This window comes from Acinetobacter sp. YH12239, from assembly GCF_013417635.1.
Taxonomy (GTDB): Bacteria; Pseudomonadota; Gammaproteobacteria; order Pseudomonadales; family Moraxellaceae; genus Acinetobacter.
Window position 1 is genome coordinate 1 of record NZ_VPDP01000006.1, and the last position, 115,343, is coordinate 115,343.

At 39.2% G+C, this 115,343-nt stretch carries 105 protein-coding genes, 2 tRNA genes and 1 pseudogene (1 of these 108 running past the window's edge); 51 read left to right on the top strand and 57 right to left on the bottom strand.

Going from position 1 to position 115,343, the window contains the following annotated elements:
- A partial coding sequence (locus FTV17_RS06940) for a hypothetical protein (protein ID WP_179998715.1) occupies nt 1-291 on the bottom strand: 291 nt, incomplete at its 3' end.
- 371 nt (nt 292-662) lie between these two features.
- Nucleotides 663-1,787 carry an endonuclease/exonuclease/phosphatase family protein gene (locus FTV17_RS06945; protein ID WP_179998716.1) on the bottom strand — a complete coding sequence of 375 codons (1,125 nt, stop codon included), beginning with the start codon at nt 1,785-1,787 and terminating at the stop codon, nt 663-665.
- A gap of 187 nt (nt 1,788-1,974) precedes the next feature.
- Here FTV17_RS06945 and asd point away from each other — a divergent pair, with 187 nt between their 5' ends.
- The 4 genes from asd to truA all read left to right on the top strand — a co-directional run bounded on the left by asd (nt 1,975) and on the right by truA (nt 7,121).
- On the top strand, nt 1,975-3,093 hold the full coding sequence (gene asd, locus FTV17_RS06950) for an aspartate-semialdehyde dehydrogenase (RefSeq protein ID WP_035264122.1): 1,119 nt from the start codon (nt 1,975-1,977) through the stop codon (nt 3,091-3,093).
- 284 nt (nt 3,094-3,377) lie between these two features.
- Nucleotides 3,378-5,300, top strand: a complete 1,923-nt coding sequence (locus FTV17_RS06955; RefSeq protein WP_179998717.1) for a hypothetical protein — start codon at nt 3,378-3,380, stop codon at nt 5,298-5,300.
- A gap of 37 nt (nt 5,301-5,337) precedes the next feature.
- The gene (locus FTV17_RS06960; RefSeq protein ID WP_179998718.1) at nt 5,338-6,315 is read left to right on the top strand and encodes an asparaginase domain-containing protein; all 978 of its coding nucleotides are present in this window, start codon (nt 5,338-5,340) and stop codon (nt 6,313-6,315) included.
- Between the two features lie 8 nt (nt 6,316-6,323).
- Nucleotides 6,324-7,121 carry a tRNA pseudouridine(38-40) synthase TruA gene (gene truA, locus FTV17_RS06965; RefSeq protein ID WP_179998719.1) on the top strand — a complete coding sequence of 266 codons (798 nt, stop codon included), beginning with the start codon at nt 6,324-6,326 and terminating at the stop codon, nt 7,119-7,121.
- 48 nt (nt 7,122-7,169) lie between these two features.
- Here truA and FTV17_RS06970 read toward each other — a convergent pair whose 3' ends face one another.
- Nucleotides 7,170-8,177 carry an AraC family transcriptional regulator gene (locus tag FTV17_RS06970; RefSeq protein WP_035264130.1) on the bottom strand — a complete coding sequence of 336 codons (1,008 nt, stop codon included), beginning with the start codon at nt 8,175-8,177 and terminating at the stop codon, nt 7,170-7,172.
- 228 nt (nt 8,178-8,405) lie between these two features.
- On the opposite strand from FTV17_RS06970, the gene infA reads away from it, so the two are divergent.
- Together infA and FTV17_RS06980 are read left to right on the top strand one after the other, a co-directional pair.
- Nucleotides 8,406-8,627 carry a translation initiation factor IF-1 gene (gene infA / locus FTV17_RS06975; protein ID WP_004692529.1) on the top strand — a complete coding sequence of 74 codons (222 nt, stop codon included), beginning with the start codon at nt 8,406-8,408 and terminating at the stop codon, nt 8,625-8,627.
- Between the two features lie 334 nt (nt 8,628-8,961).
- Nucleotides 8,962-9,276 carry a hypothetical protein gene (locus FTV17_RS06980; protein WP_179998720.1) on the top strand — a complete coding sequence of 105 codons (315 nt, stop codon included), beginning with the start codon at nt 8,962-8,964 and terminating at the stop codon, nt 9,274-9,276.
- 27 nt (nt 9,277-9,303) lie between these two features.
- Here FTV17_RS06980 and leuB read toward each other — a convergent pair whose 3' ends face one another.
- The 4 genes from leuB to leuC all read right to left on the bottom strand — a co-directional run bounded on the left by leuB (nt 9,304) and on the right by leuC (nt 13,203).
- Nucleotides 9,304-10,383 carry a 3-isopropylmalate dehydrogenase gene (gene leuB, locus FTV17_RS06985; RefSeq protein ID WP_179998721.1) on the bottom strand — a complete coding sequence of 360 codons (1,080 nt, stop codon included), beginning with the start codon at nt 10,381-10,383 and terminating at the stop codon, nt 9,304-9,306.
- Nucleotides 10,384-10,413: 30 nt separating this feature from the next.
- Nucleotides 10,414-10,992, bottom strand: coding sequence for a hypothetical protein (locus FTV17_RS06990; protein WP_179998722.1), 579 nt, complete (start codon nt 10,990-10,992; stop codon nt 10,414-10,416).
- 97 nt (nt 10,993-11,089) lie between these two features.
- Entirely contained in the window at nt 11,090-11,740 is a 651-nt protein-coding gene (gene leuD / locus FTV17_RS06995) for a 3-isopropylmalate dehydratase small subunit (RefSeq protein ID WP_179998723.1), read from the bottom strand.
- A 14-nt stretch (nt 11,741-11,754) separates the two neighbouring features.
- Nucleotides 11,755-13,203 (bottom strand): 3-isopropylmalate dehydratase large subunit, encoded by a 1,449-nt coding sequence (gene leuC, locus FTV17_RS07000; protein WP_179998821.1) that lies wholly within the window; start codon nt 13,201-13,203, stop codon nt 11,755-11,757.
- A gap of 235 nt (nt 13,204-13,438) precedes the next feature.
- On the opposite strand from leuC, the gene FTV17_RS07005 reads away from it, so the two are divergent.
- On the top strand, nt 13,439-13,675 hold the full coding sequence (locus FTV17_RS07005) for a DUF2061 domain-containing protein (RefSeq protein ID WP_035264169.1): 237 nt from the start codon (nt 13,439-13,441) through the stop codon (nt 13,673-13,675).
- 131 nt (nt 13,676-13,806) lie between these two features.
- Complete coding sequence (locus FTV17_RS07010; protein ID WP_179998724.1) at nt 13,807-14,664, top strand: LysR family transcriptional regulator; 858 nt, start codon at nt 13,807-13,809, stop codon at nt 14,662-14,664.
- A gap of 69 nt (nt 14,665-14,733) precedes the next feature.
- On the opposite strand, the gene FTV17_RS07015 is transcribed toward FTV17_RS07010, so the two are convergent.
- Complete coding sequence (locus tag FTV17_RS07015; protein ID WP_035264173.1) at nt 14,734-14,985, bottom strand: DUF2789 family protein; 252 nt, start codon at nt 14,983-14,985, stop codon at nt 14,734-14,736.
- Between the two features lie 184 nt (nt 14,986-15,169).
- Complete coding sequence (locus FTV17_RS07020; RefSeq protein ID WP_179998725.1) at nt 15,170-15,820, bottom strand: HAD family phosphatase; 651 nt, start codon at nt 15,818-15,820, stop codon at nt 15,170-15,172.
- Between the two features lie 183 nt (nt 15,821-16,003).
- Between FTV17_RS07020 and FTV17_RS07025 the strand changes: the two genes are divergently transcribed.
- Both FTV17_RS07025 and ptsP read left to right on the top strand, forming a co-directional pair.
- On the top strand, nt 16,004-16,474 hold the full coding sequence (locus FTV17_RS07025; protein WP_035264177.1) for an RNA pyrophosphohydrolase: 471 nt from the start codon (nt 16,004-16,006) through the stop codon (nt 16,472-16,474).
- Between the two features lie 98 nt (nt 16,475-16,572).
- Nucleotides 16,573-18,867 carry a phosphoenolpyruvate--protein phosphotransferase gene (gene ptsP / locus FTV17_RS07030; RefSeq protein ID WP_179998726.1) on the top strand — a complete coding sequence of 765 codons (2,295 nt, stop codon included), beginning with the start codon at nt 16,573-16,575 and terminating at the stop codon, nt 18,865-18,867.
- A 272-nt stretch (nt 18,868-19,139) separates the two neighbouring features.
- Here ptsP and FTV17_RS07035 read toward each other — a convergent pair whose 3' ends face one another.
- The 6 genes from FTV17_RS07035 to FTV17_RS07060 form a co-directional block, all read right to left on the bottom strand.
- The gene (locus FTV17_RS07035) at nt 19,140-19,316 is read right to left on the bottom strand and encodes a hypothetical protein (RefSeq protein ID WP_179998727.1); all 177 of its coding nucleotides are present in this window, start codon (nt 19,314-19,316) and stop codon (nt 19,140-19,142) included.
- Nucleotides 19,317-19,534: 218 nt separating this feature from the next.
- Entirely contained in the window at nt 19,535-21,094 is a 1,560-nt protein-coding gene (locus FTV17_RS07040; RefSeq protein WP_179998728.1) for an MBL fold metallo-hydrolase, read from the bottom strand.
- A 321-nt stretch (nt 21,095-21,415) separates the two neighbouring features.
- Entirely contained in the window at nt 21,416-23,329 is a 1,914-nt protein-coding gene (locus FTV17_RS07045; protein ID WP_179998729.1) for an ABC transporter permease, read from the bottom strand.
- The gene (locus FTV17_RS07050; RefSeq protein WP_179998730.1) at nt 23,326-24,498 is read right to left on the bottom strand and encodes an efflux RND transporter periplasmic adaptor subunit; all 1,173 of its coding nucleotides are present in this window, start codon (nt 24,496-24,498) and stop codon (nt 23,326-23,328) included. The genes FTV17_RS07045 and FTV17_RS07050 overlap by 4 nt, the downstream gene beginning before the upstream one ends.
- 207 nt (nt 24,499-24,705) lie before the next feature.
- Nucleotides 24,706-26,355: an acyl-CoA dehydrogenase family protein gene (locus FTV17_RS07055; RefSeq protein WP_179998731.1), complete on the bottom strand. Its 1,650-nt coding sequence runs from the start codon at nt 26,353-26,355 to the stop codon at nt 24,706-24,708.
- A 150-nt stretch (nt 26,356-26,505) separates the two neighbouring features.
- Nucleotides 26,506-27,525 carry an AraC family transcriptional regulator gene (locus FTV17_RS07060; protein ID WP_179998732.1) on the bottom strand — a complete coding sequence of 340 codons (1,020 nt, stop codon included), beginning with the start codon at nt 27,523-27,525 and terminating at the stop codon, nt 26,506-26,508.
- 107 nt (nt 27,526-27,632) lie between these two features.
- Here FTV17_RS07060 and FTV17_RS07065 point away from each other — a divergent pair, with 107 nt between their 5' ends.
- Entirely contained in the window at nt 27,633-29,870 is a 2,238-nt protein-coding gene (locus FTV17_RS07065) for a fatty acid desaturase (protein ID WP_257219899.1), read from the top strand.
- A gap of 426 nt (nt 29,871-30,296) precedes the next feature.
- Complete coding sequence (locus FTV17_RS07070; RefSeq protein ID WP_179998733.1) at nt 30,297-31,817, top strand: catalase; 1,521 nt, start codon at nt 30,297-30,299, stop codon at nt 31,815-31,817.
- A 47-nt stretch (nt 31,818-31,864) separates the two neighbouring features.
- On the opposite strand, the gene FTV17_RS07075 is transcribed toward FTV17_RS07070, so the two are convergent.
- Complete coding sequence (locus FTV17_RS07075) at nt 31,865-32,986, bottom strand: MBL fold metallo-hydrolase (RefSeq protein WP_179998734.1); 1,122 nt, start codon at nt 32,984-32,986, stop codon at nt 31,865-31,867.
- 681 nt (nt 32,987-33,667) lie between these two features.
- On the opposite strand from FTV17_RS07075, the gene hcaR reads away from it, so the two are divergent.
- Nucleotides 33,668-34,573 carry a DNA-binding transcriptional regulator HcaR gene (hcaR, locus tag FTV17_RS07080; RefSeq protein ID WP_179998735.1) on the top strand — a complete coding sequence of 302 codons (906 nt, stop codon included), beginning with the start codon at nt 33,668-33,670 and terminating at the stop codon, nt 34,571-34,573.
- A gap of 45 nt (nt 34,574-34,618) precedes the next feature.
- Here the strand turns inward: hcaR and FTV17_RS07085 are convergent, their stop codons facing one another.
- The 3 genes from FTV17_RS07085 to FTV17_RS07095 all read right to left on the bottom strand — a co-directional run bounded on the left by FTV17_RS07085 (nt 34,619) and on the right by FTV17_RS07095 (nt 37,070).
- Complete coding sequence (locus FTV17_RS07085) at nt 34,619-35,287, bottom strand: HAD family hydrolase (RefSeq protein WP_179998736.1); 669 nt, start codon at nt 35,285-35,287, stop codon at nt 34,619-34,621.
- 126 nt (nt 35,288-35,413) lie between these two features.
- Nucleotides 35,414-36,379 (bottom strand): RluA family pseudouridine synthase, encoded by a 966-nt coding sequence (locus FTV17_RS07090; RefSeq protein ID WP_179998823.1) that lies wholly within the window; start codon nt 36,377-36,379, stop codon nt 35,414-35,416.
- Between the two features lie 553 nt (nt 36,380-36,932).
- Nucleotides 36,933-37,070, bottom strand: a complete 138-nt coding sequence (locus FTV17_RS07095) for a hypothetical protein (RefSeq protein WP_179998737.1) — start codon at nt 37,068-37,070, stop codon at nt 36,933-36,935.
- Between the two features lie 66 nt (nt 37,071-37,136).
- Here FTV17_RS07095 and FTV17_RS07100 point away from each other — a divergent pair, with 66 nt between their 5' ends.
- The 4 genes from FTV17_RS07100 (at nt 37,137) to FTV17_RS07115 (ending at nt 42,862) form a co-directional block, all read left to right on the top strand.
- Entirely contained in the window at nt 37,137-40,514 is a 3,378-nt protein-coding gene (locus FTV17_RS07100) for an Rne/Rng family ribonuclease (protein ID WP_179998738.1), read from the top strand.
- A gap of 205 nt (nt 40,515-40,719) precedes the next feature.
- The gene (locus FTV17_RS07105) at nt 40,720-42,561 is read left to right on the top strand and encodes a long-chain-acyl-CoA synthetase (protein ID WP_179998739.1); all 1,842 of its coding nucleotides are present in this window, start codon (nt 40,720-40,722) and stop codon (nt 42,559-42,561) included.
- Between the two features lie 130 nt (nt 42,562-42,691).
- Nucleotides 42,692-42,767 (top strand) — tRNA-Lys (locus FTV17_RS07110).
- A gap of 19 nt (nt 42,768-42,786) precedes the next feature.
- Nucleotides 42,787-42,862, top strand: a tRNA-Lys gene (locus FTV17_RS07115).
- A 91-nt stretch (nt 42,863-42,953) separates the two neighbouring features.
- Here the strand turns inward: FTV17_RS07115 and FTV17_RS07120 are convergent.
- Nucleotides 42,954-43,565 carry a hypothetical protein gene (locus tag FTV17_RS07120; protein ID WP_179998740.1) on the bottom strand — a complete coding sequence of 204 codons (612 nt, stop codon included), beginning with the start codon at nt 43,563-43,565 and terminating at the stop codon, nt 42,954-42,956.
- Nucleotides 43,566-43,835: 270 nt separating this feature from the next.
- On the opposite strand from FTV17_RS07120, the gene FTV17_RS07125 reads away from it, so the two are divergent.
- From FTV17_RS07125 to FTV17_RS07135, 3 genes are all read left to right on the top strand, one after another.
- Complete coding sequence (locus FTV17_RS07125; protein WP_179998741.1) at nt 43,836-44,099, top strand: PspC domain-containing protein; 264 nt, start codon at nt 43,836-43,838, stop codon at nt 44,097-44,099.
- Between the two features lie 147 nt (nt 44,100-44,246).
- On the top strand, nt 44,247-45,029 hold the full coding sequence (locus FTV17_RS07130) for a sulfite exporter TauE/SafE family protein (protein ID WP_179998742.1): 783 nt from the start codon (nt 44,247-44,249) through the stop codon (nt 45,027-45,029).
- A 96-nt stretch (nt 45,030-45,125) separates the two neighbouring features.
- Complete coding sequence (locus FTV17_RS07135) at nt 45,126-46,535, top strand: DASS family sodium-coupled anion symporter (RefSeq protein WP_179998743.1); 1,410 nt, start codon at nt 45,126-45,128, stop codon at nt 46,533-46,535.
- Between the two features lie 75 nt (nt 46,536-46,610).
- Here the strand turns inward: FTV17_RS07135 and FTV17_RS07140 are convergent, their stop codons facing one another.
- Nucleotides 46,611-47,837 (bottom strand): hypothetical protein, encoded by a 1,227-nt coding sequence (locus FTV17_RS07140; RefSeq protein ID WP_179998744.1) that lies wholly within the window; start codon nt 47,835-47,837, stop codon nt 46,611-46,613.
- A gap of 348 nt (nt 47,838-48,185) precedes the next feature.
- On the opposite strand from FTV17_RS07140, the gene glyQ reads away from it, so the two are divergent.
- From glyQ to FTV17_RS07160, 4 genes are all read left to right on the top strand, one after another.
- On the top strand, nt 48,186-49,163 hold the full coding sequence (gene glyQ / locus FTV17_RS07145) for a glycine--tRNA ligase subunit alpha (RefSeq protein ID WP_035264216.1): 978 nt from the start codon (nt 48,186-48,188) through the stop codon (nt 49,161-49,163).
- A complete protein-coding gene (gene glyS, locus FTV17_RS07150; protein WP_179998745.1) occupies nt 49,163-51,232 on the top strand; it encodes a glycine--tRNA ligase subunit beta in 2,070 nt (689 codons plus the stop codon). The genes glyQ and glyS overlap by 1 nt, the downstream gene beginning before the upstream one ends.
- A gap of 232 nt (nt 51,233-51,464) precedes the next feature.
- On the top strand, nt 51,465-52,178 hold the full coding sequence (locus tag FTV17_RS07155; RefSeq protein ID WP_179998746.1) for a DUF4760 domain-containing protein: 714 nt from the start codon (nt 51,465-51,467) through the stop codon (nt 52,176-52,178).
- Nucleotides 52,179-52,279: 101 nt separating this feature from the next.
- A complete protein-coding gene (locus FTV17_RS07160) occupies nt 52,280-52,672 on the top strand; it encodes a hypothetical protein (RefSeq protein WP_257219900.1) in 393 nt (130 codons plus the stop codon).
- Nucleotides 52,673-52,869: 197 nt separating this feature from the next.
- Here FTV17_RS07160 and FTV17_RS07165 read toward each other — a convergent pair whose 3' ends face one another.
- Nucleotides 52,870-53,403: an HPP family protein gene (locus tag FTV17_RS07165; protein ID WP_179998747.1), complete on the bottom strand. Its 534-nt coding sequence runs from the start codon at nt 53,401-53,403 to the stop codon at nt 52,870-52,872.
- Between the two features lie 96 nt (nt 53,404-53,499).
- Between FTV17_RS07165 and FTV17_RS07170 the strand changes: the two genes are divergently transcribed.
- The 3 genes from FTV17_RS07170 to FTV17_RS07180 all read left to right on the top strand — a co-directional run bounded on the left by FTV17_RS07170 (nt 53,500) and on the right by FTV17_RS07180 (nt 57,564).
- Nucleotides 53,500-54,039, top strand: coding sequence for a TetR/AcrR family transcriptional regulator (locus FTV17_RS07170; protein ID WP_179998748.1), 540 nt, complete (start codon nt 53,500-53,502; stop codon nt 54,037-54,039).
- 500 nt (nt 54,040-54,539) lie between these two features.
- The gene (locus FTV17_RS07175) at nt 54,540-56,558 is read left to right on the top strand and encodes a CocE/NonD family hydrolase (protein WP_179998749.1); all 2,019 of its coding nucleotides are present in this window, start codon (nt 54,540-54,542) and stop codon (nt 56,556-56,558) included.
- A gap of 373 nt (nt 56,559-56,931) precedes the next feature.
- Nucleotides 56,932-57,564, top strand: coding sequence for a hypothetical protein (locus tag FTV17_RS07180; protein ID WP_179998750.1), 633 nt, complete (start codon nt 56,932-56,934; stop codon nt 57,562-57,564).
- A gap of 111 nt (nt 57,565-57,675) precedes the next feature.
- On the opposite strand, the gene FTV17_RS07185 is transcribed toward FTV17_RS07180, so the two are convergent.
- From FTV17_RS07185 to FTV17_RS07195, 3 genes are all read right to left on the bottom strand, one after another.
- The gene (locus FTV17_RS07185) at nt 57,676-58,629 is read right to left on the bottom strand and encodes a 2-hydroxyacid dehydrogenase (protein ID WP_179998751.1); all 954 of its coding nucleotides are present in this window, start codon (nt 58,627-58,629) and stop codon (nt 57,676-57,678) included.
- Between the two features lie 70 nt (nt 58,630-58,699).
- Entirely contained in the window at nt 58,700-59,440 is a 741-nt protein-coding gene (locus tag FTV17_RS07190) for a TetR/AcrR family transcriptional regulator (protein ID WP_179998752.1), read from the bottom strand.
- Between the two features lie 306 nt (nt 59,441-59,746).
- Nucleotides 59,747-61,009 carry a hypothetical protein gene (locus FTV17_RS07195; RefSeq protein WP_179998753.1) on the bottom strand — a complete coding sequence of 421 codons (1,263 nt, stop codon included), beginning with the start codon at nt 61,007-61,009 and terminating at the stop codon, nt 59,747-59,749.
- A 120-nt stretch (nt 61,010-61,129) separates the two neighbouring features.
- Here FTV17_RS07195 and FTV17_RS07200 point away from each other — a divergent pair, with 120 nt between their 5' ends.
- Nucleotides 61,130-61,903 (top strand): class I SAM-dependent methyltransferase, encoded by a 774-nt coding sequence (locus FTV17_RS07200; protein ID WP_179998754.1) that lies wholly within the window; start codon nt 61,130-61,132, stop codon nt 61,901-61,903.
- A gap of 53 nt (nt 61,904-61,956) precedes the next feature.
- Nucleotides 61,957-62,532: a hypothetical protein gene (locus tag FTV17_RS07205; RefSeq protein WP_179998755.1), complete on the top strand. Its 576-nt coding sequence runs from the start codon at nt 61,957-61,959 to the stop codon at nt 62,530-62,532.
- A 49-nt stretch (nt 62,533-62,581) separates the two neighbouring features.
- Here FTV17_RS07205 and FTV17_RS07210 read toward each other — a convergent pair whose 3' ends face one another.
- Nucleotides 62,582-63,019 (bottom strand): protease inhibitor I42 family protein, encoded by a 438-nt coding sequence (locus FTV17_RS07210; protein WP_179998756.1) that lies wholly within the window; start codon nt 63,017-63,019, stop codon nt 62,582-62,584.
- A 78-nt stretch (nt 63,020-63,097) separates the two neighbouring features.
- A complete protein-coding gene (locus FTV17_RS07215) occupies nt 63,098-63,664 on the bottom strand; it encodes a hypothetical protein (RefSeq protein ID WP_171076732.1) in 567 nt (188 codons plus the stop codon).
- Between the two features lie 244 nt (nt 63,665-63,908).
- Between FTV17_RS07215 and FTV17_RS07220 the strand changes: the two genes are divergently transcribed.
- Nucleotides 63,909-64,541: a class I SAM-dependent methyltransferase gene (locus FTV17_RS07220; protein ID WP_035264378.1), complete on the top strand. Its 633-nt coding sequence runs from the start codon at nt 63,909-63,911 to the stop codon at nt 64,539-64,541.
- Nucleotides 64,542-64,571: 30 nt separating this feature from the next.
- Here the strand turns inward: FTV17_RS07220 and FTV17_RS07225 are convergent, their stop codons facing one another.
- Nucleotides 64,572-65,039: a Holliday junction resolvase-like protein gene (locus tag FTV17_RS07225; RefSeq protein ID WP_035264256.1), complete on the bottom strand. Its 468-nt coding sequence runs from the start codon at nt 65,037-65,039 to the stop codon at nt 64,572-64,574.
- 132 nt (nt 65,040-65,171) lie between these two features.
- Between FTV17_RS07225 and FTV17_RS07230 the strand changes: the two genes are divergently transcribed.
- From FTV17_RS07230 to FTV17_RS07245, 4 genes are all read left to right on the top strand, one after another.
- Nucleotides 65,172-65,816, top strand: a complete 645-nt coding sequence (locus tag FTV17_RS07230) for a ParA family protein (protein WP_179998757.1) — start codon at nt 65,172-65,174, stop codon at nt 65,814-65,816.
- A gap of 126 nt (nt 65,817-65,942) precedes the next feature.
- Nucleotides 65,943-67,052, top strand: coding sequence for an AI-2E family transporter (locus FTV17_RS07235; RefSeq protein WP_035264258.1), 1,110 nt, complete (start codon nt 65,943-65,945; stop codon nt 67,050-67,052).
- Between the two features lie 120 nt (nt 67,053-67,172).
- Nucleotides 67,173-67,751, top strand: coding sequence for a superoxide dismutase [Cu-Zn] SodC (gene sodC, locus FTV17_RS07240; protein ID WP_373687194.1), 579 nt, complete (start codon nt 67,173-67,175; stop codon nt 67,749-67,751).
- Between the two features lie 267 nt (nt 67,752-68,018).
- Nucleotides 68,019-68,309, top strand: coding sequence for a DUF3817 domain-containing protein (locus FTV17_RS07245; RefSeq protein WP_179998758.1), 291 nt, complete (start codon nt 68,019-68,021; stop codon nt 68,307-68,309).
- Nucleotides 68,310-68,339: 30 nt separating this feature from the next.
- Here FTV17_RS07245 and FTV17_RS07250 read toward each other — a convergent pair whose 3' ends face one another.
- Nucleotides 68,340-69,563, bottom strand: a complete 1,224-nt coding sequence (locus tag FTV17_RS07250) for an MFS transporter (protein WP_179998759.1) — start codon at nt 69,561-69,563, stop codon at nt 68,340-68,342.
- A 170-nt stretch (nt 69,564-69,733) separates the two neighbouring features.
- Entirely contained in the window at nt 69,734-70,615 is an 882-nt protein-coding gene (locus FTV17_RS07255) for a pirin family protein (RefSeq protein ID WP_179998760.1), read from the bottom strand.
- Nucleotides 70,616-70,920: 305 nt separating this feature from the next.
- On the opposite strand from FTV17_RS07255, the gene FTV17_RS07260 reads away from it, so the two are divergent.
- Nucleotides 70,921-71,649, top strand: a complete 729-nt coding sequence (locus tag FTV17_RS07260) for a YoaK family protein (RefSeq protein ID WP_179998761.1) — start codon at nt 70,921-70,923, stop codon at nt 71,647-71,649.
- A gap of 59 nt (nt 71,650-71,708) precedes the next feature.
- On the opposite strand, the gene FTV17_RS07265 is transcribed toward FTV17_RS07260, so the two are convergent.
- Both FTV17_RS07265 and FTV17_RS07270 read right to left on the bottom strand, forming a co-directional pair.
- Nucleotides 71,709-72,068 carry a hypothetical protein gene (locus tag FTV17_RS07265; RefSeq protein WP_257219901.1) on the bottom strand — a complete coding sequence of 120 codons (360 nt, stop codon included), beginning with the start codon at nt 72,066-72,068 and terminating at the stop codon, nt 71,709-71,711.
- Between the two features lie 179 nt (nt 72,069-72,247).
- Entirely contained in the window at nt 72,248-73,660 is a 1,413-nt protein-coding gene (locus FTV17_RS07270) for an FAD-binding oxidoreductase (RefSeq protein ID WP_179998762.1), read from the bottom strand.
- A 352-nt stretch (nt 73,661-74,012) separates the two neighbouring features.
- Between FTV17_RS07270 and serA the strand changes: the two genes are divergently transcribed.
- The 3 genes from serA to FTV17_RS07285 all read left to right on the top strand — a co-directional run bounded on the left by serA (nt 74,013) and on the right by FTV17_RS07285 (nt 77,242).
- Nucleotides 74,013-75,245, top strand: a complete 1,233-nt coding sequence (gene serA / locus FTV17_RS07275) for a phosphoglycerate dehydrogenase (protein ID WP_035264273.1) — start codon at nt 74,013-74,015, stop codon at nt 75,243-75,245.
- Between the two features lie 135 nt (nt 75,246-75,380).
- The gene (locus tag FTV17_RS07280) at nt 75,381-76,250 is read left to right on the top strand and encodes a DMT family transporter (RefSeq protein WP_179998763.1); all 870 of its coding nucleotides are present in this window, start codon (nt 75,381-75,383) and stop codon (nt 76,248-76,250) included.
- 113 nt (nt 76,251-76,363) lie between these two features.
- Nucleotides 76,364-77,242 carry a DMT family transporter gene (locus FTV17_RS07285; protein ID WP_179998764.1) on the top strand — a complete coding sequence of 293 codons (879 nt, stop codon included), beginning with the start codon at nt 76,364-76,366 and terminating at the stop codon, nt 77,240-77,242.
- 36 nt (nt 77,243-77,278) lie between these two features.
- Here the strand turns inward: FTV17_RS07285 and FTV17_RS07290 are convergent, their stop codons facing one another.
- The 3 genes from FTV17_RS07290 to truB form a co-directional block, all read right to left on the bottom strand.
- On the bottom strand, nt 77,279-77,737 hold the full coding sequence (locus tag FTV17_RS07290) for a hemerythrin domain-containing protein (protein WP_035264279.1): 459 nt from the start codon (nt 77,735-77,737) through the stop codon (nt 77,279-77,281).
- A gap of 148 nt (nt 77,738-77,885) precedes the next feature.
- The gene (locus FTV17_RS07295) at nt 77,886-78,653 is read right to left on the bottom strand and encodes a TSUP family transporter (RefSeq protein ID WP_179998765.1); all 768 of its coding nucleotides are present in this window, start codon (nt 78,651-78,653) and stop codon (nt 77,886-77,888) included.
- Nucleotides 78,654-78,665: 12 nt separating this feature from the next.
- Nucleotides 78,666-79,571, bottom strand: coding sequence for a tRNA pseudouridine(55) synthase TruB (truB, locus tag FTV17_RS07300; RefSeq protein ID WP_179998766.1), 906 nt, complete (start codon nt 79,569-79,571; stop codon nt 78,666-78,668).
- A gap of 146 nt (nt 79,572-79,717) precedes the next feature.
- Between truB and FTV17_RS07305 the strand changes: the two genes are divergently transcribed.
- The 7 genes and pseudogenes from FTV17_RS07305 to FTV17_RS07335 all read left to right on the top strand — a co-directional run bounded on the left by FTV17_RS07305 (nt 79,718) and on the right by FTV17_RS07335 (nt 87,722).
- Nucleotides 79,718-80,758 (top strand): lipase secretion chaperone, encoded by a 1,041-nt coding sequence (locus tag FTV17_RS07305; protein WP_179998767.1) that lies wholly within the window; start codon nt 79,718-79,720, stop codon nt 80,756-80,758.
- 37 nt (nt 80,759-80,795) lie between these two features.
- Nucleotides 80,796-81,783: pseudogene (locus FTV17_RS07310) on the top strand (lipase family alpha/beta hydrolase).
- Nucleotides 81,784-82,065: 282 nt separating this feature from the next.
- Entirely contained in the window at nt 82,066-83,049 is a 984-nt protein-coding gene (locus FTV17_RS07315) for a triacylglycerol lipase (protein ID WP_179998768.1), read from the top strand.
- A 222-nt stretch (nt 83,050-83,271) separates the two neighbouring features.
- Nucleotides 83,272-84,261: a triacylglycerol lipase gene (locus FTV17_RS07320; protein WP_179998769.1), complete on the top strand. Its 990-nt coding sequence runs from the start codon at nt 83,272-83,274 to the stop codon at nt 84,259-84,261.
- 158 nt (nt 84,262-84,419) lie between these two features.
- A complete protein-coding gene (locus tag FTV17_RS07325) occupies nt 84,420-85,394 on the top strand; it encodes a triacylglycerol lipase (protein WP_179998770.1) in 975 nt (324 codons plus the stop codon).
- A gap of 227 nt (nt 85,395-85,621) precedes the next feature.
- Complete coding sequence (locus tag FTV17_RS07330) at nt 85,622-86,599, top strand: triacylglycerol lipase (RefSeq protein WP_179998771.1); 978 nt, start codon at nt 85,622-85,624, stop codon at nt 86,597-86,599.
- 142 nt (nt 86,600-86,741) lie between these two features.
- Nucleotides 86,742-87,722 (top strand): triacylglycerol lipase, encoded by a 981-nt coding sequence (locus tag FTV17_RS07335; protein WP_179998772.1) that lies wholly within the window; start codon nt 86,742-86,744, stop codon nt 87,720-87,722.
- Nucleotides 87,723-87,783: 61 nt separating this feature from the next.
- Here the strand turns inward: FTV17_RS07335 and rplS are convergent, their stop codons facing one another.
- From rplS to ispH, 12 genes are all read right to left on the bottom strand, one after another.
- Nucleotides 87,784-88,155 carry a 50S ribosomal protein L19 gene (rplS, locus tag FTV17_RS07340; protein ID WP_004787066.1) on the bottom strand — a complete coding sequence of 124 codons (372 nt, stop codon included), beginning with the start codon at nt 88,153-88,155 and terminating at the stop codon, nt 87,784-87,786.
- A 179-nt stretch (nt 88,156-88,334) separates the two neighbouring features.
- Nucleotides 88,335-89,075, bottom strand: coding sequence for a tRNA (guanosine(37)-N1)-methyltransferase TrmD (gene trmD / locus FTV17_RS07345; RefSeq protein WP_179998773.1), 741 nt, complete (start codon nt 89,073-89,075; stop codon nt 88,335-88,337).
- A 26-nt stretch (nt 89,076-89,101) separates the two neighbouring features.
- Nucleotides 89,102-89,650, bottom strand: coding sequence for a ribosome maturation factor RimM (gene rimM / locus FTV17_RS07350; RefSeq protein WP_035264305.1), 549 nt, complete (start codon nt 89,648-89,650; stop codon nt 89,102-89,104).
- 18 nt (nt 89,651-89,668) lie between these two features.
- Nucleotides 89,669-89,926, bottom strand: a complete 258-nt coding sequence (gene rpsP / locus FTV17_RS07355; protein ID WP_035264308.1) for a 30S ribosomal protein S16 — start codon at nt 89,924-89,926, stop codon at nt 89,669-89,671.
- Between the two features lie 144 nt (nt 89,927-90,070).
- Nucleotides 90,071-90,535, bottom strand: a complete 465-nt coding sequence (locus FTV17_RS07360) for a type IV pilin protein (protein ID WP_179998774.1) — start codon at nt 90,533-90,535, stop codon at nt 90,071-90,073.
- Nucleotides 90,519-91,016, bottom strand: coding sequence for a type IV pilin protein (locus FTV17_RS07365; protein ID WP_179998775.1), 498 nt, complete (start codon nt 91,014-91,016; stop codon nt 90,519-90,521). Before FTV17_RS07365 ends, FTV17_RS07360 begins: the two co-directional genes overlap by 17 nt.
- A 9-nt stretch (nt 91,017-91,025) precedes the next feature.
- On the bottom strand, nt 91,026-94,697 hold the full coding sequence (locus FTV17_RS15600) for a PilC/PilY family type IV pilus protein (RefSeq protein WP_179998776.1): 3,672 nt from the start codon (nt 94,695-94,697) through the stop codon (nt 91,026-91,028).
- A 12-nt stretch (nt 94,698-94,709) separates the two neighbouring features.
- A complete protein-coding gene (locus FTV17_RS07375) occupies nt 94,710-95,453 on the bottom strand; it encodes a PilX N-terminal domain-containing pilus assembly protein (RefSeq protein WP_081403224.1) in 744 nt (247 codons plus the stop codon).
- Nucleotides 95,450-96,487 carry a PilW family protein gene (locus FTV17_RS07380; RefSeq protein WP_179998777.1) on the bottom strand — a complete coding sequence of 346 codons (1,038 nt, stop codon included), beginning with the start codon at nt 96,485-96,487 and terminating at the stop codon, nt 95,450-95,452. Before FTV17_RS07380 ends, FTV17_RS07375 begins: the two co-directional genes overlap by 4 nt.
- A complete protein-coding gene (pilV, locus tag FTV17_RS07385; RefSeq protein ID WP_257219902.1) occupies nt 96,487-97,005 on the bottom strand; it encodes a type IV pilus modification protein PilV in 519 nt (172 codons plus the stop codon). The genes FTV17_RS07380 and pilV overlap by 1 nt, the downstream gene beginning before the upstream one ends.
- The gene (locus FTV17_RS07390) at nt 97,005-97,436 is read right to left on the bottom strand and encodes a Tfp pilus assembly protein FimT/FimU (protein WP_179998779.1); all 432 of its coding nucleotides are present in this window, start codon (nt 97,434-97,436) and stop codon (nt 97,005-97,007) included. Before FTV17_RS07390 ends, pilV begins: the two co-directional genes overlap by 1 nt.
- 153 nt (nt 97,437-97,589) lie before the next feature.
- Nucleotides 97,590-98,540, bottom strand: coding sequence for a 4-hydroxy-3-methylbut-2-enyl diphosphate reductase (gene ispH, locus FTV17_RS07395; protein WP_092766665.1), 951 nt, complete (start codon nt 98,538-98,540; stop codon nt 97,590-97,592).
- 134 nt (nt 98,541-98,674) lie between these two features.
- Here ispH and gmk point away from each other — a divergent pair, with 134 nt between their 5' ends.
- From gmk to bfr, 6 genes are all read left to right on the top strand, one after another.
- On the top strand, nt 98,675-99,295 hold the full coding sequence (gmk, locus tag FTV17_RS07400; RefSeq protein ID WP_035264330.1) for a guanylate kinase: 621 nt from the start codon (nt 98,675-98,677) through the stop codon (nt 99,293-99,295).
- 75 nt (nt 99,296-99,370) lie between these two features.
- The gene (gene rpoZ / locus FTV17_RS07405; protein ID WP_035264331.1) at nt 99,371-99,652 is read left to right on the top strand and encodes a DNA-directed RNA polymerase subunit omega; all 282 of its coding nucleotides are present in this window, start codon (nt 99,371-99,373) and stop codon (nt 99,650-99,652) included.
- 204 nt (nt 99,653-99,856) lie between these two features.
- Nucleotides 99,857-101,959, top strand: coding sequence for a bifunctional (p)ppGpp synthetase/guanosine-3',5'-bis(diphosphate) 3'-pyrophosphohydrolase (locus FTV17_RS07410; protein ID WP_179998780.1), 2,103 nt, complete (start codon nt 99,857-99,859; stop codon nt 101,957-101,959).
- 76 nt (nt 101,960-102,035) lie between these two features.
- Nucleotides 102,036-102,419, top strand: coding sequence for a RidA family protein (locus FTV17_RS07415; protein WP_179998781.1), 384 nt, complete (start codon nt 102,036-102,038; stop codon nt 102,417-102,419).
- Between the two features lie 153 nt (nt 102,420-102,572).
- Nucleotides 102,573-102,767 (top strand): bacterioferritin-associated ferredoxin, encoded by a 195-nt coding sequence (locus FTV17_RS07420; RefSeq protein WP_035264349.1) that lies wholly within the window; start codon nt 102,573-102,575, stop codon nt 102,765-102,767.
- Nucleotides 102,768-102,997: 230 nt separating this feature from the next.
- Nucleotides 102,998-103,462: a bacterioferritin gene (bfr, locus tag FTV17_RS07425; protein WP_035264352.1), complete on the top strand. Its 465-nt coding sequence runs from the start codon at nt 102,998-103,000 to the stop codon at nt 103,460-103,462.
- A gap of 38 nt (nt 103,463-103,500) precedes the next feature.
- Here bfr and FTV17_RS07430 read toward each other — a convergent pair whose 3' ends face one another.
- The 10 genes from FTV17_RS07430 to nusA all read right to left on the bottom strand — a co-directional run.
- Entirely contained in the window at nt 103,501-105,129 is a 1,629-nt protein-coding gene (locus tag FTV17_RS07430) for a PglL family O-oligosaccharyltransferase (RefSeq protein ID WP_179998782.1), read from the bottom strand.
- A 12-nt stretch (nt 105,130-105,141) separates the two neighbouring features.
- On the bottom strand, nt 105,142-106,329 hold the full coding sequence (locus FTV17_RS15510) for an O-antigen ligase family protein (RefSeq protein ID WP_179998783.1): 1,188 nt from the start codon (nt 106,327-106,329) through the stop codon (nt 105,142-105,144).
- Complete coding sequence (locus FTV17_RS07440) at nt 106,326-107,657, bottom strand: sulfatase-like hydrolase/transferase (RefSeq protein ID WP_179998784.1); 1,332 nt, start codon at nt 107,655-107,657, stop codon at nt 106,326-106,328. The genes FTV17_RS15510 and FTV17_RS07440 overlap by 4 nt, the downstream gene beginning before the upstream one ends.
- Nucleotides 107,658-107,701: 44 nt before the next feature.
- Nucleotides 107,702-108,166 (bottom strand): pilin, encoded by a 465-nt coding sequence (locus tag FTV17_RS07445; protein WP_179998785.1) that lies wholly within the window; start codon nt 108,164-108,166, stop codon nt 107,702-107,704.
- A 181-nt stretch (nt 108,167-108,347) separates the two neighbouring features.
- Nucleotides 108,348-108,908 carry a TPM domain-containing protein gene (locus FTV17_RS07450; protein ID WP_179998786.1) on the bottom strand — a complete coding sequence of 187 codons (561 nt, stop codon included), beginning with the start codon at nt 108,906-108,908 and terminating at the stop codon, nt 108,348-108,350.
- Nucleotides 108,902-109,936: a YgcG family protein gene (locus tag FTV17_RS07455; protein ID WP_257219903.1), complete on the bottom strand. Its 1,035-nt coding sequence runs from the start codon at nt 109,934-109,936 to the stop codon at nt 108,902-108,904. Before FTV17_RS07455 ends, FTV17_RS07450 begins: the two co-directional genes overlap by 7 nt.
- A gap of 60 nt (nt 109,937-109,996) precedes the next feature.
- A complete protein-coding gene (locus tag FTV17_RS07460) occupies nt 109,997-110,587 on the bottom strand; it encodes a LemA family protein (protein WP_179998788.1) in 591 nt (196 codons plus the stop codon).
- Nucleotides 110,588-110,738: 151 nt separating this feature from the next.
- Nucleotides 110,739-111,143: a ribosome-binding factor A gene (locus tag FTV17_RS07465; protein WP_179998789.1), complete on the bottom strand. Its 405-nt coding sequence runs from the start codon at nt 111,141-111,143 to the stop codon at nt 110,739-110,741.
- A complete protein-coding gene (gene infB / locus FTV17_RS07470; protein ID WP_179998790.1) occupies nt 111,143-113,857 on the bottom strand; it encodes a translation initiation factor IF-2 in 2,715 nt (904 codons plus the stop codon). The genes FTV17_RS07465 and infB overlap by 1 nt, the downstream gene beginning before the upstream one ends.
- A 14-nt stretch (nt 113,858-113,871) precedes the next feature.
- Nucleotides 113,872-115,343, bottom strand: the 3' portion of a protein-coding gene (gene nusA / locus FTV17_RS07475; RefSeq protein WP_035266021.1) for a transcription termination factor NusA. 13 nt of this gene lie beyond the right edge of the window; 1,472 of the gene's 1,485 nt are visible here — the last part of the coding sequence; its start codon lies off the right edge, out of view — the gene reads right to left on this strand; the stop codon is at nt 113,872-113,874.

Below are 115,343 nucleotides of genomic sequence, written 5' to 3' on the forward strand. Positions count from 1 at the left end.
AGAGACTTTAGCTTCTTTAGCTTCTTTAGCTTCTTTAGCTTCTTTAGCTTCTTTAGCTTCTTTAGCTTCTTTAGCTTCTTTAGCTTCTTTAGCTTCTTTAGCTTCTTTAGCTTCTTTAGCTTCTTTAGCTTCAGTGTTCGCGACCTGTTCTTGAGATGCAACCGCATCCATCATTTTTTCATCAGCTTCTTGTGCAAAAACATTGGTACTCATTAGTACATTTAACACAACGATCGAAGCGAAGGATTTGCTTGTAGTTATGTCTTTCATATTTTTAAGAAACAAACTCATACCCCATCTGCTCAATATTTTCATTTTGGCAAATCATAGCATTAATAAAAGATTAGAGCTGAATAACGAGATTTAATTCATTCGACCTGTATGCATTTAAACGTTTAAATCCACCATAAACTAAACCCGAGTTCTACATCCTGTAAAACTCGGGTCGATGAGGTTGTGCTTTTCAAAAATCATATTATTGTTTTATTGGCTTTCCTTTCCTACATCATCTCCATGATGGTTTTCCGTCGGCGTCGTCTTCCATATTGGGATCATTCCATTCCCACTCCCTGTGCCGATAAGCTTAGATTACGCTTAAGCTTGCTTCGTGACTATGGGTCAACAGACACATTCATTGTAAGCAATTTCTTACACGCATCCATTCACACTTGTTTGCCATCTTTATAATCTTGCGCAATTTCATCTGTCACTTGTTTCTCTTCTTTTTCGGCTTTCGCAATACCTTCTTGAATCGCCTCTTGAGCCTCTTGCTCATCAGCATCCGTCTGTTCTAATTCTTGCTGTACTTGCTCAAACTGTCGTCCAGTTTGTAAAACAACGTACACAGGAAAGTGATCCGAACCAATATGCGGTAATCGCTCCATTTTCACCAAAGCAAAATCAGTGCTGTGGAATACATGATCGAGTGACCATCGTAATAGCGGATAGTCCGCATGGAAGGTATTGACATAATGACGCCCAACACGCGGGTCTAATAAACCACTGATACGTTGAAATAGTCGTGTGGTACGAGACCATGCCACATCATTTAGATCCCCCATGACAATGCAACTTTCATCCAAGTCTTTAATTTGATCACCGACAATCAACAACTCAGCATCACGTAATGTAGAGTCTTTGGCTTCAGTTGGACTCGGCGGTTTGGGATGTAAACAATATAATTGAACTGGCTGTCCAGAACGCAATTTCACTGTGGTATGAATAGAAGGAATCTCATTACTCAGTATGAATTTGACTTCGGTATCACTTAATTCCAATTTACTGTAGAGATGCATTCCATAGAGATTATCTAAAGGTACTGGAACACGATAAGGATAATCCGCTTCGATGACCGAAAGTTCATTCTGCCAGGTTTGGTCTGTTTCAAGCGTCAATACGATATCGGGTTGATGCTGATGAATCTGTTCAATCAAACGATGATATTCTGTATTTGGTGTTAAAACATTCGACACAATTAAAGAGATTTGCTTTGATGGATCAAGTTGATCCGGTTGGACCTGTTTCACCTGTTTTTTCCAAATTAAGGTATAAGGCAAAACCATCTTCAATTGATATGCTAATGCAGCAATTAATCCAACAAATATGACTTGGCGTCTTAAATCCCATTCCCCATCCCAAACCAACAGGAGGATAAATGCGATAAAGCCAAGGGCTAAAATTTGTAGTCTTGGAAAATCGGCCCCTCGAAACCACCACTCATCACGCGGAATCAAAGACCAAAAACTTAACCAAATCACAACAACAGCCAGTATCTCAATCCATAGCATAGTGCTTCTCTTTATATATTCTTAATTTTTCGATGATTCATAAATTTATATTAGTTTTGCATGTAACATAAACAAGTTATATTGCACAATATATTTGCTGTTTTGATTGTGTACCACTTGCAGTTATACACTCTTTTGATACACTCGAACCCCCTTTTTTTATTTTAACGCACCGAGGCAAAGTGACATGAAAGTAGGTCTGGTCGGTTGGCGCGGGATGGTTGGTTCCGTCCTTATGCAACGTATGGTTGAAGAGAATGATTTCGCTCATTTTGAGCCATTCTACTTCTCTACCAGTAATGCAGGTGGTGAAGCCCCTGCGTTTGGTGGTAAAACTGCCCCAGCACTTATGGATGCGACAGACATTAATAGTCTGAAGCAAATGGATGTCATTATTACCTGCCAAGGTGGTGATTATACCACTGAAGTTTTCCCTAAGTTGAAAGCTGATGGTTGGAATGGTTACTGGATTGATGCTGCATCTACATTGCGTATGGACGATGAAGCAATCATCGTATTAGATCCAGTCAACATGAATGTGATCAAAGACGGTTTGGTAAAAGGTACGAAAACATTTGTGGGCGGTAACTGTACTGTTTCATTGATGTTAATGGGTCTTGGTGGTCTGTTCCAAAACAATCTTGTTGAATGGGCGACTTCAATGACTTACCAAGCTGCTTCTGGTGCGGGTGCGCAAAACATGCGTGAACTCATCACAGGTATGGGCTATTTGTATAACAATACAAAAGATCTATTAGACGATCCACGTTCTCCAATTTTAGATATCGACTCTAAAATTGCTGAATTACAGCGTGGTGAAGGATTCCCTTCAGCAAACTTCGGTGTACCTTTAGCAGGTTCTTTAATTCCTTATATCGACAAACAGCTTGAAAGCGGTCAATCGAAAGAGGAATGGAAAGGTCAAGTTGAAACCAATAAGATTCTTGGTAATTCACAAATTGTACCTATTGATGGTCATTGTGTACGTATTGGTGCAATGCGTTGTCACTCACAAGCATTGACTTTAAAACTTCGTAAAGATGTTCCTTTAAATGAAATTGAAGACATCATTGCAAGTGCAAATGACTGGTCTAAAGTTGTGCCGAACACACGTGAAGCATCAATGACTGATCTTACACCTGTTGCAGTAACTGGCACGCTTACAGTTCCAGTAGGTCGTTTACGTAAACTCAATATGGGTAAAGAATATCTAGGCGCGTTCACTGTTGGTGACCAATTACTTTGGGGTGCTGCTGAACCTTTACGCCGTATGCTACGCATCTTGATTGACTATAAGAATGCTTAATGTTTAATAGTCACTTCAATAAAAAGCCGGTCTGATTAGATCGGCTTTTTTTATGCAACTTGAATTGATTAGAGCTTGGAGTGCTATTTGAAAGGAAATATTATGACATCGATACAAAAAACAGTTAAATTACAATCTCATCACTTCTTATTTCGAACATCTTGATCGATGCATAATGATGAACTGAGAATATAAAAAATCGAGATTAAAAACAGTCCAATATTTCGAGCACTCAGGTATTAGGTTTGCAATAAATTCATTGAATTCAATGAAGGGGAAAAATTATGTTGTATGTCATTCCATTTGTCGTCTTGCTGTTAATCGCACTGGTGCTCAAAAAACGTGAGGATAAACAAAAAAATGGCGACACAGGATCAACAAAATCTAAAAAAAATGTGAGTGTAAAACGCGCTAAGAAAAGCCCTAAAACTCGCTCCACCCCACAACAAGCCTCTTCACAGTACGGTCATGGCGCACCACAAGACTTAAGTGCCGAACCAGTGGCTGATGAACTTAAAGCCAGTATTGAATACTTAATTCAATCAGAAAGCTATATGTCAGCCGAAGCAAAAATCAATCAAGCATTGAATCGTGATCCTAGACAACATGAGCTTTACTCGTATTTGATTGATATTCACATCTTACAGAATGATGAATTTGCTTTAAAACAATTAAGTAATTATTTACGCTCCACTGGATTACATTACATTGCGGATGAAGCTGAAGACAAACTTAAAGCTGCAAAAGAAGCGGAACAAAATAAAGAAATTGCGAAAGAATCACGGGATATATCGAACACCGAGAATCAGTCTCGTAATACTGCACAATTTCATAGCACCAGTTTTATAACTGAAATTCCTGCAGTGCAATCAGAACAAGCTTTTGATCATCTCATCAAGTCTCAGGATGAACAACATAGCTCTCAGGAAAGCACACCCACTGAAACAAATGAGACCACAGAGCAATCTTCTCTTCCTTCTCAAAGCTCAACATTTGTGTTTGAAACAGAACAATATCCACATCCCTTACAAGTCAAAGAGAAGAAAAGCACCCCTGAAGAAGAAATTGAGCATGTCTCTGCTGAACCTACTGCTCATTTTGTATTTAGCTCAGAACAGCTGGATTTAGCAGAAGAGTTTACGCTCAATAAAACCAATGAAGAAATCATTGACCAGCTCCCTTCTGATCAGGCTGAAAATCAGCAGGCAACTGAACAACAGACTCCATCGCAAAACGAGCATTTTGAACTCGATTTTTTTATGGAAGATACACCGCAACCAACCTCACAACACCCATTCGAGCAAGATGATGAGAAGACTCCTGCATCAAAAGAGCAAACACCTTTAGAATTTATAACGACAGATTTAACTTTCGAGCCAAATGCTCAAACACAGACTGAATCTGAAACAACCAATCAATCGACTGAAGATCGCGCGCCCTTAGAGTTTGATTTAGATTTCTCCAGTTTTCAGTCTGAAAATAAATCACAAACAGAATCAGTGCACTTAACTGATGCTGAGAACCGTGCTTCAGAAAATGAGTCCATGCACGATCTCGACTTCACACTTGATTTGAGTCAAGAATGGGGTGAAAAAACAGATCTATCTCATTCAGCACTGAGCTCTCCTCCATTAGAAAAAAATCCACAAGAACTGAATATTGAAATAGATCCATTGGAATTTAGCTTTTCAGATCAATCGAAACAGTCTCATTCTCAAACAACATCTAAGGATGAACTCACTTTCGATCTTTCAGATGATTTTAACTTTAATGCTGAAACATCTAGCTCAGCAAAAGTTTCAGAGCAAAGCGTGAATGATCAGAATTTAGATTTCGTGACTTTCGACTTAAAAGAAAATCTTGATTCAAAATCTACAGAAAAAAGCTCAATTGAATCAACAAACGAATTTAATCTTGACCTCAATTCTTCAGATGAAAACGTAGAAGTGCAACAGAGTCATTCGTATGAAACATCTGCGATAAAAATGAATCCGAATCGTCTCGATGATCCTCTTGTGCAACGTTTTCCTGAATTACTTAACGTTGATGAAATTCAACTTAATTTAGATTTGGCGGATCAATACATTAAATTTGGCGCGTTTGATGAAGCAGAAAAATTAATTGCGGAATATGAATCGCATTACAGTGACGAACAAAAAATGCGTGCAGCAAAACTCCGAGAGAGCATGGAATCTGATTCCAATTAATCTTAATATGAAGCAGTCTAATCAGGCTGCTTTTTTTATGAGTTCAAAAATAGCTTTAATCTATATGGGTGGTACATTTGGTTGCGTTGGTGAACCTTTAGCACCTATGTCAGCTAACGATTTTTTCCCGCAATTAAAAGAAATTTTGCCCGTTCAAATTCAGATCGAGCTTGTTCAGGCTCATGAGATTAAAGACAGTAGTGCATGTACGGCACGTGATTGGTTGCTGTTAATCCAACAAATTCAACAATTACAAACTAAACAATTTCAAAAATTTATTGTCATTCATGGTACCGATACCATGAGTTATGCTGCGGCTATTCTTTCTCGATTTCTCCATGATACGTGTCGAGTCATTATCACAGGTAGCCAATTTCCTCTGCTCAATCATGCAGCGACCTCTTTGCATCCATCGAGCGATGCTTTAGATAATCTGAATCATGCCATCCAATATATGGAAAATGTGTCTGATGGTGTTTACTTATGCTTTAACCATCAAATTTTTCATGCCAGAACTGCAGTCAAGACACATCGCACGGCACTTAATGCATTTTGTGGTGAAGCATTTACAAATGTCATCAAGCCCATATCAAGTTCTTTTGTCGACATTACTGAGCAACATATTGAACGCTCGACACAACTCAATATTGCGAATCTGAGTCTTCGCCCCATTGAAATCAAATTATTCAATCAGCATTTAACGCGTTTTATCGACAACCCGCCTCATGTACTCATACTTCAAGCATATGGAACCGGTAATTTGGCAATTAATGCGGATACCACATATATTTTGAAGCAGCTTCGTGCCTTAGGCTGCCATATTGTATTAAGTAGTCAGGTCATGTTTGGAGAATTAGATCAACGCTATGCAATTAGCAGTTGGATTAAAGCATCTGATATTTTAATAGACGATACACTCAGTGATGCCGATCTTTATGCCAAAATTCTAAAAATGTATTTACAATACCCTTCCACAGATCAATGGTTACAGCATTGGTATGATTCATCAAATTAGAGGTTCAAATGCCACGTTTTGCAATCGGAATTGAGTTTAGTGGCGTTCGTTATCGAGGTTGGCAAACACAGCAACCTGGTGTGCCGAGCGTACAAGAAACCATGGAAAAAGTGTTGAGCAAAATTGCTGATGAACCCATCATTTTGCATGGTGCAGGTCGAACAGATGCGGGTGTTCATGCCACAAATATGGTGGCTCACTTTGACACAAATGCAATACGTCCAATTCGTGGCTGGCTTATGGGGGCTAACAGTACACTCCCTAAAGATATTGCCATCCAATGGATTCAAGAAATGGGCAGTGATTTTCATGCACGCTTTAAAGCGCAGGCTCGCCGTTATCGTTATGTCGTTTATAACAGCCCCATGCGCCCTGCCTTACTCCACAAACAAGTAACGCATGCTTATTACCCACTTGATGTGGATAAAATGATTGCTGCAGCCTCAAAATTTGAGGGTACTCATAACTTTGAAAGCTTTCGAGCTGCTGCGTGTCAATCCAACCAACCTGTACGCCATGTGAGCCATTGTAAACTCATCAAACACGGTGCTTACCTTGTTCTAGACATCCAAGCAGATGGTTTTTTACATCACATGGTTCGCAATATTATGGGCTGTTTACTGGAAATTGGTCAGGGGATGTACGACATTGACCATATTGATGAAATATTCGCAGCAGAAGACCGTAAAGCAGCAGGGATCACAGCACCACCTGACGGCCTTTACTTTATCCAAGCACACTATCCTGAAGAGTTTAACTTGCCTAAAGTGCCGCTAGGCCCTCATTGGTTAAACATGCCTGAATAGATTTTTTATTTTGAATTGAAAAAAATCCCTTCATAAGAAGGGACTTTTTTAGCGCTGTTTACGCTTACGATATTCAACAGGTGTCTCATTGGTCCATCGTTTAAAGGCACGATAGAACGTACTTGGTTCTGAGAAACCCGTCAGATAGACAATTCTCTCTACGCTTTCATTGGTGTTTGCCAAAAGTTTTTTAGCTAAACGACAACGATAGTCAGATAAAATTTGCTGGAAGCTTGTATTGGCTTCACTGAGCTGTGTTCTCAAACGACGTGGGGTAATATTCAACTGAGCTGCCACAGTTTCTAACGTTGTTTCTCCACTCTCAAGTGTAGAACCAATAGCACGGCGTACCTCACCCACTAAATCGTATCGAGCCAACTCCTGTAATTTTTCAATCGCCAACTGCTCATGCAGTTGAAGTAATTCTGGCTCAGCTTGCCAAAGTACATAATCTAAAATTGCAGGATCAAAATAAAGTCGCGTTTCTTTTTGGCCTAAACTTACCGGGCACTCATATACACGGAAATACTCATCGTCTGAAGCACCCTCGCTAAAGTTAAAATCGATATATATAGGTTGAAAACGACCTTCAGTAATAAATTTGAAGAATCTTAAAATGCCTGAAATCGCGCACTCAGAAAAATGACGATTAACTAGGTTTTCAGAGAAAGGTTGTTCACCATTGGTTAGGTAGCAACGATCATCTTCAATGACCAACTTGGCATGAAATGCATCACTGATTAGACGTTGATACGCTAAAGCCCGTTTGAGGCCTTCGCCAAAATTTTCAGATGAAATAAAAAGATGTTCAATCACTTGACCACGATACAATGGTAAATGCTCACCTAAATGTAGACCAATGTCTGGATCTTTACTGACTTCTTCGGCAGCAACCCAGAAAGCGTACTGCGCGCTTAAAGGCGTACGCGCATTTTGATCTACTTGATTTAAGGCCACACCCGCTTTTGTTAAAATTTCTTCTGTGGGCAATCCAGCACGACGAATTGCTTGATAACCTAATCGTAGAACAACCGAAGCATCAGTTAGCTGACTCACGCAGTGCCCTTCCTTGTATGTTATTAATATTTACTTAAAACTTATGAATTAGATTACAGTCGATTGACCAAACTGACAACATAGTTAAGCATTTTTTTGTTTAAAAATTTTATTTGTTTGTTCGACAAATTTGACCATAGAAACGCCGACTGAACTTGGTTTAACCTTGTTTTTTTCTAAAATTTTGCCTATAATTTGCGCCTTTCCAATTTGATCATCAGGTAGGCTATGGCCAATAAAGAGGAACTTATCGAGTTCGAAGGCGTTGTCACCGAAACGCTTCCTAATACTATGTTCCGTGTACGTTTAGAAAACGGTCACGAAGTAATTGCACACATTTCTGGTAAAATGCGTAAACACTATATTCGTATTTTGACTGGCGACAGTGTTAAAGTTGAAATGACACCTTATGACTTATCTAAAGGTCGCATTACTTACCGTGCACGCTAAGTGTTAGTAAGCGAAAAGCCACATTGAGTGGCTTTTTTTGTTTTTGTACTTTTATTTTATGAACTACAGGAGATCCATTCTACTAAAGCAATCGTCTGTCTTTATGAGCAGATCAATACTCAGATGTTATAGAATAATCAAACTCACTATTTATTTATTTTTAACATTCAATCAAATATAAAAACAATGCTCATATACACACTCAGCCACAAAAAAATCGTCGTACTGCCCCACTGTTTCACGCATTAAATCAATTGTGGTTTTTGGCCATCTGCATATTTACACCTTTCCAGTTTACGGCATGCCAAACAGCAAATTTTCAGAATAAAAAAATATGAACACTTATGTTTCACAATTTGTAGGGCAAGATATCCAACATATGCGTGAAACTATCAATTTGAATTCTTTTAACATTAAACTGAAGCCGAATCCTGTGATTCGAGATGAGCGGGAAATTTTCACTTTTGAACGTATAGTCAACACCGCGATTCCAATGGGAAATTCGATGAGAGATGCAAATGGTTTTATGATTCCTGTACAGAAAACTTCAGTGAGTCAGTACTACGATAACCTAATGACTTGCTCAAGTGTTTTAAGTTTAAAAAAAATACGCTTTCAAAAGCTCGGCAATAAAAAACGCAGCTCATAGGCTGCGTTTTGAATGAATCAACTGAAATTAGTTAAGCGCTGCAACAACTGCTTCACCCATTTCAATTGTCCCGACCTTCTTCATGCCTTCAGACATAATGTCAGCTGTTCGTAAACCTTGGTCTAAAACATTCCCTACTGCATCTTCAATTGCTTTTGCTGCAGCTTCTTGACGGAACGTATATCGAAGCATCATTGCAACAGATAAAATTGTTGCCAATGGGTTTGCAATATTTTGACCTGCGATATCTGGTGCTGAACCATGACAAGGCTCATACATCCCTTTACCATTTTCATCTAAAGAAGCTGATGGCAACATACCGATTGAACCAGTCAACATCGCAGCCTCATCAGACAAGATATCACCGAACAAGTTACCTGTTACGATCACATCAAATTGTTTAGGTGCACGAACCAATTGCATTGCTGCATTATCGACATACATATGTGACAAGTTAATGTCAGCATACTGTTCAGCATGTAACTGAGTTACTGTTTGTTTCCAAAGCTCAGTGACTTCAAGAACATTCGCCTTATCCACTGAACACACTTTACCACCGCGTAGTTTCGCCATTTCAAACGCCACTTTAGCAATACGTTTGATTTCTGACTCTGCGTATACGTCGGTATTAAAGCCTTGCTTCTCACCATTCTCTAATTCACGAATACCGCGTGGTTGACCGAAGTAAATACCACCAGTTAATTCACGGACAATTAAAATATCTAAGCCTGAAACAATTTCAGGTTTCAAACTTGAAGCATCTGCCAATTGAGGATACAAGATCGCTGGGCGCAAGTTAGCGAAAAGGTTAAGTTCGCTACGTAATTTCAATAAACCACGCTCAGGACGAATTGAGCGCTCAATTGTGTCCCACTTCGGACCACCCACAGCACCTAACAAAATCGCATCTGCTTTTTTTGCTTGTTCAGAGGTAACTTCTGGATAAGGTGAACCATGCGCATCAATTGCAGCGCCACCCAATAAACCTTGTTCCCATGTTAAATCTAGATTGAATTTTTCATTGACACGGGTGAGGACCTGTTCAGCTGCTTTTACAATTTCAGGACCAATGCCGTCACCAGCTAAAATCAAAATTTGTTTAGACATGAGATTTTCCATTTATAAAGTTAGTATGAACTAACGTGTTTTTAAATTTTTTTGTTCCACAAACTCACCTAGTCCATTGAGAACATTATAGGGTTTGCAGAAACGACGAATGGTTTGTTGCTCTTGCAACAAGTCAACACATAATGGCTCTGGTGCAGAAGCATCAAGTAAACTTTTTTTCCCACTGCTTCGATCTCTAAACATTACAAATCGGTAATCTTTTTTTGCTTCGAAGCGATGGATGACATTAATAGTTTCTGCTTTTTCCTCTGAAATCGGATAAAAGCGAACCACCACTTCATGCAGTCCAGCAGGAACTGAAAGATATAAGGCTTGCGGATCTTTCAAGGAGCCAGCATTTAATCGCACGATACCTTGCTTGATCGCACGCTGATCTAATCTTCGAGATTGAGCATCAACAATGGGATGCTCATCGAATCTTTCAAACTCACAATTCAGCGTTCCTGAGCAATAAATCAAAGCATGATTTCTGGTTTCAGGCGTTTCTTTAATCTTTTTCAGTTGTAATCGGTCTACGGTCTGACAAGCGGATAAAACGGCGACAGACAATCCGAAAAACGCATAGCGTAATAAAACTTTTGCCTTCATTTGTGCCCAACCTCACCAAACGGCGCAAAACTAAAAGAATAATTTTGCACCGATATTAGCAAGACTTGAATCAGAGCACTATAGCTTTAAGTATCAGTTACGCTTTGATTTCTTGGAATACCCATGGGCGAACAGCTTTAGTTCTTTCCTCATAAGCACGAATGTCTTCTGCCGCTTGTAACGTTAAACCAATATCATCTAAACCATTCAACAAACAGTGCTTTCTGAATGGATCAACTTCAAATTTAAATGCTTCGCCTGTAGGTGTACGTACTTCTTGTGCTTCAAGATCAATCGTTAACTGATAACCTTCTTGAGCTGCACACTCTTTGAATAATTGATCCACAATCTCTTCAGACAAGATCACTGGTAACATGCCATTTTTAAAGCTGTTGTTGTAGAAAATGTCTGCATAGCTTGGTGCGATTACGGTACGAAAACCATATTCTTCTAAAGCCCATGGCGCATGTTCTCGGCTTGAACCACAACCAAAGTTGGAACGTGAAATCAAGATTGAAGCACCTTGATAACGTGGTTTGTTCAACTCAAAATCTGGATTCAAAGGACGTTTTGAGTTGTCTTGCCCCAAATAGCCTTCATCTAAATAACGTAATTCATCAAACAAATTCGCGCCGAAACCTGTACGCTTAATTGATTTCAAGAACTGTTTTGGAATAATTAAATCTGTATCGACATTGGCACGGTCTAAAGGTGCAACGATACCTTGTTCAACGGTATATTTTTTCATGTTGTTTGCTCCTCTTAGAATGAACGTACATCAACAAAGTGACCTGCAATTGCAGCTGCTGCTGCCATCGCTGGGCTCACTAAATGCGTACGACCACCATTACCTTGACGACCTTCGAAGTTACGGTTTGATGTTGATGCACAGTGCTCACCCGGTTGTAATTTATCTGCGTTCATTGCTAAACACATTGAGCAACCCGGCTCACGCCATTCAAAACCAGCTTCAATTAAGATTTTATCCAAACCTTCAGCTTCTGCTTGAGCTTTGACTAAGCCAGAACCTGGTACCACCATCGCTTGCTTAATCGTGCTTGCAACTTTTTTGCCTTTTGCAACTTCAGCTGCCGCACGGATATCTTCAATACGCGAGTTAGTACAAGAACCAATAAACACACGATCAAGTTTGATATCAGCCAAGGCTTGACCTGCGGTTAAACCCATATATTGATAAGCACGTGTCCAATCGTTACGTTGTACATCATCTTTTGCTTGTTCTAATGTCGGTACTGCTCGAGATACAGGAATCACCATCTCAGGAGATGTACCCCAAGACACTTGTGGTTCAATCTCTTCACCTTGTAATACAACAACTGTATCAAAGTGTGCACCCTCATCAGAATGTAAAGTATTCCAATAAGCTACAGCTTGATCCCACTGCTCTCCTTTAGGTGCGTATGGACGACCTTTTACGTATTCAATGGTTTTTTCATCAACAGCCACCATACCGACACGGGCACCGCCTTCAATCGCCATGTTACATACCGTCATACGACCTTCGATCGACATATCACGGAAAACTTGACCACCAAATTCGATGGCATGACCTGTACCACCAGCTGTACCGATTTTACCGATAATCGCTAAAACCACATCTTTAGGTGTTACGCCTTGACCTAATTTGCCGTCAACACGTACCAACATGTTTTTCATTTTCTTTTGAACTAAACATTGCGTTGCCAATACATGTTCAACTTCTGATGTCCCAATACCGTGTGCCAAGCAACCAAACGCTCCATGCGTCGCTGTATGAGAGTCACCACAAACAACCGTCATACCCGGTAAAGTTAAACCTTGCTCAGGTCCAACAACGTGTGCGATCCCTTGACGGACATCGTTGATATCAAACTGTGCAACATTAAATGTTTTACAGTTATCATCTAAAGTTTGCACTTGGATACGTGAAGTATCATCTTCGATCCCCGCAATCCCTTCAGAACGCTCTTTCGTAGACGTTGGTACATTATGGTCAGGAGTTGCCACGTTTGCACTTAAACGCCAAGGTTTACGTCCTGCAAGTTGTAAGCCTTCAAAAGCTTGTGGAGAAGTCACTTCATGCAACAAGTGACGATCGATATAAAGTAAAGAAGAACCATCATCGCGTTGCTTAACTAAATGATCGTCCCACAATTTATCGTACAACGTTTTTTTTGTTTGAGTTTCTGCTTTTTGGGTTTCGCCTGCCATGTCGATTTGCTCCACTGGACTGGGTAATTCTGTCATTAATTACGATTATAACGGCCTATTAACATAAATCTAATTTATCATTTTTATTAGTTTAAAAACTTTTTGGAATCACTAAAAGCATCAAAAATGATCTGTAAAAACGATTAATTTAAAAATAATATTCGCTTTTACAGATTAAACAAGAATGCTTATCATTTAAACATCTCCAAGATCACCACCAACTGAGGATGTTCACATGGCACATATTCAAAAATTTGTTGAAGATAATCAACGCATGTTCAAAAAAACATTAAGCTACTACATTATGCACATTACGGTAGCCATGATTGTAGGCTACCTTGTCACAGGCAGCATTTGGATGGCAATTACTTTAAGTTTACTTGAGCCTACTGTACAAGCCGTGGCTTATTTCATTCACGAACGCGTGTGGGAGAAAAAAACGATACAACAGGAAGAAAATATCGTCGCATAGTTTCACCTGTGATCCTCCTCATCTAAGCCGCACTATGCGGCTTTTTTTGCAACAGTTTATGAAGAATTACTTCGCAATAGATATAAATTTATTTTATAATTAAATAATATTTTCATAACCGAGTTTAAATTATGAATCTTGCTGCCTTTGAAGCTTTTATAAAAGTCATGGAAACGGGTTCGATTTCTATGGCAGCTGATCAACTATTTATCACTCAGCCCGCTGTCACCAAACGTATCCATAGTTTAGAAGATTATTTTGGTGTTAAATTATTTGAATCTGCTGGCCGAGGTGTACAAGCCACCCATGCGGCTCACTCCCTGCTTCCTAAAGTTAAAAATTGGTTAAATGAACTAGGTGATATTCATCACACCTTAAGCCACGACCAAAATCAGATTAAAGGAAAGCTCAAAGTTGGTACCAGCCATCACATTGGATTACATCATTTACCGCAACATTTAAAAAGCTATGTTCAGCAATATCCTGATGTGACATTAGATGTGCATTTTGTAGATTCAGAACAAGCTCATGAAAAAGTGTTAGCGGGTGATCTTGAACTGGCATTCTTAACCTTACCCCCAGTCCTAGATGATCGTTTAAAATATGTTCCTTTATGGAGTGATCCATTGGTCTTCGTTGCTGCAGTTTTTCATCCATTGGCAAATATGAAAAATTTAAGCCTTGAAGATCTCATGCAGTACCCAAGTTTATTACCTGCAGCTCAAACATATACAGCGCAGATCACCCTTGCAGAATTTGAAAAAAATGGATTAAAACCTAAAGTGTCCATGAGTAATAACCCGCTTGAATCCATTCGCATGTTGGCTTCTATTGGGTTAGGCTGGTCTGTCCTACCAAGTACTTTAGTCAATCAAGACTTAGTCAGGCTGGACATTAATTTAGAAATGCAGCGTCAATTGGGTATGGTTTGGCATCCGGGACGCACCCAATCTAAGGCAGCCAAGGCCCTGGTTGATTTAATGAAATAATTTCAGCACTCGTTATTTAAAAAGTCATCTAATCAGATGACTTTTTACTTTTTAAGACAAGTGAGCTACTTAAGCTTTTTTCTTCAATGAATCTTCATGTAAAGACTCATTGAGCTGATCGATAATTAATGCCCATGAACCATCTGAACATAATTTTTCTTTCAAAAATTGACGTTGACCTTCAGACCAAAAACTTGCTTCAGTCAAAAAGGTTTCAGCTTCTAACTGATGTGTTTCAATAAATTCTGCAATAGCTTGCTCGCTAGAATCCAATCCTAATTGCTCAAATAAGTTGGTCATTCTTGGCTCTGCATTTAGCATCCTGTATTCCTTATGATTTTGATTAATTTTAAGTTAATTGTTTCCGTATAAGATATCACCAAGCGATGAAAGCGTCTGTAAATTTATGCTGAATTTAATCTCAAGTTATTTCAATTCTAATCAATGAAAAAAAGCCATTGATACAATGGCTTTAGCAATTTTGAATTTTGAGAATAAAACTGTCTTAAATGGACCAGTCTTGGATATCCCAACCCTGCTCTTTAGCCAATGCTTCAAGACGATCATCTGGATTGACTGCAATCGCATGATCCGCATATTCCAATAAGAATCGATCATTAATAGAGTCTGAATATGCCCATGATTCAGTAACGTCTCGTCCCTCAAGCCATTGATCTAATCGTGCCAATTTACCTTTTTGATAACACGGAATATTAATGACTTTACCCGTATATTTACCATTAACCACTTCTGCATTGGTAGCAATAATTTCTGTAATACCAAATTCACGAAAAATAGGTGCAGTAATAAAATCTGACGTTGCGGTAATCCCTACTAATTGATGCCCAGCATCTTGATGACGTTGAATCGCTTTATAACCTTCAGGACGCATTTGAGGTCGAATCACTTTTTGCATAAAAAGCTGATGTAAGTCGGTCAAATACTCATTGTCATGTTGCGTTAAAAATTCAAATACGAATTCGTTGTAGGCAATTGGATCAAGTTGTCCCGCTTTGTAATCTTCATAAAATTTGTCATTCATGGCGCGATGTCGAACTGAATCAACCAAGCCTTCATTGACTAAAAACTCGCCCCAAGAATGGTCAGAGTCGGTATTTAACAAGGTGTGATCTAAATCAAACAACGCCAATTTCATGAAATTACTCGTTCAAACTGAAATTTAAGAAAAAAAATGTAAATCTATCTCCGCTAGTCGATAGAAATTCGTTAAGATCATAGCAATTTTAAAACATTATTACTTTGAACTGTTCGAGTTGGGCATAGAGAGTGGATGCCCCCGAACCCAAAGTCAACGAATTTAATAAATTTTAGGTGCCAAATGATCGACTCAGAAGGTTTCCGACCGAATGTCGGGATCATTTTGGCAAATGATATTGGACAAGTTTTATGGGCAAAACGCATTGGTCACAATGCTTGGCAATTTCCTCAAGGAGGCATCCAATTTGGTGAAACTCCAGAACAGGCACTTTTCAGGGAACTCCGTGAAGAAGTCGGGTTATTGCCGGAGCACGTCCAAATAATTGCTCAGACCGAAGGTTGGTTACATTATCGTTTGCCACTTCGCTACATCAGATCAGATTCTGATCCTGTGTGTATCGGACAAAAGCAAAAATGGTTTTTATTGAAATTAGTCGCGTCAACGAATCATATTCAGTTGAACTTAAATGATCCGCCAGAGTTTGATCAATGGCAATGGGTCAGCTATTGGTATCCACTAGGCCAAGTGGTGAACTTCAAAAAAGATGTTTACCGTCGTGCCATGTTGGAATTGTGTATGCATCTGCCATAGCATGATTTATATTAAACATTGAATTTAAATGTTTGATTTTTATTTCGACTATTTGAATAATCACCATAATTACATCCCTTTAAGAGGAGCACCGCTACATGTCGAACATGCAATTAGACTCTTTACGGCGCATTGTCCAAGAAATCAATGCGTCTGTCAGTTTGCATGATTCGTTAGAAATTATGGTCAACCAAATTTCTGAAGCAATGCATGTAGATGTGTGCTCTATTTATTTACTTGATGAACGTAACCAACGTTACGTTCTGATGGCTTCCAAAGGCTTAAATGCTGAATCTATTGGCAATGTCTCACTGCAGCTGGGTGAGGGTTTGGTCGGACTCGTTGGGCAACGAGAGGAAATCGTCAATATCGAGAATGCGTTTAAGCATGAGCGTTTCGCGTATTTTCCAGAAACAGGCGAAGAGATTTATAACTCTTTCCTTGGCGTTCCTGTCATGTATCGTCGAAAAGTCATGGGTGTTCTCGTAGTTCAAAATACTGAACCACAAGACTTTAGCGAAGCTGCTGAATCGTTTTTAGTCACACTTTGTGCACAACTTTCTGGCGTTATCGCGCATGCGCATGCAGTTGGAAATATCGATGTTTTCCGTAAGCCAAATAATTCTCCAACCTATAAAACATTTCAAGGATCATCAGGTGCAGGTGGTATTGCATTAGGTCGTGCACTTATTCTTTATCCACCCGCAGATTTAGGTTCAGTACCTGACCGCGAAGCTGAAGATATCAGTGAGGAGCTTGAATTACTCGATCATGCGGTTGATTCTGTTCGTAAAGAAATTCAATCACTTGATGAAAAAATGCAAGATTCTTTGATGTCTGAGGAACGTGCATTATTTAGCGTATTCTTGAGAATGTTGGATGAGAATGCCCTGCCTGCTGAAATCAAAGAGTTAATCCGTGATGGTCACTGGGCTCAAGGTGCAGTTAAACACGTTATAGATCGTCATGTGGCAATCTTTGCACAAATGGAAGACGATTATTTACGAGAACGTGTTGCAGACCTAAAAGACCTTGGGCGTCGTATTTTAGCAGCACTTCAAGAAGATGATCTGAGTCATCGTGAACTGAGCAATGACAGTATCATCGTGGGTGAAGAAATCAGTACGGCAGCATTGGTTGAACTTCCTGTCGATAAGATTGCAGCGATTGTGACGTCTGAAGGGGCTGCCAATTCACATATGGTGATTGTGGCACGTGCTTTGGGTATCCCCACAGTCGTTGGGGTCACCGAGCTTCCAGTAACCACACTTGATGATGTGGAAATGATTGTTGATGCCTATCAAGGACGTGTATTTATCAATCCACCACGCCGTTTACGTCAACGTTATCGTGACATCCAAAAAGAAGAAGAACAAATTGCCAAAGATCTTAAACAGTATGAAACCAAAGATGCCATCACTCCTGATGGTGTTGCAGTACGCTTATTTGTGAATACAGGTTTAATGATTGATGTCGTGCGTGGTGTACAACGTGGTGCCAAAGGTGTCGGACTCTATCGTTCAGAAATTCCATTTATGTTGCGTGATCGTTTCCCGGGTGAAGAAGAGCAACGGGCGATTTACCGTCAACAACTTAGTCACTTTGCCAATAAACCAGTCGTGATGCGTACTTTGGATATTGGTGCAGATAAAGATTTACCTTATTTCGAAATAGAAGAAGAAAACTCAGCATTAGGATGGAGAGGGATTCGTTTTACCTTGGATCATCCTGAGATTTTCTCTTCACAAATTCGTGCGATGTTAAAAGCCAGTGTTGGCTTGAATAATTTGCATATTTTGCTGCCAATGATCACCAGCGTCAGTGAAGTAGAAGAAGCGCTTTATATTATTGAGCGTGACTTAGCTGCGGTTCAGGAAGAAGAACAGGTTAAAATTAATCGTCCTAAAATTGGCATCATGGTGGAAGTACCTAGTGTTTTACTTCAAATTGGTGAGTTTGCAGAATTAGTTGATTTCTTCTCAGTGGGTTCGAATGATTTAATCCAATATTTTTTGGCAGTCGACCGTAATAACCCACGTGTATCGAGTGTTTATTCTCACTTCCATCCCTCAGTGCTTCGAGCATTGCAACGCTTAGTTCAAGAGTGTCATAAATATGACAAACCTGTCAGTATTTGTGGTGAAATGGCTGGCGATCCACTCTCAGCAATTTTACTGATGGCAATGGGCTTTAATACGCTTTCAATGAGTTCGAGCAATATTCTCAGAGTCCGTAAAGCAATTTGTCATGTTCCAATGGTAGATGCGGAAACACTTTTGGATGAAGTGGTGAAAATGAGTAATCCACTCATTGTGAAAAGTTGGATGGAGTATTATTTCCGTCATCATGGTTTAGCGGATATGGTGAAATCGAATCGTATTGTAAATGCCTAATATGAATCTCGGTTTAAGCAGAGAAAGAGCTGAGTAACAACATAATCAATTGGCTTTATTTTAATCGTCATGTTGATCGTAGCGATCTCGGTAATTCTATTTCATTTATATGTTAGTAAATCAAAAAGTAGTTCAAGACCCAATAAACCTATTTCAAATTATACGCTAGATCATGGTTTAACGATGAATTCTGAACACCAAATGAGCGAATCATCATATGTAGATATAGATTATGGTGGAAGTAGTGGTGGAGCAGACTAACCTTCACGTGTTTAGGCATATAAAAAAAGGAGATAATCATTCGAATATCTCCCTTTTTTGTGCTTGCTATAGCCACGTTTTGCATTTTTCTTACGATCTACAAAAACTTGGCTTTTGTTGACTTCATGCATATGTTTTGCCACAAAGTTGTGAATCACAACTTCTGGCAACGCTTTTTTCTTTGCCATTTTTTTATCACCTTCAGTTTATCCATCCTTCATGATGGGAAAGCGATATTACGCTTTTTTGTACATTATACAAGCAAATTCATAATGGTTTTTTCAATAACATTCATCGAATGCATACAATGTTTAAGATTAGCTCTGCCATTTTTCTATGTTAAATTGATCAAAAACTCGAGCACCCGAAGGTACTCTTACTCAGTATAGAAAGGACTAAATCATCATTATTTCGGTAGAAGACTAAATGTACCTCGATGATGATTAAATTTTCCATCTGGCATTGCGATATTTTGGTAAATGATCTTTTGCTTTTGATCGATGATCAGTACAACATTTTCTTTAGTCGCATCATCTGTCCAATACACCATAAACTGCTCAGGTCCAACCTGTGTGGCTAAATATTCAATATTGGCAGATGTATTTTGTCCTGATGTGATATTTAAAAGACTTTGGTCTTTGAATTCAAGACGCTGCGTTTGACCATTGATGTTTAACGCCAAAGTCTGTCCAATAGCGAAGAATGGTTTGTTCAATGCTTGTTGTAAACCGATGTCCTTGATTACACCTTTGACGCCTAGTATTTTGCCTTTAAGATGAATTATTCCATCATTCCCAGCAATGTTGGTGTAAACGACATCTCGATTATAATCTTGGATATGAACGACATTATCTCCTGATTTATCCTCATGCCAATAAACCATAAAAATATTTTTAGCAATTTCAACAGGTGTGTATTTTACCGCTTCAGAAAGATCTGGCCCAACTGCGCCACCGGCACCTGTAAAAGTTAGGTTCTGATGGTCTTTGACATCAAGATCAAATTTCAAACTCGTAAAATCGACTTGAATTTTTTGTCCTATTGGCGGATAAGGAGATGCAACTTTCCAATCGGTTTCTTTGGCAAATACTTGTGCAGACATTTTTAGCACTTCTTCACTCGACTCAAGATCTGGATACTTTGCTTTCATATATCCAAAAATCCCCTCCGAGCTTTGATTTTCAGTAACTGCTGTTTTAAAGTTCGTTAAATACCCTTTAATCCAATCCAATGGCTTAGGTGAAAAGTCACTTTTTACATAATGACCTGGGATCACTTTTTCAGGATTTAAACTCAGTATTTTATCAATTTGCTTCTTCCAAAGATCGATCCCTTGCACACCATTGGTATCGGCCATCCACAAATGCTCACCATAAGCGACCGAAATACCACCCAATGCCGTTTTTAAACTTGGAATCCATAAGAAACTATGTGAGGAATCTTCTGGATCAAGTTGGACTTGAATCTTTTGCCCATCTAATTCCATATATCCTGAATTTAAGGCTTCAGGAATAATAATCTTTTCAGGGGAATCGCCTTTTGCTAATTGTGGCTGCCAAACTGATAACTTATCTTCTTTAGAGGCTTGTATCAAATAAGCTGTCTGCGCGGTTGAAACAACCTTAGCATTTGGAAATGCTTTTAAAATTTCATTGGTTCCAAAATAATAGTCAGGGTCACTATGGGAAATATAAATATATTTTAAATTTTTACCTGATTTCTTAATCAGTTTGACTACGTCTTTAGCGTATTGATTCTGAAATTGAGCATCGACCAAAATAGCATCTTTTTTTCCTGAAATTAAAGTTGATGCAACGGCAAAAATAGCATCCTCTCCAGGAGTATAAGTCTGCAAAGTGAGTGGAGATGGATTTGATGAATCTTTTGGACTTTTATCATCAGAATCATTACAGCCACTTAAAGCAATGGTGGTCAAAAATAAACTAGTGGTTAGGAGTTTTGTCATATCAGCCTCATGAGATAAATTTATCTATGGTTCTTATTGATCTTTATTTTTTAAATAAGCTTTAAAGCAAAAGTGCCATATTTCCCCTCGTCATAGTGCTGATGTGGCAGTGCAACAAGGCGAATTAACAGCTTATTGAGGCAGAAGAAGGATGAGAAGTACTTACGGTTTAGTAAGTAAAAAAATCGAATTTTCAGTTAAAATATTAGACTGATTTGCAACAATAAATTCCACGATAAAAAATGTTAACTTTAGTATCTCGAGCTTTGAATGCCTCTTAATACAGACAATACTCAATGAACAGCCATCTCTAATTTTTTCTTATTCATGGGCTAAGGCTTCTATTGGTTTTAAGTTTGCAGCACGTTTAGCGGGCATATAACCAAAGATCAAACCAACCAACGTTGAAAATAGCAGTGCGATAATAGCAACTGACCATGAAAATACCATCTTATAATCTGAGCTAATCGCATTAAAAATAAAACTGGCCAACAAGGCGATCGCAACGCCAATTACGCCACCAATTAAACATAAAACTGCAGATTCAATCAAAAATTGAGCCTGCACATCACTTTGGCGAGCACCAACTGCTATTCGTAAGCCAATTTCCTTAATTCGCTCGGTCACAGAAACGAGCATGATATTCATCACACCAACGCCACCTACGACCAATGAAATAAAGGCTACTGCAGAAATAAAGAAAGTCATCGTTCCTAAATATTTTTCAAAGGACTTCATAGACTCATCGCTGTTATATATATCAAAATCCTCCACACCATGACGAGCAATCAATAGTTGCCTCACTTTCTTTTCGGCTTTCACTGAGTCAGTATTTTGATGTAGTACCGCAGTCAGCAGATTGACATTATCACTACTTGAAATTTGTGACATCAATACATTATAAGGCATCCAAATTTGTGAAGAACCTGAGCTATATTGAGGTTCAGCGATTCCAACAACTTCATAAGAACGCTTATTAAATAACACTGTTTTACCTAAAGCTAATTTTTGCTGTCCAAATAACTTTTCAGCAGCTTGCTTATCAATCACTACGATTTGGGAACGCTGTTCAACATCGCTCTGTGTAAAAAAGCGACCATGTTGAACTTTCATGTTTCTAATTTTTAAATAAAAACCATCTGCACCTGTTGCACTCACATCAATATTACGATTTTGATAAATCATGTTCCCACTTAAACTGACATGTGGAGAAACATGGATAATTTCTTTCATCTCATTGAGTGCATTTAAATCATCCATATTTAAACGGCTGGCAGATGCAGCTAAAGCTGTTCCACCCGGATAAATCTCAAGTGTTGCTGTTTTCAATCCCCCCCAATCATTCAAAAATTTTTCTTTTGCTCCATTGCCAATGGCAATGACAATGGTGACTGAGCAAATGCCAATAATAATCCCTAGCATGGTCAAAAATGACCTTAAACGATTGGCGAAAATTGAGTGCAAAGACATTTTCATCGCTTCATACACTTGGGAAACAAAGCTGAATTTCATGTCCGCATGAAAAGCTTTTGATGGAGAAACTTGCCCTAAAGATTTACGCTGCGTATCCGAAAGAATGCGTCCATCTTTAATCTCAATCACACGATCTGCACGTTCTGCAATACCTTTATCATGAGTGACTAAAATAATCGTATGCCCTTGACGGTGTAGATCTTCCAAAATTTGCAAGACCATCTCACCACTTTCAGAATCCAAAGCGCCTGTGGGTTCATCGGCTAAAATAACCTCACCACCATTCATAAGCGCGCGGGCAATACTGACTCGTTGCTGCTGTCCACCCGACATTTCATTGGGTTTATTGTCACTCTTATCAGCTAAACCGAGCTGAGCTAAAAGTTTCATTGCTCGATCTGCACGGTTTTCTGCATTCAAATTTGAATAAATCGCGGGCAAGGCGACATTCTCTAACGCAGATAAAGCATTTAATAAATTATAGCGTTGGAACACAAACCCAAAACTTTTTAAACGTAACGATGAAAGCTCATCATTACTCAATAAGGAAATATCTTGTCCACGAAACAGAAACTGTCCTGAAGAGGCTTGATCCAAACATCCAAGTAAATTCATTAAAGTAGACTTACCTGAACCTGATTGACCAATAATCGAAATAAACTCACCCTGTTCAATACTGAGACTGACATCTTTTAGGATGTGTTGTTGATTATTTTCTGGACCTACAAATTTATTTATTTTTTTTAATTCAATCAAACTCATTGATTATCGCCTGATGTATTCGCACTATCGTCAGGTACCTCTGCCAAAATTTTTTCACCCAACTTTAAACCAGCCTTGATTTCAATATCATTTGAGTCAGAAATTCCAGTCATGACTTTTCTTGGTTGAGGTTTTGCATCAGGTTGATAGAGGTAAACCATGGCATCTGATCCATATCCAATCACCGTTGTTTTCGGAATTTTTAGCACATTCTTTTTTTGATTTACAATAATGTCATTTTGGGTTGTCATACCGATACTGAGTTTACGCTCAGGGTTGTCCACCAACATTCTTGCATAGTAGAACACTGCTGCATTCGCATTTTCATTTTTGTCGTCGTAAGTTCCTTTGGTCAGGGTCGTTAAAGCAGGATCAATACTTTGAATCACACCATCTAATTTCATATTGGGGTCTGCCAAAGTGCTAAATTTAACTGGCATGTTTTCTTTTAATTTAGTGTAGTCACCTTCTGCGACCTGCATTCGAATTTCCATCTTATTCAAGTTGGCAATCGTCGCGATCAAAGGTGTCGTTTGTGCAAAGTTAATGGTTTGACCAGCTTCAACAGGCATGGAAACCACGGTACCCGTCAATGGGGAGCGAATCTGTGTGTAGCCCAATTCAGTTTGTGCTGTATTCACATTAATCTGTAATTGTTTCAGCCGATATTCATTTGACTCAACATCTGCAATCGCTTGTTTAAGCTGATTATTCGCCTGTTCGAGCTCTTCACGAGAGCCTGCTTCAGCTTTGTATAAGGTTAATTTACGCTGATAGTTTTGTTTTAAAGTTTGTAAAGCGACACATTTCGCTGCCAAGTCTGCCTTCGCAGCTTCAAGTTCGGCTTTACTGGTATTGAGCTTGTCCAACTGAGTTGTCGAGTCAATTTCAGCGATTAATTCGCCTTTTTTTACATCCTGTCCTAACTTGATATACAGCTTTTGAATTTGACCTGAGACTTGCGCACCCACGGATACAATATCGGATGCATAAATTTCACCTGTGGCTTTAACAATCTGCGTTAGATCACCTTGAGTGACTTCAACGGTCTGCGGTTCTGGCTGTTTTTTTTGTGCCTGAATATAGAAATAAACAGAAAGCGCTAAAGCAACCAATACCACTAAGACCAAAAAATACTTTAATTTTTTTGATTTTTTTTGCATTTGCATAATAACGAATAATCTTTATTGAGGAGATAACTTTTGATCAACATGTTTTATTCACTTTAATATGATCAAAATTTAAAAATTTTTAATGACACGATTCTAGTGAATTCTATTTTTTCACACTGTCGTACTTATTTATTTTTATGTATCGATAACAGCCAACCGCGTCTATGTGTTGGCTGTCTATCAGAAAAGGGTTTTGGAAAATAATTAAGCGGCAAATGCTCGATTTAAAATTGAAGTCACATCTACTTGTTTAGGATCAAGCATTCCCACCACTTGACCATGAAATTTTTGATACCGCGTCGCAATAAAAGCATTGGCAATAAAATCTGGTGCATAACGTTTCAGCAATACTGCTTGAGAGAGCACAACCAAACGACTGACTAAGCTTCTCCCCATAAATTGTAAATCATCAGGTTCCTGATGAAATAATCTAAACAGTCCCTGCAACTCTTCATTAAGTATTTTGTCGTGACTTGCAGTAGATGCTAAATCTTTAAATAAATGCTCGATTGATTCAGGATCACGTGAAATAGCACGAAGCACATCGAGACACATGACATTACCTGACCCTTCCCAAATGGTGTTTACAGGTGCTTCTTTAAAGAGACGAGCCATGATGCCATGTTCAACGTAGCCATTACCACCAAAGACTTCCATCATTTCACCAGTCATTTCTACTGCTCTTTTACAAACCCAAAATTTTGCTGCTGGTGTCATGATACGTTTCCATGCCAAACAAAGTTCACTGTCATGTTCATAACAATGAGCCAAATGGAAACTCAACTGCATTGCCGCTTCAGTTTCTAAAGCAAGATCTGTGAGCACAGACCGCATTAATGGTTGCTCAATGAGTCTCTTACCAAATGCTTGACGTTGACGAGTATAGGCAATGCTTTGTACTAGGGCCTGACGCATAATGCCACTTGAACCTACCGCACACGTTAATCGGGTATAATTCGCCATTTCAATAATCGTTGGAATGCCGCGTCCAGCCTCCCCCATCATAATGCCCCAAGCTTCTTTAAATTCGACCTCAGAGCTGGAGTTGCTGCGATTTCCAACCTTCTCTTTGAGTCGTTGAATATGAATCGTATTTTTTGTGCCATCTTCCAACCAACGCGGAACAAAGAAGCACGCCAATCCATCATGCTCAGTTTTAGCAACAACCAAATGTGCATCGCACATAGGTGCTGAAAAAAACCATTTATGCCCAGTTAGTAAATAGGCTTGTCCTCTTCCAGACGGCCCAATTGGAACAGCTGTCGTTTCATTAGCACGCACATCAGAACCTCCCTGCTTTTCAGTCATGCCCATTCCAATCCAAATCGATTTTTTCTGAGCAATTGGTAAATCGCGTTCATCATATTCAGTGGATAAAAGTTTATCTCCTAGCTTTTTCCACAGCTCCGGTTCTTTTTGAATTAATGGAATGCTGCCCAAGGTCATTGAATTTGGACATAAGTTTCCACACTCCACTTGACCACTGAGGAAGAATTTTGCTGCCCAATCCACCCAACCAGATTCTTGAGTGAAATTTAGAAAAGGATGTGCATGAACCGCATATTTACGATTTAACGCCATCCATTTGTGCCATGAAGGATGAAATTCAACAAAATCTGCCCGTCTACCTCGAGCATCAAAACTATGTAAAATAGGAGGATGTTTATTGGCAAGATCAGCATGGTGATAAAAGCTTTCACAACCTACGACTGCACCAAATTCACTTAAATGGACTGAGTTTCTACTGCCATAACGCTGTAAGATTTCTTGTAAGATTGGATCTGTTGTATATAGATTGTAATCTTGAAGCTCATCAAATTGATTATGTATTTGATGTGTCATCCATGCCGACATAAACGCACCCTCTTTGGAATTTTTATCTATAACTTGATTATTTATATTTTCGAGTATAGCTTTTGAAAGTAGATTATCTAGTGCAAATGATGACCTGAATTGTCATTAAATTTTATTAACGTCTTAATATGATCTCAGTATTGTGTTCTGCTATTGTTGCATCATCTTTCGATATTTTGCTGGTGGCATACCCTTACAGCGCTTGAATGCTCTAGAAAAAACAGATACTTCCGCATAACCCAACCGTTCAGAAATTTGATCTATTGTGAGATCAGTACCCAGCAATAAATCATCTGCCAAATCCTCACGTAAATTTTTAACCAATTGGTGAAACGTAATCCCTTCATTGGCTAAATTGCGCTGAATGGTACGAACATTGACAGCTAAAGCTTTGGATATATCTTCAATCGTCGGCATTTGTGATGCATTCTTTAATAAAAACTCGCGTATTTTTTTACTATAGTCCCCTAAGCTTTTTCGGCGTCGAAATACATGCTCACACTCTTTCTGGTAACGCATAAAAGTGAAGTCATCAGCTTGACGCAATGGGGTAAGCAACAATTCAGATTGAATCGTGATTCGACTTTGTGGTTTCTCATAGAAAATAGGATAACCAGTTAATTCTTCTATCTGATTTGCATAGCAAGGCTTGGCCATGGCTAAATCTATCTGAAATGGTAATTGAGCACCAAGAATGTCATTTTGAAGTGTGATGATAGTCGCAATATCTCTTTCTAAAATAAATAATTGCATATCAGCACTTAGGTCATGATGAAATAAATTTAAATGTGTAAATTCACCATCTTCTTGCAAAGCCACATCAGAAAAAATTGCACCTAATTTTAGATACCGTATCGCAATCAACAACGCTTCTCTGACATTGGCACTACTTAAAATTGCAAATCCCCAAGCCCCTAATGTGGTGGTGTGATGTCGAAGCCCAGCTTCGAGCGCAATGGGATGTTCATCAGAGATTAGATTCAGAATATTTCTGATGATCTGTAATTCATTTCGCTCTTGGATTTCAAAATTTTCTTGATAAAGATCCTGTTTCGTCAGTTGTGTATTTTCTAGGCATTGCTCAAAAGTAATACCGTAGCTTTCAGCAACATGACATAGTACCCGAGCTGTATTCGCTTCCCTTAAAAACTTCCATGAATTAAGCATCATTGTTCGCGTTTTTATTTGTCATCTAATGTCAAATTTAACTGTTTAATTATCATTCTACAAGTGAATTCAATCTCTTATATTCATAAAAAAAGAAAATGGAATTTTTTATGAACATGTATGCCAATCTTGCTGAGGAACAGCAAAGCCTGGTCAATGAACTCACGGCGTTATATCAAAAAACCAAAGCCGAGATGAACGACCAAGATATTGATCATATTCGAAATGTTGCTGCATATTCAAAGGCTATAAAATTACGCAGTGAGCAACTTATTCGTGAATGTGTAAGTTTAGAATCTTGGGGACGGGGCATTATTCTGGGTTGTTTACACACCCTACTCGAATTTTCAGAGCTCGGTCATAACATCATGCACGGAAGTTATGATCACCTCCCCCAAGCAACCGAGTTTCATTCAGAACGCTGGGTATGGGACTTTGTGACTGATCCTCGTGAATGGCGCGTCATGCATCATCAAAATCATCATCCATTTACCAACATCGTCGGCAAAGATCATGATTTAGGGTATTCCTTTTTAAGAAGCTTGGCAGGTCAAAGCTGGTACGGGCATCACAGTGTTCAATTGCTGATTTACAGTGCGCTGATGATCACTCCATCCTACTATTTCACACTCTATACAGCCACATCAGCAGCACGTACAGAAGGTCGAAAGATCCTTTCCAAAGAAACCTTTACTCAATCACTTCGTCTCATAAAAGCTCATGCTCAAAAACAGTTTATTGAAGCACCAGTTGCTGCAAAATGGTCAAAAAAAATACCTGTTTTTATCGGAAATTATCTTACAACGACGATAGGCTATGGTTTTTTACTTCATATCCTCTTCTTAGAACATCACGCTGAAAATTTGGAGCTTTATTCAGATCCTGGACCTGATGAGACGCAAGAAGAATATTTCATACGACAGATTAAAAGTACCACCAATTTTATCCCATATGCACCGCTGGATCAGTTTCTCAAAAAGATCCTTGATGATGAGGTCCCGTATCCAAATCCACCTCCATTTGAAATCTTTTATGGCGGATTAGATACACATCTTGAGCATCATTTATTTCCAGATTTAGCATGTAATCGTCAAAGACAAATCAAAGCTGTAGTACGTAGTATTTGTGAAAAATATCAATTGCCTTATCACAATTCACCCATGGAAGAGCTGATTCCAGCGATACCGCTCAGCCTCATCAAAAGAACTCTACCTTTTGGTAATCAAGAAAAAAATAACCCTTTCAAATTACTCATTCGACCAAAAGAATTTCTAAAACGTATCAAACGAGGAATTCAATATCAGCCACCCTCAACCATGACATATTTACACAAGCCACAGTTCTATAATGCGTCGGCAAAAGTTGTACAAGTCGAAATAGAGCTTAATGGTCAAGTCAAAACACTCAAACTGAGCAAGCCTCAAGGCTGGGAACATTTAAAATGGCAGGCAGGTGCATTTATTTCATTAAGCTTTGAAATAAATGGGCAAACTTATATTCGTCAATACAGCTTATTGCATGAAAGCCAAAGCGCAGATGGCTATTTTGAAATAGCAGTGAAACGTACACCTGCTGGCATTGTTTCTCACTATATTCATGATCATGTTCCTGTAAATACAGAGGTGAAGATTGTAAGTCCACCACAATCTACACCCGATTTTGTTTTAGACACCCTCCCGCCGAAGTTAATCTTTATCGCAGCAGGAGTCGGTATTACACCAATTTTAAGTATGTTAAGAAAATATCATCGTATCGAAAGTAAAGCTGAAGCTCATTTGTTTTACTTTAACCATGATGAAAATTCTATTTTGTTTGAAAATGAGATTCGTCAAATCGCGAAGTATTCAAATTTGAATGTTCACTTCATCTGCTCCAAAGTTCAGAACGAGTCGGCATCTGATTTACGACAAGGACGTTTTAGTCTTGAAATTTTCCAACCTTATATTCGAGATTTTAAATGCCAACACGTATATGCCTGCGCCCCTCAAGCATTAATCGATTCTGCTCGCCAACAACTTATTCAAGCAGGCGTTAAAGCAGCAGCATTTCACACAGAAAATTTTAAACCTGCTCCTCTCAGTTTTGAGTCTGATGGTGTTACACGTCGAGTAATTTTCAAAAAAAGTAATACAAGTATCGACATTCAAGGGAATGTCACTTTACTTGAAGCCGCGCGTCAAGCTGGTTTAAAACTGCCAAGCGGTTGTCAACAAGGTTTATGCAAAGCCTGTGTATGCACTAAATTGGAAGGTCAAACTCAGTTAGAAGTTGATTCATCCACTATTCAACATCGCATTACGCTATGCAACACTGTGGCTCGCTCACCAATCATTGTGCTTGATGTTTAACAAAGATTCTTAAGTTAATCGCCGTCATGAAGTAATCATGCAATGCTTCATGACAGCACGATTCAAACACTTAAACAACCAAACCTATGATTCATATCCAAAAATTGCACAACCAAAACCTTACTGTAAATCATCGTTAAATCCTTTTAACCTGAACCAAATATTCTATTGGTGAATATTCAAATAAACCCTTAATTTATATGAGGGTAATTGGAATTTTATTTACAAATTAAACACTCCAATTGAACGCATCATGATTTATGATGAATTTGTAAACTCAATAAAACACACATTCTTGTCACAATGTTGCTTTAGAATGATCAAACAAAACGGTTCATGTCTCTGGTATTGGAAGCGCTAGATCTTATAAAAGTGAATGCTCAGCCAACCATCAAGAAAGACATATATTATAAATGGAGAATGAATATGAGCGATGACTCAAAAAAATGTCCTGTCACCCACTTAACAACTGATGCTGGTGCTCCTGTAGTAGACAACCAAAACAGTATGACAGCAGGTGCACGTGGTCCTTTACTTGCACAAGATTTATGGCTGAATGAAAAATTAGGTAACTTTGTTCGTGAAGTGATTCCTGAGCGTCGTATGCACGCGAAAGGTTCTGGGGCATTTGGCACCTTCACTGTTACCCATGATATTACGCAATATACTCGCGCTAAATTATTCTCTGAAATCGGTAAAAAAACCGATATTTTTGTGCGCTTCTCTACAGTTGCTGGCGAACGTGGTGCAGCAGATGCTGAACGTGATATCCGCGGTTTCGCAATGAAATTCTACACTGAAGAAGGTAACTGGGATTTAGTAGGTAATAACACTCCAGTTTTCTTCTTACGTGATGCGCGTAAGTTCCCTGACTTAAACAAAGCAGTAAAACGCGATCCTAAAACCAACAAACGTAGTGCAACCAACAACTGGGATTTCTGGACTTTACTTCCAGAAGCATTACATCAAGTGACGATTGTCATGTCAGACCGCGGTATCCCAGATGGTTACCGTCACATGCATGGTTTTGGTAGCCATACCTTCAGTTTTATCAATGCCAACAACGAACGATTCTGGGTTAAATTCCATATGCGCACGCAACAAGGCATTAAGAATTTAACTGATGCAGAAGCTGAAGCGATTATTGCGAAAGATCGCGAAAGTTCTCAAACTGACTTATTTGATGCGATTGAACGTGGTGATTTCCCAAAATGGAAAATGTACGTCCAAATCATGCCTGAGTTAGATGCAGAGAAAGTTCCATATCACCCATTTGACTTAACCAAAGTATGGCCTAAAGGGGACTATCCTTTGATCGAAGTCGGTGAATTCGAACTTAATCGTAACCCTGAAAACTACTTCCAAGACGTAGAACAAGCTGCCTTTGCTCCAAGTAACTTAGTGCCAGGCATCAGCTTCTCACCTGACCGTATGCTTCAAGCACGTCTGTTCAACTATGCAGATGCTGCACGCTACCGTGTTGGTGTTAACCATTATCAAATTCCAGTGAATGCACCGCGTTGCCCTGTTCACTCAAACCGTCGCGATGGTCAAGGCCGTATTGATGGTAACTATGGTGCTTTACCACACTATGAACCAAATAGCTTCAGCCAATGGCAGGAACAACCGCAATATAAAGAGCCACCATTAAAAATTTCTGGTGCGGCAGATTTTTGGGATTATCGCGAAGATGACAATGACTATTTCAGTCAACCACGCGCATTATTCAATCTCATGAATGATCAGCAAAAACAGGCTTTATTTGACAATACAGCCGCAGCGATGGGCGATGCATTAGATTTCATCAAATACCGCCATATTCGCAACTGCTATGCATGTGACCCAGCCTATGGCGAAGGTGTTGCTAAAGCATTAGGCATGACTGTCACTGATGCACAAGCCGCTCGTGCAACTGACCCAGCACAAGGAAATCCTGGCTTACTTTAATTAATATCTCCATAAAAAAAACCGCTGTTATCAGCGGTTTTTTTTATTCAAACAATTAGTTTTTTACCTTCCCGAATACAATAAAATGGACTGATAAATTTAGATGCGTTTTTCATCGCTTGGTGTAGATCCAACTCAGGTTGATTCCGATCTTCATCTGTTAACTGAAAAGTACGATAGTGAATCGCTAGTGAACGTTTGGCGTGTAAATCTTTATGTGCTTGGAATGCATCAGCAGGATTCATATGTAAATATTGCATCAATGCTCTTGGTTCATATGCACCGATTGGCAGTAAAGCAATCCTTGGTGCACCTAAGCGTTGGTGGATTTCTTTAAAATGATGCGCATAGCCTGTATCACCAGCAAAGTAACAATGACCATGCTCAGATAAAATTGAAAAACCACCCCATAATGCAAGATTTTGATCACGAAGCCCTCGACCAGAACCATGTTGGGCAGGCGTATAGACAATCTTAAAATCTTTAAATAAGGCAGACTGCCACCAATCCATCTCAATCACATGAAATGCTTTCGGCAAATAAGCTGCATTTCCTAGACCTGTGTAGATCGGCATAGCAAACTTTTGATGTAGCCAATTCAAACTCGCCAAATCCATATGATCATAATGATTATGGCTGAGTAATACCGCATGAATCTGGGGTAAATCCTCAAGTGCAATCCCTGCAGGGATAACACGTTTCGGCCCACGCCCATGCTTTGGACTTACATAATCTGCCCATACAGGGTCCGTTAAGAAGTTATATGGACCAATTTGAATTAAAACTGTGGCATGACCTACAAACCAGACTTGCCAATCTTCTAAATCGGCATGCGGACGAGCCTCAGGCTTAGCACGTTTGGTTTGAATAAAGTCCTGTTGCTCTTTCGCAAAATCACCTTGCCATGTAAAGCTTTTTCGAGCCATCAACCATTTGTATAAATTCCACTGATTAAGTTGTGCTGGACGTGGCTCCTGATTAATGAATCTTTGACCATTGTGGTGATCCATTGAAACCAATTTGAGTTTTGGTTTAAACCACACATGCCGAATACAATCTTCAGTCTTTAATTGATAGTGCAGATTTGAATCCTGCGGCTTCCGTCCAACAACAAGTGTAGACTCTGGATTACTCGAAGTCGTTGTTGGAATATCAGTCAAATTAGACATAATAAATGTAAGCACCTTAAACCGAAGCGATTTTGAAATAGTTGATTATTCAGTTATATAAATAGATTATGTTCATCATCCATTCGAATTTTTCAATCAAGTTTTTAAAAGATACACTGTGCGTGTTTCATTTTAGACAACATCAATTTCAATTCTTATGATGTGGTTGCAATTTCACCAATAAATTGTGAATTAGACCACCGATCATCCCTATATTACTCATCATATACAACTCAGACTTTCTTTTTGTTTATGATTTTGTTGTTTTTTTCTGATTTATGCATTTTTTTTAAGCATGCATAGATAGATTAAATTGAAGAAATTAATATTTGTTTTTAATGTCATTTAACGCTGAACATCTGATCACTCAAAGCTTCAACATACTTTTCTCAACATTATTATTTTTCAGCTACTTAAAGTTGAAACACTTAGTTTCAACTTTAATGGATACAATCTTATCTAAACCTATACAAATCAAACACTCATTCACGATGTGAGTTAACTCTTGTAATGTAAAATTTCTATCCAAGTAAGAAATTAAATGCATGTAAATTTTAAAATATAAAAAAATGCTTCATTCACTAACTAAATACCAAAATACATCTACTTATTGATCAATTTCACTTATACTCATCTTCAGCGAAATTAAGACATTTTTTAGATTATTCTCTGGAAGGCTATATGGAATTACGGCATTTGCGCTATTTTATTACAGTTGCAGAAGAGCTTAATTTTAGCAAAGCTGCACTTAAGCTATATACAGCACAGCCTTCACTCAGCCAACAAATCAAAGATTTAGAAGAAGATGTTGGTGTGCGTTTATTGAATCGTACTAAGCGAAAAGTTGAGCTGACCGAAGAAGGCGCTGTGTTTCTGGAACAGGCGAGACTCACCATTGCTCAAGCAGAAAAAGCAATTAATATGGCGCGCCAAGTGTCGAAAGCAAAACAGAAAACGTTACGCATTGGTTTTGTGCCAGTCGCAGAGATGAAAATTTTTCCTTATGTATTGCCAAATTTGCGCGTGCAAAATCCTGAACTTAAAATCGAGTTGCAAAGTTTAAATAACATTGAACAAATTAAAGGCATAAAAAAAGGTGAATTAGACATTACCTTTACACGTCAGCGCGTAGATTCTGAAGAGATCGAGAGTCGCTTTGTACTGCGTGAGCCTTTAGTTTTTATTCTGCCTAAAGATCACCCTTTGGCAAAGTACGAACGTATTCCTGTAAAAGCGCTTGATGGCATTGATTTTGTGATCCCTTCAGATGAGCAATCTAAAACCCTACATGACACCATTCTAGGCTTTGCTGAACAAAATGGCGTTTCTTTTAAAATTGTTCAAAAAGCTGACAATATCTTGTTTAACATTAACTCTATTGGTATTGGCTTAGGGTGTACGATTCTTCCTGGCTATATTGTGCCGCTTATCTTAGAAAATAGTGTGACTCGTCCACTCGATGTAGAGCTACCTTCTCTGGATCTCTTTGTAAGCTATCGCAAGAATGCCACTGGTATTGCTGTGCAAAAATTTATGGAGTTACTTTCAAAAGTCTTTTATTTAGACTTTAATCAAAGTTCAACGTGAATAAAAAAACCCGCTGAATCGAGCGGGTTTTTTATTCACTGTGCTTTAACACGCAACAGACTGTTTGATCACATGTTTTAAAAATTGATGTAACTCATCAATGGAATCAACAACCGCAAGGGGATGATATTGCTGTAATACCTCAGGTAGATGAACGCCATACGTCACCCCTACACTTGGCATACGAATATTCAATGCCATTTCGAGATCGTATGAGGTGTCTCCTACCATTATCGCTTGATCTGCATTAAAACCAGTTTCGGCTAAAATTTCAGCCAACATCAACGGATCAGGTTTTGATTTTGTTTCACTGGCTGCACGTGTAGATGAAAACAATCTCACACTCTGAGTTTGCTCCAGTACTCGATCTAGCCCCTTACGACTTTTTCCTGTCGCAACAGCCAAATGAATTCCTGATTCTTTGAGATCATGCAACATTTCAGCCACACCATCAAACCAACGATCATGTTTCGAGTGCTCAACATAATGCGCTGAATAAGACTGTAAAATTGCCTCGTGTAAATCAGGAACCTGAGGAAATAAAACCTGCGCAACTTCAGGTAATCCTAAGCCAATAATGCTTTTAGCATCCTCATCAGTCAAAGGTTGATTAAATTGTTTGGCAGCAAATTTTAAGCTTTTAACAATTTGACCCACTGAATCAAATAAGGTGCCATCCCAATCAAAAATAATGAGTTTTACCGCTGATGTCATATTTTGTATCCTAATTTTGATCGGGTGGATGCCATTTAAATATCATATTGATATATTAAGATCTCATCGTTGCATGACCTCGTCATGACACAATGATTCAATCCTTACACAACCACTGAGACGCACTCAGTCTTGTTGAGACTGCACTTCAGGTTTATCCGCTTTTTGTGCGCGAAGTTGTGCAATCAAGCTTTGCATATCCTCAGGCAATGGTGCTTCAATTACTGGATATCCAGGGATCTCTAAGCGCATTGCATGTAAACATAAACGGCGTGGTTTAGGTCCACGATATTCCGTCTCATGCCCGTACTTTTCATCACCCACCAAGGGATGACCAATACTGAGTCCATGTACACGAATTTGATGTGTACGACCAGAAAGCGGTGACGCATACACAAGTGATGCATGCATGAAGCGTTCTGCTACCTTCCATTGGGTTTTTGAAGGTTTTCCTTCTTTAGATACACGTACTCGACGTTCACCATTGGCTAACTCATAGCGATGTAATGGTGCATCGATTAATTGTGAGTCTAATGTGACTTGGCCTTTCACCACAGCAGCATAAGTTTTTTGAATCTTGTGTTCACGAAGCATATCTTGAAGTGTTTTTAACACGCTACGCTTTTTAGAAATCATCACCAAGCCTGAAGTATCTCGGTCAATACGATGGATCAGTTCTAAATATTTTTTCCCCGTCGCTGCGCGTAAGCCTTCAATTAAACCATACGCCACACCACTTCCACCGTGCACCGCAATCCCAGAAGGTTTGTTCACCACTAAAAGACCTTCATCTTCATAAACCACACGGCTTAACAAGCCCTGCGCGACTTTGTCTGATACTGGAGCTTGAGATTCATCTTTTTGTTCATAACGAATCGGTGCAACACGAATTTGATCACCAATATTTAATTTGGTTTCCGCTTTCACACGCTTTTTGTTGACCCGCACCTGACCTTCACGAATTAAACGATAGATTCGACTTTTCGGTACTCCTTTAAGACGAGCGAATAGAAAATTGTCGATGCGTTGCCCCAATTGGTGCTCATCCACTTCAAACCAAGTGACGCTTTGCCATTCTTGCGTAGAATTCATACAGTTACGTTGACCTAAAAAAATACTAAATTCGATTAAAAACTGATCATTTAGACTACCCAATTGACTAGAAATGTCTGTGTAGCCCATAGGCAGATGATCTAAGGTTTGCTATAGTCAGCGCACGGATACCGCCGTAAGTGAACATTTGTTTAGAGATTTCAAAATTTTGAAATTCAAACTAAATTTTTGTTTAGCATAAACTCGGAATGGTCCCAAAAGAATATGCCAACGCCGAAGGCTTATTATATCGGCAAAAAGACAAACTGTTGCGTTTAATTGTGCTTTTGCACATAAATCAGTTTGTTTAAAAAAATATGTCGCCAACAATTATGTTGGTTTTTAAACGTTAACTGATACACATCAGAATGGTCGCAACCTGATTTCTCATTCAGGCTATAACGTTAGATGCATTGGATCTGCACAATTTGTAAAGATACGACGATAATTCCGTATCAAGACACTCTATCAAAAAATTGAAGAGATGATCTTCGAGCAATGTGACAGTGAAAGTAACGAACATCCAATGCACCGTTAGTCCGCCAGTGAATGTTCAGGCTTCTTTAATCAGTGACAGGATTAAAGCCGTATTGCCATCATCAATACGTGAATCAAAATACCGAAGCCCATCAATAAAGGCCGGTAATACACTTAGATCAAACTGATTATGGTGATCTAGGAATTGATCCATGCGGGTTGATGTTCACTACGTAAATCGCGATGTTTTGCTTGTGTATCACTATTAGGTGTTACACCCATGAAACGTATGTTGATCAATGCAACACATGCCGAAGAAGTTCGCGTTGCACTCATCACTGGTCACCGTCTTTACGATTTCGATTTAGAAAATCGTACTCGTGAACAAAAGAAAGCCAATATCTACAAAGGTCACGTGACTCGCGTTGAGCCATCTCTTGAAGCTGTGTTTGTAGAATATGGTGCAGGCCGTCAAGGCTTCCTTTCAATGCGTGAAATCGCAAACTCATATTACAAAGCTGACCCTCGTCAAACTTCAAACATTCGTGAGTTAATCACTGAAGGTACTGAGCTTTTAGTTCAAGTTGAAAAAGAGGAACGTGGCAACAAAGGCGCTGCTCTCTCAACTTTTATTTCCCTTGCTGGTCGTTACTTGGTCTTAATGCCAAACAACCCGAAAGGTGGTGGTATTAGTCGTCAAATTTCTGGTTCAGTTCGTGAAGAATTGAAAGAAATGTTGGCGTCTTTAAATGTACCTCGTGGTATGAGCGTGATTGTACGTACTGCAGGGATTGGTCGCTCACAAGAAGAGCTTCAACTTGATCTTCAGCACCTTCTCGATCTTTGGGCACGCATCCAAAGTACAGCAAATTCTGGCCCTTCTCCAATGCTGGTTCATCAGGAAGCTGGTGTAGTTACTCGTGCAATTCGCGACTATTTACGTGATGATGTTGCAGAAATTTTAATTGATTCTGAACAAGCTTATAACGAAGCCTATAACTTTGTTAAAGCCGTGATGCCGAACCAATTAGACAAGTTAAAAACATATACTTTGAATGAGCCTTTATTTGCTCATTTTGGTATCGAAAGTCAAATTCAAACAGCTTACGAGCGTGAAGTTAAACTTCCTTCTGGTGGTTCAATTGTCATTGACCAAACAGAAGCATTGGTTTCGATCGATATTAACTCTGCAAAATCTACTCGTGGTCACGATGTAGAGGAAACTGCGCTTAGTACTAACTTAGAAGCAGCAGAAGAGATCGCTCGCCAACTTCGCTTACGTGATATCGGTGGTCTGGTCGTGATTGACTTCATCGATATGACCAAAGAACGCAATCAACGTATGGTTGAAGCAAAACTGCGTGAATCAACTCAAAGTGATCGTGCACGTATCCAGTTCGGTCAATTGTCTCGTTTCGGCTTAATGGAAATGAGTCGCCAACGTTTACGCCCTTCTTTAGAAGAAGCGACTGGCTATGTATGTCCACGTTGTCATGGCACAGGTATGGTTCGTGACTTGCGTTCTCTTTCACTTTCGATCATGCGTAAAGTTGAAGAAATTGCACTTCGTGAGCGTCAAGGTGAAGTTCAAGTAGAAGTTCCTGTTGAAATTGCAGCATTCCTTCTCAATGAAAAACGTCATAGCCTCGTCTATTTGGAGCAAACTTCAAATGTACGTGTGACTGTACTCCCTCACCCGCATTTAGAAACGCCACATTACGAAATCTCGTATAATCCTGAAGGCTTTGCACCAACCAGCTATGAACGTACTGAAGCGACTCGTTCAAGTGAAAAAGAGTTGGGTTATGAGTCTTCAGAATGGCACTTAGAAGAAGAGCATGCAGCTCCACATACGCATGCCCCTGTAACGCAGGAAAAAGGCAATAAGCGTCATAAAAACAACCAAAATGCTACACAACCTGCGGTAGCGCAAAAAACTGCGCCAGCAGTAGCTGCTCCAGCAACTAGCCCATGCGCATGGTTAGAAAATCTGTTTGTTCAAAAACAAGCAAGTACGATTGATCAATCGCGTACGGCTAACTCTGCAGCGGCTGCAATTGAACAAATGGTGAACGGTGGTGCCGTAAGTCGTGGTCAATTCGGTCAAATTGCACCTGTAACACCTGTGGCAATTGAAGCATCTGCACCAGTTGAAACAAATGCGTATATTTCACATACGCCTGTTGCGAAAAATGATACACGCGACCAAGAACGTCAAGCTGAAAAAGACGAGCGTCCACAACGTCATAACAAGAAAAATCGCAATAAGCAACGTGACACACGCGAAGTTAACGCAGATCAACATGTGATTGAAGAAGTTGTACAGGCACCTCGCCATGAACAACGTCAAGACAATCGTCATGAGTCACGCAATGAAAACCGTCATGAGCAACGCCAAGAACAGCGTGATCAGAAACGTCATCAAAAGCGCCCTCAACAAAACGAGACAGCTTTCGAAGCACAAACTGAACAAGCTGTGCCACGTCGTGACCGTAATGCACAACGTCCAAATCGTCCAAATCGTCACCGCGATCAAAGTGTATTAAATCAAGAGCAATCTTCAGCACCTGTTGCTCCAGAAGCTCAAGTTAAAGTTGATTTAATTGATGTACCTCGTAATGATGAGCTTAAAACAGCGTTAGTGGTTAATGTTGATCAAGCACAAAGTGAGATTGTTGCATTAACGCCTGAAGTAGCAGCACCTGTAGCAACTGCTCCAGCACCTGTTGTGACAGACGCTGAAGTGTCAGCACCTCAAGTGGAAATTACGGTTGATGAACCTGTCATTGAAGCTGAGGTTAAACCTCAACAAGCACCACAACGTGCAAGTAACGACCCACGTCAACGTCGTCGTAACAAGCATCAACATGACCAGAAAGCAAAATCAGATGCGCCGAAGCTTCGCCCTTCACAAGTGCCAGCTTTAGCACAACATACGGTTTTAAGTTTAATTCAACATGTTTATGGTGCGGATTGCTCTGTATTGATTGAGCAGTTTGGATTAATTCCAACCTTCAATCGCGCATTGCAAAAGTTCACTGAACAGTATGCAGCGAGTTTAAATACTCAATCTGCTGAACCTACTACTGAGAAAAAACCAGTAACACGTGATGTCGCTGTTCAACAAGCTCCAGCTGAGAAAGAGCCTGCACCTGTGTTGGACTTAACACCTCCAAAACCAGTGTCTGATAAGCGTGTTGCAAACGATCCACGTGAGCGTCGTCGTCTTGCAAAACTTGCAGCAGAGCAAGCAAAACAAGCGCGCCTTGAAGAAGTTGCAGCACAAGAAGCCGTGAAAGTTGAAGCACCTGTTACGGATGCTCCACAAGCGGCTGATGCAACATCTGATGTTGCACATCAAGAAACAGCAACACAGATAGCTGAAGTAACTCAATCTGAAGTGAAGACTGAAGAAAAAGTTCAAACATCTTCAGAACAGCAACCTGAAGAAAAATCTTCAGAATCGACTGAAGTTGCGTCTACAGAAGCAGAAACTGCGAAAGTTGAAGTTGCGGAAGTTGCCGTAAATGCTGAAGATAAATCTGCACAAGTTGAAGCAGATAAGGATGATGCAGAACAGCAGGAAGAAGATAAACCTGTTCGTCCGCGTCGCCCTCGTGGTCGCCCACCAAAAAAAGTAACACCATCAGCTGAGTAATTTGCTTAAACTACATTAGCTTTTGACAAGCCTAGTCATTACGGTGGCTAGGTTTTTTTGTTATGGTCTTTAAAGTTTTGACTGAAAAATCCTGTTCAGAATTGATCAATTTTTCAAAATGGATAAGATATTCAGTGACAAAACCAAGTAAAAAACTTGCGAAAAATTAAAGACTAAACGGAATATCACAAAAAATAGGACCAGTATGAGCCAGACTTATCAAAACGATCTCATTGGAATCAAAGACGTAGCTGCACGACTCCCACATTTGGTCACGAAGTTGCCAAATATTCTTGTCGGGCTCAAACAGGCTTATTTACGTACTCCTAAAACGCCAGCAGGTCTTGCCCTCGCTTTTGAGCGTGCAGCGCAAAAAAATCCTCAAGGTATTGCGCTGTTATGTGAAGATCAGAAATATACCTACCAACAACTAAATGATTGGGCAAACCAAATTGCACACTACTACATCGCTAAGGGTGCAAAAAAAGGTGATGTGATTGCGGTCATTGTTGAAAACCGTAGTGAACTTATTGCCACCGTCATTGGTCTTGCAAAAATTGGGGTTGTTTCAGCGCTCGTCAATACGTCTCAAACAGGTAAGGTACTTACCCATAGTATTAATTTGGTTAAACCAATCAGCGTAATTGTCGGTGAAGAATGCCGTGAAGCTGTAGATGAAGTACGCGAACAACTGACTGTAGCAAAAGATAAGCTCTATTGGTTTGCTGATCAAAATACACGCCAAAATGCTGGTCAAGCACCTGATGGCTATCATAATCTTGCACAAGAAATTTTATCTGAATCTAAAGATAATCTAGCTGAAACACATAAGGTGACTGGTGCTGACGGCTTATTCTACATCTATACGTCTGGCACAACAGGTTTACCAAAAGCCGTAGTCTTTACCAATAGTCGTTGGATGTTAGCGTATGGCACATATGGTCATGTCCTCAATCTAAATAAAGATGACGTTATGTATGTCACTTTACCGCTTTATCATGCTACAGGCATAGTAGTGTGCTGGTGTGGTGTAATTGCTGGTAGTTCGACACTAGCGATTCGTCGTAAGTTCTCAACCTCTTCTTTTTGGAAAGATGTTCAAAAATTTAATGCATCAGCAATTGGTTATGTTGGTGAGCTATGTCGCTATCTTCTAGATGCACCTGAATCACACCAAGATCGCAATCATCGCGTCACCAAGATGATTGGTAACGGCATGCGTCCAAATATTTGGGATAAATTTAAAACTCGCTTTGGCATTGAAGAAGTACTCGAACTTTATGCTTCAAGTGAAGGTAATGTCGGCTTTTCCAATATTTTAAACTTCGACAACACCGTAGGTTTCTCTCCTATTCCTTATGCCATTATCCAATATGACAAGGAAAAAGAAGCTCCTATTCGTGATGCAAAAGGTCATTGTATTAAAGTCAAAAAAGGTGAAACAGGCTTATTGATTGGTAAAATTACTAATCGCTCACCATTTGATGGTTATACCGATCCAGAAAAGAACAAATCCTCGATCATGCATGATGTTTTTACCAAAGGAGATTCTTATTTCATCACGGGTGACCTCGTGCGAGATATCGGGTGCCGCCATGCTCAATTTGTTGACCGTCTCGGTGATACCTTCCGCTGGAAAGGTGAGAATGTCTCTACAACTGAAGTTGAAAATATTTGTAGTGATTATGAAAAGATCACAGAAGCAGTGGTATACGGCGTTGAAATTCCAAATACTAACGGTCGTGCAGGTATGGCAGCCATCACTTTAGCAGAAGGTGCTGAACTAAATGAGCAAGATTTATCCAATATGGCTCAGTTCTTTAAGAAATCTTTGCCTAGCTATGCAGTTCCTGTGTTCTTACGTGTACAGAAAACACTCGAAACCACAGGAACATTTAAATATCAAAAGAGTAAGTTGAAGGAAGAAGCTTATTTTCCAGACAAAACTTCAGATCGTATTTTGGTTTTATTACCAAATGAAGATGCATATTGCGATTTAAATGAAGAGATTCTGAAAAATATTGAACAGTATAAATATCGTTTTTAAGCTAAAATCGATTGTTTTTTGGCTAGAAAACACGAAATTGTGTCATTTCTAGCCAAACGTAACAAAGTTTTATATTTTTTACTTGCGCTACTCAAATAACTTGCTAAAATACGCAACATCAAAACGAGATGGGTCGTTAGCTCAGTTGGTAGAGCAGCGGACTTTTAATCCGTTGGTCCCGCGTTCGAGTCGCGGACGACCCACCACTTATTTTGAAACCCCTATGGGTCGTTAGCTCAGTTGGTAGAGCAGCGGACTTTTAATCCGTTGGTCCCGCGTTCGAGTCGCGGACGACCCACCAGATTCTTAAAAAAGCCTTTCATCTTGAAAGGCTTTTTTATTGCCTGCAATATAATACAAGTTACCCTCATAGAGTATCAATTCTTATATCTTCAAAGCTTTTGACGTTGCAAAGTATATGCACGTGACGGAAGCGGATTGTCTTTAAAGAAAGTTTGGTTCACTTGCGTTGCATTGGCAATTTTATCAAGATCCATGACCATATTACCCTGCTCATCCAAATCGTAAAAAAACTGAACCCCACTCTCTCTCAAAATAATGATTTGATGGTGATGCGGATCATACAACCAACGATCTTGGCGATATTGACGTTGCGTTGTAAATTCAACCTTACCACGATGCATAAAAATACGATGAGCTGTGCCATCAGCCAATAAATTGATAATAAACTCAGCTTCACCCTTATCACAACGAGCAAAGCCATCATCACATTGCATGGTGGTTTGGTAACGACCTACAAATTTCTGCCATTCTTTAGCAACAGACTGCGGTGTTGTATCCGCATTCTCTTGAACTGGAGGCCGTGCCTTACCTGCGACATTCGTTAATGAGTTAGAAGACTCAGGCGTATGCGACTCCTGAATTTGGTTGATGTGTTCAATATGTGGCGATTCATTCTGGCTACATGCCGCAAGTGCAATATTCATGATGGCGATAATGCTGAACATTGAGATTGAATGAACTTTAAAATTTAAATTCATCATTTTATATCTTGAGCCATTTCATAAATTGCGATGTATAAAAATATTATCCTTATAAAATAGGGATATACAAGTATTAGCCTGATCTGACTATTTATGCAGAACCTATACCACATCTGGGTTTTATCTTTTTTATTACATAAAATTACGATATTTTTTGAATAATTTCCTTTAAAACTAAAAATTATTCTCCATATAAAATGTATAGACAAACGTTAAAGAGAAATTACGAAGTCTATTTCATGACTATTTTAGGTTCTAAAGGAGAACTCAATGGCCAATGTTGGTTTATATCGCTCAAACCGCTCTAACATGATTGCTGGTGTGATGGGCGGTATTGCTGAACGTTTTGGTTGGAATGCGAATTTATTACGAATTATTTTTGTTCTAGTGTCAGTGATGAGCGCTGCATTTCCAGGAATTTTAGTGTACTTAGTGCTCTGGTTAGTGATGCCAAAAAATAAAGTTCAGCACGAACATTCAAATACTTATGATCGTCCAATGCGTACTGTACATCAGGACAGATCACCGCTTTAACTTGAGTTTACCCTCAATCACCCACACAACCTCGGGTGAGTTTTTCAACACGATAATTTCCCCCAATTATCGTGTTTTTTTTATTCTCATTTTGCATCTTTCTCAAAATAGCGCTAACTTGAACAAAACAATAAATATGGACAATCAATGGCACAGTCGGAATGGATGGTATTGTGGCTATGCGCACTGGCCGCATTATTACATGGCCTGAGCGGTTTCGGCTTTCCCATGATGAGTACCGCCGTACTCTCTACTCAACTCCCGCTCAGCCTCGCTGTCACTTTGGTCATTCTTCCCTGTCTCATTTTAAATTTAATTCTGCTAACTGCTCACCCTCACTATTCAATATGGCAGAGCATTCAACACTACAGTGTAAGATTTTTCCCCCTTATTCTAAGTAGCTTAGTTGGCAGTCTGCTTGGGGTAAAACTTTTATTGTGGCTCAATGAAGGTTATTTAAAGCTTTTACTTGGCATGGTGATGGTACTGTATGTGATTGATCAATTACGACAACATTCATTCACCGTCAGCCCGTCAGTGCTCAATATGCTGATATTCGGTCTGTTAGCAGGCATTATCGGTGGTGCTACCAATGCAATGGCACCATTTCTAATGATGTATTTACTCAGCTGTCAGCTGAGTAAAACCGATATTGTGATCGTGAGTAATTTAAGCTTTATCGGCAGCAAATTGATACAAATCCTTCTACTTTACCCAATTTTGGTCAATATTGATGAGCATCAACAACTTTTAGTCATGTTGATCTGTGTTTTTGCAATATTTGGGGTATGGATCGGAGGATGGATCAGGCAACATATCTCTCAACAGTTTTTTAAAAATACAGTATTGATCCTATTACTTTTGCTCGGCATTCAAGCCCTGTGGCAAAGCTATAATTTATTAGAACAATCGATTTCATTGTTTAAATAGTATATTTTGAAAAATGATAAGGATATTCATTCTTCAGAATTAAGAAGTTTAATATACGCAATTTTAAATCTATAGCGACATTCAAAAGGAGCGAATATGACGGAACAACTCGCGACCCCAACCAACATGATGCCTAAAGGGCTGATCAAAGGTTGGGTGTTGATACTGATCGCCGCTTTTATTTCTTATGGACTCTATCAAGTCTTACCCTATGATGAAAATGCCAATAAAGGTTTGGCATTACTCTGCTTTATCGGCATTTTATGGCTGACTGAGGCCATCCACATCACGATTACCGCCCTATTGGTACCCGTACTCGCAGTTCTTCTCGCGATGCCTATGGCTAAAGGCGATGAGCTTATACCAATCACAACACAAGCGGCATTAGCTACATTTGCAGATCCTGTGATTTTTTTATTTTTTGGTGGCTTCGCATTAGCGACCGCGTTGCATATTCAAAAGCTCGATAAAAAAATTGCGATGTGGATCATCTCTATGTCTGGTGGTCATCTCGGCATCTCTGTAATGGCAATTTTTGCTGTAACAGCACTTTTATCTATGTGGATTTCAAATACGGCAACTGCTGCAATGATGTTACCGCTTGCTCTTGGTTTACTTTCTCACTTGGATTTAACCAAAGACCGAAAAACATTTGTTTTTATCCTGTTAGGCATTGCCTATTCTGCAAGTATTGGTGGCTTGGGGACGATGGTTGGCTCTCCACCAAATGCAATTGCAGCAAAAGCTTTAGACTATGATTTTGCAGATTGGATGAAAATCGGTTTACCGATGATGCTGCTTATTTTACCTGCCATGCTCTTGAGTCTTTATCTGGTACTTAGACCTAAGCTCAATCATAAAGTGCAATTTGTGACTGAGGATATTCCTTGGACGGGTACTCGAATTGCAACAATGGTATTGTTTGTCTGTACGGCTATTGCTTGGATCTTCAGCAAAAAGCTGACCGAGAACTTTGGTATTTCACAACCTGATACTTGGATTGCTGTTCTGGCAGCATGCTTGGTCGTGATTATCGGCACTGCAACATGGAAACAAGTTGCTGAAAATACAGATTGGGGCGTTTTATTTTTATTTGGCGGTGGTTTAACCCTCAGTGCAATTTTAAAAGATTCAGGCAGTTCATTGGTACTCGGTCAAACGCTTGCAAATGTGTTTGGTGATACCTCACCATTGATGATTATTTTTGTTGTAGCAGCATTTATTGTCTTTTTAACAGAATTCACCAGTAACACTGCATCTGCTGCACTGTTAGTACCAGTCTTTGCAGCGATTGCCGATCAAATGGGTATGCCTAAGGAAATTTTAGTTATTGTGATCGGCATTGGTGCTTCTTGTGCATTTATGCTTCCTGTTGCGACACCACCAAATGCCATCGTATTTGGTACTGGACATATTCAACAGTCCGAAATGATGAAAGTCGGGTTCGTCCTGAATATTATGTGTATTTTCATTGTTTCACTATTTATCTATTGGTTCTTTATCTGATCTAAATAAATGTTCAAAAAAGAAAAAAGCACGATATCGTGCTTTTTTCTTGTTGATTCAAAGCCAGTCTTTTATTTATTTTGCAACACCCAACCAAGTGAATTTTTGTGGTACGGCATCTAGCTTGATACTGCGTTCAATCTTGGCGGATTTCAAATCAATCTCATGAATCTGTTTCGTCACCACATTATTGATGAAAACACGATCTTGCTGACCATGCGCAATCAGCGCTGCCTTCGCGATCGCTTCTGAACCTTGCTCAATCAATTGAATACGATGTTTCACTATCCAAGACTCAGTATCTAAAATCACCAATTGCCCCAATGAGTCAAGTATCACGAAATAATCGCCAGATTGGCTATACGTCTGCTGAAGACGTTTCACATTGGTATCTTTCTCAGTCCATGGAATTTGTTGAACCAACTTATTTGCACCATTGATAATGAATAAATCAGGTGTAGCGGATGCCAATCCAACTAGCTCTTTCGCATTGGCTTGGCCAACGACTGTACCAATACGAACGTCCAACTTAATCTTCGAGTCTTTAAAAAGACCTGCAACACCATGCTCGACAAGCAATACGCCGTCTTCACAGCCAAATGCACTATAACCTTTAACCGATGAAGCACCGTGCAAACCTGGACACGTATTTTGTAAATTATTTTGACCATGGAAATGATCACCATGCAGTTCGTAATTTCTCACCACACTTGCTAATGTTTCACCTGATCCTGAATATGAACTCAATACATACTCACCCAACGGTTCAGCTACACCATGATGTTTAAATGGCAGCTTTTGCGATGCCACATTTTTTGAAGCGATTCCTGCATCTGTAAATACATCAAATTTTGATGTTTCAGTCTCACTACCATCATAAAAAATAGCAGCCTGACCATTAAAATTCCGATAATGCGTAGGTGCAGCACCATTGAGTTGGAAGTTCAATAACTGAGGTGAAGCAGTTCCCTTATCAGTTAAACCGCTGTCATAAAAATTAACAGTGCCACCAACTCGATCCATCAAGATGCCGTAACGTGCACTTGGACTGCTATGTAACGCAAATGGCATCGTCTTGAGTTGTTTAACATCGATGACTTTTTGCTGTTCTAAATCGAATAAACTTAATTCTGGTCGATCGACTTGATCATTGATGATCAAAAGTCTCCCCTCTTGATTTACCACAGTTGTTGGTTTTTCAGGCGGATTATTCTGATTTGATTTGTTGTTATCACTACCACCACATGCTGTCAGTAAAATAGCTGAAAGCAAAATGCTGATCTTTGGTAATTGGTTTTTCATGGAGATCATCTCTTATTATGACAATACGTTACATTTGAAATGTTATAACATAACATTTATAACATAGTGATACAGAGATTCAAAGATTTATTCATTATCTCCGATGGAATATTCCCAATGAGACGCCAAAAGTTAAAGTAAAAATGAAATCAAATGAGGTTTATTTCATGCCATCTGATTAAAAACTTCGACATCTAGGAAAGAACACTATAAATGTCGTTCTGCTCCAAGTATGCAAACTTTTTAGCAATTGAGTTGGCCGCACAAATTTATGGACTAACCTTTGCCACTCCCTGCTAAAGTCCTTATAATTGAGCGCAATTTTTCTCTAATTTTAAGTGGATGACCATGAGTCGCGCCATATCGCATATTGATACTTTCCAAGGCTTAATTCTTGCCTTACAAAACTACTGGGCGGAGCAAGGCTGCGTCGTGTTACAGCCTTACGACATGGAAATGGGTGCAGGTACATTCCACACTGCAACTTTCCTACGCGCATTAGGGCCTGAAACTTGGAACGCTGCATACGTTCAACCTTCACGTCGTCCGAAAGACGGTCGTTATGGTGAAAACCCAAACCGTTTGCAACATTACTACCAATTCCAAGTGGTACTTAAGCCAAACCCAGACAACATCCAACAGTTGTATCTTGACTCGCTTAAAGCGATTGGTATTGATCCGTTGGTACATGACATTCGTTTCGTAGAAGACAACTGGGAATCTCCAACGCTTGGCGCGTGGGGCTTAGGTTGGGAAGTATGGTTAAACGGCATGGAAGTGACTCAGTTCACTTACTTCCAACAAGTCGGTGGTGTTGAGTGCTATCCTGTTACTGGTGAAATCACTTACGGTTTAGAGCGTCTTGCAATGTATTTGCAAGGTGTTGATTCTGTATATGATTTAGTTTGGACTAAAGGTCAGTTTGGTACAGTGACTTATGGTGATGTATTCCATCAAAATGAAGTTGAACAGTCGACTTATAACTTTGAATATGCACCTGTTGATAAACTGTTTGAACTCTTCGACTTCTATGAAACTGAAGCAACACGTTTAATCGAAGCAAAACTTCCACTTCCTGCGTATGAGCAAGTGGTTAAAGCCTCTCATAGCTTTAACTTGCTTGATGCGCGTGGTGCGATTTCTGTGACAGAACGTCAGCGTTATATCTTACGTGTACGCACATTGGCGCGTTCAATTGCAAATGCTTATGTGGCTGCACGTGCGGAACTTGGTTTCCCAATGGCAGAACCAGCACTACGTGATGAAGTATTGGCACAGTTAAAGGCACAAGTTGAAGCAGAAGCAAAATCTGAGGAGAGCAAATAATGTCTAAACATACCGTTTTGTTCGAATTAGGTTGTGAAGAACTTCCACCAAAAAGCCTTAAAAAATTGCGTGATGCACTACAAGCTGAAACTGTAAAAGGCTTAAAAGATGCAGGCTTGGCTTTTGATTCAATCGAAGCTTATGCTGCTCCACGTCGTCTTGCACTTAAAATTGTCAACGTTGATGGCGCGCAAGCGGACACGCAAAAACGTTTTGATGGCCCTGCGAAACAAGCAGCGTTTGATGCTGAAGGCAACCCAACGAAAGCGCTTGAAGGCTTTATGCGTGGTCAAGGCATCACGGTTGATCAAATCTCGACTTTTCAAGCGGGTAAAGTCGAAAAAGTTTGCTACTTAAAAGATGTCAAAGGTCAAAGCCTTGATGCTTTACTTCCACAAATTTTACAAAATGCATTGGACAATCTTCCAATTGCGAAACGTATGCGTTCAGCGGCAAGCCGTACCGAATTTGTACGTCCAGTAAAATGGGTGGTATTGCTTAAAGACAACGACGTTGTTGATGCAACAATTCAAGATCACAAAGCAGGTAACGTAACATTTGGTCATCGTTTCCATGCGCCTGAAGCAATTACTTTAACGCACGCTGATGAATACTTAGCGAAGTTAAAAGCGGCTTACGTTGTGGCAAACTTTGAAGAGCGTCAAGCAATCATTGACGGTCAAGTAAAAGCATTAGCTGATGAAGTAAATGCAATTGCGATTGTGCCAAGTGATTTACGTGACGAAGTCACAGCACTTGTAGAATGGCCTGTTGCACTTCGTGCTAGCTTTGAAGAACGTTTCCTTGCCGTTCCTCAAGAAGCACTCATCACAACAATGCAGGACAACCAAAAATACTTCTGCTTAGTCAATAGCGACAATAAGCTTCAACCATACTTCATTACTGTGTCAAATATTGAGTCTAAAGACCCGACACAAATTATTGAAGGTAACGAGAAAGTTGTTCGTCCACGTTTGTCTGATGCTGAATTCTTCTTCTTACAGGACCAAAAACAACCACTTGCGTCTCGTAAAGAAAAACTTGCGAATATGGTCTTCCAAGCAGAATTGGGTACGCTTTGGGACAAATCGACACGTATTGCAAAACTCGCTGTTGCTTTAGCGCCAATTACAGGTGCAAAAGCGGAAGATGCTGAAAAAGCTGCCCTGCTTGCAAAATGCGACTTAACCTCTGAGCTTGTAGGTGAATTCCCAGAACTTCAAGGGATTGCGGGTACTTACTACGCACGTCTTGAAGGCGAAAATGATGAAGTTGCTGAGTCTTTAGGTGAGCAATACTTACCTAAATTCGCAGGTGATGTCTTACCGAAAACGAAAACAGGTACAACGATTGCCCTTGCAGACCGTTTAGATACTTTGACGGGTATTTTTGGTATTGGTCAAGCGCCTACAGGTTCTAAAGACCCGTTTGCGCTTCGTCGTTCTGCGATTGGTATCTTACGTCTTGTGACTGAAAACGAGCTTGATGTGTCAATTGAAGACTTGATCAAACTTGCTTTAGCGGCTTATGGCGATGTATTGAAAGATCATGATAAGACGCTAAACGATGCTGTTGCATTCCTTGAAGGTCGTTACCGTGCGAAATACGAAGATCAAGGCGTTGCTGTAGATGTGATTCAAGCGGTTCAAGCGTTGTCACCAAAATCACCACTTGATTTTGATAAGCGTGTAAATGCGGTAAATCACTTCCGTGCATTGCCTGAAACTGCTGCACTTGCTGCTGCCAACAAACGTGTTGCCAACATTCTTGCCAAAGAAGCTGCACCTGAAGGCGCTGTGGTTGAAGCAAACTTGGTTGAAGATGCTGAGAAAGCATTGTTCGCTGAACTTGCGAAAATCACGCCTGTGGTTGAGCCGTTATTTGCTGCGAAAGACTACACTGCTGCATTGTCTGCACTTGCTGCTCTTCGTGCGCCTGTAGATGCATTCTTTGATGGTGTAATGGTGATGGCGGATGATGCAGAATTAAAAGCTAACCGTTTACGTATGCTTGCACAGCTTCGTGACTTGTTTACGAAAGTGGCTGATATTTCAGTGTTACAGCACTAAACAGTGTTAGGAAGATTGATTTTATCGATCTTCTTTTTACAATTATCAATTTGACAGTAACGATTTATAACTTATAGTAGTGATACACAAATGACTACTAGAAATACGGGGAAATATATATGAATACTTTTTCTTACGCCCTAAATGACGCAATTGGTTTAGGCTAATTCAGCCTAGATTAGACAAAAAAAACCCTATAATATATATAGGGTTTTTTTATTTTTGAATAATAATGAATATTGATGACATACTTATTTTAAGAACAACTTTCTTACTCGCACCTTACATTATTATATCTTATGTATTTTACAAATTTATTCGTGATGATTTCTTTATGAAACCACGAACAAATGTACAACTAAACTACAGCATGTGTTGTCTCGTTATTTCATTTATTTGGATTGTCTTGTGGAATATCAGTCTGCATAAATTCTCTTTCTTAGGTTTTACAATTAATCATGGTCAATCATCCGCTGGTCAAACTATACTAATTTTGCTAGGAATTTTAGGTGCAGTTTATGGTTGGTTATTCACAACGAAAAGCCAATATATCAACTCAAGAAAAAATCATTCGATCCAAACATTAATGTCATCGAGATTATCCACAAGTTATGTTGAAAAATTTGATTTATTAAATGAAATATTATTAGAACAAAAACATGTCCCCCTATCCTACGAAACTTTTGAAAACCTATCACCAGAACAAAAAATGGCTGTCATGTATGCCCTAAATTATTATGAATATGTTGCAGTTGGGATTAGGTTTGGTGACCTTGATGAACATTTAATAAAAAATACCTTATTATCAAATATTTTAGGTACTTACACTTTTTTGGAAAATGTAATTAATTACAAAAGCCAAAATGCACCTACATGTCTAGAACACTTAAAGGCATTGAGAGTAAGATGGAAAGGCGATAAAAAATTTAAAATTTTCAATTTCTGATTAACTTAAAATGAATTTTAAATTTTTGTATAGCAATATATAAGTAAATTTTATAATTTTAGCTTAATTACTAAAACCTATTCGGATAAACTTGAAGCCTCATGATGAAAATTCAAACTTTAGTTATTTCAGCTTTAACGTGTTTAACCCTTACAGCCTGTTCAACTACGTCCTCAAACCATAACGCCCCTATCGTATTAGAACAACACAAAAACATCACGGTACAACCTGAGACTCAACACAACATTGCTCGCCTCATTAAACAAAAAGACAACTGCCTCATTGAATTTACAGGCAACTTTGAGACAGGCAAAGCCACTGAATACTGGTTCTTCCAAGGAGGGCAACTGATTTCGGCTCATTCAAATTTAGATGCAGATGTCGAAAACAAACAGACCGTATTTGATATTCAAGATTCGGTGAAACAAGCCAATTTCAACGCGCTAAAAAACCACTTTAAAGCGAAAAATCTTCAACAGTGCGAACATTTCTAAGACTCTAAAACACCATTCATCTGATCATTCGTAAACTACAACAGCACAATTGGCTAAAACCAACTGTGCTTTTTTTTATAAGTGGGGAGTATAAAGTGACTCGACCAGTGCCAAGTCTCACAAAAGATAGGTTTGAGTGAAAGGCTATCTCAGGTAGTTTCACATAAGATTAAAAAATCGAATGATGCAAATTTCAATCATGGCTTGGATTTGATTATACCTAAACCATAAAGTGGCCATTTATGATTAGGTTTAATATTATTCACAACCATCGCAATCAATACTAAAGCCACAGATCCTAAAAGCACAGGAAATATGAGGAAATTCCATCCATAGCTGATTGAATCTGCTGTCAATAAAATGACCAATGGATTTGCTCCTGCTGGAGGATGCACACATCTAAAAAATTGCATTAAGGCAATCGCACACCCGACTGATAAAGCTATAGTCAAAATCGAATCAGGAAAAAACTTAAGAAAAAATAGACCGATAAAAGCAGAAATAAAATGACCGAAAATCACATTTCTAGGTTGAGCTAATGGCGACTGTGATACTGCATAAAGAATTACACAAGTTGCGCCAAAAGGCGCCATGATATAAATATTTCCCGATAATTTACTCAACAAAAGTAGCAAAAAAATACTAATTGTTCCTCCAATAAAGCTTCGAATCATTTCGTGCAGTTTAGGAAAAGCAGTAAGTTTTTCTTTTCCTTCAAAAATTGAAAGCATACTGATATCGCCTTTTTAATATTGTTTTAAAAGCATAATACAGATAAAATAAAAATAGTACAGATCTGTACTATTTTTATTTTCAGGATTGCATGGATGTCAAAATCAGCATTAAAAATTCTTGATACAGCAGAAAAACTATTTAACCAAAATAGCTTTGTTGGCGTAGGTGTAGACTTAATTCGAGATCAATCAGGGTGTTCGAAAACCACGATGTACACGTACTACAAAAATAAGATGCAGTTGGTTAAATCCGTTCTCAAAGCTCGTGATGAAAAATTTAAAGCGAGTTTGTTTCAATATATCGGCAAATCAGAAGGTCTTGCGGCAATAAACAAAATTTTTGATTGGCATATGCAGTGGTTTCAACAAGACTCCTTTAAAGGATGCTTATTTGTTAGAGCTGTCGCTGAATCGAACCAAGACGATAAATCTATAATCTCAGTTGCTCAAAATCATAAGCAATGGATAAAAGAATTAATATCAACACATTGCTTGAATATGGGCCGGCAAGACTTATCCGAATTAATTTACACATTAATAGAAGGATTAATTAGCCGATTCTTAGTAGATGGATTTGATCCTCAACTTGGTGCTCTGATTAAGAAAAATATAAATCATCTATTAGAGGAATGACTTTGATTTAAAGCTACGCATATTTTGCCTAAATCAGTATTACTTCAGATATCAGAGTAAAAAAATTTGATTAATCACGATTTTTTCATAAAGGTGAAAATTTCACATATCGCTGAGTTTCTGCATTTTCAATAAAAGTACCTGATTGGCATAAATGCTCATAATTTATAATTTTCTTTAGAAATCAGATAAAAGAAATATCTTCTAAATTATGATTAATTTATATACAGTTGTATTTTTTAAACTGACCCAATCAATATTTTTTTATATTAAAAATAAAATACTTAATCAAAACATCATTGCCAATCCGACAAACAGTAAGACCCAAACTTGTTAGTTAAACTAAACAGTGATACAACATTGAAGCCTGATCTGAATTATCTTTTTTGATCAGATTAGGAGACATAACAATAAAATGAATGGAACGATTTAGCTTTATGCATATTTCATTCTTCACTCAAGCACGACTAAAAAAATGAAAAACAAAAAGGAATTATGTAATGAAATTGCTAAATTCTTTCTATGCTGCTGTTGGCATCGGTGTCACGATACTTGCGACTACCATTGGCATAGCAAATAAAACAATTAATCCAACACCAAATGTGACACCAGACTTGAGCTATTTAAGTCCTCAACCCGACCCAGTGACCTCCCCAGATGTCACACTCCCAGGTACTCCCGTTGCATTAAAAAACACCCGACTCGGAACTAGACAATCTCCGAGTCAACCTCAAGTCCCATCACTTTCCAATGCCAATGCTCAATGGCAATTGTATGATCGACCTGCTGAATATCCTAAGTCGGTGACCTTGCCAGCACAATGGATTACCATGCGTGATGGAACGCGAATCGCCACTTATGTCACGCTTCCTGCGGATGAATCAGGCCGTCCTATCAATGCAAAATTCCCTGTGATTGTTATTCAAACGGCCTATAGCGCAGGGGTTGCTGGTAAGGTTTCAGCAATAGCAGGTGGTGCAGATCCTGAAATGGTGAAACGTGGCTATGCTACAGTCGTTGCAGATGTTCGCGGAACAGGTAACTCTACAGGTAAATGGGAAGCTTTTGGTAAAGTCGAACAACAAGATGCTTATGAAATTATTGATTGGTCAAGCAAACAAAGCTTCTCTGATGGAAATATCGGCTTATATGGCGTTTCTTATTTAGGAATCACAGCGATGCTGGGTGCAGCGACACAACATCCAGCGATCAAGGCAGCGTTCCCAATCGTACCTATGGGTGATGCGTACCGTGATATTCTTTTCAATGGCGGACAGCTGAATACTAACTTTATTCCACTTTGGATGAGTTTAATTACACTGTTGGGTACTTTACCGATTGATACCTTGGTGCAAGATCCGATTACTGGAAAACTGACCGCACTCGATAAAATTATTAACAGTACAGAATTCCAAATACCGCTTTTTGCCAATGCTCTAAAAGGCAAAGCTGATGCATTTGATAATGAATTTTGGCAAGAAAGATCGCTGTTAGAACAAGCCAATAATATTAAAGTTCCGACTTTTATTGTCGGGGGAACACGTGATTTGTTCCAACGCAGTGAACCGCTTTGGCATGAAGCATTAAAAGGTCATACCACAGTAAAAACCTTTATTGGACCTTGGGCACACATTCAAGCCGCACAACTTTTCCCAAGTTTGCCTAAAGGTAATGTACCGCGTTTAGACAAAATGCAACTTCAATGGTTTGATCAATATTTAAAAGGTATCAAAACTGGCGCTGAAACTCTACCTAATGTCACACAATGGGTGCACGGTTATGAAGATTATGTCGTCAGTACGGATTGGCCGCATGTAGCATTAGAACCAGATCGTTTATTCTTAAATACACGTGGAAACCTTGCAAAAGATCGACCAACGTCAAGCTCTGGTGAAAACTACTTATTACAAGCGCCAACTTTCGGTTTATGCTCAAGTACTGTTGAACAAGTTCTCATTGGTGCAACGTCTATCCTGCCTTTCCCATGTCTGGAAAATAGCAACTTGGCAAATATTCCTGCTTCGGTCTTTAACTCAGTCCCTTTAACTGAAGACTATTATTTAAATGGGCCGATACAAGCTGACTTATGGATTTCATCCAGCTCAAAAGACAGTGGTTTAGTCGTACGTGTATCCGATGTGGACCCAAGAACGGGCAATGCTAAAACATTAAGCACGGGTATTATTACAGCATCCATGCGTAAAGTTGACGAATCACGTTCTCGTTATATCAAAGGACAAATGATTCAACCTTGGCATACATTTAAAGCATCGGATATTCAGCCTTTAGACAAAAACAAGCCAGTCTTGGTCAATGTTGAGATTCCAGCAACTGCTGCGCTTATCCCTAAAGGACATCGTATTCAAATTTCGGTGGTTTCCAGTGATGTATGGAAAGGCGTTGCCCCATTACCAAGTTTAACTTCATCGCTTTTGGGATCGATTTCGATCTATTCGAATTCACAATACCCATCAAGCGTGGTTTTACCAAAAGTCCCGACTCAATATCTGAAGCATTAATTTTTAGATTTCTTATAAACAGCGTCTGAGCATGAATCAATGCTCAGACTTTTTTATGTTGAATATATTGGTTTGATCAACACCTGTCTTAGAATCGGAGGATAAACTTTACTTTTAATTTTATTGTCCACGATCCAATGCACACAATGTAGTGTTGTATCCTAAAAGCCTTTAAGCGATGCAAGATGAATAAAAATTGTAGCGTTAATCATTAAAACTGCCGAAGCACAACGTTACAGATACATTTCAACATTGAAACAGCCCCATCGCTCATGTAGTTTGCTTGGAAACTGATAAAAAATTCAAAAGTTTTGTACAGATGAGGCGATTGAGTCACAGCGCTACCCATACAGAATTGAGAAGAGGATCCTTCATGAACATAATGAAAACGATGCTGGTAAGTTGTATTACGCTATGCTCAGCAACTACATTTGCTCAAGACTCTACTTTGACAGGCAACAATCCTGCTTACGGTGACAATCCAAATTTAGCCAAAGTACTTGCAGTCAAAGCACAAGAAACTTTGCAAAATACAGCCAATACCGTTGATGATGCGACCAAGCGTGGTATTGCTAAAATCAAACCATCCGTCGATTCAGCTTGGCAAAACACCAAAGAATTCACCAATGAAAAAGCGATTGCATTACGTGACGGTGCTCGTCAAGGCGTGGATACAACTGTTAAATCTGTGCAGCATGCTAAACAGAACCTCGTCGGTGCAGGTGGTGTTCCCATCGAAAGAGGCAGTTTGAGTCAACCCAACCCAACGACAGAACCTGCTGTTACAGCCTCCCCTGCTCCAACTACTGCATCGGTCGCTTTACCCGTTCAAGAGAATTCAGTTACCCTTGAAACTGCGCAATCAGCCAACACCACGCTAGCAAGTCAAAATCAAGCACCTGAAGCAGAACCGACCATTCAGCGTCAAAGTGTTGCTTTACCTAATAGTGGAGCTACCACCTCTAGTCCAGCTGTAGATGACAGTGATGCAGGTGTCCCACGTTAAACCATGTCGTTTTATTCAAACCTAAGTGGAGTTTATTTATTAGGTTGAGTTTATTTATATCTCTTCAAGAAAAAAGGTGCTTCTCACAGCACCTTTTTTTATTGCTTAAATTCAGTTGACTTGACGGATCGGTTGACCCGCTTTAAATGCAGCTGCGTTTTCCTGTACTTGTTGCACAATGCGTTGACGTGCTTCAACGCTTCCCCATGCACTGTGTGGTGTAATAATGAGATTAGGGATATCCGAATTCAATAACACATTGCCTTGCTGAGGCGGTTCTATACTCAATACATCAGTCGCTGCCCCTGCGATTCTCCGATTTATTAGTGCTTCCGCCAATGCTTGTTCATTCACAATGCCACCACGGGCACAATTAATTAAATATGCACTTTCCTTCATTAGACTGAATGCTTCCGTATCAATTAAGTCGCGTGTTGTTTCAGTTAATGGACAATGTAAGCTAATAAAGTCTGATTGACGCAGCAAGCGTTCTAAACTGACACGATCAGCAGCTGCAGGTCGTCCTGGTAAATGAGCCACAATCACCTTCATACCAAAGGCTTCAGCCAATTTCGCTACGGCTTGACCAAGTTCACCATAGCCCAAAATCCCTAAGGTCTTACCATTCAATTCAACAATGGGGAAATCTAATAAACAGAATTGTGATGCTTTATTCCATTCACCCGCACGAACTGCACGATCATATTGAATAAAAGACGTTGCCAAGTTGAGCATCAACATCATGGTATGTTGAGCTACAGCGGCAGTACCATATGCCTGACAGTTACATACCACAATGTTTTGCGCTTTTGCTTGGATTAAATCGACATTATTGGTGCCTGTGGCTGAAATTAAAATTAATTTAAGCTGCGGTCGTTGTTGCATCATGTCTGCCGTAATCACCACTTTATTGGTCACCACCACATCTACATCCGCAATGCGTTCAAGCACTTGATCTGGATCAGTGCGCTCAAAGAATGTTACCTCATCAAAGACTTGATACCACCCCGAAAAATCTAAATCATTCTGATCGAGAGAGAATTGATCCAAAAAAACAGCTTTCACGTTGAACCTCAGCAATATTTATCTGCATTTCGACTGCAAGATTTTCATGATAATTCAACTGATTGTAAGCTTAATTGTAGGTCAACAATAGCTGATTTGACTGGTTTTTTGTCTCAGATTGCGTCGTTGCTGCACGATGTGCTTTTAGGGAAAATTGATCTTCTTTCAGCGCATTTAAATATGCCGTTGCCAAACGATACGCCTCCTCACAAATACGTTCAGAAATCCGATCTTCTGTGTAATAACCATGTTTCATACAAGTAAAGATCATTTCAATAATGATCAACATACTGTCAGGTTGTTGCGGTAAATAATCATCTACCCGAATTGCTTTAAGTGCATCTCTTAAATCTTGACTGAACTGTTTGAGTTCCATTTGATGACGTAAATAGACTTGTCGGTTCAGTGGACCTGACAATATTAATAATCGGGCCACAGCAGATTCATTATAAAACTTGGCAGTGGTTTCAATCACAGCTGCAGCCACCATTCGACCATAAGCCGTCATACTTTCGTGCGGATGTTCTCGTATGACGTTTAAACCAGCTTCCTTGAGCAAGCTTACTAGTTTCTGCAAATGCAACTGTGCCATATGATGCAACAGATCATATTTTGTCGGAAAGAACTGATAAATACTCGCTCTTGGAATGTTTGAAGCATTGGCAATTTCGGGAATTGAAATTGACTCTAAGCCCATTTTAACCAAAAGTTTTTCAGCGGTTTGAATCACCTGCCTAACACGACGATGTGTACGCGATTGTTTTGGAGGATTCATTCCTGTTTCAGTTTTTACAATTTTCTTTTTATTCATCTGTCCCACCCAAATTCCATTTATATGGGTTTTTTTGTGCTCAAGTTGACACGTCAAAGATGCATGAATATTCCGATATTCATGAATACATCAGCATTTGAATCATTCAAATTCGTTATATATTGCCTGATCTTAGCAATGAAACAGAGTCATTCCATCGCTTTCGTTACAAAATAAACACGGATAAATTTTAAACAATATCGCTTTTTACGACAGATTGAGATCTATCACACACTCTATATTTTTTTAATTAAAGATAAAAAAAGCGCCGAAGCGCTTTGATCAATTGCTATGAAAAATTCAGCCTTACTCCACTGAAAATTTTTCTGCCTCACCAACAGTGTCTGATTCAAAAATACAGTTTCCTAACTCATCGCAGTGCATATAGAGATGCTTATAACTGATACTAAAGAAACCTTCGCCCTTTTTCACAATCAAAGGGCTCATATCCGCACTCAGCGCATCATCCATTTTGATCAATTTGGTAACACGGCGATCATTCATACAAATGAGATAGTGCTGTTTTTTAATTTCAATCTGGGCCAATCCAGTACTTTCCACATGTAATGGAATAATGTACTTACCATTAATATCAATCACATGTTGTTCATAGCTTTCTAATTTTTGGGTGATCACGTTAAAGACCAAGACTTTGCCAAAGCTGTCATGAAGTTGTGTTTTATTTTCAAACGGCAAATGAATCGAAATACCAAGCTTTTGTAAATCTTGTTCATCAACTCTTTTGTTGGTCAGTAAGATACGGGTAATCGTCTGTTTAAGACTGGCATCAAAAAAGCTACTGTCTAGTTGTAAATCGATGGTTTTTAAAATATTACCCAATGCTTCATTGTGAGTGCCAAGCAGATGTGCGATCACGCTTCGATAGTAAAATTTACTGTTCTTTTTAACTGCTCGAATCTGGCGATAAAAGTAGGTTGCATCAAATTCATGTTCAATAAAATCATGCAATAACGCAGAATTTGCTAATACAGCAACCGCATCATGGCCTGTATAAGGTAAATGTAGTGTATTGAGTTGAGGAATAAGTGGCTTAATCTTTTCATAGTGCTCGCGATCCAGATCAAAGTAAGGATCATAAACCACGATATATTCTGCATCGGACGCAATATCTGTCGCGTCAATTTGCATGTCAGCATTGACCTTAGGATCGTAAAAATCAGTATAACGGCGGTCTTCGATTTCAGCAGGATTAATTGAATATTGTGGCACCATAGAGACCACACGTGCTGCGCCCAATAACTTACTGTACTTAATCGCTGCGTAGCCGCCCATAGAACCACCATAAGCCACGACACGCTGAAATTGATTCAACAAAGGCGATATTTGCTCGATCAAAGCTTGCATGCTCTGTGATGGGAACCATGACTTTTGTTTTGGCATGATACCAATGACATTGTAGTCATATTTGGCTAAGGATTTTTCAGCATTAATGGCATTGCCTTTGGCACGACTGATCAAGTCACCAAAAGAGAGAACCAATGTTTCTGTTGTTCCTTTTAAATAAATTGCTCTGATGTGTTCGTCTTCAAATACTATTTGCTTATCCATTGCAATTCCGAAAAGGGTTCTCATCATCTGGTTTGCAAAATGAATCAATCGTTCACTTGCTTACATCACATTGTCGGTGTCATATTTTATAGATACTGTTCAGATTAAAAAGCGCAAAATATGACACATTCACTTCATCCTACTGCTGAAAATGGTTTTAGTTCTGCGGCTGAACTTTATCAACAAGTCCGACCAAATTATCCACAGGCTATCGTCACGTGGTTGAAAGATGAGTTGAATATTCATCCTGATGCAGTTGCGATTGACTTAGGTTCAGGGACAGGAAAATTCCTGCACTATCTAAAACAAGTCACCTCGAACATAATCGCCGTTGAACCGATTCCAGCAATGCTCGAACAATTGAAAATAGTACATCCTGAGGTGAAGACACTACAAGCATCAAGCCATCAAATTGCGCAATCAATGCATAGTGTTGATGCTATTTTATGCGCACAGTCATTTCATTGGTTTGCTGAACGACAAACATTGCAAGAAATACATCGCCTTCTTAAACCCCAAGGGCATTTAGGTCTAGTCTGGAACCAACGAGATATCTCAGTGGATTGGGTCAAAGCATTGGCGGATTACATCGCACCTTTTGAGTCCGATACGCCACGCTTTCATAGCAACCAATGGCAAAATGTATTTCAGCAGCAAGAATTATTTGAATTCCAAAGTTTAAGCACTTTCACTCAGCATCAAGTCGGCAGTGTTGAACAGGTCGTCAGCAAACGACTCTTATCTACCAGTTTTATTGCGGCAAGGTCAGCGGCAGACCAAGCAAAAATGAAAACAGTATTTGAATCGATCGTATTTGAACATACGGGACTCATGCCCCATGATGAAATTTCCTTTCCTTATATCACTTATGCCTATCACTATCGTGCGCGATAAACTAAACTTAATCTCGATCATTCATTAAAAAAACCAACAGAGGATTGACTCTCATGATGGCAAATCTTCACCCTATTCGACTTTCGATATTTGCACTCTGCTTGAGTATGCCTTTCACGCTCATTGGATGCCAAAAAACAGATCAAAACTCTCAGACCGAACAAAAAGAATCCGTTGATCCATCCGTTGAATTGAAAACACAAATCGAAGCTCAGCCGATCAAATCATTTGAATCCACTCCAAATGACGCACATGACGTTGCTTTGCTGAATCAATATGATCAAAGTTTTGAGCAATTGAGCGATGAGCTAGATGAAGAACTTCAGCAATTAAAAGCAGATGGCAATTTAAATGCGGATATGGAGTTCCAGCGTAAACGAGATCTCATTCAGTCCTCCCTCAATATGTTGAAAGAATTAGATCTTAAGACGGAACAAGGTAGATATATTCAAGGCTTATTTTATCAATACTGGGAAAATCAGATTGAGGTCTATCAAGAGCTCGAACAGTCTCCCGAAGATGAGCTTCGAAATCCTAAAGATGCAATTCGAAATATGAGTGATTATTATACTGCGAAAGCCCAACTCCAACATTGGAGTCAAAATACTAGTGTCACGAAAGAACAATAGCGTACATAGTAAAAGTACAACACAATTTTAGAAACGGTCTTCTGTCTGCTTAAGAAATACGTACTCGACATTGCCACGATGTTGGGACGTCTGTTTGAGTACGGTCTTGAGCAACTTCCCAAGGTCGCACATACGCCAATTCAATGAGTTCCTGACCAGGCTTTAGCGCAGTCAGCTTCACTGTCTTTTTACCTCCAACACCTACCATCGCTTCTGATTTTTCAGTCGCCAAATATTGTTCTTCAACTTTAAAGAGATGAAGCGGTTGCATGATTTGCCATTGATAACCCGTACTTGGATTTTCTGCTGCATTAAATTCTAAGGTTTCACCCACTTTCATCACCAATAGTGCAGGACAATTTTGCTGATCAGTGTAGTGATGGGACTCCGCTTGCACTTCAGAGACTGGATTTTGACATGCGGCAAGACTACTCCCGAGTACGCCAATACATAAACTTATCCATAAGGATGTCTTGCCAACGCTCATGATCCCACTCTCTCATTTATCTAATGATCAAAACTTTGAGCTGAAAATCATTTCAAACTCATCAATCTCAAATCATATTTAAATATTTCGCTTTTCTAACCATTCAATTGATTCGACGCGAATTAATTTGCATGCACCATCACCGATACCATTCCAATCCAAAGCTGACTTCCACACCAAATCTTTGGCATTGATTTGCACCAATTCCCCTTCTAAGCGCACCAGATCACCGCGTTGAACTTTCTTAATTTCTTTCGCAATTTCTGGATTAGCCGGGATAATGTGCATGTTACTCACCAACTGTGTTGCTAAACGTGGGTGAATCGGTGGTTTTGCCATTTTCCAATTTAAATAGCGGTCATACTGATTAATCGAAATTTGTCGTGCAATTTCAGGTTCTGTGAAAATACCGCGGGTCACTGCATAGTCGATGGGTGAAAATTGGGCTTGAGGATCATCGGTATATTCTTTTGAACCAAGAATACGAAATTCCCCTTCAAAGGGTTCCAATACTGAAATTTTTTGATCTGCCGAAGCTGGGGGTAAACCATTGGCAATATTAAAGTCGCTCGACTTCACACTGGCAGAGCTATAAGCCGAAACACCACCAAGGGCGATACATAATGCGAGAACTAACTTTTTCAACAGACATCCATCCTTCTTTATAAGTGTCAAAAACAACTCAACAGCAGCACATACATCTACTATGGACAACATCCGACTGAATTGTATTTAACCTAAATCTATATGATCTATCTTAGAACTTCATTCTGAAAAGGAAATTGATGAACAGTAACAATCTATCGTGATTTAGTCACAATTTTGTCTACTGTTAAAAGTGTATTCAACGTGTAAAATAATCAAATAATGGAAGATGTTAAGAACAAAAATGATCTACAAATTTTATCAGCAACGAGTATTCCCTCATATTCTGAATCAAGTCATGCAGTTACCAAGTATGATGGACAGCAGACGCCGTCTTCTGCTTCCGATTCAAGGTGAGGTATTAGAAATTGGTTTTGGTACAGGAATTAACCTGCCATTTTATCAAGCTGTGGACAGTCTCTATGCGCTTGAACCGAGCCTAGATGTATACAAATTAGCTGAACAACGTATTCAAGATGCACCGTTCCATGTGGAACATGTTCATGCTAAAGCGGAAAATTTACCATTTGAAGATCAATCTATTCAACATGTCGTCAGCACATGGACATTGTGTAGTGTAAGTCATGTTCAACAAGTTCTACATGAAATTAAACGTGTATTACGCATCGGTGGCACTTTGCATTTGGTTGAACATGTCGCTTACGATGCACAACAGCAAAAGAGTTTAAAACGTCTACAAGATCTTTTAACGCCAGTACAGAAAGTGATTGCTGATGGTTGTCATTTGAACAGAAATATCGAGCAAGCACTGCTTGATGCTGGCTTTGAGATTTCTGAACTCGATTATTTCGAAGCAGAAGAAGTGCCCAAAGTAGGTCGTCGCATGATGCTTGCTCGTGCGACTAAAACCAACTGATCACTTCACATAGTGGATTATTGATCCAAGCTAGTCTTGAAAGTCGATACGTATCGTCTCAAAACGCACACGCCCTTCGGCAATTGCATTCGCAATTGCCGTCTGACCTTTGGTGAGCCGTGCTCCACCACTTTTAATATCAATCAGTACAACTTCAATATCTTCTGCTGCGCCATCACCATCACGGAAATCTGTATATCCATCAAATACCACATAGTCGACAGGATCACCTAAGAATTTAGCATCACTGGGTAAATATTGAAATTCAGGCATAATCGGTGCTAATTGTTCAGCCATTTTACCTTTCAGTACCGCACGACTGGTATTTACACTGCGTTTTTGAGCAGCAGCTAATGCGTGTTGATGCTCAAGTTCAAGCTCTGCAATATATTGTTCATATTCTGCTTTGATGCGACCATTGCGGGTGGAGCTCAACATCATTGTGGTGATTACCACGCCAATACAGGCGCCTATTAACATTGCCATCCAAATGGACATTGACGTTCTCTATGACTTGTTATGCGGACAATTTAAACAAGAACTAAACTTTTGTCATGTATGCGCGTTTTGGCTGATTTTAATGCTAAGCTAAGATCAGACCTTATTTGAAGCATGTATAATTTTAAACTCATGAAAACGATACTGATTGCCAACCAAAAAGGTGGCTGTGGAAAAACAATTTCTGCGATTACGCTGGCGACAGCACTCGCACAGAAAGGTTATAAAGTTGCATTGGCGGATGCGGACAATCAAAAATCTGCATTGCAATGGTTAAAGCAGCGCCCAGAATCAGCAACACACATTCAAAGTTTAGACTGGCGCCATGAAAAATCGATTGGTGATGCACCGAAAAATCTTGATTATCTGATTATTGATGCTCCAGGCGCATTAACAGGTGAGCACGCTGAACAATTAATTGCAGAATGTCATGCAGTGGTCACACCTCTGCAACCTTCTTTTTTTGATATCGACAGCACGCGTCGCTTCTTAAAACACATCCATGACATTAAACGTATTCGGAAAGGTAAAGTTCAAGTTCATTTGGTGGCAAATCGTGTCAAACCAAATAGTCAGAGTGCTCAAGAGATCCAACAGTTCTTTACCAAAATTGATCAACAACCTGTTGCTTGGATTTCTGAACGAACAGCTTATGGTCAATTGGCGATGCAGGGTCTCAACATTTTTGATAAAAATCAAAAAACTTATTTATCAATACAACAACAATGGCAACCCTTGTTAGATGTTTTAATTGATGATCCAAGTGATTGGTTCTAAATAAAGAATATAGATTGTCGTCGCACTTTTTTTTCATTTTCATATATGATGTTAAATGCATACTCGAAATGAATCAGATGTGCGGCAGATACGTTTGAAAATCAAGAATATAGATCAGAGACTTTAGTGCAAGATTTTAATCCAACTTTACAGCGTGTACTTTTATTTGGCTTGTTTTTTATTCTGCTTTATTTGGGATATGACATTGTCAAATACTTTATCGTACCTGTGTTATGGGCTTGTATTATCGCCTATATGACTTGGCCTTTATACAAACGTATTCTCGCTTGGTGTGGTAATCGACCTACATTGGGTGCGTCTGTTATGACGTTCTTATTGGCACTCGTTGTCGGTTTACCGTTCACTTTTGCTATCTTCTTACTTCAACATGAAGGTCGAAACTTATTCTTTGATTTACAGCGCCAACTGGCTTCTGGTCATATCACCGTTCCTGATGTGATACGTGAATTACCCATTGTAGGTAAAGAAGTTTCTCGAATTGTACGTGACATCAATGCCGACCCAAATGCACTTTTTAGTAACATTAGTGTATGGATTCAAGGACATCTAAATTACGGTAAATTCGTAATTAGCGAAATTACCAAAAATTTAGTCAAACTTGGTTTTGCCATGCTCTCTCTATTTTTCTTTTACCGTGATGGACAAACGATTGTTCAACAGGTCAGTAAAGCGATGGAGAAAGTCATTGGTCCACGTATCCAACATTATATCGACACGATCTCTGAAACAACGCGTGCAGTGGTATATGGTGTTGGTTTGACTGCCGTTGCACAGTCGATATTGGCAGGAATCAGCTATTACGTTGCTGGTGTTCCAAATCCAATGCTTTTAACCATTATGACCTTTATCATGGCGCTGATTCCTTTTGGCCCTCCAGTGGCATATGGTGCTGTTTCACTGTGGTTATTTTCACAAGGTCAGACCGTTGAGGCAATTGGTGTAATGGCTTGGGGCGTTTGTGTGGTGAGTACAGCCGACAATGTCATTCGTCCTTTGGTCATTTCAGGTGCTACTCAAATTCCGTTCTTATTGATCATGTTTGGTGTATTGGGGGGGTTAGCGAGCTTTGGTTTAGTTGGACTCTTTATTGGTCCTGTAATTCTCGCCATTCTTTTAGCCATTTGGCGTGAATGGTTACATGAAACACTGGAACCAGAACCCGTGCCTAAAGCCACGATGGCCTACGATCAAGACAATGAAACACCACTCTCATAAGTGGTGTTTTATTTTTACTGATAAGAAATCTATACAATCAAATACTTAAATCGTTCTTGTTGCTAAATGCCAAATTTGTTTCAATGCGTTATCACTTACATGGAACAAGGATAGAACAGCATGCAAATGCAATCGAAAGTTTCAGCATTCAAAATTTCTATGCTCAGTGCATTGCTGAGTTTAGGCTTTGTGGGATGTGCAGCAACGCAAAATACATCTGCATCCAAAGAATCCAACACTAAAATCCAAACCATTCCTGTAAATGCGGTGAGTGCTCAAGGAGTTCATGATCAAATTGGAACGATTAGCTTCCAAGATAGTGACAAAGGTCTTGTAATCACAACGGACTTAACTAAATTATCACCTGGATATCACGGGTTCCATATCCATGAAAAAGGCTCATGTGAGCCTGCTGAAAAAGATGGAAAAATGGGCGCTGCTCTTGCCGCTGGTGGACATTACAATCCAAATCAAGCGCCTGGGCATGGTACGCCAAATGATGGTCATCTAGGTGACTTGCCTGTATTGAACGTTGACGCGTCAGGTAATGCAAAAACACAAGTGATTGCACCACGTCTTACACTTGCAGACATTCAAGGTCTATCCATCATGGTACACGCAGGTGGTGACAATTATTCAGACCAACCTAAACCACTAGGTGGTGGAGGTGATCGTGTGGCATGTGGTGTTATACGCTAAGCTACACCCAAGACTCATCAAAGGATTAAGCTCTAGCTTAGTCCTTTTTTATTTCGCTGATGATCTATAAAATGTTGTGAGTATCACTTCATATCCATCTTTATAGACATGATTGACATATTAGCTTATTTTTAAATCTACTATCATAAAAAGCGATTATTATAAATTATATTTCCCTTAAACAATGCGATCTAGTCCACATAGTTTCTGACTTTGCTACAACAACGATTAGGTAAAATAGGATGTCGTCTTTTGTGGGGTTTGAGAATGAATATTAAGTCTTTACGTATTATTGGTTTACTTGAAGGGATTTCATTCCTACTACTGCTCTTTTTTGCCATGCCAATGAAATATATGTTAGATCAGCCTATTTATGTGAAATATATTGGCATGGGACATGGCGTTCTATTTGTGCTGTTTTTAGTCGTATTATTTGTGGTATGCGAGAAGCAAAAGTGGTCTATCAATGTATTTATTCTTGGGCTGATAGCTTCCGTTCTACCCTTTGCCCCTTTTATTTTTGATCGTAAACTCAAACATCTCGAACAAATACAATGATTAAAAAAATCCTCCACAAGGAGGATTTTTTTATGCTGAAGTGGCTCTTTCTTGCATGATCTGATGAACAATTTTTCTTGGAGCACTAAACCACAGTGCAATAAGGATAAAACAAGCCAATGCATATGCCATCGTGCCGTAAGATTCATACATAATGCGTACAATTTCGATCACAACAAAGAATGCAATCATCATAATCATGCCTACTGCGGCAGCAACAGTTCCTTTAGATACCTCAGATGCATCTAAACTGAAACGATAAAGCACAGAAAAACTACAGCCCTCACCAAAACTGATTAAGGTCATGCCGATAATTAAGCACCATAACAAATAATCCTGCCAAATCGCACCAGCCAAAACGATAAGCGTTCCAACCAACATCAACGGCAATGCAACTACCACGGTCTTTCCTACTGCATAGCGATCAATGACGCGAATCAGGACAATATTTCCAATAATTAAACCACCCAATACAGGCACCTGTGCATAGCCATATTGCATATTGGTCAGACCGAGCTGCTCGACTAAAATTACAGGTGACATAGCGATCCACAAAATCAGTGGAATTGAGACCATGGGTACTGACAAAGCCAAGCCCATAAATTTTTTATTTTTAAAAATGGCTTTGAAGTCATCCCATACATAGCTTAATGGTTGCTTTGGAATACTCAAATGCTGCTCAGGCATTTTTGCTTTAAGACCAAACCAACTTAAGGCTGCTAAAAAGGCAATCCCAATGAAACCCCAATGCCAAGACACATGGTCTACCATAAATGCGCCTAGCACAGGACCAAGTAATGGTGCGATCAATGAAATATTCGCCATTAAGGCCATGACTTTAATCGCATCTCTTTCTTCAAAAATTTCTTGGATGGCAGCATAACCCACAGCTGAAATAATGGTCAGCCCAATCCCTTGTAAAAAACGAAATGCAAGAAATTGCTCTATAGACTGGGTGAATAAAATGAGCAAACAGCAGACCACAAAAAAGAAAACACCTCCAAGGAGTACTTTTTTACGACCTAAGCGATCTGATAACGGTCCTAAAAACCACGCCAAACATGCTCCACCCAATAAAAAGAAAGACATGGATGATGGCGCCCACTCACTGCCTACACCAAACTCACGTGTAATCGTAAGCATCGCAGGTTGTACAAGATCATTACAGATATAGACTGAAAATTCGAAGAGCACCAATGCCAAAGGAAACATAATTGTTGCCCGACTTAAGGTTGCTTTACTCACCTTTTGCATGTTTTTTTCACATGTTTGAATATTTTTTGGAAGCGTAGTTTACGTGAAATGCATCACAACGCCATGACAAAGTTTTGCGTTTTTGTAACCCTTAGTTGAGAAACAAAGTCTGAAAATTAAACGAAAATTTAGCCTTTATCGCAAATCAATTTCTCACCCAAATATTGACATCATTTGGCAGCAATTGCATGACTTTTCAAAAAAGTACCATGCTTCATTTCCTCAATCGCTTCAACAATCTCATCTTGTGTATTCATGACATAAAAACCACGCCCGACTAAAGGTTCGTTCAGCGGCTGCCCCATGAGATATAAAATTTTGCTATCAGACAATGTGGTGAATTCAACGTTTTCACCATGACTTGAAAACACCGCCATTCCCTGATCAGTCAGCAATTCATCATCTATGCCAAATTCAACTTTACCACGGCGCATATACATCAGTGTGGTATCCAAATGTCCTGCTGGTAATGTGAGTGTGTGACCTGCTTTTAAATCCAAATCCAAAACCAGCAAAGGACTATGGACTAATGCTGGTCCTTGCACTTGCATAAAGGCTCCAGCAATGACACGCGCAGTACCCGCATCATGAGCTAAATCTACAACCGGGATATTAGATTTGAGTAAGCTTTGATAACGCGGATTCGATTTTTTTGCAGTTGCTGGCAAATTCACCCACAGCTGAATCATTTCAAATCGTCCACCTTCTCGGGAAAATGACTCACTAAATTTTTCTTTATGAATAATGCCTGATGCAGCAGTCATCCACTGTACATCACCTTTCTGAATAACACCTCCACCACCTTGCGAATCCCAATGCTCTAACTCACCTTCATACACGAACGTGACTGTCTCAAAACCACGATGTGGATGTTCTTCAACACCTTTACGCAGTTGAGAGGGTTTCAACGTACCGGGACCAATATGATCGAGAAGCAAAAATGGGGATACTGTATTTCCCAGTTCATAGTGTGAAAAAACAGACACAACCGGATTAAAGTCACCAACTGAAAAATGACTGTCGTTACGATGGATAAAAGCGAGTGTTTTCATTTTTTATCTTATTTATTGAATGACTTTAGTTTAATGCGGTTTTAGATTTCACTCTACGTTAATTTTATGATGCTTCCAGTTGTGTTTTATCAATTGAAATATTTTTGTCATCAAAATTTGATGCAATTTGAAACATATAAAATGTTAGAAATCATCTAATCTGAACATTCACCAGTGATCAATATGAAACTTTTAATTACTTAATGTTCATGTGGACTAATTCCACAAAGCAAAGGATCTGCAGACTCGAGAAAACACTTGTTTTGTCGATGTAATCTCTCAGTACACCTTGAGCTTTTAGAACTATGTCAAAATGCTACATACCAATTAAAAATCGCTGGCGACATCATCATGAAGCTTCGATTCTATCGCTCGTCGGTGGTTGGCTAAATACCGTTGGATTTATTTCATTATTTGGCATTTATACCAATCATGTTACTGGCTATATCGTAACTGCAGGCAAAGAAACGATCCTGGGAGGATTAGGACTGTGGGCTCTTTTTATTGGCATTTTCGTATTTACGATTGGTATTACCGCATGGTGTGAACAACGTTGGAAAGACAAATATCCGAACATCTTACTTGGGTTCTTTATTGCAGAGACAATACTGTTAACGCTCTTCATGCTGGCGGGACTTAATTTCAGCCCGTTTTATACTTTGGCTGAATTTAGCGCAATACTTACCGCAACATTGGGCATTGCTGCAATGGGAATTCGAAATGCCATTATCCGAACATTACTATCTACAATGGCTACCTCAACCTTAATGACGGGCAATCTTGCTCAACTCACCATTGATTGTACTATTGCTTATGGAACGCCTCATGTATCAGAAGAACGCAAACAAATTGCCAAACAAAATATTCTAAAAATCTTACCGACTATTTTGTCCTTCAGTTCAGGGGCAATATTAGGTGCGATTACTTATATGTTGTTTGGCTTCTTATGTATGATTTTTCCCATTTTAGCGATGGGCTATATTTGCTATCGTGAGTGGCGCTTCTCGTCTGCTCATCCTTATTCGACTCAATAGCACGCAATAAAAAAGGCATAACTCACTATGCCTTTTTAAACCGAATTTCTGGTCTGATGTCATGGACAAAGCGCGGTTTGGAAAGATTTTGTATTTTTTCCACGCACACATTTGTATTCAGTTTTCTTATTCACTTGCTGCCATTTACCATCGTTCAATTTAAAACTATAGATAAAGCGTTCGGCAGCAATTGAGTCATCCATCAAGCCTGTTTGTGTCACTTTGACTTCTGCTACGGTCGGTGCTTCGACACGATTGAAATACTGACGTAATTCAACAGTCGCAAGTTCATTGCGTAATTTAGGATGTAGCTTCAAGACTTGCTCTAAAGGAGTGTCATTCCCATGTACTTTAGAAATAACATTTTTCGTAGTAGCACACCCCGTGAGCATCATGCTAACTAGACCAACTGTGGTCATTATTTTCATCATCATTGTTTTACTCAGTTCGCCATTGATCTTTTACATATGATGTTCTGAACTGTTGTGACAAAAAAGAACAGATATGTATGCTATTTTTTTCAGGATCAAATGTATATCACTCGATATCCTTTGGCTGGCATAAAAAAAACAGCACCGAAGTGCTGTTTGGGATTTGCTTAATTCAAATCAAATAATTTACCTGGATTCATAATCCCATTTGGATCAAATACTTGTTTGAGCGCTTTCATATATTCAATTTCTTCAGCTGAACGTGTGTACTCAAGATATGGCTTCTTCGTCATACCCACACCATGTTCCGCAGAAATTGAACCATCATACTTTTTCACAGTATCAAATACATACTTGTTCACCACCTGACATTTCGCAAAGAATTCATCTTTGGTTAAATTTTCAGGCTTTAAGATATTTAAGTGCAAGTTACCATCGCCAATATGACCAAACCAGCAGATTTCAAAGTCAGGATAATTGTCAGCAACAATTGCATCAATTTCTTTAATGAATACAGGTACGTGTGTGATGAGCACTGAAATATCATTTTTGTATGGGATAAATGGTGCGATTGACTCAGAAATATCTTCACGCAGACGCCACAAGCTTTCTACTTGGTCTAAGCTTTGACTAAGCACGCCATCAAGTACCCAACCTTGTTCCATACAATGCTCAAAGATTTCCATTGCCTTGTCCATAATTGGCTCAAATGGCGCTTCAAACTCAAGCAATACATAGAATGGGCATTCAGTTTCAAATGGACGTTGCACGTGACCATTTGCCAATACTTTTTGCATCGCAAGTTCACCGAAGAACTCGAACGCAGTTAAATCAATTTTCGCTTGGAACGCGTGAAGAACTGGCATCACTGCATCAAAGTCAGGTACACCAAGCACCATTACTTGCAGATCTTGTGGTTGACGCTCAAGTTTAATTTCCGCTTCAGTCACTAAACCTAAAGTACCTTCACCACCAATAAATAAGTGTTGCAACGCATAACCTGTCGCATTCTTGATCATGCCTTTGTTTAAACGCAGCACATCACCTTTACCAGTGACTACAGTCAGACCGAGTACCCAGTTACGTGTCATACCGTATTTAATGACTTTAATACCACCAGCATTAGTACCGATGTTACCGCCAATTTGTGATGAACCAGCTGAAGCGAAATCAACTGGATAATACATACCTTGCTCTTCAGCATAGTTCTGAAGTTGCTCAGTCACCACACCTGCTTGTACACGCACCATACGGTCTGCTGGGAAGAATTCCAAAATTTGGTTCATCTTGTCCATGCTGACCACGATTTCACCGTTAGCAGCGACAGCACCTGCAGAAAGACCCGTACGACCACCTGATGGTGTCACAGCAACATTAAATTGGTTTGCTAGTTTCACAATTGCCTGAACTTGTTCAGTCGTCGAAGGAAAAACGATGACTGATGGGTTTGGATCAAAATGTTTAGTGTGATCGCGTCCCCAATTTTGTAGGCTGTCCGCATCAGTTTTGATACGGTTTTCACCAACAATTGACGTTAATTGAGTCAATAACTCTGGGGTTAAAGCAACTGGAGCATTCATCGTTTGCAGACCTAGCAAGAAAGATACAAGTTGTAGATTGCTTAAAAAACAAACCTTTAATCAAGATTTTAAAAGCGTATTTGTTAAGCGAATGTGAAGAAAATATCACCACGACTGGATGAGTCAATTTCACGATTGTGCATTATAAAGCATTTTCCCATGAAACCCCGATAAAATCAGACATTTTGCGAATGTTACTTAGATATGATGCAGTTAATTCAACCGCAGTTTGTCTGATAAGGACTATATCTTGCAAAAATATCCATAGCTCAAGTCATAAAGGAAATGTATATAGCACGCTCACGTATGCTATCATACTGCCACTAAATTTGGCCTTTGTAGCGGAGCCGTAATGAGCCAACATCTCTCTTTGCCTAAAGATAAAATTCGTTTCCTATTGTTAGAAGGCGTTCACCAAAACGCAATCGACACTTTGAATGCTGCTGGATACACCAACATCGACTATCGTAAAACTGCGCTTGAAGGTGAAGCGCTGAAAGAAGCGATTAAAGATGCTCACTTCATCGGTATTCGTTCGCGCACACAATTAACTGAAGAAGTTTTTGAAGCTGCGAATAAATTGATCGCGGTCGGTTGTTTCTGTATTGGTACAAACCAAGTGAACTTAAATGCTGCGATGAGCCGTGGTATTCCAGTGTTCAACGCACCATACTCAAATACTCGTTCTGTTGCTGAACTTGTATTAGCTGAAGCTATTCTTCTCCTTCGTCGTGTACCTGAAAAATCTACAGATACACATGCAGGTGGTTGGAACAAATCTGCAGTAGGTTCATTTGAAACACGTGGTAAAACTTTAGGTATTGTGGGTTACGGTTCAATTGGTTCACAACTTTCTGTCCTTGCTGAAAGCATGGGTATGAAAGTGATTTACTTTGATACAGTAACAAAATTACCTTTAGGTAATGCTCGCCAAGTTGGCTCAATGGGCGAACTTCTTGCAAATGCTGATGTTGTATCACTACACGTGCCAGATGTTCCTTCTACACGTAATTTCATGACCAAAGAGCAATTTGCTCAGATGAAACAAGGTTCAATCTTCATCAATGCTGCACGTGGTACATGTGTAGTAATTGAAGATTTAGCTGATGCTCTGAAATCAGGTCATTTGGCTGGTGCTGCTGTTGACGTATTCCCGAAAGAGCCTAAAGCGAACGGTGAAGAGTTTATTTCTCCACTACGTAATATCCCGAACGTGATTTTAACACCGCACGTGGGTGGTTCTACGATGGAAGCTCAAGCAAACATCGGTCTAGAAGTTGCAGAGAAATTCGTTGCTTACTCTGACAAAGGTATGACATTGTCAGCAGTTAACTTCCCTGAAATTGCGCTTCCGTTGACTGAAGGTAAACACCGCTTACTTCACATTCACAAAAATATTCCAGGCGTGTTGTCTAAAATCAACAACCTGTTTGCTGAACACGGCATTAACATCTCTGGTCAGTCTCTTATGACCAAAGGTGATGTGGGTTATTTAGTCATGGACGTTGATGCTACAGCTTCTGCTGAAGCACTTGATACACTTCATAACGTAGAAGGTACAATCCGCGCTCGCGTATTGTTCTAATCTCTAATACGTTTGGAAAACCACAGCTTTTTCGAGCTGTGGTTTTTTTATGGTGTCTCATCTGAGTTGACGTTGGCTCCGCCAACTTAGATGAAGGATATCCCTTTCTAATCTAACCACCATACATTTAAAACCATGTCTTTGTTAAAAATAAACCCGAAGTTACAAGCACTCGGTTTGTTATTGATCGCCATGATCAGTCTACAAAGTAGTGGTTCATTAGCAAAAGTTTTATTTGAACAATTCCCGATCATTACGGTGTCAGCCCTACGTCTGACATTTAGTGCTGTGATTTTGGCGATTATTTTTCAAGTTTGGAAAATTCAATTTAAACAAATTAAATGGAAAGCCATTGTCAGTTATGGCGTCGCATTAGCTGGCATGAACATGTTGTTCTATCTTGCTATTGATCGTCTTCCGCTCGGTTTAGCAGTTTCATTTGAATTTATTGGTCCACTCAGTGTGGCCTTATATTATGCGCGTCAAAAGTTTGATTTTATTTGGGTTGGTTTGGCCATTATTGGACTGATCCTTTTATTTCCCTTTGACCAAGCCAAACAACCTTTGGATTTACTTGGTGTATTTTTAGCGTTGGCAGCTGGCGCATGTTGGGCACTTTATATTATTGCTGGTCAGCGGCCTTCGGGAGTTTCAGGTAATCACACCGTATGTTTAGGCATGTTTGTTGGAAGTATCATTCTCATGCCGATCGCCCTCAGTATCGGCTTGCCAGCAAGCGTATTTGAAATTAATCATCTAATGTTATTCATCACTTTAGCGATACTCGCCAGTGCTTTACCCTTTACATTAGAAATGATTGCACTACGAAATCTAACAGCATTAAGTTTCGGTACCCTGATGAGTATTGAACCAGCTGTTGCCGCATTATCTGGGTTTGTATTTTTGGGTGAGCAATTGTTATGGAATCAATGGCTAGCATTGTTGACCATCATTTGTGCCTCAATTGGCTGCACCTATACCACTCAACACGCCAAACAAAAATGATCTCATACTTAATTTAAAGTACATTTTCCATGATGGATTGAAGCACTGTGGTCACCATAATAATGTTAAAATTTGAGCAGTCTCACTCTTTTTAATTCGGCTTCGTTTTCCCAATGCCAAATGCTCAACTCACTGCCGTGCTGTTCATGGTCTTATCCATGATCGCCTATCAAATTAGTGCATCCTTCGCAAAGCAGCTTTTTGAAGTTTTAGATCCATTTACTGTGGTGACTTTACGTCTATGCTTTGCATCAATTATGGTTGTATTGATGTTCCGTTCATGGAAAATTCTTCGTCGCCTTCCTTACTTAAAATGGAAAGATCTTCTCTTTTATAGTGGTTCAGTCGCTTTAATGAATGTCTTGTTTTATGCATCATTAGGAAAACTACCACAAGGGATCGCGGTAGGACTTGAGTTTTTAGGACCACTCACGTTGGCTTTACTGTCAATCCAACATCGAAGTGATTACATTTGGGTCATCATGGCAATTTTCGGTGTAGCGCTGATGGTGCCTTGGCAAGATGCCAATGCGACTAACTTTTCATATCTTGGGGCTGCTATGGCCATTGGTGCGGGCGTATGTTGGGCATTCTATATTTATTTTGGACAGAAAGTCGTTCGGCAGAATATCGGCATGCATGCTCTCAGCATTGCGATCGTCCTCTCAGCGTTGACATTATTACCGATCAGTATGGTTCATAATCCATCTGCATTAGTTCAATTTGAATATTGGCCACAAGCCATCGTCATTGCGCTTTTGGCTACAGCCATTCCCTATGCATTGGATTTATTGGCATTAAAGAATTTAAGTAAAATGTCTTATGGAACACTATCAAGTTTGTCACCAGCATTAGGCGCATTGACAGGTTGGTTACTGTTGAATGAACACATTACCTTATTACAAGCCGTTGCTTTGGGTTGTATTATGATTGCATCAATTGGTGTTACTTATCGCGCTGCTAAAATGAAATCACATGGCATAGAAACATAAAAAAGATGGCACATGCCATCTTTTTTTATCATGGGATTAAACCAAACTGTCTTTATCTAATTTCTTATATTTCTTATATTCAGTTTGATATTTTTTAGCCAAACTCTCTTTTTGTTTATCCTCTAGAATTTTTCCTGCTTGCTGAAAAAAGCCATGCTCTTCTTCTTCAAGATGATGATGCACGGTTTCTGACAATTTTTTCGCGATGGCTAACCATCCTGGATTACTGAATTCAGTTTCGGTGAGTTGCTCAAGTAATTCGTCCATTTCATGATGTTCAGCCAATGCATGACGCGTAATATTCAAACCTGAATCTGTCATCATCAGTGGAATATAGAAGTATCGGTCTTCTGCCACTGCATGAGCAAACAATTCATTTTTTAGCTGCTCAAATAATGTTCGGCGTTCTGGCGTATCCCCTGAAGTTTGAACCAGCTTCTCAGCAAGTTCACGTTGAACATCATGACTTTCACGTAAAGCTTCAAAAATATTCATCTTGTTATCCTGTCTTATAAATATGATTTGAAAAAAGAAAAACTTGAATGATCTTCAAAACACTCAACTTACTATAAGAGCTTAGGCGATAACTTCGAGATAGGTTTAAGAAGCGATTTGTATAAAAAAGTTTAATGTTGAGAATGGTTTACATTAAGAACATCTGATAACTTAATCGAACAATTAAAATAGATACTAGAATTAAAAACAGAATACGAATAAAACCGCTACCGTATTTAAGCGCCAACTTCACCCCCACAATCGAACCAATCATATTAGCAACAGCCATCATGGCACCCACTGCAAATAAAATATGGCCTGCAGGAATAAAGAATGTAAGAGCGGCTAAATTGGTCATCACATTACCAATCTTGGCCAAAGCTGCTGCATGCAAAAAATCGACTTGTAAATATCGAATAAAATAAAAAATAAAAAAACTTCCTGTTCCCGGACCGAACAATCCGTCATAAAACCCAATCGCTAAACTTCCTATTCCAGCCAAGATCAGAATTTTAGTGTTTACCGTTTGTGCAGTATGAACCTGCCCAAACTCCTTCTTTGACAATGTGTAAATTGCCATCACAATGAGCATCACCAAGACAAAGGGCTGCAAGATTGATTTCGGAATCATGGAAACACTGGCAGCTCCCGCAAAAGAACTGATGGCAGCACATATCGCCACCACCAGTAATAACTTCGATTCAAACTTAACTTTTTTAGCGAAAGTCCACGCGGATGTTGCTGTTCCAACAACCGCAGCTAGCTTATTGGTGCCAAATAATGTTGCTGGCGCCATATGAGGAAAAGCACTCATCAATGCTGGAATCTGAATGAGACCACCACCACCGACTGCTGCATCAATTGCGCCTGCGCAAAATGCAAAAAAAATCAGGCTGAGGATGATGTCTAATTCCATAATTGAATTCGCTTATAAATTTAATACACGTTTAGGAACTAGACGTTTTTTATCAGTAATTTCAGCTAAACCTAAACACTTTTTTTCGTCAAAAACGAGGACTTGAGATTCGGCAGGATGATCAATATTGCTTTCCATCCCACGACTAAAATATTCTGCACGACCTTCTGGTACTTGAACTTTTGGAAAATGATCGACAGGCGCATAAGCAGGTAACAACAATGCTTCACGTTGTTGTTCAGTTAGACTTTCTAAGTATTCAATGGTGTACTCTGGCACAATACCAAAATGTCCAGTTTGAATACGATGTAAATATGTTAAGTGCCCATAACTTCCTAAAGCTTGAGCAATATCCTCACCCAATACTCGGATATACGTTCCTTTTGAGCATGTCACATCCAAAGTAATTGAATCTTGAGTGAAAGACATCAGTTCAATCGCGAAAATATGAATTGGACGAGCCTCACGTTCGATTTCAATTCCTTTACGCGCCAGCTCATACAAAGGACGACCTTCTTTCTTTAAAGCAGAATACATTGGAGGAACTTGTTGAATGTCTCCAACGAATTGCTGAATCACGCTTTGAATTTTATCTTCGTTAAGTTCAATCGGTTGTGCCTCGAGCAAAACTTCACCCTCGACATCACCTGTAGTTGTACTATTTCCCAATTGAATCGTCGTTTGATAACGTTTAGTAGATTCCAGTAAAAAGTGTGAAAACTTGGTCGCTTCACCTAAGCAAATCGGGAGTAAGCCTGATGCTAATGGATCTAAAGCGCCAGTATGACCACCTTTTTCAGCACGATAGAGCCAACGCACTTTTTGCAATGCTGCATTTGAGCTAATCCCCAAAGGTTTGTTGAGTAGAAATACACCACTTATATGACGTCGAATAATTTTTGGAGATTTAGCAGACATTAGATAATATTCAGATCAGTAAAATACTGCTATTTTATCAAATCCATTTATAGAATATTGATTAAATTTTTATGCATAAAATGTGACATTTGTGGCAAATTATTCTACACCATTAATAATAATTAAATGATTTCATAGGATGTGAAATGAATTCAAAAGCTAAATTGAAAATTACACTGCTGATTGTGGCGTGTCTGATCGTTTTATTCCTTCTCTTTCAATGGTTGAAACCTGACTCAGCTGAATCTGTTGAAAACTCACAACGAGCAGCACAAGATGCCGAAATTCAATCAGAAAATATGGCGCTACAACAAAGTACAACCGTGAATGGTTCTAGCTTTGCAAGTAAAAGTCAGCAAGATATTCAAATCAATTGTCAAATCCAAACCGATAATGCCAACCGTTTGATTGTGAATGAAAATACTAAGAACTGTTTTGAGTTTTTTATTACCCAATACGGTGAAAAAGAGATTCCGCAAATCAAGGCTGATTTTATTAAATTTGCTCAAAGCACCTATCAAGAACCATTACTAGGTCAACTGACAGATTTATGGTCACGTTATGTTCAATATCGTGAAAAAATGGGTGACCTAACACCACCAAACCATGACAAAGAAAGTGCGCAGTATTACAAAGCTATTTTTAATCAGATGAAATCATTGCGTAAACAATTTTTTTCAGACTATGAAATTGAAGGTTTATTTGGTATCGAAGATGAATATCATGATTATACCTTGGCTCGCATGAGTGTCATGGAAGATAAAAATTTATCTGAAAAACAAAAAGCCGATAAATTAAAAGAACTGTTCAATGATCTACCTGAAGATTGGAAAGAAAATTTAAAACAACTTTCTCAACTCGAAGATCTTCGTCAATTAACTGCAGAAATTAAAGCACGTGGTGGTAGTGCAGAAGAAATTCGTCAAATGCGTCTCAGCTTAGTGGGTCCTGAAGCAACACAACGTCTAGAAAATCTTGATGGACAGCGCTCAAATTGGAAAAGCAAGGTCAATCAATATTTATCTGAACGTGACAGCATTGTCAAAAGTAATATGAGTCCTAGTGCAAAGCAGGAAGCTGTACAACGCCTCCGTTCTCAACATTTTAATAATTCACAAGAGCAACTTCGGGTAGAAACATTCGAGCAAGTTCATGATCAAGGCGGTCAACTTCCTTTTGCCGATTAATCTTTTCAAGGAACACATTCATTCACAGGGAAGAACGATGAAAAACTTAAAACTTAAATTGATACCTACGACGTTAGCATTCGTCACAACGCTATGCTTATCAAGCTCATTCACTGCCCACGCAGGTCCGGGATTACTCGAAGTAAATGAGACAAAGATCGGTAGTTACGCAAAAACCAAATATCCTATTGTGATGACACACGGTTGGTTAGGCTGGTCTCGCATAGGCAATGAAACATTCAATATTGACTATTGGTATCAAATCTTACCTGATCTATCGCGCCATGGTGCACGCGTTTTTGCAGCACAACTCTCACCTGCTCATACGACTGAATTTCGAGGAGAACAATTAATTTCTCAGGTTGAAGAAGTAATTGCGATCACTGGGCAGAAAAAGGTCAATCTGATTGGTCATTCGCACGGCGGACCGACTGTGCGTTATGTTGCAGCAGTAAAACCCGACTATGTTGCTTCTGTTACTGGTGTAGGAGGGACTTTCAGAGGTTCTATGGTCGCAGATAAAATTCAAAATAATGAAGCAACTCGAACAATATTTAATATTTTAGGGGATTACATCATTCCCCCCATTAATTGCTTATGCACAAGGTCGTCCTGATATGCCGATCAGCTTTGATGCTTCGATGAAATCATTAACTGAAACAGGCTCTGCTGCATTTAATGAACGTTTTCCAACAAAAGCTCTCGCGTCAAGTTGTACTCGTTTAGGCAGTCCGATAGACAACGGAATATTTTATTATTCTTGGACTGGTGTCGCACAAACCACCAACCTCTTAGATATCGACACCATTTTAATGCAGCTCGGGCCTTTAGCGTATGGCAATAAAGATAATGATGGCATGGTTGGACGCTGTAGCACGCATATTGGACGTGTGATTCGTGATGATTACAAACTAAATCATACCGATTTAGCCAATATGATGTTCGGTCTCAAAGGTTTGTTTGCTCCAGATCCTATTTCACTTTATCGCCAGCATGCCAATCGTTTGAAACTGACAGGACTCTAGACGCACAAAATAGCGCAGTTAAATGGAAAGCTATTCATCAGAATAGCTTTTCCGACCATCAGCGACTCTCGACACAATTTAAATAATGCTTTTTGAACACATTTGCTAATGATTAAATCCTTTAATTATTTCAACTTTTGATTCTTTTTTGCTTTTTATATGTTAATTCAGCAAGCTAAATTGGCATTTTTTGCATCTTGTTGCATTCAATAACATCTTTTAAGGTCTTCTGTATGTTCATCTGGAAGAACATCATAGATTCACCAAAAACTAGGAATAATAATGAAAATAAAACATATTCTAAGCTCGCTGGTGACAGCGCTATGTCTAACATCTACGACAACTTATGCTACTCAAGCTCAACAGATCAAAGTCTCAAGTATCAAATCGGATTATGCCAAAACGAAATATCCTATTGTATTCGCTCATGGAATGGTTGGATTTATACGTTTGGGCACTGAAAGTCTAGGCATGGATTACTGGTATCAAATTTTACCTGATCTAGCGAGAAACGGTGCAAACACATGGGCGGCTAGAATGTCTCCTTTCAATTCTTCTGAAGTCCGAGGTGAACAATATGTTCAACAACTTGAAGAAGTTATGGCGATTACTGGTGCTGACAAACTCAATCTGATTGGTCATAGTCATGGTGCAAACTCTGTTCGTTATGCCGCAGGTGTAATGCCTCAACATGTTGCATCGGTAATGACTGTAGCCGGTGCCAACAAAGGTACAATCATCGCGTCAGATGTATTAAAAATCGCAGATAAAACAGGAACATCTGAGCTACTGAATGTTCTCATCAGCACTTTTGGTAAAGTCATTATGTGGACGCAAGGTCTTCCTGCTGATACGTTCCCACATGATGCGATGGCCGCTGGTGTGAGTACATCTGTTGAAGGAACTGCCTTGTTTAATCAAAAATTCCCTCTCGGTTTACCATTAACCCACTGTGGCGAAGGTGCTTATCAAGAAAAAGGAATTCATTTATATTCAATGACAGGAAACAAGCCTTTTACGAATGCCTTGGATCTAGGTGACCCTGTCATGGTTCTATTTGACCGTTTGTCAGTTCATAAAGCAGGAAAAAATGATGGCATCGTTCCAGTTTGTAGTGCCCATTTTGGTAAAACTATTCGTGATGACTTTCCATGGAATCATTTAGATGAGGTGAACTTGCTGTTCGGAATTAAAGGATTTTTTGCTCCTGACCCAGTTGCAGTTTATAGACAGCACGCCAACCGCCTTAAATTACAAGGACTTTAAATCTCTAGCTCTTTAATTGAGTAATTTCTTTCAAATTCATTAGGCTGGATTTGAAAGCAGATTCAAATCTTCATCAAGATAATTCATTGATCAAATCTACCTCTCTTTTTTTAACCTTAAAAATTTACCATTCATCTATTCGATATTTAAAATGTGATTTACATCACTATAATCAATTTAACTCTAGGATTAGGGTTTGATAATAAAAAGTTGAGGATGATGATGAAATACAACAAAATTATGGCGTGCCTACTTACGTCTGTAGCGTGCTTAACGACTCAATTATCTAATGCTTCTGCATTAGAAGTGAAACCTGTAACCTCGACACTTGGCAAATACAATACCTACGCAAAAACTAAATACCCAATCGTGTTTGCACACGGACTAACAGGATTTGTCCGTCTTGGTACAGAGAGCTTTGGTTTAGATTATTGGCACCAAATCCTGCCAGATCTAGCGCGTAATGGTGCCAATGTCTGGCCTACACGAGTTTCTCCATTCAACTCCAACGAAATTCGTGGAGAGCAATTGCTTCAACAAGTTGAAGATATTTTAGCCATTACTGGTGCACAAAAAGTGAACTTAATTGGGCATAGTCAAGGTGGACCATCAATACGTTATATTGGTGGAACAATTCCTAAACATGTGGCATCCATGACCACGGTCGCTGGTGTGAATAAAGGATCACCTATGGCGGACTTTATCTTGCGTTCAGAAGGAACAGGACTTGATACTGTGCTTGCGACAGCGATGAATTTTGTCTCGGGAGCAATTGTTTGGGCACAAGGATTAAATGTGAAAAGCCTACCACATGATTCGCTTGCCTCGGCTAAAAGTTTATCTACAGCAGGCTCATTAGCATTTACAGAACGTTTCCCTGCGGGTGTACCAACCACAAAATGTGGTGAGGGTGCATATCAATTCAATGGCATGCGTATGTATTCATTTACTGGTAATACACCGTTTACCAATGCCCTTGATCCATCGGATTATGCAATGCAAGCGGCATCTTTCATTGTATCTAAGGAAGGTGCAAATGATGGTTTAGTCCCAGTTTGCAGTGCTCGCTTCGGACAAACGATTCGGGATGATTACCGTTGGAATCATTTAGATGAGGTCAATCAAATGATGGGGATGACTAGCATTTTTGCAGCAGATCCAGTATCGGTTTATCGACAACACGCCAATCGTTTGAAACTTCAAGGACTATAATCTTCTCAAGCCTCCATACGCTCATCACGAAATTATGGAGGCTTATCTTAAAAATTGTTCCCTAAAATTTAAATCCACTTTTCTTTCCTTTTGCTTCGCTATACTCTTATTGTGACAACGGAAATTGTCGAGTATTTCAATCCATCTAAGGAATAGAGATGAGAAAATTTATTTTGGGGACATGCCTTTCTTTCGCATGTTTAACTGGCACGAGTTACGCTACTACAGCACCTGAACAAGTAACTTCAAAATTTCAAACTACCTATGCAAAAACCCAATATCCAATCGTTTTTAGCCATGGAATGTCTGGTTTTATTCGCATTGGAACTGATCCACTCGGTGTAGATTATTGGTACCAAATTCTACCTGATCTGGCACGTAACGGCGCAAATGTATGGGCTTCCCGCGTATCCCCATTTAACTCATCAGAAATTCGGGGTGAGCAACTTTTACAACAAGTTGAAGAAGTCATTGCAATCACAGGATCGCCTAAAGTCAATTTAATCGGTCACTCTCACGGCGGGCCTACGATTCGATATGTCGCAGGTGTACGACCAGAAGTAGTCGCATCAATGACAGCGATTGGGGCGCCACATCAAGGCTCACCAGTGTCTGATTTTATATTAAAAATTCGTGATACAGCACCAATCCTTGAAACACCAATTGTGGCTGTAGTCAATCTACTGTCTAAAGCAATTGTTTGGGCACAGGGGCTTGATCCAGCATCCTTCCCGCACGACTCACTTGCGGGAGCCAATAGTTTGAGCCTAGCAGGATCAGCAATATTTAATCAGAAATATCCTATCGGCGTTCCTCAAAACTCATGCTCTGAAGGTGCATATCGTGAGCAAGGAATTTATAACTATTCCTTTACAGGTATCGGCACGGTCACAAACCCACTTGATCTAGACTCATCTTTAAAAATTACAAGTCTATTAATTGATGGGGGTCAAGAGAATGATGGGCTTGTTTCACGTTGTAGTGCGAAATTCGGTAAAACCATCCGTGATGATCTCAATTGGAATCATCTAGATGAAGTCAATCAAGTGCTTGGTTTAAAAAGTGTCTTTGCGCCAGATCCAGTCTCGATGTATCGTCAACATGCAAATCGCCTTAAACAACAAGGTCTCTAATATATTTTTTGTCTGCACTCATCTCTAGATGGGTCCAGACTGTTTAAATAGCCCTTATTAGCATGACATATCTATCCTATAAATGAGTCACCCATCCAACTTATATCAATAAATTTGCACTTTATCTCTTTTTTATAGACTTAAGTCACAATTTTAGTATCTTAAATTATGGCGATGGATATTGCCTGAATCATAAAAATAAACGAATCACTGAATGAGTATCGAAAATGAAACTAAAAAAAATAGTCATGAGCCTATGCATAGGTTCATGTTTTCTTCCTGTTGCACAAGCCTCAACACAAATTAAAGATTTAGCCGTTAACCATACCGTCAAAACACCTAAATCAAATTATGCACAAACCCAATACCCTATTGTGCTTGCCCATGGCTTATTTGGCTTTGGTAGTATGGTCGGTGTTGACTATTTTTATCAGATCATTCCTGATCTTGCTCGAAATGGTGCAAACATCTGGCAAACACGTGTTTCAACCATGAACTCAAGTGAAGTACGTGGTGAACAAGCGTTAAGCCAAGTTGAAGAGATACTTGCCATTACCGGCAAGCAAAAAGTGAATTTAATCGGACATAGTCATGGTGGTCAGACTGTTCGATATATTGCAGGGGTTATACCTGATCATGTCGCATCTGTTACGACAATTGCTTCTGGAAATCAGGGAGCAAGAATGGCTGATATACTAGAAGGTATTCTAGTAGGTAATATTTTAGAAGCACCTGCTCGCGCAATTTTTGACAATCTGGTATCGCCAGTGATTACATTCGCATCTGGTCTTGATCCAAAAGTCTTTCCTTATGATGCTAAAGCCGCCCTACAAAGTTTAGGAACGAAAGAATCACTCAAATTTAGTCAGAATTTTCCAAATGGTGTACCTACAACCCAATGTGGTGAAGGGGCTTATCGTGTCAACAATACTCATTATTATTCATTTATGGGTAACTCTCCATTTAATACCGCTTTAGATCCATCTGATTATGGCATGTTAGCTTCTTCTCTTTTGGCTGAAAAAGATGGAGATGGAATTGTAGGGCGTTGCTCCGCTCGATTTGGCAAGGTCATTCGTGATAATTATAAATGGAATCATTTAGATGAAATTAACCATCTACTCGGTTTAAAAAGCATTTTTGCACCAAGTGCTGTAGATGTTTATCGTCAGCATGCAAATCGACTTAAACTCCAAGGGCTATAAAACCTAAACACAAAGGGTGAATTTTTCACCCTTTCTTTCAGTTTAATAATGATCAATATTTAGTCGGATTTATCTTATTTTTGTTTAGTTTTTCTTTACAATATTTTTTGACAATAAATATTGTCTTTTTAAGGAAGAAAAAATGAAAACAAAAAAAATGATCCCAGCACTTCTGCTAAGCCTCGTAGGATTATCTCAACTTACATATGCTTCCGGCCTGATCGATGTCAAAGCTAAATACGTAAATACCAATTATGCGCAAACTAAGTACCCTATTGTAATGGCCCATGGCTTTGCATTAGGTTTTAGCCGCATTGGTACAGAACATTTCGGTTTAGATCAGTTCTATCAAATTACCCCTGACCTCGCACGAAATGGTGCACGTGTTTTTGTCGCTCAAATGTCTCCTGTCGAATCAACTGTGGTTCGTGGTGAGCAACTGTTACAACAAGTGAAAACAGCTTTAGCTATTACGGGTAAAGACAAGGTCAATTTGATCGGCCATAGTCATGGTGGACCTACTGTACGTTACGTTGAAGCCATTGCTCCTGAGAAAGTTGCTTCACTGATTGCTGTTGCAGGCAGCATTAAGGGCTCTCCCCTAGGAGATACTTTCGTAAATAGTAAAGTGCTTAATAGTGTAGCAAAATTAGTTATTGGTGATATTTTGGCACCTGCAATTTCAATTATGGAAGGTAATCCAAGTCTTAGCGTTAATTACGAACAATCCATGTATGATCTTTCTGTAAAAGGTTCTTTAGAATTTAATCAAAAGTTCCCTTCTGCTGCGATCCCAAAAGACTGTAATTCTAACGGTTCATCACAAACGGCTAACGGCGTATATCATTATTCTTGGATTGGTTCTTCAAAGGTGACCAATGTTCTCGATATTTTAGATACCGCAATTGTTGTCTTAGGGACAGCGATTATGCCTAATGAACGCAATCACGATGGTCTCGTGCCTATTTGTAGTGCTAAATACGGCAAAGTAATTCGTGATAATTACAACTTAAATCATTTTGATGAAGTCAATCAAATACTTGGGCTTAAAAGCTTCTTTGCTCCTGATCCAGTATCAATCTTTCGACAACATGCCAATCGTTTGAAGATTCAAGGTTTGTAAGTTTTGATCATAAAAAAATGCGCCAAAAGGCGCATTTTTTTGCTTCGAAGCAAGGCTAAAATTAACCTTGTTTACGAGCTGGTAACTTTTCACGAATACGTGCAGCTTTACCAGAAAGTTCACGTAGGTAATAAAGTTTAGCACGACGAACGTCACCACGACGTTTAACTTCGATTTTAGCTACGATTGGTGAATGAGTTTGGAAAACACGCTCAACACCAACACCGCTAGAAATTTTACGTACTGTGAACGCAGAGTTCAAACCACGGTTTTTCTTAGCGATTACAACGCCTTCGAACGCTTGTAGACGTTCACGGTCGCCTTCTTTTACTTTTACTTGGACAACTACTGTGTCACCTGGTGCAAAAGCTGGGATGTCTTGTTTAAGCTGAGCATTTTCTACAGCTTGTACTAAAGGATGCTTACCGCTCATGGGGTATCTCCAATATGTGTGGGTCAGAAGAGGTCTGATATCCACTGGGGCTAGAGGCTAAGGCGCATAGACCCGATTGACTTTCCCTTCATGCTTGACCGCTTCAATGCATAAAGAGCCTATTTAATACTTCAAGCAATATGCTTGAGGTCATATTTGCTTAAATAAATCTAAAAGATTTATTTTTGCGAATCTTTGAGCCATTTCTTTTGCTGCTTAGTCAACTCAACTTTTTCAACCAATTCAGGTCGACGTTCAAGCGTTCGTTGATAGCGCTGCAAAAAACGCCATTTTTCAATATTTGCATGATGACCTGATTTTAGTACCTCAGGCACATCCAAACCTTCAAAATGATCAGGCTTTGTATATTGCGGACAGTCGAGTAAACCATCCACAAATGAGTCTTGAACGTGTGATTGTTCATCAGACATTGCACCCGGAAGTCTCCGAATAATACTGTCCAATAAAACCATCGCAGGCAGTTCTCCCCCAGATAAAACGTAATCCCCTATGGACCATTCCTGATCAACATATTTTTGAATCAAACGCTCATCAACACCTTCATAACGACCACACAATACAATTAATCCATCATATTGCACGAAATCTTGTACTGCAGGTTCATTTAAGGTTTTACCTTGTGGCGACATATACACCACAGGTACATGAACAGCACCTGCTTGCGTTGCAAGCTCTTTGGCACGATGAATTGCTTTTGCCAATGGCTCAGCCATCATTACCATACCAGGACCACCACCAAATGGACGTTCATCCACTCGTTTGTAGTTCCCTGTTGCAAAATCACGAGGATTAATACAATGAATTTGCATTAAATCGCGTTTTGCTGCGCGACCGCTAATACCAAAACTTGTAATCGCTTCAAACATTTCAGGAAAAAGCGTAATGACTGCAAAAAACATCGCAGACTCCCGTATTTCCGAAAATATTAGTAATCTACGCCCCAATTGACATAGATACGACCAGTTTCGAGATCAACGCGTTGCACCACATCTTTATGCCATGGAATCATTCGCTCTTCGCCGTCGACACTGTCAGCAGTTGCGCGAACCACCATCACATCGTTAGCACCTGTTTCAAACAATTCGTGGATTTGACCAAGATTGACTTCTTGCTCTTCATCATCCAGACCTAACACTGTTAGACCCTTTAGATCAGACCAATAATACTCGTCCACGCCTGGTTGAGGCAGTTGCGATTTAGAAATCCAGATATTTGCGCCAACTAAATTGTCTGCTGCAGTACGATCACTCACACCTTTCAGCGAAACAACTAAGCCTTTGCCATGTGGCTTCCAACGTTTCACATCTACAATTTGCCAACCTGCTTTGGTCTCGATGTACCAAGGCAGATAGTCAAATATGTTGCTCATAGGTTCTGTATTGGAATAGACCCAGAGCCACCCATTTAATCCATAAGCTGAACGTAGCTGTCCAATCTGAATACGATCTTCGGGAACATTCTGTGTTGGTGTCATGGGCTAGCTTCTACCGTATTAAACAGCAGCTGCAGCTTTTTTAGCTTGAGCAGCTAATGAAGCAACACGTTCAGAAGGTTGAGCACCTTGAGCAACCCAGTGAGCGAAACGATCAGCATCTAAACGAAGTTTTTCTGCTTTACCTTGAGCTGTAGGGTTGAAGAAACCGATACGTTCGATGAAACGACCGTCACGTGCATTACGGCTATCAGTCACGATGATTTGATAGAACGGACGTTTTTTAGCACCACCGCGTGCAAGACGAATAACAACCATGATAGAACCTTATAGTTTTTACGGATTATCCCTGCACCGACCATCGATACATTTCAAACCCCTTTCATAGAGGGCAGTATTTTACGTGAACTTTGATCCGATTGAAAGCTCAAAAATTATTTATCCACATTTTTGAATTTAAATTTATTTTCCATCCCAGTTTGTACTTGAAGAAGGCGTACAAGAAGCTGCTTTCACCCAACATTTTTCATGGGCTTCATTTATGACAAAGTGACCATCTGTTTGCATCAATTTTCCACTCACAGGCACTGCACTCAACATCCAACTGTTGTTGGTTACATCTGATATACCAACCGTATAGACAGGATCATAATGCGGAACTTCAACTCGATTTTGCGCATTGATCTGAAATCCCAATTCAGCCAACGTGACTGCTTTGCCATCCGATTTAATATAACTGTAATTCGCAACCTGATAGTGCTGAAGTCGAGCTGCAATATCTGCCAATGTGGTTTTTACTTCGACACGTTTAGTTTTACGAACATATTCTTGGTAGGACGGATAGGCAATCATGGCTAAAATTCCAATGATGACCACTGCAATCATGATCTCTACTAAAGTAAATCCTGAATTACCATTGTTTTGCATTTGCACCACATCCTGTATATGCATTGACTTCTTTTAAGTCATTTTCTACCAAATATTCTGTTTTACAACGAATACCCTGACTCGTCGCCAAAAACGCATCATATCCTGTCTGCGTTGGTACAGCTCGAACCCCCCATGCCCGTCCCAAGCCCTGATCTGAACTTAATAAGGTTTTAGGTGTTTTTTCACTGATATCTGCAATACTAATCACATATTTTGGTTTCTTCGCATCAGGCAGGGAAATACTCGTCATTGAAGTATCTTGATCGTAGATATACTTCGCATCAAAACCTCGATAGGAAAAACTGCGACTTTTATAGCGTTCAAGTTGTTCAATAATTTTGGATACTTCTTGCTGAGCCTGTGCAGCAGCATTACGTTTTAAATAACTTTGGTAAGATGGCACTGCGATTGTCATCAATATCGCAATCATCACCACAACAACCATCAACTCAATCAGCGTTAAACCTTTTTGATTCATGGTAACCACCTACTGACGCTCAAACCAGTTATAAGCTTTCAGCACTTTGGTTGTGATGTAGTTGGTATAACCACCGCCCAGCAAAGTCGTTTTCTTTTTACCATTCTGGACAATAGGTACGCTGTTTAGCTTACTAATCCCATCAGACTTAGTCTCTGAGATTTCTGCCACAATTTTATTTTGAAGATTAGACGTTGATCCAGCATCTCCACAAACACCATACGGCAAGCAAAGCTTTAAGGTACGACTTGCTCCTTTAATGCCCCCAGTACATTGGTTCGGTTGTTGTGACGACGCATCATTTGGATTGTATAAAGACACATATAAATCTGAATGACTTGGACTATTTGCGATCGCAATATAACCATTTAATGCTTTAACTGTACCAGTATTCGCTGTTTCGTTTTTAGACGTTGTTCGTTGCAGCACATAGAACCAACCACGCTTATTACGGTTCATCAGATGTGGCACTGTTGTACCTGATAAATTAGACCATGCAGTTAAATGAGCTTCGGTAAGGTTTTGTGTTTTAGCAAAATTTGCTTGAAATAAATTCGGTTGTGCCAAGTCATAATCATGTAACACATAGACTCGATTGTCATAAATATTGCTGGTATTTAAAGGAAAGCTGCGATTTCCCGATGCAACACTCACCGCACCAAATCGCTCACCATTCAGATCATGGATGGTCAAAGCAGGCATTTCATAAAAACGTTGGTGATACGCACTAAAATCAGCAAGACGTGTCACTCGTCCAAACGAGGTTGTATTCGTTCCAAGACGATTATTGAGATCAACACGCCACACTTGCCCACCTAAATCACCAAAATATAGGTGATCGATTAAACCATCCGTATTGCGGTCAAATGCTTTAATTTGACTGACCACACTATATTTCATCTCAGCATGCTTAACATCAACACTGGTTTGATTCGATTGGTTGCCATAGCGTGCATTCCACAATAATTCGCCCGTTTCAGCATCAAAAATATAGACACCCGCCCCTTGATTAGCTCGTTGACCAGTTAATGCAGATTGAGGCTGGTAACCATCCGTTTCATAGGCCATATCATAGCCGCCGCCAACAATCATGACCGTTTTCACTTTGCCGTCAAAACGAATTTTAGCAATGGTAGGTTTAGACCAACTATATCCCATAGCTTTTAAGGCATCTGATTGATTTGTACTACTCACTGATGTTGATTTGCTTTTTATCGTTCCAGAACTTGGATCAACATGGAAAAGTAATTCAGGTTGGTTCGGATTTTTCATATCCAAGGCATAATAACTACGCCCACCCATGCGCATACCACCATAAATATTTGCTTTCGCAGCAATAAACTTATTGTTATTCTGGTCAATCTTATATTGAACATCTGAAGTCCATGATCCATCCATGCCATAAATAGGATGCGCAGACGACAATAATGTATTGGACTGTTCAAGTAACGCGTCTCGTCGACTTGGATCTTGAACCATTTCATGAGCTAAGAAACTAAATGCCTCTTCACCAGTTTCTTGATCCACAACATGCAATAATCCTTGCATCGTCCCAAATACTACATAATCTTTTCGATGAGTCGCATTACGGGTATTCGCTAATATAGTACCAGACCCCGCGTTATATTTTGCTTCGAGCGTCACCAACAATGGTTCCGAGTGAACAACGCCTCCCATTTGCTGCATCACCTTAAGATCTTTAACCTTATTTAGATCATTCCAAATGTATCCAGCAGGTAAGCTACTTAAGTAGTTTTTATCAAGTCGATAACCCAAAGCCGACAGTAAATAGGGTTGATATACATTTTGTCGCCACCCCGACTTGGTTGAATCAATATAGGTCGCGGCCAGCACATTCTGTGTCGTTAATTTCGTCAGTTGTCCATTCTCAGAACCTACCAATCGTTTTGCTTGATCACCCGTTGTGGCAATCGTTGCATTGGTGAATAACGGGCGCGTTTTTATTTTGTCTGTAGTAGTAACACCTGCTAGTGGTGAAGGTGTGGCAATCCGAGAGAACACGCCCCCTTGAATTGCACTCAAACCATCATCTATTCCAGTATTGTTCCAAAAATCCTGCGTATTGGTTCGTATTGCACCTGATCGATCAAGTACCTCTTTCCCCGCACGATCAATCATCACAGCTTGAGCGTTAATACTGTATTTCTTTAAGTTCCCTAACCATAATTGATGTGTGGAAGCCAATACCGAATTTGCTGTGCTCACCTGTGGTTGAAACTGCGGTGCGAACACATAAGGATATGCTGAACTTGTTGATAAACGGTCAAATGGCACCACATAAGTACCAAAACTAGCAGCCTCAAAGTTACCGTGAGAGACCGCAACCAAGAAGGTATTTAATGCATTCTGAATATCTTCACCAGAAGTCGCTTGGGTATACCCCCCAATTTCTTGGCGAGTCCCGTAGGTATCCCCTTTACCAATCACATTCCCCAACTGTTTTAATGCTTGAGCATTCATACTATTGGAAATGTCATTTCCAGAACCTGTATAGCTACTATCAAAAGTACAATGATCGTATAGCCCGTCATTGTCATAATCACGACAGGTTTCTCGTGGATGCTTTTGGAATAAGGGACCAAAACCTACAGTAGATGTATAAACACGCTTCTGATTCGCATCGCTGGTCATCTGCGTTTGATTTGCCAAACGCTGAACCATCTTACCTACGCAAGCCCATGAACTACGGTTTTGCCAGGTAGTTTGATTGGCTGACACAGCATTACCAATATCATCTTCATAAAAACGATATGGCTGCGTCGCCATTTCCTTAAACTCGCCATTGAAGGTCGCGGCACCACTGGCACCTTTGGCATTACCGTAATTGTAATAGACATCTTTTAAGGGCGAGCCTTCACAAGTAAAGCTGTCATCTGCCAACGCATTTTGCATAACAGGGAGTACTGTCTTTGGTCTCAAACCAACTGGCGCCCCATCTGTTAAGAAAAAAACACCTTGCGTACTACATTGGGCATCACTGTTATTCAACTTGTTGAGTGGCGCTCTATAACTACCATCCGCTTTACGAATATCCGCTGGCGCAAATGATGCTCCAGATAAACCACGGCTATAATTGGAATATTTAGATGAAGGAAGTAAATCGATGCCTTTTAGGTTAGCCCCAAAGGTACGATTTCCTAGTAAATACGCATAAGTTTCTGAGAGTAATAGTGGTGTGGGCGTACTACCTACGGCTCCAATACTATTAATTTTATTGATTAAATCCGTACGGTGAGCAGGTGTAAGTTGTTTTGCTTCTAGTAAGATTTTGGATGAACGAGCATTTTCACCATAGCTTAACCAATCTTCTGTTGTCCCTATTTCACCCGTTGACGTAAACACCGATACCCCGATATAAACATTATCTGGAATACGATAATTTCCTGATAAGTCCTTTGCATTTAAGGCATCTACCAATGAGTTTTTTAAGGCATTCAAACGGCTAACACTTTGACCTTTATAAGTTGCATCTACTGCACTCATACTCATCGAGTTATCAATCGCCAACATGATAATCGGATTATTTTTTGCTACAGGATTTTGATAAATTTGTAGATCACTGGCACTCAATTGCATTGGGATCGCACCCAATGCCATCACGACTGCAATACTTTGCGCAATCATCTTTTTTGTAAATTGATTCTTTATATTTTTATTCACAATACATCCCCATTAAGATTCAGCGCGCTGATAAGCATCAAAAATGTAACTTTGAATTTGGGTGTTATACGGCACACCAATATCCTTTAAACAGGACGAAATGGTTTGTGCATTACCCACCAATGGTGCTGTATGTGGTCGGCGCAAACAAAGATGAATTTCATCCGTTAAATCTGTCGAAGACAATGCGGGTAAGAGCGATGTTGAATAGACTGTTATTTTTTTAGTATCAGAAGGTTGTCCTATACTTTCAGTGTCAGTTCCAACGTTTGCGTTTGAAAGTGGGATATCATGATCACTGTCTGATGGAGGGCTTACGATTACAGACACCTGAGTTAATTGCGCCTTACGAGCACTGGCATAATCCCCATCGTTTGATAAGGAACAAAACCCAGAAACACCATCGACTGAGACATCACTCATTGCTTCATTCCAACGCAATACACTACTGTTGGAAACATTAAACATCGCACTATTGGATTGGTTTCTAAAACAGAATACGACTTCGTCACCTTCATTCTGAATCGAGTAACCAATTAAGCTCAGAGGGTTACCACTGGAGGCAGCATAGCCGCCATGCCCCAATCGATAAAAAACAGTATCGGAAGATTGCATTAACAATTGTTGCGCTTGGCTGTTGGTGGTGATATTCAAACTCACCATACTTTGTCGAATCGCCCAAGTACCAATAATGGTGAGTAGAACTAACATAATCAGTACCACAATCAGCGTTGCACCACGTTGATGTTGAATCATAAGCCCTCCGCTGAATCCATCACACTCATACCATTTCGAATCGCGATCGTTTGTGTAATGACTTGTCGAATAAATTTAGTCGCGACGGTTTTTTGTGTTTTTTTTAATTTTACTTTTTGATCAAGAACTTCAAATTCTTGATGAGGAGAAATCGCTTGATTTTGACCTACATTTTCAGATGACCTTACTAATAAACCGACCTGTATTGAATTGATGCGTGGACGTGGATAAACATTGAGCTTTTTATAATCTTCAATACTTATATATCTTTGCTGTGCCGTATTATCGTCATTAGAAATCCCCAACAGATAGTGAAAGTGATCAACACGATGCATCAAAATTTCACCATTCGTTGTTCCAAAGACAGTCTTTTTATTATTAAAATTTTTTAAAATTTGAGTGCTGTTACGCGTGTACCACCCTGCTTCACAGGCCAAGACCAATGCATCGTGTGGTTCTTTTTGTATATTTGCATTTGCATCTTTACGTAGAAAAAAACGTTGAACAATATATCGTCCAGCATCGTAATTATTACCTTCACAATCCACACCTTGTGTATCAGCATAAAACTGCATGACCAATTGGTCGCTCATTCCCGCTTGAGCAGGTTGTGAAGATTCAGCTGAAACCAACTCTATATTACTCGGCATATCAGATTGTGATACAGGCACAACCTCCGTATTTGGAATATTTCGTGAAATATTGACGGGAATATTGGTCGCATTAAATGCCAAATCACCAGATGTAGGCACCACTGGAGATTGAGCTGAAGTGATAACAATGCCACCATGCGTCAAACGATCATTTATGATATTTACTTGACCATAATTTGCTTTACGAATTTCATAAGTGAGAAAGCGCAGACCAAAGTTGCCGTTATCTTGAACCTCCGACATTCCTTTCTGCATCGTGAATCCCATCTGCCCTGTAAAAAACAGATGTACCGCAGCAGCGGTAATCAATAATCCAAGCACTAAAGCGATCATAAGCTCAACTAGCGTCAAACCTTTTTGCGTATACCTATGATGCTGCATCAATAAAGCTCCATAACGATGCATTGCGCTTTTGGTAAATAACTTCCACCATGGGTACATGCATCTTTTGCAGAAGCATCATCGATAGGTTTTGTTTTTCCCCATGCTACGTAAATGCATCGGCGAGATTGCAAATTATTACTGACTTGGCAATTCGGCATTTTGATACTCATACCAAGACCATTGGCATTTTTTATTATCTGGGCAGCATCATAATGGGCAAAATCGGCTGCTTGAACACATGGGTTCGTCGTTCCTTTTTGCACACATGATTTGGCTGTAGTTGTTTGTGTTTCTGCATTTATTCTGGCTTGATACTGAGTATAAGCATTCGAGTTCGCACGTATCTTCTCAGATAAATCGCGTGCTAAATTCATGGCCTGTAATTTAGACATTGCTTCGTGTGAAGCATCAATTGCGCGCATTTGTAAAAATGAAAACCCCAATACCCCAATGGCCAAAACCAATAAGGCAACTAGAATTTCAATCATTCCTACCCCCTGTTGCGTAGCACGCATTAGCATGTTCCCTCTGCTTTTAAATATTGTGTTCCCATTCTTGTAATTGCTATCGTTTTAGAAACACCTAACACCTTATTACAGATAGAAAAATTTATGTCAGATGTAAAGTCAGAAATTCCCCCATCCATCCAGAAGGTGACTTTTTCTTGTGATGAAGTCAATTTATTTTGCGCTTTGGGTGTCCAATGAAAGATTGTACTGCTATCTGATTGATTCGACTGAAGATCTACAGTCGCATCTTTTCTTAACAATGTTGCTTGATTACGCGCCATCATGAGCACGCTTGATAATTCACGCACATCTGAATTTAGGCGATATTGCGCAACAATATTTTTAAAAGATGGAATAGCCATGGTTGCTGTGATTGATAGCACAATTGTGGTAATCAACAGCTCAATAATGGTAAAGCCCTGTTGTAAGTCTTTCATATTCAAACTTTTGTATTTATTTATTAATGTTACAAAAGTAATATTTTATAATTATAAAACCAACACAGTTATGATAAATGGTATGAAAATGAGGATAAGATCACACTTTTAAAATCTGTTCACCTATCCTGCTATGTCATTGATAATTCATTATTAAGCTTGAGTAACTTGAATTCTCAATTCTTTAGGCAAGCTAAAGGTTATGTTCTCTTCTCGCCCATTTAATTCCTGCGGTGACGTAGCGCCCCAATCTTGTAGACGCTGAATCACTTGTTTGATCAAAATTTCAGGTGCTGAAGCACCTGCAGTAACACCAATTTTAGTAGTTTCAGCAAACCATTCCTTTTTCAGCTCATCCGCATTATCTACGAGATAAGCATGCTTACCCATTCGCTCTGCCAATTCGCGAAGACGATTAGAGTTCGAAGAGTTTGGAGAACCAACAACTAAAACGACATCACATTGAGTCGCTAAATCACGGACCGCATCTTGACGGTTTTGAGTTGCATAGCAGATATCATCTTTACGTGGCCCTTGAATTGCTGGAAATTTAGCACGTAAAGCATCAATGACCTTTGCAGTATCATCAATTGAAAGTGTCGTTTGAGTCACAAATGCTAACTTATTAGGATTATTTACCTGTAAAGCAGCGACATCATCTTCATCTTCAACCAGATAAATTGCACCACCATTTTTTAGATCATATTGCCCCATTGTACCTTCAACTTCTGGATGCCCTTCATGACCAATCAGAATGGCTTCTATCCCTTCACGCGCATATTTTGTGACTTCGATATGCACTTTTGTCACGAGAGGACATGTGGCATCAAATACTTTTAATCCACGGCGCTCAGCTTCTTGCTGCACAGCTTTTGATACGCCATGTGCACTAAAAATCACGATATTGTCATCAGGAACTTCATCTAATTCATCTACAAAAATTGCACCACGTTGGCGTAAGTCGTCCACAACAAATTTGTTATGTACCACTTCATGACGAACGTAAATGGGAGGATTAAAGCTTTCAAGTGCACGATTAACGATCGCAATAGCGCGGTCTACACCAGCACAGAAACCACGTGGATTAGCTAAAACAATTTCCATAAGACCCTCAAACGATCGCTAAAATTTGGTCAATGAATCAGAATATTTTTTAAAACAAATGCGAATTGCTATTTAGTTTAAAAGCACTCTGCTCTAAAATAGAGAAGATATTTTATCATATCAGGAAAAATATCATGTCGGGTCTCTTGTTTGTCGTTTCAGCTGCTTCTGGAACTGGCAAAACATCATTAGTTAAAGCCCTACTTGAGCGCGTAAGTAATTTACACGTTTCTGTTTCACACACTACTCGAGGTCAACGTCCTGGTGAATTAGATGGTGTGCATTATCACTTTACCAGCAAAGAATCTTTCATTGAGCAAGTGAACCAAGGTGGTTTCATTGAATACGCGGAAGTTTTCGGTAACTACTACGGCACTTCACAAGCGACTGTAAAAGAACAACTTGCAAAAGGTCATGATGTTTTACTTGAAATTGATTGGCAAGGTGCAGAACAGGTTCGCAAACTTTTTCCTGAATCAAAACAAATTTTCATTCTTCCACCTACTCAATTCGATCTTCGCCAACGCCTATCAAACCGCGGTACAGATTCTGTTGAAGTGATTGAGCATCGCTTAAGTTGTGCGGTAGAAGATATGCAACAGTACGTAAACTTCGATTACATCATCTTGAATGATGATTTTAATAAAGCTTTACATGATCTTGAGTCTGTCATTAATGCGAACCGTCTGTCATTATCACAACAGGCTCACCGACATAAAGATTTAATTCAAAAATTAATCACACCGAATTCGTGATTAAACTTGAGTCTATAGACAAAGCATTTTATACTGCGCAGTCTGTTAAAAAATTTCATACATACGAGAACTCTTATGGCACGCGTAACCGTTGAAGATTGTTTAGACCATGTAGACAACCGCTTTGAGCTTGTACTAGTGGCAAGCAAACGCGCGCGTCAACTTGCTCGTCAAGGTATCGAACCAACTGTAGAATGGGACAATGACAAACCAACAGTGGTTGCTTTACGTGAAATCGCTGAAGGTCATGTCACTAAAGATATTTTGAAACAGCGTGAGCAAGATTATCAAACGTCTAGCTTAGATTTAGCACTTTCTGCAAATAACTTAAACTTAGATGGTTTTTCTTTCCAATAAGCTTTAAGACCTGCATTTAAAAGAGCCTAGTCCAGTGACTAGGCTTTTTTATTGATTTTTTTTAGAGAATGATTCGACAAAATTGAAAAAATTTGTTAAAAAAATTAGATCTATTCTCTATTTAAAAATAGAGCATTGTAGCAATATGAATTTTTAGTAAAGTCTTTTACTTTTTACTCTCTTCCACGGATTCAAAGGTGTAGTATGCCAGGCCCATTGGTCAGCCAAGCTAAGCAACAGCTAAAAGTCATCATCGACGCGTATTTATCTGAAAAGGACGTCGACAGAGTACTTGTGGCCTGCGATTATGCTGACATGGCGCATGATGGTATTACACGCAAAAGCGGTGAACCCTATATTCTGCATCCGATAGCCGTAAGTTGTATTCTGGCGCATATGCGCCTAGACCCAGAAACGTTGATGGCAGCACTACTGCACGATGTCATTGAAGATACCGACTTTAGCAAAGAAGACATTACTGAAAAATTTGGCAAAACAGTGGCTGAGCTGGTCGATGGTGTTACGAAATTAAGCCACTCTAGTGACAAAGAATATAATAAAGCAGCCTCATTCCGAAAAATCCTACAAGCCACGTTACAAGATCCTCGTGTGATCATCATTAAACTTTCAGACCGTTACCATAATATGACGACTTTGGAAGCTTTAAGACCAGATAAACGTGCCCGTATTGCACAAGAAACTTTTGATATATTCGTGCCAATGGCACGTTTGGTCGGCATGAATGAAATGGCTGACAATCTTGAACACCTCTGCTATCAAAATCTTGATTTAGATATGTTCAATGATGTACAAGATGCTTTGGCGCAAACCAAACCGCAACGCTGTAAGTACCAAGCCATTTGGGAAAAGCATTTGAGCGATCTCTTGGAAAACTCCAATATTCCTGGGCGGATTAAAAAGAAAAACAATAACATTGAATTATTACGCCACTTTGTTAAAAACGAAATTAACCTTCAAGAACTCACACATAGTCATGCGTTTGAAATCGTACTCCAGACCATTGCCGATTGCGATCGTTTAGTTGAGTTGTTAAAAGATAACTTCCAAGTTTTAAATTACCAAGATCATATCCGCCGCCCTCTCCCTGGTGGTAATCAATCCTTGATGCTGAGTTTGAAAGGCGAGAAAACAACGCTTTCGCTCACCATACAAACTGAACTTATGCGTAAGGCTGCGCGATTTGGGGTAGTATTAGGTGAAAATGCTCCTCAAACATGCCGATCTGCCATTCAGGCATCTATGCAGAATTTGCACACCTTAGTCGGTGGCGACTGTGCAAAGACCACGTTTAATGATCTATTGGATTATCTACATCAAGAAAAAATATGGGTCTACACCCCTCAAGGTCACTTACATGAATTACCACAAGGGGCGACAGCAGTAGATTTCGCTTACTCTGCGAGCTTATTCTTAGGTAACCATGCTGTCGGCTGTAAAATTGATGGTGAAATCAAACCGCTTTCTACACCACTCTCAAGTGGTCAAGTTATTGAGGTGATTACAGATGTTCTCGCTTCACCCAACCCGGATTGGCTGAGCTTTATCAACACTCAAAAAGCGAGACGCTCTATTCAAAATATTTTGCGAGATCAAGATATTGATGAACAGCGCCTTGTCGGTCAACAAGCCTTAAATCGTGCATTAAAGTTATTTAATACGTCTATTCATGATCTAACCGATCAAAATTGGACTGAACTATTACAATGGCGCCATATTCCAAGCAAAAATCAACTTTTTGAACAAATTGCTGTAGGTGATTTGCTCCCACAACTTGTGGCGAACCACCTCTTTGCTCAAGATCATCATCAAGATCAAGCATCAAGTCGCCTGATCTTAGGTACTGATGGTGTAGATGTAAAATATGCCCATTGTTGTAATGCAGTGTTAGGCGATCCTATACAGGGACATTTATCTCGCCGTGGTCTTATTGTTCACCGTGCTCGTTGTAAGAATCTTCTACACGAACAACAGTTACATCCTGAAAATATTATGCCGTTGCACTGGAAAGATGAAGGAGAATCAGAAATCAACTTCAATGCTTACTTGTGTATCGATCTATTATTAAGTGATGAGCAAATTTCAGAACTGATTTATATCTGCCGTAAATCAAAAATCGGAATCGAGTCCGTTCGACAATACGAATCAAAAACCTATCTGAGTATCGTTGTTCATAGTCGTCAGCAAATTGCGCAAATCATTCGTGAACTCCGCATGCAATTTGGTTTTCCACGTATTTCACGCATGTCAGCTCCTCTTGCCGTTGAAGAAGTCTCACATGCCTGCTAAACAAATACAGATTAGAGCTTTCACCTATAGTGTTCATCCTTTATGATGAAGCTAGATTTGAATAATGGAGAAATAGATGTCCCGCCAAGTCATTCATACTGAAAATGCACCTGCTGCAATTGGTACTTACTCTCAAGCCATTCTTGTCGGCGATACACTTTATCTTTCAGGACAAATTGGATTAGATCCATATAGCATGGAATTGGTTGAAGGCATTGAAGCTCAAATTCGTCGTGTATTTGATAATCTAAAAGCAGTTTGTGAAGCTGCAGGTGGTTCTTTAGCTGATATTGCTAAACTGAATATTTTCCTCACTGATTTATCTCACTTTCAACTAGTAAACCAAATTATGGGTGAATATTTCGCTCAGCCTTACCCTGCACGAGCGGCATTAGGCGTTGCAAGTTTACCTAAAGGTGCACTGGTTGAAATGGATGGTGTTGCAATTATTTCTAAATAATTTCAATATCTTAGGAAATACCACCTATGAGGTGGTATTTTTTTATCTAGAAAAACGATGAATTAAACAGCATTTTTAAATGAATTTCATTGACAAACGATAATAATTATCAATAATATCAACTATCGCATTTATCCTTGTGGTTGAGCAGAAATGTACGTTTGTTTATGTCGTGGAATTACAGATCAAGATATTAAAGATGCTATGGCAAATGGCGCTGAATCTTATCGTGAAATTCGTGACTTGCTTGATCTAGGCACTTGTTGCGGACGCTGTGTTCCTGAAGCACGCAGTATTATTAATGAAGAACTTGCTGAAATAGCTGCCAGAATTTCAATCGCCGCTTAATTCAGGATGTGCTAAAAAATAATAACAACTCATTCTATAACTATAATTCAGATTTCCAATTTCTCCCCCCGCTTTGACTCAGCGGGGTTATTTTTTGCAAAAGTGTATTTGATTGCGATTTTCATTTGCTGTTCAATAAATTACTCGTCAGGCTTTAGCAAGTTGGGTTAAGATAATCTCTATCGATAGCCTTCTATGATAGGCTGAATTTTGAGTTTGGAGCTAAGATCATGAAAGGCAACCGTGACGTTATTCATCAGTTAAATCAGGTGCTTTACCACCATCTTACAGCCATCAACCAATATTTTTTACACTCACGCATGTTTAATGATTGGGGCATTGAGCAACTCGGTTCAGCGGAATATAAAGAATCTATCCGCCAAATGAAGCATGCAGATAAAATTATTGAGCGCATTTTATTTTTAGAAGGTCTTCCAAATCTGCAACATCTGGGTAAGCTTTATATTGGTCAGCACACAATCGAAGTACTGCAATGCGATGTTCGGAAAGTCAAAGAAAACATTGAAACGATTCAAACTGCTGTGAAATTAGCAGAAGAACAACTCGATTACGTTACACGTGATTTAGTACAAGAGATTTTAGAAAAAGAAGAAGAGTATTTAGATTGGGCGACCACTCAACTCGACCTTGTCGATCAAGTTGGTGTAGAGAATTATATTCAAAGCCAAATTTAATGATTGAAATAAAAAAAATCCCCTTTCGGGGATTTTTTTTATTTCAATAACTCATCATACTCAATATGCTGCTTATGCAATGTTTCTAAAATCCATAGTTGATGCTTCGCTTCTTGCTCCATACCATTAAAAGCCAACACTTGTGCATACTTATGTAAATCATATTTTGATGCCAAGTTTGCAACCATTCGCTCTAGATCAGCAAGTTGTTGTTCTGTCATTTCAGTTTTAGGATCTAGTCCAATCCACCACACGCGCTCTTTAAATTGAGTAATCAACCAAATTTGCTTTTGCATGGTGTGTTGTTGATCTGCTGTTAAAGCTTCAGCCTTTGATGCGAGTACACTTTGCTCTTTATATAAAAAATAATCCCGTGTCGTAACTAAAGCCCCAACAATCGTAATAAGAGCAATCACTGCGAACACTCGACCATTCATTTTTAATGAAGGTAAATTTGTATATTGCGCTTGAATGATGCCCAGTAAGAAACCTGCCGGAAGTAAAAAATAAGCATAATGTAAAGGAAACTCTAACATGCCATGAATGAGGATCGCACATACCATTAATGTTGCAATGATCGAGATATTATCCTTCACTCCTTTATTGAGCCAAAGTAGCCAAGCTGCAAAGTACAGAAGAATAAGCCCACCTAGAATCAAGCCATTCCAGACCAATAAGTCTAGAATCATGTTGTGTGCACTTTTATACCAAAGTGAAACTTGGAAAGTATCGGTAATATAGTATTGCGCTAAGCCTGTTTGATTCCATCCATACCCCCACCATGGTTGATGCAGAATCGCAGCTATCATTTGTTGCCACATATCAAGGCGAATATCACCCATACCTTGGACAGCACGGTTTGCTGCGGAACTTTGCACGACTGAAGCTGAATCACCAATAGAAAAAATCAACTGGTTGATCGTCGTTAAATTCAGTGTTAAGAGTACAAATAAACCTAACCAAAAAGCTAAATGGGTCAATGAAAATCGATTCTGTTTTTTGAATTGTTTGATTAACCAATAGATCACGATAAAAGCACAAACGATAATGCTTGTTCGGGATTGTGCTAAAACAATTCCCAATAAAATAACAAATGCGATTGGTATAAGATAAAGATTGGAAAGTAATCGTTTTTCAAATAGATAGAGCGAACTCAGTAGCCCTAAAAAAAGTAAAGTCCCTAAGTTATTGGGTTGAGCTAAATTGGCGTAAGGTCTATTTCCCTTTAGTGGATAAATGAGATCGCCTAAAATCCAATTCAACTGGAGCCATTGAAGCATCGCGAATATAGCGGAAATGAAGCCAACGGAAATAAATGTTAAACAGGTAATTTTAAATACTTGCTCTCTCTTTTTCTGTTCAAGGCAAAGTTGATATCCAGCAATGACCATCAATACAAAGAACAGAATATACGCAAAACTAAATAAAGCATTGCTGAAATAGATATTCTGTCCAAAAATAAATTGAATGAGTGGAATACTTAAAAATGGCAATAAATAAAGCTGTGGTTTTGCAATTTTTACTTTAGATTTTGCGAAGCATAGCAATAAAAAAGAGGCTGCAATAAACGTCAGTACTTCTGAACCGAAGGTTGGCCAAGGAGAACGATGATATGGTAGCAGCCAAGCTAACGCTAAAAATAGCAAACATGCAAATAAGTTCAGCATACAAATATGTAGTTAAGAAATAGTAATTGTACTTTTCGAATCTAAATTCGCCAACAGTGCACCGTAAAAGAAACAAAAAATATGTAAAGTCACGATGTAATAGAATCCCCCATTGAACATAGCAGCGATGAATATGTTGATAACAAAACTCGTCAAAATTATAAATTCATAGTTCTTTTCAAATTTAGCAATACAAATTAATGGTTTCACAAAAATAATTGAAACAAGAATAAAACCGATGAACCCAAATTCAATCAATATTTGTAAAATCAGATTATGTGCATGGGCAAACACGCCACCTGCAAAAGGAACCGCAATATTTCTTACAGCCTCAGGACCTAAGCCCCATAGCGGACTTTCAGAAAACTTGCTTAATATCATTTGATATAACTCGACCCGGCCTGAGGTATAGCTATTAACCGACTTACCAACCACATCAAATGATCGCCCCATACCTAAACCAGGTAAATTTGTTTTAAAAAACAGTGGCAAGATGACTGATGGAACTAAAACCATAATTAATTTTTTTATAGTCTTAATATCATTTAAAACTAAAAATATAAGGGCTAAAGCGACACTTAAATAAGCTGCTCGAGCTCCAGTCCAAATAATCACAGAAAGTAAAACAACTGAAAAGATATAATATATAAAACCAAGCTTCAGTTTTTTATTCAACAGCAAAATAAATGAAGCCAAAAAACAAATGGACAGATAATCCGCGATATGTCTGATGTTTGAAAAAAATGGCATATCCCATATCCAATCGTAATCAGCTGGACTCGGAACACTAAACCAATAAAATATTAAAACTGTACAATGAAGGAAACCGATTAGACTCAAAATTTGGCTGATACAAATCAGATCAAATCCTTTATTCTTGTAGTTAAAGTATCCAAATATTCCAAAAATAATACTTAAGACCACTCCAAAATAACGATACAACATGTGTTCATTTTTATAAGGTGAGAGATAGAGAGAAACTCCAAAAACTAGAAACAATAAAAAAAAATAAAACAGTGATCTTTTCTTTTCGAAGTTAAAATATTCAAGTTTATATTTCAATAAAACAAATAATAACGCCACACCCAAAATAAAAGTAATCACTAAATTATTGATAAGGCTATAAGAAACACTACTAAACCCTATAATAAAAAATAAAAAAAACAAAAAGACATTATTATATGTTTTTAAATTCGTCACTCTATATACCCCACGATCATTGGAACTTTAGCATCTTTAAATTTGATTTCATTATTTTCGAGCAACGGTGGCACATGATCTCCCACAATTATGATCATTGTTCCACTAAGTTGTGATTGAATTAGCAATTCACCTATATTTGAAAAAAACTGCTTCTGTAATTTTAAATTTCGGCATAAAGAGGATTTTCCATCGATTAAAAATCGCTCGCAATCAAATTGATCATTTTTAAGATCTCTCAAGTCATATGAAAGATGCGTATTCAACGTAAGCCAATAAAGAAAAATTTGATCGTGATTCATGAGTTTATTTCTAATAACTTGCATCAAATCTCGATCGCACAATCCTGGAAATGAATAGCAACGCGAATTTAAGTTTAAAAAATTTTCATAAAATAGAGATTCCTTGAAACCTAATTTTGGATACCAGTCTTTCCTCTCATACATGGTGCTCGCAGCACCATGAACACCCAGTGTATGAAATCCCCTTTTACTCAAAATATGAGGTAGACACTGTTCAAATCCATTTTTTTGTTTTTTTAGATTAAAATTATTCAGATATAGACCGCATAACTCTCTAATTTCAGCATTGACTGTAAACCCATCTGTACTAACTTCAGACTGTTTGAGTAATTTAAACCGTTTATTGTTTAAAATTTCATGCAATAAATCTTCTTGAATTTCATCTGAAGTGACTCCCCATGATTCATTTACAATAAATAAAATTTTTTTAGGATTTTCAATTCTTAATACTTCATCATAACCAGTTGAAAAAGAATATCTTTCTCCTAAAGCATTTTCTGAATTTTTAAATTTTTTTATAAAGTCTGCATTTCTAAATTTAATGAAATTATAAATTTGTGAATCAAAATATTTAGATTCACCAATACGCCATGCTCGCTCACCCTTGGCAATATAAAAACTCTGTAGTATTGAAAGTAAGATTACAATAACGACTACATAGGAAAAGTATTTTTTGGAAATCGAAAATTTCCCTAGCACTTCCAATAAGAAAAACAGATATATAAATAGGGATAACAATCCAAACGAAATTATTATTTTTTTACTATGATCTATTTCTGGTATAAATTTAAATAGATAAAGAATATCGGATAGATGAATAATAGGAAATATTTGAAAGAATATATTCAACCCATCTATAAAAATACAAAGTGCAAATAGTATTACAGCTAGAAATCTATTCCTAAAAAATAAAAAAATGAGCAAGACTAATAAGTAGTCGTAATTGATCAATGGTCGCCCTACACCCAAGTAACTAGCAAGTGCAACAAGGACAAAGTTGGCGAGAAGAATATAAATAATTTTCATATAAAAAAAGAGGATTTAAAATCCTCTTTTCAACACAATTTAGCTTATGAACCTGATGCTGCTGCTAAAGATTGAGGAAGAAATTCAGTACCTACTGTTGTTGTTCCTGTTCTTTTAGCAATAACACCATTGTCATTAACTGTCATATCAACAACCTTATTTGCAACTTTACTTGATACCCCATTGGCATTAAAAGTATATTTGATACCACATACTAAATTATTATTAGCTGCATCACCGCTAACTTTAGTAATAGTAGCATTACCATATTTACCTGTTGCAGTATCCGTACCTGCAACTGCTGCTTCAGCACCATTAGCAAAACATGAATTATTTTGTAAATTGGTTTGAATACCAGTTTTTAAACCACCAGCAAGCGTTAAAGCCTCACTCACTTGAGATTTAGCAATATAATTCTGGTAAGCAGGAATCGCAATCGCAGCAAGAATACCGATAATTGCAACAACAATCATTAACTCGATTAAAGTAAAACCTTTTTGAGCGTTCATAACATCTCTCCTAATTTTTAAGTTCAAAGTTAACAACCTATCCCCAAAATAGATTTTGTTGTTGCTAACTAACTGATGCTATTTTCGAATAACTCTGCAAGGTTGCCAATAAATAATTTTCAAATTTATTATTAATGTTAATTTATGTAAAAAAGTGACATTTTTTGTCACTTTTCTTAACTCAACTTAAAATAATTGGCTGATTACTGAGTTCATTTGCTAAATCTTGCACTTTATCATCATAAAAACGATTCAAAATTTCGCCGACTTCCATCACGCCGACAATAACACCCTGTTTATAATTTTTATTTTTTAGCTCATTAATCATGTGATCACAGATTGCTTGCCAATCCTGTTGCGTTGTTGCCTTTTGAATGCCACGATCAATCACAATTTCAACTTTCTGCTCACATAGATTTAAATATATCAGTACACCACTATTAAATTCTGTATCCCATACACCTAATTCAGCAAAAAGTTGTTCGGCGCGCTGACGAGTATTCATTGAATAAGCCAAGGCACATGGAATATATCCCTCTATGACCACTTGAATCTCACCAACATGCCCTTGTTCCGCTTGTTTCACCGCCTCTGCAATTGCATTTTGATCCATTTTGGAAAAATAACGTTTAGACGCAGGCAAATAACAAAAATGCTTAATCCAACGCTTGAAGCTCGGTTGAGATGCTTGTTGCAACTTTGGTTCAGTGATAATTTCTGTCGTTTCAGTTTTTGTTACCATGAGCCTGACGCACCTCCCCCACCAAAGCCACCACCACCGCCACTAAATCCACCACCGCCAAATCCGCCTCGACCGCCACTGCCGCCGCGTCCTCCGCCAGATAAAAATGCTTGGAAAATCAACTGTGCGATGGATGTAAATAATAAAAAGAAAATTCCAATGCCCACAATCAAGCTGATTAAAATCCCTGAACCATAAATCATGCTCGCAGCAAAAGCAGTAACACCCGCGACCGAAGCACTTAAACGATTACCAATAATAAAAGAACCAATCACACCAGCAATCAAAATGAATAACACCGTGTTAAATGTCTTTTCTTTTGCATATTGTGCTTTTAAGGCTTGTTCTTGTCTAAGTTTCAGTTCTTCAGCGGCTTGTTGGGCAATTTCAGGATCAAGGTTAACGATTCGTTCAATTTCTCTGACTCCTGAAATTAAACCCTGTCCAAATTGATTGACTTTAAAGTAAGGCGTGATTTGTTCACGAATGATTCGACTCGCAACGATATCTGGAATGATACCTTCCAATCCATAGCCTGTTGCGATATGTAATCTTCGATCATTGATTGCCACCGCGATTAACAAGCCATTATCTTGTTGAGCAGAACCCAACCCCCAAGTCTGTGCAGTACGCATTGCAAAGTCAAAAATACCTTCCTGACCAGTTGTTGGAACGATTACGATCCCAATTTGAGCCTTACCCTCATTATATAGACCGCGAATTATTGTATCGAGTTCTGACTTTTCTTGAGGAGAAAGTATATTCGCCTGATCTATCACAGGTTCATTTAATGTAGGGAGTTGACGTTGTGTGTCTCCTTCCTGCATATCATTTGAAACAGTAACAGGAGGTACTGGCGTCTGGTTATTTTGCTGAGCACTTGATGATGGATTTGTTGAATTGGGTTGAATCACTTTTCCCAGCACAATCGCGTCAGACTCATGATCTACTGCTGTTGCAGTTTCTGCATGAACCATTTGCAATGTACAGGTCATTGCAAAGACAAATAGCCATGAAAGCAATTTCATACTATTGTGTCTAAGATGCTGAGTTCTCATGCTCATATTCATCAACTTATAATCATTGATTTAATCAAAAGAAACATTAGGTGCCTTTTGTGCACTTGCTTCAGCACTAAAGTTTTCTTTTGCATCCATGCCAATAACTTTCGCAGTCATAACTTGTGGAAATTGACGAACATAGGTGTTGTAATCTTGGACGGTAGAAATATAGCGATTACGCGCAACTGCTATACGGTTTTCTGTACCCTCTAATTGTACCTGCAAATCACGGAATTGCTCATTCGCTTTAAGATCTGGATAGTTTTCAGTCACTGCCAGCAAACGTGATAATGCACTTGTCATTTGCGATTGCGCTTCTTGGTATCGTTTAAACAATTCTGGATTTTCAAGAACTTCTTTATCAACTTTAAGCCCTGCAACATTTGCACGAGCCTCTGTGACTTCAGTTAAAACTTGTTCTTCATGTTTTGCATATCCTTTAACTACATTCACCAAATTCGGTACAAGGTCTGCTCGACGCTGGTATTGGTTTTGTACCTCAGACCATGATGCAGTCACCGCTTCATCTTTCGCTTGAAGTGTATTGTACCCACAACCTGTGAAAAGCAAGGTACTTGATAATGCGAGCACAACAGCTGATTTTTTTAAAATTTGCATGACATCAACCTCATTATTTATTTGTATTTGTTTAATTAAAAATATTGTATACGCAAATTCAAAATTGAATGTAGCATTTATTTTATGGCTTTAGTTTATATAAAAATATTGAGATAAAAAAAGCCACCCTAAGGTGGCTTTTTGTTTGAAATTACTCTTCGTCTTTTTTCTCTTCAGCTGGCGGTAAATCCTTCACAGCTTCAGCAATTAGACCAAACATGTAGTTTCCGTATGCATTAGTTTTATCATAGTGGAAACGTAAACGAGGTGTGATGCGCGTCTTGATACGACGGCTCAACTCATGGCGCAGGAAACCTGATGCTTTATTTAAAACATCCAAAGTATCTTTATTTGCTGCTTCACTTTGCTCATCACCAAGTTCACGCCCCATGACAGTGACATAAACTTCAGCATAGCCTAAATCTGGGCTCACTTTCACCGCTGAGATGGTCACGAGACCACCTAAACGTGGATCTTTCAGCTCCTGACGGATGAGTTCAGACAACTCTCGCTGAACCGTATCCGCCATACGCTTAAGACGTTGACTACCCGCCATTAAAGACTCCGTTTAATTAATTGAACATCATAGACTTCGATCTTATCGAGTGCTTTGATGTCTTTATAGCCTTTGACTGCAAGACCACATTCCATACCGGCACGAACTTCTTCAACCACTTCTTTATAGCGACGAAGTGATTCAAGTTCACCTTGGAACACAACCACGTCATCACGTAAGACACGAATTGGTTTGTTACGGTGTAATACGCCCTCAAGGACCATACAACCTGCTGCCGCACCAAATTTACTTGAGTGGAATACTTCACGTACTTCAGCCACACCAAGAATCGTTTCACGATGTTCTGGTGCAAGCTTACCGCTCATTGCATCTTTCACATCATCAATCAATTGATAAATGATTGAGTAGTAACGGATGTCAATACCATCTGCATCGGCTTTTTGGCGCGCTGTATTGTCTGCACGAACGTTAAAGCCTAATAAGAACGCTTCTGAAGATTCTGCAAGTGTGACATCAGACTCAGTAATCGCACCAACACCTGAACCAATTACACGCACTTTCACTTCATCAGTTGAAAGTTCAGCAAGAGCTACATGAAGTGCTTCCAATGTACCGCGAACATCTGTCTTCAGAACGACATTAACAATCGGCACATCTTTTTTGCCCATTGAAGCCATTAAGTTTTCAAGACGCATTGCAGATTGACGCTCTAAACGTTTTTGACGTTCACGATCCATACGCGCATCAGCCACTTCACGTGCTTTCTTCTCATCATTTACAACAAGAACTTCGTCACCTGCCATTGGCGCTTCTGGAAGACCTAAGATTTCAACTGGAATCGATGGACCTGCAGACTTAATACGTTGACCATTTTCATCAGTCATCGCACGTACACGACCGTAAGATGCACCAGCTAGAACAAGGTCACCTACTTTTAATGTACCATTTTGAACAAGAATCGAAGTAACCGCACCACGACCTTTATCAACACGTGCTTCGATTACAACACCTTGTGCCGCACCTTCTTCAGAAGCTTTAAGCTCTAGAAGTTCAGATTGAATCAAGATCAAGTCAAGAAGTTCATCAATACCTGCACCGGTGTGCGCAGAAACCATCGCTACAGGGACATCACCACCCCATTGCTCAGGCACGATTTCTTTAGTTGTCAATTCATTCAATACGCGATCTGGATCAGCAGATTCTTTATCCATCTTGTTGATTGCAACAATGATTGGCGTACCTGCTGCACGAGCATGGTCAATCGCTTCCGCTGTTTGTGGCATAACACCATCATCAGCTGCGACCACCAATACAACGATATCAGTTGCTTTCGCACCACGTGAACGCATTGCTGTAAATGCTGCGTGTCCCGGAGTGTCTAAGAAAGTGATAATGCCTTTATCCGTTGTAACGTGATAAGCACCGATATGCTGTGTAATACCGCCCGCTTCGCCTTGTGCAACTTTCGCACGACGAATACGATCAAGAAGCGATGTCTTACCATGGTCAACGTGCCCCATGATTGTAACTACTGGTGGACGCGTCGTTTGAGCACCACGAGCCTCTTCAGCAGCTTCAAGTAAGTTATCTTCCGCTTGAGTATCTGATACTAGAACTGGGTTATGACCCATTTCTTCAACCACTAGAACTGCTGTATCTTGGTCGATTGATTGGTTTTGAGTGACAAGCTCACCCATTTTCATGAGTGTTTTAATTACTTCACGAACCTTAATCGCCATTTTTGCAGCAAGGTCAGCAACAACAATAGTTGCACCGATTTCAACATCATAAACTTGCTTTTTAACTGGCTTCTCGAAACCATGTTTATTAGCTTGGCTTGATTTCAAACCACGTTTATGAGAGTTGTCACGGAAAGATTGCTCTTCTTGACCACGACGACCACCTTTCTTAGGAGAACGTGCACCTGGTGTGTTATTACCACGCTTAATGTCACGGTCTTCTTTCGCGAATGAATCTTCGTATGCTTGACCAACAAGACCAGCAGCCAATGGAGAGTCATCGACCACACGAATCGTTGCAGTTGCATCTTCATTAGAGTATTTAGAAGCCATCTGACGCATTTGTTCAAGCGTACGTTGTTGTGCTTCTTCAGCTGCTTTACGACGTGCTGCCTCTTCAACTGCTTTTAATTTAGCAGCTTCAGCTTCACGTGCTTTTTTCTGTTCTGCAGTTTCAGTTGGCTTAGTTGCTTGTTTAACAATCGGTTTATTTGTTGACTTGCGCTTAACCACAACCGCAGCTTTAGCAACTTCTTGCTTCTCACTCGATTGTTTCGCTGCAGCACGCATTGCATCTAAGTTCGCTTTCGCTTTACTTACTGCAGGTTGCGCCTTCTCTTCAGCTTGAGCTGGTTTAACTTCAACTTTTTGCTGTGCTTTTGCTTCAGTTTCAGCTTTTGCTTTTGCCAATGCTTCAGCTTTAATTTGTTCAGGATCTGGCTTAGTAAACGTATGCTTCTTACGAACTTCTACGTTAATAGTTTTAGCTTTACCTGATGTACTTGCTACTTTTGCAGTACTCGTAGTTTTACGTTTCAACGTGATTTTTCCTGCGCTGCCGCTGTCTTGCCCATGCGCTTTTTTCAAATGAGCGACTAAACGGTCTTGCTGTTCTACTGAGATTGTGTCTTCTGCCTTAGATTGAGGCAACCCAGCATCTCGCACCTGATCTAATAGTTTTTCAACTGGAAGACCTACGCTGACTGCTAACTCTTTAATTGACTTATCCGTCATGTATGACCTCCTCGTTAATTAAACCATGATTCACGTGCTTTCATGATCAATTGACCTGCTTTCTCAGCACCTAAACCTTCGATATCAGAGATATCATCAGTTGCCTGATCTGCTAAATCATCTACTGTGATTACACCGCGAGCCGCTAATGCATAAGCAAGCTCTGAACTCATTCCTTCCATCGCTAGAAGCTCTTCGCTCGGTTCTTGAATATTTTCTTGCTCTTTCAGTGCATCTGCTAATGCAACTTCTTTCGCACGGCTTTGTAAAAGCTCAACCGTTTCTGCATCTAATTCGATTTCATCAAATGTTTCAGCTGGAACGTAAGCAATCTCTTCAAGTGAAGTAAAGCCCATTTCTACCAATGCCATCGCAAGGTCTTCTTCAATATCAAGACGACCTACAAACATATCGAGATATTGCTGTGCTTCATTTTGTTGACGAGCACGATACTCTTCTTCAAGCATCATATTGAGCTTGTAACCAGTTAACTCAGAGGCTAAACGTACGTTTTGACCTTGAGAACCAATTGCACGCGCCAATTGATCGCTTGTAGCAAAAATAATATCTGCTGTGCGTTCTTCTTCATCAATCACAATACCCGATACATCTGCTGGCTCTAAAGCACTTGCGATATATTGAGCTGGATCATCTGACCAAACTACAACATCAATACGTTCACCATTCAATTCTTGCTGTACAGCTTGGATACGTGTTCCACGCATACCAATACATGCACCAACTGGATCAATACGATGATCGTTCGTTTTCACTGCAATTTTAGCACGAACACCCGGTTGACGTGCAGCAGCTTTAATTTCGATGATTTCTTCAGAAATTTCTGGAATTTCTTTTTTCATCAATGCCATTAACATTTCTGGCTTAGCACGAGAAAGTTGTAGCTGCGCACCACGACCTTCACGGTTTACGTTAAATAAAATCGCATTTACACGCTGTTTAGGACGTAAAATTTCTTTTGCGATCATTTCTTCACGTGCAAGATATGCTTCCGCATTCTCACCGAGGTCAATAATGAAACCATCTTTAGTTTGTTTCTTTACTTCACCGTAAATTAACTCACCAACTTTAGATTCATATGCATCTGCAATAAGCGCACGTTCAGCTTCACGAATTTTCTGAACAATAACTTGCTTCGCGATTTGAGCTGCAATACGACCAAATTCAATTGATTCTACTTCAAGCTCACGCACATCTCCGATTGACCATTTCGCTGGGTCCACATCAGAAATCGCGTCTTGGCATGCAGGCATTTCATGATCTTCATCTGCTACTACAGTCCATTGACGGAAAGTACGGTATTCACCAGTCTTACGATCGATTTCAACGCGCAACTGTGCTTCTTCAGAATTTGTGCCTTCGTAGAATTTTTTCTTCGTTGCAGCAACTAGAGCTTGCTCGAGCGCTTCGAAAATCGCTTCACGACTAACACCTTTTTCATTACTAACCGTCTCAGCAACGGTAAGAA

What these genes read in the sequence shown, in the direction of transcription:
- FTV17_RS07460 (WP_179998788.1), bottom strand. Translation starts at nt 110,587, where the DNA reads ATGCAAATTTTAAAAAAATCAGCTGTTGTGCTCGCATTATCAAGTACC.
- FTV17_RS07125 (WP_179998741.1), top strand. Translation starts at nt 43,836, where the DNA reads ATGGCCAATGTTGGTTTATATCGCTCAAACCGCTCTAACATGATTGCT.
- FTV17_RS07155 (WP_179998746.1), top strand. Translation starts at nt 51,465, where the DNA reads ATGAATATTGATGACATACTTATTTTAAGAACAACTTTCTTACTCGCA.
- FTV17_RS07035 (WP_179998727.1), bottom strand. Translation starts at nt 19,316, where the DNA reads ATGGCAAAGAAAAAAGCGTTGCCAGAAGTTGTGATTCACAACTTTGTG.
- FTV17_RS07015 (WP_035264173.1), bottom strand. Translation starts at nt 14,985, where the DNA reads ATGCTAAATGCAGAGCCAAGAATGACCAACTTATTTGAGCAATTAGGA.
- FTV17_RS07255 (WP_179998760.1), bottom strand. Translation starts at nt 70,615, where the DNA reads ATGAAAACACTCGCTTTTATCCATCGTAACGACAGTCATTTTTCAGTT.
- glyS (WP_179998745.1), top strand. Translation starts at nt 49,163, where the DNA reads ATGTCTAAACATACCGTTTTGTTCGAATTAGGTTGTGAAGAACTTCCA.
- FTV17_RS07455 (WP_257219903.1), bottom strand. Translation starts at nt 109,936, where the DNA reads ATGAAATTGCTTTCATGGCTATTTGTCTTTGCAATGACCTGTACATTG.
- truA (WP_179998719.1), top strand. Translation starts at nt 6,324, where the DNA reads ATGCCACGTTTTGCAATCGGAATTGAGTTTAGTGGCGTTCGTTATCGA.
- infB (WP_179998790.1), bottom strand. Translation starts at nt 113,857, where the DNA reads ATGACGGATAAGTCAATTAAAGAGTTAGCAGTCAGCGTAGGTCTTCCA.
- FTV17_RS07320 (WP_179998769.1), top strand. Translation starts at nt 83,272, where the DNA reads ATGAAATACAACAAAATTATGGCGTGCCTACTTACGTCTGTAGCGTGC.
- FTV17_RS07295 (WP_179998765.1), bottom strand. Translation starts at nt 78,653, where the DNA reads ATGGAATTAGACATCATCCTCAGCCTGATTTTTTTTGCATTTTGCGCA.
- FTV17_RS07465 (WP_179998789.1), bottom strand. Translation starts at nt 111,143, where the DNA reads ATGGCGGGTAGTCAACGTCTTAAGCGTATGGCGGATACGGTTCAGCGA.
- FTV17_RS07135 (WP_179998743.1), top strand. Translation starts at nt 45,126, where the DNA reads ATGACGGAACAACTCGCGACCCCAACCAACATGATGCCTAAAGGGCTG.
- FTV17_RS07100 (WP_179998738.1), top strand. Translation starts at nt 37,137, where the DNA reads ATGAAACGTATGTTGATCAATGCAACACATGCCGAAGAAGTTCGCGTT.
- serA (WP_035264273.1), top strand. Translation starts at nt 74,013, where the DNA reads ATGAGCCAACATCTCTCTTTGCCTAAAGATAAAATTCGTTTCCTATTG.
- FTV17_RS07010 (WP_179998724.1), top strand. Translation starts at nt 13,807, where the DNA reads ATGAATCTTGCTGCCTTTGAAGCTTTTATAAAAGTCATGGAAACGGGT.
- FTV17_RS07290 (WP_035264279.1), bottom strand. Translation starts at nt 77,737, where the DNA reads ATGAATATTTTTGAAGCTTTACGTGAAAGTCATGATGTTCAACGTGAA.
- FTV17_RS07065 (WP_257219899.1), top strand. Translation starts at nt 27,633, where the DNA reads ATGAACATGTATGCCAATCTTGCTGAGGAACAGCAAAGCCTGGTCAAT.
- FTV17_RS07120 (WP_179998740.1), bottom strand. Translation starts at nt 43,565, where the DNA reads ATGATGAATTTAAATTTTAAAGTTCATTCAATCTCAATGTTCAGCATT.
- FTV17_RS07430 (WP_179998782.1), bottom strand. Translation starts at nt 105,129, where the DNA reads ATGCTGAACTTATTTGCATGTTTGCTATTTTTAGCGTTAGCTTGGCTG.
- FTV17_RS07225 (WP_035264256.1), bottom strand. Translation starts at nt 65,039, where the DNA reads ATGTCCATTTGGATGGCAATGTTAATAGGCGCCTGTATTGGCGTGGTA.
- FTV17_RS07005 (WP_035264169.1), top strand. Translation starts at nt 13,439, where the DNA reads ATGGCACATATTCAAAAATTTGTTGAAGATAATCAACGCATGTTCAAA.
- FTV17_RS07265 (WP_257219901.1), bottom strand. Translation starts at nt 72,068, where the DNA reads ATGACCACAGTTGGTCTAGTTAGCATGATGCTCACGGGGTGTGCTACT.
- pilV (WP_257219902.1), bottom strand. Translation starts at nt 97,005, where the DNA reads ATGCGTGCTACGCAACAGGGGGTAGGAATGATTGAAATTCTAGTTGCC.
- FTV17_RS07190 (WP_179998752.1), bottom strand. Translation starts at nt 59,440, where the DNA reads ATGAATAAAAAGAAAATTGTAAAAACTGAAACAGGAATGAATCCTCCA.
- leuB (WP_179998721.1), bottom strand. Translation starts at nt 10,383, where the DNA reads ATGTCTAAACAAATTTTGATTTTAGCTGGTGACGGCATTGGTCCTGAA.
- FTV17_RS07330 (WP_179998771.1), top strand. Translation starts at nt 85,622, where the DNA reads ATGAAACTAAAAAAAATAGTCATGAGCCTATGCATAGGTTCATGTTTT.
- FTV17_RS07220 (WP_035264378.1), top strand. Translation starts at nt 63,909, where the DNA reads ATGATCTACAAATTTTATCAGCAACGAGTATTCCCTCATATTCTGAAT.
- FTV17_RS07325 (WP_179998770.1), top strand. Translation starts at nt 84,420, where the DNA reads ATGAGAAAATTTATTTTGGGGACATGCCTTTCTTTCGCATGTTTAACT.
- FTV17_RS07280 (WP_179998763.1), top strand. Translation starts at nt 75,381, where the DNA reads ATGTCTTTGTTAAAAATAAACCCGAAGTTACAAGCACTCGGTTTGTTA.
- FTV17_RS07315 (WP_179998768.1), top strand. Translation starts at nt 82,066, where the DNA reads ATGAAAATAAAACATATTCTAAGCTCGCTGGTGACAGCGCTATGTCTA.
- leuD (WP_179998723.1), bottom strand. Translation starts at nt 11,740, where the DNA reads ATGAAAAAATATACCGTTGAACAAGGTATCGTTGCACCTTTAGACCGT.
- FTV17_RS07060 (WP_179998732.1), bottom strand. Translation starts at nt 27,525, where the DNA reads ATGATGCTTAATTCATGGAAGTTTTTAAGGGAAGCGAATACAGCTCGG.
- infA (WP_004692529.1), top strand. Translation starts at nt 8,406, where the DNA reads ATGGCCAATAAAGAGGAACTTATCGAGTTCGAAGGCGTTGTCACCGAA.
- FTV17_RS06945 (WP_179998716.1), bottom strand. Translation starts at nt 1,787, where the DNA reads ATGCTATGGATTGAGATACTGGCTGTTGTTGTGATTTGGTTAAGTTTT.
- FTV17_RS07160 (WP_257219900.1), top strand. Translation starts at nt 52,280, where the DNA reads ATGATGAAAATTCAAACTTTAGTTATTTCAGCTTTAACGTGTTTAACC.
- FTV17_RS07410 (WP_179998780.1), top strand. Translation starts at nt 99,857, where the DNA reads ATGCCAGGCCCATTGGTCAGCCAAGCTAAGCAACAGCTAAAAGTCATC.
- FTV17_RS07165 (WP_179998747.1), bottom strand. Translation starts at nt 53,403, where the DNA reads ATGCTTTCAATTTTTGAAGGAAAAGAAAAACTTACTGCTTTTCCTAAA.
- trmD (WP_179998773.1), bottom strand. Translation starts at nt 89,075, where the DNA reads ATGTTTTTTGCAGTCATTACGCTTTTTCCTGAAATGTTTGAAGCGATT.
- asd (WP_035264122.1), top strand. Translation starts at nt 1,975, where the DNA reads ATGAAAGTAGGTCTGGTCGGTTGGCGCGGGATGGTTGGTTCCGTCCTT.
- FTV17_RS07230 (WP_179998757.1), top strand. Translation starts at nt 65,172, where the DNA reads ATGAAAACGATACTGATTGCCAACCAAAAAGGTGGCTGTGGAAAAACA.
- FTV17_RS07365 (WP_179998775.1), bottom strand. Translation starts at nt 91,016, where the DNA reads ATGAATCAAAAAGGTTTAACGCTGATTGAGTTGATGGTTGTTGTGGTG.
- FTV17_RS07360 (WP_179998774.1), bottom strand. Translation starts at nt 90,535, where the DNA reads ATGCAAAACAATGGTAATTCAGGATTTACTTTAGTAGAGATCATGATT.
- FTV17_RS06960 (WP_179998718.1), top strand. Translation starts at nt 5,338, where the DNA reads ATGAGTTCAAAAATAGCTTTAATCTATATGGGTGGTACATTTGGTTGC.
- FTV17_RS07180 (WP_179998750.1), top strand. Translation starts at nt 56,932, where the DNA reads ATGAACATAATGAAAACGATGCTGGTAAGTTGTATTACGCTATGCTCA.
- FTV17_RS07070 (WP_179998733.1), top strand. Translation starts at nt 30,297, where the DNA reads ATGAGCGATGACTCAAAAAAATGTCCTGTCACCCACTTAACAACTGAT.
- FTV17_RS07200 (WP_179998754.1), top strand. Translation starts at nt 61,130, where the DNA reads ATGACACATTCACTTCATCCTACTGCTGAAAATGGTTTTAGTTCTGCG.
- rpsP (WP_035264308.1), bottom strand. Translation starts at nt 89,926, where the DNA reads ATGGTTGTTATTCGTCTTGCACGCGGTGGTGCTAAAAAACGTCCGTTC.
- ispH (WP_092766665.1), bottom strand. Translation starts at nt 98,540, where the DNA reads ATGGAAATTGTTTTAGCTAATCCACGTGGTTTCTGTGCTGGTGTAGAC.
- FTV17_RS07210 (WP_179998756.1), bottom strand. Translation starts at nt 63,019, where the DNA reads ATGAGCGTTGGCAAGACATCCTTATGGATAAGTTTATGTATTGGCGTA.
- ptsP (WP_179998726.1), top strand. Translation starts at nt 16,573, where the DNA reads ATGTCGAACATGCAATTAGACTCTTTACGGCGCATTGTCCAAGAAATC.
- FTV17_RS07260 (WP_179998761.1), top strand. Translation starts at nt 70,921, where the DNA reads ATGTCAAAATGCTACATACCAATTAAAAATCGCTGGCGACATCATCAT.
- FTV17_RS07025 (WP_035264177.1), top strand. Translation starts at nt 16,004, where the DNA reads ATGATCGACTCAGAAGGTTTCCGACCGAATGTCGGGATCATTTTGGCA.
- FTV17_RS07075 (WP_179998734.1), bottom strand. Translation starts at nt 32,986, where the DNA reads ATGTCTAATTTGACTGATATTCCAACAACGACTTCGAGTAATCCAGAG.
- FTV17_RS07415 (WP_179998781.1), top strand. Translation starts at nt 102,036, where the DNA reads ATGTCCCGCCAAGTCATTCATACTGAAAATGCACCTGCTGCAATTGGT.
- FTV17_RS06980 (WP_179998720.1), top strand. Translation starts at nt 8,962, where the DNA reads ATGAACACTTATGTTTCACAATTTGTAGGGCAAGATATCCAACATATG.
- FTV17_RS07270 (WP_179998762.1), bottom strand. Translation starts at nt 73,660, where the DNA reads ATGAATGCTCCAGTTGCTTTAACCCCAGAGTTATTGACTCAATTAACG.
- FTV17_RS07250 (WP_179998759.1), bottom strand. Translation starts at nt 69,563, where the DNA reads ATGCAAAAGGTGAGTAAAGCAACCTTAAGTCGGGCAACAATTATGTTT.
- rplS (WP_004787066.1), bottom strand. Translation starts at nt 88,155, where the DNA reads ATGAGCGGTAAGCATCCTTTAGTACAAGCTGTAGAAAATGCTCAGCTT.
- gmk (WP_035264330.1), top strand. Translation starts at nt 98,675, where the DNA reads ATGTCGGGTCTCTTGTTTGTCGTTTCAGCTGCTTCTGGAACTGGCAAA.
- bfr (WP_035264352.1), top strand. Translation starts at nt 102,998, where the DNA reads ATGAAAGGCAACCGTGACGTTATTCATCAGTTAAATCAGGTGCTTTAC.
- FTV17_RS07050 (WP_179998730.1), bottom strand. Translation starts at nt 24,498, where the DNA reads ATGCAAATGCAAAAAAAATCAAAAAAATTAAAGTATTTTTTGGTCTTA.
- FTV17_RS07305 (WP_179998767.1), top strand. Translation starts at nt 79,718, where the DNA reads ATGAATTCAAAAGCTAAATTGAAAATTACACTGCTGATTGTGGCGTGT.
- FTV17_RS07055 (WP_179998731.1), bottom strand. Translation starts at nt 26,355, where the DNA reads ATGTCGGCATGGATGACACATCAAATACATAATCAATTTGATGAGCTT.
- FTV17_RS07450 (WP_179998786.1), bottom strand. Translation starts at nt 108,908, where the DNA reads ATGGTAACAAAAACTGAAACGACAGAAATTATCACTGAACCAAAGTTG.
- FTV17_RS07335 (WP_179998772.1), top strand. Translation starts at nt 86,742, where the DNA reads ATGAAAACAAAAAAAATGATCCCAGCACTTCTGCTAAGCCTCGTAGGA.
- FTV17_RS07245 (WP_179998758.1), top strand. Translation starts at nt 68,019, where the DNA reads ATGAATATTAAGTCTTTACGTATTATTGGTTTACTTGAAGGGATTTCA.
- FTV17_RS07380 (WP_179998777.1), bottom strand. Translation starts at nt 96,487, where the DNA reads ATGCAGCATCATAGGTATACGCAAAAAGGTTTGACGCTAGTTGAGCTT.
- FTV17_RS07420 (WP_035264349.1), top strand. Translation starts at nt 102,573, where the DNA reads ATGTACGTTTGTTTATGTCGTGGAATTACAGATCAAGATATTAAAGAT.
- FTV17_RS07085 (WP_179998736.1), bottom strand. Translation starts at nt 35,287, where the DNA reads ATGACATCAGCGGTAAAACTCATTATTTTTGATTGGGATGGCACCTTA.
- glyQ (WP_035264216.1), top strand. Translation starts at nt 48,186, where the DNA reads ATGAGTCGCGCCATATCGCATATTGATACTTTCCAAGGCTTAATTCTT.
- rimM (WP_035264305.1), bottom strand. Translation starts at nt 89,650, where the DNA reads ATGACACCAACACAGAATGTTCCCGAAGATCGTATTCAGATTGGACAG.
- FTV17_RS06990 (WP_179998722.1), bottom strand. Translation starts at nt 10,992, where the DNA reads ATGAAGGCAAAAGTTTTATTACGCTATGCGTTTTTCGGATTGTCTGTC.
- FTV17_RS07105 (WP_179998739.1), top strand. Translation starts at nt 40,720, where the DNA reads ATGAGCCAGACTTATCAAAACGATCTCATTGGAATCAAAGACGTAGCT.
- FTV17_RS07285 (WP_179998764.1), top strand. Translation starts at nt 76,364, where the DNA reads ATGCCAAATGCTCAACTCACTGCCGTGCTGTTCATGGTCTTATCCATG.
- FTV17_RS07040 (WP_179998728.1), bottom strand. Translation starts at nt 21,094, where the DNA reads ATGACAAAACTCCTAACCACTAGTTTATTTTTGACCACCATTGCTTTA.
- FTV17_RS07090 (WP_179998823.1), bottom strand. Translation starts at nt 36,379, where the DNA reads ATGAATTCTACGCAAGAATGGCAAAGCGTCACTTGGTTTGAAGTGGAT.
- sodC (WP_373687194.1), top strand. Translation starts at nt 67,173, where the DNA reads ATGCAAATGCAATCGAAAGTTTCAGCATTCAAAATTTCTATGCTCAGT.
- FTV17_RS07020 (WP_179998725.1), bottom strand. Translation starts at nt 15,820, where the DNA reads ATGAAATTGGCGTTGTTTGATTTAGATCACACCTTGTTAAATACCGAC.
- truB (WP_179998766.1), bottom strand. Translation starts at nt 79,571, where the DNA reads ATGTCTGCTAAATCTCCAAAAATTATTCGACGTCATATAAGTGGTGTA.
- FTV17_RS07130 (WP_179998742.1), top strand. Translation starts at nt 44,247, where the DNA reads ATGGCACAGTCGGAATGGATGGTATTGTGGCTATGCGCACTGGCCGCA.
- FTV17_RS07440 (WP_179998784.1), bottom strand. Translation starts at nt 107,657, where the DNA reads ATGAAAATTATTTATATTCTTCTCGCCAACTTTGTCCTTGTTGCACTT.
- FTV17_RS07140 (WP_179998744.1), bottom strand. Translation starts at nt 47,837, where the DNA reads ATGAAAAACCAATTACCAAAGATCAGCATTTTGCTTTCAGCTATTTTA.
- leuC (WP_179998821.1), bottom strand. Translation starts at nt 13,203, where the DNA reads ATGGCAGGCGAAACCCAAAAAGCAGAAACTCAAACAAAAAAAACGTTG.
- FTV17_RS06955 (WP_179998717.1), top strand. Translation starts at nt 3,378, where the DNA reads ATGTTGTATGTCATTCCATTTGTCGTCTTGCTGTTAATCGCACTGGTG.
- FTV17_RS07195 (WP_179998753.1), bottom strand. Translation starts at nt 61,009, where the DNA reads ATGGATAAGCAAATAGTATTTGAAGACGAACACATCAGAGCAATTTAT.
- FTV17_RS07095 (WP_179998737.1), bottom strand. Translation starts at nt 37,070, where the DNA reads ATGGATCAATTCCTAGATCACCATAATCAGTTTGATCTAAGTGTATTA.
- hcaR (WP_179998735.1), top strand. Translation starts at nt 33,668, where the DNA reads ATGGAATTACGGCATTTGCGCTATTTTATTACAGTTGCAGAAGAGCTT.
- FTV17_RS07170 (WP_179998748.1), top strand. Translation starts at nt 53,500, where the DNA reads ATGTCAAAATCAGCATTAAAAATTCTTGATACAGCAGAAAAACTATTT.
- FTV17_RS07045 (WP_179998729.1), bottom strand. Translation starts at nt 23,329, where the DNA reads ATGAGTTTGATTGAATTAAAAAAAATAAATAAATTTGTAGGTCCAGAA.
- FTV17_RS07390 (WP_179998779.1), bottom strand. Translation starts at nt 97,436, where the DNA reads ATGAAAGACTTACAACAGGGCTTTACCATTATTGAGCTGTTGATTACC.
- FTV17_RS07205 (WP_179998755.1), top strand. Translation starts at nt 61,957, where the DNA reads ATGATGGCAAATCTTCACCCTATTCGACTTTCGATATTTGCACTCTGC.
- FTV17_RS07445 (WP_179998785.1), bottom strand. Translation starts at nt 108,166, where the DNA reads ATGAACGCTCAAAAAGGTTTTACTTTAATCGAGTTAATGATTGTTGTT.
- rpoZ (WP_035264331.1), top strand. Translation starts at nt 99,371, where the DNA reads ATGGCACGCGTAACCGTTGAAGATTGTTTAGACCATGTAGACAACCGC.
- FTV17_RS07175 (WP_179998749.1), top strand. Translation starts at nt 54,540, where the DNA reads ATGAAATTGCTAAATTCTTTCTATGCTGCTGTTGGCATCGGTGTCACG.
- FTV17_RS07375 (WP_081403224.1), bottom strand. Translation starts at nt 95,453, where the DNA reads ATGATTCAACATCAACGTGGTGCAACGCTGATTGTGGTACTGATTATG.